The organism is bacterium (assembly GCA_035307765.1).
Lineage (GTDB): Bacteria > Sysuimicrobiota > Sysuimicrobiia > Sysuimicrobiales > Segetimicrobiaceae > Segetimicrobium.
The window spans coordinates 1-85915 of record DATGHU010000025.1; the positions used below are offsets into that span (position 1 = coordinate 1).

An 85915-nucleotide genomic window follows, 5' to 3' on the forward strand; every position below is an offset into this window, starting at 1 on the left:
CCCGCTGACCGGAATCATCGATGGGCGGATCGAGTTCTCCGGCCCCCTGGACGATCCGTCCGCCCACTTGTCGCTCGCGCTTCAAGATTCGACCTTCGGCGCCTATGCGATCGGCAGCGGGGTTGCCGATTTGACCATGACCCACCAGACGATCGATATCGATCGATTCGAGATCCACCCGGCGCAGGGCCAGGTGGCGGCGAAGGGGCGGGTGGATCTCCGGGGGTCGAGCCAGGTCGAGGTCTCGGCCCAGGACCTCAATCCCGACTTCCTCAGGCCGTTCTTCCAGATCGACCGCCCCCTTCAAGGAAAGCTGAACTTCACGGTCCAGCTGAGCGGCGAGACCCGGAACCCGACGGCCGGCCTCTCCCTGGAAGCGACCGACGCGGGGATCGCCGGGGCGCTGGCCGACCGCATCGCCGGCCTCGCCTACTATCAGGCGGGGACCCTGCACATCGAGCAGGCGGTGATCTCCAAAGGCCCACACAAGGTCGTGGCGGTGGGCACGCTGCCGGTCGACCAAAAGACGTTTGCCTTCGACCCCAACGCGCCGATGCAGCTGCAGCTTCGCCTCCAGGACGCGGACCTCAGCTTCTTGACCCTGCTCACCCCCCAGGTCACGGACGCCGCGGGAACGGTCGCCGGCGAGGTGGACGTCGCCGGTACGGTCGGCAGGCCCGAGATGAGCGGCTTCCTGCACTCCACGGGCGGCAAGTTGACCTACGCGGGGCTTCGCAAGCCGATCGACAAGATGAACGTCGACTTGGTCTTTTCTCAAAACGAGATCCTCGTCCGGGACCTCTCCGCGGCGCTGGGGCAGGGTCAGGTCGCCATCGGCGGGACCGTCGGGGTGACGAATTTCCGGCTGGGGGACATCGGGCTGGCCCTCAAGGCGACCCACGCCGACATCGACGCCCCCGGCCTGTATACCGGATTGCTGGACGCGGACCTCCGGCTCAGCGGCCCGGCGCTCGAGCCCGTTCTGTCGGGAAGCGCGACGCTCTCGGAGGGGGTGCTCTCCCCGGCGGGAACGGGGGGCGGTCCCGGTGGAGGGGGACCGAGGTTGGGACTCGACGTCACCCTCGCGGTCGGCCACAACGTCGTCTTCTCGCTGGGGCCGATCCGGGCGGAGGTGGCGGGCTCCGTCCACGCCGCGGGCACGCTGGCCCACCCCCTGCTGTCGGGCCTGGTCACCTCACCGCAGGGGGAGGTGGCGTTCCTGGGATCGACGTTCAGGCTGACTGGCGGCCAGGCCGTATTCTCGGAGGCGTTGGGAGTGGAGCCCCAGATTTCGGCGCGGGCGCAGCAGGTGTACGGGGATACGATCGTCTTCCTCGACGTCAGGGGGCTGGCGTCGCACCCGGACCTGACGGTGACCTCGGATCCGCCCCTCACCCAGGCCGACATCTTGAACCTGGTGGCACGAAACGCGGGGATCTTCGGGGATCCGGGATCGATCCTCGGCCAGGGGCTGGGACGGTACCTACTGGGGTCGCTGCGCGAGGCGCTCGATCTGAACGAGTTCACCCTGACGTACAATCGGGAAAGCCCCGTCACCTTGCGGATCGGAAAGTTTCTGCTTCAGAACATCTACGTGACGGTGTCCGAGGTGTTTGCGGGACCGCAGGTCGCGACGATTCCGTTCCCCGGCACCTTCACCCGGCCCGTGCCCCCCGATGTGTCCTACACCGTCGCCGGGCTCGAGTATTTCCTGAGCCCCAACGTGCTGGCCACGCTCAACGTGGACACGCTGGGGGGCATGGGGGTGTTCCTGCTGACCCGGTTTCCGTTCTGAGATGGCGAGGAAGAGAGTGAGGGTCCGCGTCGATGGATACTCTACACGGGAGCGCCTATGGTCCTAGCCGACTACGTCCGTGAGTTGCAACGGGTGGCCCTGCTGCGCCCGGAGGAGGAAGCCCGCCTGTGGCGGGCTTATAAGGGCCGCGCCGATGTCCGCAGCCGGACGCGGTTGATCGAGTCCTACCAACCGTTGGTGTTCAAGGTGGCGATGCACCTCCACCTGCGCGAGGCCATCGTCATGGACATGATCCAGGAGGGGACGGTGGGGCTGATCGAAGCGGTGGAGCGATTCGATCCGGCGCGGGGGGTCCGGTTCAGCACATTCGCCACCTACCGGATCCGGGGGCGCATGCTCAACGCCCTACATCGTGAGCGAACGGTGGGGATCATCGACGGCGGCGGGGAGTCCTCCGATGAGGCCCTGCTCGAGCGCGTCCAGGACCCGGAGGCCGCGGAGCGGCTGGCGCGCGTCGAGGACGGCGTGGTCGCGGAGCAGGTGGCGGCGGCGATTGACCGGCTGCCCACGCGCGAACGGCGCATCCTCCGGGCGATGTTCCTCAAGGAGGAGCCGAGGCGCATCGCCGGCGAACTGCGCATCAGCCTCTCGCACTTCTACCGCCTGCAGAAACAGGCCGTGCAGCGGATCCGAGCGAGCTTGACGCTGGTCCCGCCTGGCGCCCGGGCCCAGGAGTGAGAGGTGTGACCGTGCCGTCCGGGATCCTCGACCACATCCGTCACGCCGAGAGATGGCTGCGGCGGGCCCGTGAGGACTGCGCGCGGGGCGATGCGCACCGCGTCGTGTTGCGATTGCTGCTGGCCGAGGCGGAGATCCGCAGGGCCCGCGAGTCAGGCGTGTCGGCGGGGGCCGAGGCGGCGCGCCTGCGGCCGAGCCGGCCCCGGTGGATGATTCTCGGCGCCGTCGCCGTCTCGGGCCTGCTCGTCCTGGCGGGGTACGCCATCGGCAGGTTCCAGTTGACCGAGCCGGCGGCCGACGCCCCTGCCGCGGTGCAGGCGGTTCCGGCCGCTCAGGGCCGAACCGGAATCGTCCGCTTCGAGAACGCTGGGGTGCTGCCGCTGGTCGGGTTCCCGGCGACGCGCCAAAGCGGGAGGTCCGCGCCGGTGAGCTTGTCGGGGTCCGACATCCTGCAGGGGGAAGATCCGCTGACCCTGCCGCCGCCCCTGGGCAGCGACGGGTCCGATCCTGCAATCTCCAAATAGGGAGTGATGATGACCAACCCGTGGATACGGACAGCGCGCCGGGTCGCCTGTGGTCTGGCGTGGGCGTTTCTGGTGGTGACGACGGCCTCAACGAGCCTGTGGGCCCAGCCGTCCTCGCCTCCGCCGTCGTCTCCCGCCCCCGCCCAACAGCAGCAGCCGACTCCATCCCAACCGCCCGCGCCCCCAACCCCTCCCGCGCCGCCGTCCACCACGCCGCCGGCACAACCCCCCGCTCCGAGCCTCACCCCGCCGGGGCCGTTTGTGCCGCAACCGGGAGTCGCCCCGCAGATCATCCCGCCGAGCAAGGTGGTGGAGGTGGTCGTCCGCGGGAATGAGACGATTCCGACCGACGAGATCCTGGCGGTGGTGTCCACCAAGGTCAACGATCCGCTGAACGAATCGGGGCTCCGAAACGACGTCCAGGCGATTCTCAACATCGGGGAGTTCGCGGACGCGGTCGTCCGGCTCGAGCCGGTGCCGGACGGCGTTCGGGTCGTGTTCGTGGTGGTGGAGAACCCGATCGTCAAGGCGATCGACGTGAAGGGGAACACGATCGTCCCCACCTCTGAGGTCCAGAGCACGCTGGGGGTGGCGACCGGGAAAGTTCTGAACACCGTGACGATGCGCAGTGGGGTGCGGGCGGTCGAGAAGCTCTACGTGGACAAGGGGTACGTGCTGGCGCGGGTCGCCGACGTGTCCGTCAGCCCGGAGGGGACGCTTCAGGTGGTGGTCTCCGAGGGGCGGATCGACGCGATCAAGGTGGAGGGGCTGAAAAAAACCCACGAGTACGTGGTCCTCCGCCAGCTCACCTTCAAGCCCGGCGACGTGTTCAACGTCAATCAGGTGAACGCCAGCCTGAAGAGGCTCTTTCAGCTGCAGTACTTCTCCGACGTCAAGGCGACCCCCGGGCCGGGGGCCTCGCCCGACACGGTGGCGGTGACGATCTCGGTCACCGAGCAGAAGACCGCGACGCTGAGCTTCGGGCTCGGGTACAGCAACCAGACCGGGATCGAGGGGTTCATCGGCCTGCAGGATAAGGATTTCGGGGGAAACGGGCAGACCGTGTCGGTGCAGTATGCGAACACGGTCAACTTCGGCACGAGTTACGCCATCGCGTTCCACGAACCGTACTTCCTCGGGTCCCCCACCGCGCTGGACACCCAGTTGTTCGACACGACGACGATCCCCACCGATTATTCGCTGGGGCTCAACAACTCGTTCCAGTACGACATGACCCAGGTCGGGGGATTCCTCTCGTTCACGAAGCCGATCGATCCCATCGACTCGTTGAACTACGGGATCAAGGCCGTCACCACGACCTTCGGGAACCCCCTCGTCGGGACGAACCCGCCGTCGAATTTCCAATTCACCCCGGGGCAGCTCACGGCGCTCGTCCTGGGCGCCAGCCGGGACACTCGAAATGACCCCAACGGGCCGACCAGTGGGGAGCACATCACCCTCACCGGCGAGTTCGCGTTTCAGGTGCTGGGCGGGAGCTTCACCTTCCAGAAGTACGAGGCGGACTATGCCCACTTCTTCCCGATCGGTCCCACCGGCACGCTGGTGGGGCACGTCCACGTGGGCTACTCGGCCGTGCCGCTGCCGATTCAGGAACAGCTCTATCTCGGCGGCCAGACCACGCTGCGGGGCTACGCCGCCGGCCGGTTCCGGGGCGACGAGAGCGCGCTCTTGCAGGTGGAATACAGGTTCCCGATCAGCTCGCTGCCGTTTCTCCATTCGTTTACGGGAATCACGGGTGTGGCGTTTGTCGATACCGGCGACGCGGAGCCGACCGGGGGGTCGTTGACGCCCCACACCGACGTCGGGGTCGGGATCCAGGTGAAGACCGCCATCGGGCCGTTCCGCCTCGACTACGGGGTCAGCCCGGAGGGCGGTCAATTGTGGATCTCAACCGGGCTGGAGTTCTGAGCACGCGGAGATCGCGCGGGGAGGGACCAATGCGATGAAGTGGAGCGCAAAAACCATCAGCGTGGCCTTGGCGGCGATCATCGTCCTCGGCGCCGCCGGGTTCATCATCGCCCGATCGGGCCCGGTCCTCGGGCAGTCCTTCACGATCGGGTACGTCGACATGGCCAGGGCGATCGACGCGCACCCGCGGAAGGCGAGCGCGGAGGGGGCGCTGCGGGACTACGCCCAATCCCAGATCGCCGACGCCCAGACCCGGATGAAGGGTATGCCCGCGGCGCAGCAGCAGGACGTCCAGCGCCAGGTGCAGGCGGACATCCTCAAGAAGCGCCAAGAGCTGATCGGCGGCCTGGAAAAAGACATCCGGGCCGCCGTCGAGAAGATCGCCAAGCAGCAGGGCGTGACGATCGTGCTGAGCCGCGAGGTCGTCCTGTACGGCGGCGTGGACCTCACCGACCAGGTGATCAAGGCGGTGAGCGGCAAGTGAGCGGGGCCTGATGATCCGCCCGTTCGCCTGGGCGGCCCTGGCCGTCCTGCTCGCCGGGTGCGCCGGCCATCCCGCGGCGCGGCCGGCGGCCCCTCTCGCTGCGCCCGAGGCGCCGGCGGCCCGCGCCCCGCGGATCGTCGTGGTGGACTTGATGCGGGTGGCCCGGGTCCACCCGCGGTGGCCCGAGATCCTCGCCTTCGACCGGCAGATCGCCGACCTTCAGGCCATGCTGGCCGTGGCGTCGGCGGCCCCGGGGCCGCCGGTGAGCGTCGACATCCCCAAGGTCGACCTGACGCCGGAGATGAAGGCCGCCATAGAGAAGATGCGCCCCGAGTTCCAGCAGCAGGTGGAGGCGATCAAAGAGGCGGCCCGCCAGGAGCTCGATGCCTACGTCGCCCAACTGCGCGCGGACGAGCAGAGTCAGATGGAGGCCAAGCGTTCCGAACTGGAGGCACAGCTGACCAAGGCCGCCCAGGACAAGCACGACGCGCTCAGCAAAGATTTCGATCAGTACCAGCAGCAGATGCTGGCGCAGTACCGGTTGCCCCTCCTCAACCTGAAGCTGAAGCTCGAAGATGTGCAGCAGTCGAGCCGCGATCAGGCGGACCAGCTGACCGCGCAGGTGCAAGCCCTCACCAAGGAACGCGACGACAAGATCGCCGCGCACGAGAAGGCGAACCAGCAGGAGCTGCAGGATTTCCAGAAACAGCAGATCCAGCAGGTGAACGCTCAGCTCGAGGCGTTCCAGAAGCAGCTGAGCGCGCAGGGGCAGCAGCAGGTCAACGACCGGGCGGCGCAGGTCACCGCGCGTGTCCGCACGCAGATCGAGGCGAAGCAGGCGGAATTCAACCAACGCCTGCGGGGACAGGAGCAGGCCATCGTCACCTCCGCGCGGCAGGCCCAAACCCGCGAGGTCGTCCAGGCGCGGACGCAGGCCGAAAAGCAGATCCAGACCCGGGCACAGTCCGAGGTGAGCCGATTCCGCGCCCTGCAGCAGCAGCTCCAAGCCGTCCAGCGCGCCCGGGCGACACTGTACGCGGCGATCGTGTCGGACGTGCGCGTGGAGGCGGCGGCGCTGGCGCAGGGAAAGGGGTGGGACGTCGTGCTCACCCAGTCCATCGCCGCGCCCGGCGCGGTGGATGGAACCGACGAGCTGATCGCCCGCATCAGGCGGTGAGGGGAAGGGGATGACGAAGCTGCTGGTCGGGGTGTTCGTCCTTGGCGCCGCCCTGTTCGCCGGCGGATGCGGCGGGTCATCCGTGGGGGTGGTCGATACCCAGCGGGTGCTCAACGAGAGCGTCAAAGGGCTGCAGCTGCAGAAGCAACTCGACGACCGTGAGAAGCAGATGGTCGCCGAGCTCGCCGCGATCGCCCCGCAGGTGAGCAAGACCGATCTGACCGCCCGCCGCGCCCGCTTCCTCACCGAGCTCGGGCAGATCCGTCGGGATTACGAAGCCCAGCTCACCCAGCAGTTGAGCCAGATCGTGGGCGAGGTCGCCCGCGAGGATCATCTGCGGGTGGTGCTCGTCAAGGCTCCGGTCTGGATCGGCGGCCGGGACATCACCCAGCAGATCATCGATCGGCTGAAGTAACTCCGTGCCCCCCCACCCGTTCTTCCGAGCCGGCCAGGTGCTGGGGACCCCAATCCTTCCCCCCGCCGCCGGGCGCCCGCCGATGCGCCCGAGCGGGATGCCGGCCTAGGGCCTTCCATGCGGCTGGATCGACTCGCCGAACGGATCGGCGGAACGCTGGCGGGGGATCCGGCACTGGAAGTAGATCGGGTGGTGCCGGTGGAGGAGGCCCGGGCCGGGGCCGTTGTGGTCCTGGCCGATCCACGGCGCCTCGCAGGCGTCGAGGCCACGGGCGCGGCGGTGATCCTGGCCCACGGCGCACCGTCGACCCACCTGCCCGCGATCCGCGTCGAGAACGTCCGGCTGGCGTTTGCCCTGGCCCTGCGCGCGCTCGTCCCGCCCGAGCCCCCACCCGCCGGCATCCACCCCACCTGTGTCCTGGGGGCGCGGGTGCAGGTGGGGGCAGCGGTGTCGCTGGGACCCTATGTTGTGGTCGGCGACGGGGTGACCTTGGGCGACCGGGTGCAGCTGCACGCCCACGTGGTGGTCGAAGGTGGCGTGCGGATCGGCCCCGACACCATCCTCCACCCCGGGGTGACGGTCCGACACGGCTGCCGGGTGGGCGCGCGGGTGATCATTCAGGGGGGGACGGTCATCGGCAGCGACGGCTTCGGGTACGCGCAGGATGCGCAGCGCCGGTTTGTCCTGATTCCCCAGGTCGGGGTGGTCGTCATCGAGGACGACGTGGAGATCGGGGCCAACGTCACGGTGGACCGCGCGACGCTCGGGGCGACGCGGATCGGTCGCGGCACGAAGCTCGACAACCTCATCCACATCGCGCACAATGTCCAGATCGGTGAGGATTCGGCGCTGGCGGCTGCGGTCCACATCGCGGGGAGCAGCAGGATCGGCAACCGGGTGATGATCGGCGGGTTGGTCGCGATCAGAGACCACGTCGCGATCGGGGACGATGCGATCGTGCAGGGAGCCTCGACCGTCGCGCACAACATCCCGCCGGGGGAAATCTGGTCCGGGCAGCCCAGCCAGCCGGCCAGAATGGAGCGGCAGGCCGAGGCGGCTTACCGGCGCCTGCCGCAGATGGTTCGCGGGCTGCGGGACCTCGAACGCCGCCTCCGGCGTCTCGAGGGCGGGTAGCGCGCACGTGCAGGCCCGCCGCCAGGGGACGATCGCCGTCCCCGTGCGCCTTGAGGGGATCGGGCTCCACACCGGTGAGTTCCGCCGGATGACGCTGCGCCCCGCGCCTCCCGACACGGGCGTGGTGTTTCGTCGGTCCGGCGGCGAGGCGGTGCCGGCCACCCTCGCCGCGGTCAGCGGCACCTCCGGGTGCATCGCCCTCGGCGGCGAGCGCGGCGTCCAGACCGTGGAGCACCTGCTCTCCGCGGCGTGGGCGCTGGGGGTAGACAACTTGCAGGTCGACCTCGACGGCCGCGAGGTCCCGGGGTTGGACGGGAGCGCGCTGCCGATCGTGCGGGCGCTCGCCGAGGCGGGTCGGGAACCGCAGGCGGCGGCGCGGCCGATCCTCGAGATCCGCGAGCCGGTTTGGGTGGGCGCGGGCGGGGCGTGGGTGGTGGCGCTGCCCGCGCCGCAGTTCGGTGTGGCCTGCCTCGTGACGCTCGAGGCCCCGCGGTCGGAGGAGCAGGGCGCGACCTTCGACCCCGCCCGGGACCGCTACGAGGAAGTGATCGCCCCGGCGCGAACGTGGGGGTACGAAAGGGATGCGGACGCGCTGCACCGCCGCGGCCTGGCGCTCGGGGCGTCGCTCCAGAACACCCTGGTGATCGGGGGGGATGGGTTCCTCAACCCACCGCGATTCCCCAACGAGGCGGCGCGGCACAAGGTGCTCGACCTGCTGGGAGATCTGGCGCTCGTGGGGAGCGAGATTCGAGGGTACGTGATCGCGGTGCGCGCCGGGCACGGCCTGCACGTGGCCCTGGCCAAGGCGCTCCGCGGACGGGAGGGATGAGCGTGGCCGACCGGCACCCGGGGCGGATGGATCTCCTGGAGATCATGAGCCACATCCCCCACCGCTACCCATTCCTGCTCGTGGATCGGATCCTGGAGATCGATCCGGGGCGGAGGATCGTGGGGCTGAAGAACGTCTCGGGCAACGAGCCGTTCTTCGACGGGCACTTTCCGGGCCTTCCGGTGATGCCGGGGGTGTTGATCGCGGAAGCGATGGCCCAGGTCGGCGGGGTGCTCGCCTCGATGCTCCCGGGGGCGGAACACAAGCTGGCCTATTTTGCGGCGATCGAGCGGTGCCGGTTCCGGCGGCCGGTCCGGCCTGGCGACCAACTGATCATCGAGGTGATCGTGCTGCGCCTGCGGGACCGGGTGGGCAAGATGCAGGTTGCGGCCCGGGTGGATGGGGAGTTGGTCGCGGACGGCGTGTTCACCTACTGGGTGATGGATCTCCAGGACCTGAATAAGGAAGTGGTCGGCGGGCGGATCGTCGCCGCCGCGGAGACGCGGGATGGCTCGGTCTGATCGAACCGCGTCGCGGCGGCCGGTGGCCCGCGAGCTAGCGTCCGCGGCGCCTCGGGTGGACCGGACGGCCTCGGTCGATCCGGGGGCACAGCTCGGGCCGGGGGTGGAGGTCGGGCCCCACGCGGTGATCGAGGATCATGTCACGGTCGGGGCGGGGACGTGGATCGGCCCCCACGCCGTGATCGAGGAATGGACGACGCTGGGGGCGGACTGCCGGGTGCACCCCGGCGCCGTCCTGGGCGGTCCTCCGCAGGACCGGCACTTCGCCGGCGAGCGCAGCTACCTCCGGGTCGGCGACCGGGTGACGTTCCGCGAGCACGTCACCGTCAGCCGGGCCACGGGAGAGGGCGCGGAGACGGTGATCGGTGACGACACCCAGATGCTCGCCTACTCGCACGCCGGCCACAATTGTCAGGTCGGCCGCCAGGTGATCATCACCAACTTCACCCAGCTGTCCGGGCACGTCGTCGTCGAGGACCGCGTGGTCTTCAGCGGCATGGCCGGGGTCATCCAGTTCGCCCGGATCGGGACGCTGGCGATGGTGACGGGGCTAACGCGGATCCTGAAGGATGTGCCGCCGTACATGCTGGTCGAAGGTGACCCGCTCCGCATCGTCGCCCCCAACCGGGTCGGCCTGCAGCGCGCGGGGATCTCCCCCGAGATTCAACTGCAGCTCCGGCGCGCCCACCGACTCCTCATCCGCTCGGGGCTCGACGTCTCGCACGCCCTCGAGCGGATCGAGCGAGAACTCGGGGACTCGGAAGAGGTGCGGCATTTCGTTCACTTCATTCGCGACAGCCAAGCCCGCGGCATGGGGATCGGCCGGTGAGCGGCACCGACGCGCCGGTTGGGTTGATCGCCGGCCGGGGCGCGCTTCCGATCGAGGTGGCGCGGGAAGCCCGCCGGCAGGGGCGGCAGGTGATCTGCGTGGACGTCTTCGACGGTGACCCAGGCCTGCCGGCGGCCGCCGACGCCTACTACGCGGTCGCCCTGGGAAACGTGGGGGGGATCCTCGAGGCGTTCCGCCGCCACGGGGTGCGGGAGGTGCTGCTGGCCGGGAAGGTCGACAAGTTGCCCGCGGTCAGGCGCGCCCAGCTCGACGCCGAGGGCGCCCGGTTCGCGGGGACGGTGCGGGATCACCGCGACACCAGCATCATGAACGCCTTTCTCGCCCTGCTGGAGCGGTCCGGCTTTGAGATCGGGAACCAGACCCGATACTTGGCGGATTGTCTCCCCTCCCCGGGGGTCCTCGGCCAGCGTCCGCCGTCCGACGCCGAGGCCCGCGATCTCCGGGTCGGCTTCGCCATCGCCGCCCGCGTCGCCGCCCTCGATATCGGCCAGTCGGTCGCCGTCCGCAACGGGACGGTGGTGGCGGTCGAGGCGGCCGAGGGGACGGACGAGATGATTCGGCGCGCCGGCGCGCTGACCCCCGGCATCGTGGTGGCCAAGGTCAGCCGGCCCCAGCAGGATCCGCGCTACGACCTCCCCGTCGTCGGCCCCGAGACCGTGGCGGCGCTCGCCGAGGCCCGTGGGACGGCGCTGGGGGTCGAGGCCGGGCGGACCATTCTCCTCGATCGCGACCGAATCATCGCCGCCGCGTCGGCGGCCGGCATCGCGGTCGTCGCCGCCCCGGCGGAGCCGTAGCGATGTGGCGGGTATGGAGCCGCGCCATTTCCGGCGTCTGAGACGCGCGACCGACATCCCGCCTCAACCTTCGCCAAGGAGCTGCGCATCTCTCGCCCCACGCCTCAGGTCTTGATCGTGGCGGGCGAGGTGTCCGGCGATCACCAGGGCGCCCTGCTCACCGCGGCGCTCCGGCGTCAGCGGCCGGCGCTCGCGATCTCGGGGGTGGGGGGCGCCGAGATGCGCGCCGCCGGCGTGGACGTGCTGGTGGAGAGCCTGCGCTGGGGTGTGATCGGGTACCTCGAGGCCTACGCCCGCCTGCCGATCTTCGCCGCGCGGTTCTGGCGGCTGGTGCGGCTGATCGAGCGGGGCCGGCCGGATCTGCTGATCCTGGTGGACTTCCCGGGAATCAACCGCGAGCTGGTTCGCCACTTCTCCGGACGGATGCCGATGGTGTACTACTTCCCGCCCCAGACCTACGGCCGGCGGGGCCGGTCGGCGGAGCGGATGGCCAGGGCCGCGGTGCGGCTGCTGGCGGTGTTCCCCTTCGAGGCGGAGGCGTATCGGCGCGCCGGCGCCGATGTCGTCTGCGTCGGGCATCCCGCCGTGGACGAGGCGGCGCAAGCTGCCGCTTCTTCCCCCGCGCTCCGTGCGGAGTGGGGCCTGGGGGCGGAGCCGCTCGTCGGCCTCCTCCCCGGCAGCCGCGCGCAGGAGATCCGCGGATACCTTCCTCCGATGCTGGACGCCGCCCGCGGGTTGCGGGCGAGCCTGCCGGTCCGGTTCGTTCTCCCGATCGCCTCCCCGTTCCTCGAGCCGGCGATCCGGAGGCTGGTAGAGCGGGCGGGAGTGCCGGTCCGCCTGGTGGGGGGGCGCGCGCTCGACGCGATGCGGGTCTCGGACACGATCGTGGTCGCGGCCGGGACCGCTGCGGTGGAGGCGGCCTGCGTCGGGACTCCGATGGTCGCCGTCGGGCGTGTCTCGCCGCTCACCTACTGGATCGCCCGGCGGTGGGTCTTGACGCCGGAGTTCGACCGGCTGGGGTTTGCGGTCCCCAACGCGGTGATGGATCGCCGGATCATCCCGGAACTCGGTCAGCATGACGTCACCGGGCCGCGGATCCACGTTGAGGTGGAGCGCCTGCTCGCGGATGCGGCGTCGCGTGAGCGGATGCGCCACGACTTGGCGGAGGTGCGGCGTCGCCTCGGGCCCCCGGGGGTGCTTGACCGCGCCGCCCGAGAAGCGCTGCGCGTGCTGGACAGCCCCGGGCCGGGCACGCTACGATAGGATCGTGAACACGGCGCACACCCTCTGGTCCGCCGCCCTCCGCGCGCTTCTCTGGGCGATTCCCATTGCCCTGATGGGGGTGTTGGTGTGGACGCTTCCGCCGCCACGTCGGGCGGCGCCGGCGCCGCCGGCCCCCGCCGTGTCGGCCCCCGCCGTGTCGGTCCCCGCCCCGCGGTCGGGCACGACCGGTGGGATCTCCCAGGCTCCGTCATCTCCTTCGCCTGCCCCACGTCCCTACGCGCAGATTCGCCAGGGCGATCTGGTGGGGACCGACGAGGCCGGACATCAACGGTGGCGGGTGGTCGCGGACGACGTGACGGTCGTGCAGGACAAGCAGATGGTGCTCCTGCGGCACGTGCGGGCGACGTTCTACCAGCAGGACGGTACCATCGCCGTGACCGGGCAGGCGGGCCGGTACAATACCCAAACCCGGGAGATTGAGATCACCGGCAACGTCCACGGCGAGAGCAGCAACGGCCGCCAGCTCTTCGCCGACCGCCTGCACTGGGCGCCCACCTCCGAGACGATCACCGGGTCCGGCCACATCCGGCTCGTGGAAGACCGCGTCGTGATGTACGCGGATCGCATGGTCAGCAACGTGACACTGGGCCAGACTCAGTTCTTCGGCCACGTGCACGCCGCCGATCGGTAAGCAGGCGAGATGCGGAACCCGCCACTTGCCACGACGATCCTGACGGTGCTCGCGCTGGGGACCTTGGCGGGCGCACCGCGCCCGGTCGCCGCCGCTCCCACGCCGGCCGTGTCCCCGATCCAGGTCAGCGGAGCCACCCGGGCCGAGTACGATGATGCGGCGCAGGAGTGGGTCTTTCGCGGTCCGCAGGTGGTGGTCGTCCGGGGGACGCTTCGGATCGCCGCCCCGCTGATCCGCTACAACGCCGCGGCGCACCTCCTCGAGGTGGCGGCGCGGGGCACGGTGACGACACCGACGCTCGAGGTCGCTGCGGACCGGATGACCGCGTCCCTCGCCACCCGGCACGTCACGGCCGTGGGGAGCGTCGCCGGCCGGTTCGAGGACGGGTCGGCCGCCGCGGCGCCGGGGGGGGCCGACTGGACCACGTTCTCCGCGGACGCGGTCGAGCTCGACGACCGCCCGGAGGCGCGCCAGTTCGTCGCGACGGGGCACGTCGTCGTGGTCCGGCGAGACCAGGAGCTCCGAGGCGATCGGGTGGCCTACAACCGGATCGCCGAGCAGGGGGCGATCGACGGGCACGCGGAGGTGATCCGGGGCACGAGCCGGTTGCTCGCCGATCACGTGCGCACGGATCAGGGCCGCGGGACCGCTCAGGCGGACGACCACGTGGTGCTGGAGCAGGAGGGGATGCGCGGGGTGGCCGATCACGCCACCTACGCCCGGGATACCCAGACCGCCGTCCTCCTCGGCCACGTCACCGTGACCCGGGGCCGCGACGTCCTCACGGCGGATCGGGCGACGGTGCGCCTCGATCAACACACCGCGCTCGCCGAGGGCGATCCGGCGAGGATCGTGGTCAACGCCGCGACTCCCGAGGCACCGACTCCTTGACCCGGGTCGTGCGGATCGCGCCTCCGCGCGGAGTGCTGCGCGCCCAAGGGCTGGTCAAGCAGTACGGGGCGCGGAAGGTCGTGAACGAGGTCTCGGTCGAGGTGGGCGCCCGGGAGATCGTCGGCCTCCTCGGCCACAACGGCGCCGGGAAGACGACGACGTTCTACATGATCGTGGGGTTGGTGCGGCCGGACGCCGGCGATGTGTGGATCGGCAGCCGCCGCGTAACCGAAGCCCCGGTGGACGTGCGCGTCCACGCCGGGTTGGGCTATCTCGCCCAGGAGGCCTCGGTCTTTCGCCGGCTCACCGTGGAGGAGAACATCCTGCTCGTGCTCGAGCGTGCCAAGCTCCCGCCCGAGGTCCGGCAGCAGCGGACGGACCGGCTGCTCGAGGAGTTTAAACTCACCGCGGTGCGGCGCCAGCCCGCCTGGACGCTGTCGGGGGGCGAGCGGCGGCGCGTGGAGATCGCCCGGGCCCTCGCGCTGGAGCCGGCCTTTCTGCTACTCGACGAGCCCTTCACCGGGATCGACCCGCGGTCGGTGCAGGAGCTGCAGCAGACGGTCCGCTACCTGAGGGAGCGCGGCCTGGGGGTGGTGATCACCGACCACAACGTCAGGGACACGCTGGCGATCACCGATCGGGTGGAGATCATCCACGAGGGGCGCATCCTCCTCAGCGGCAAGCCGCGGGAATTGCTGGCGAACCCGGAGGCGCGCCGCCTCTATCTGGGCGAGGGGTTCCGGCTGTGACGCTGGCCTGGGCGGAGCGTCGTCGCGGGCTTCCGCTCCCCACGCTGTCCCTCCTCGACCGCCTCTTGGCGACGGAGATCGGGCTGTCTTTTGGGTTCGGGTTGGCGTTCTTCACGACGCTTCTGGTGATGAATCACATCTTCTACCTGGCCCGCCTGGCGATCAATCAGGGGCTGCCGTTTGGGACGGCGCTGGAGCTGTTCGCCTACAAGGTGCCGTACCTGGTGGCCTTCAGCGCCCCGATGGGGGTGCTGCTCGCCACGGTGCTGGGGATCGGGCGGCTGACCGACAACCACGAGATCGCGGCGCTGCGGGTGTGCGGGACCAGCCTGTACCGCATCGCCGCCACCGTCGTCGCGTTGGGCTGCGTCGCCGCCGCCGGCAACTTCGTGTTCTCCGAGGGGGTCGTCAGCGTCGCCAACGATCGATACCGAAAGGTCCTCAACGACTTCACCTCCAAGGCGCCCGACCTGCAGCCCGTCCCGAACATCTTCTTCCAGGGCCCCAGCCCCGAGGGCGACGCGCTCTACCACGCGCAGCGCTACAACCCCGGGACGCAGACGCTGGAGGGGGTGACCGTCGTCTACATCAAGAAAGATCAGGCCCTCCGCATCATCCGGGCCCGCACCGCGAGCTACCGTCAGGGCGGGTCCTGGACGTTCCACGACGGGACGATCTTCGTGTTCGGGGAGGACGTGGTGACGACGAAGTTCGGGGCGATGGACCTCAACGTGCCCCGGTCCCCGCAGGACCTCACCCTTCCCCCCAAGGATCCGGCGGACATGAGCCTGCGGGAGCTGTCGGCGCAGGCCGCGGCGTCGCGGCGCCGCGGCGGGGACCCCCGGGCGCTCGTCACCGAGTTCCAGAATCGGCTGGCCGGGATCGCCAGCAGCATCGTGTTCGCGCTCGTGGCCCTCCCCCTCAGCCTCCGGCCCCACCGCTCCGGCCCCAGCATCGGCATGGGGCTGAGCATCCTCGTCCTGTTTGCCTACTACGCCGTCGCCATTCCCGCCCAGCTCGCCTCCGAAGGGCGGGTGCTCGCCCCCGCGCTCGGCGCGTGGCTCCCCAACGCGATGGTGGGGATCCTGGGCGCGGTGCTGCTCATTCGGGCGGCCCGATGAACGCGGCGGTCATCCTCATCCCCACGCTCATCCTGGTGAGCGGGCTGGTCGCGTTCGTCGGCAACCAGGTCGGGCGCAGCATCGGGCGCCGGCGGCTGGTGGCGTTGGGGCTCCGCCCGCGCTACACCGCGCAGCTGATCACGGTCATCACCGGGATGCTCATCACCGTCGTCACCCTCGCGGTCGTGCTCCTGGTGAGCAACGACGCCCGGCAGGCGCTGTTTCACCTGCAGGAGATCCGCCAGCAGATCGCGCAGCAGGAGGGGCAGCTGCGGGCGCTCCAGGTGCGGGACATCGTCTACCTGCACGACCAGGAGATCCTCCGCACCGTGATCGACGGAGGCGAGGATCCCACCGTCGTCCACAACCGAGTGCAGGCGTTCTTCGATCTGGGGACCCAGGCCGCGCGGCAGCGGGGGGCGGCGCCGGATGTGACGGGGGCGGTCGTGCAGATGTCCCCACCGGGACTGACCGCCAACGACGTCGCCCAGGACGTCGTGGAGCGTCATCAGCCGATGGTCGTGCGGATGATCGCCACCCAAAACTCCGTCCGGGGGGAGCCGGTGCAGGCGACCGTCATCGGGTTCCCCAACACGCTGGTGTTCAGGGGCAACGAGACGATCGCCACCAAGCGGCTCGATGGCGGGGCGTCTCGCCAGCAGATCGAGTCCGGGCTGCTGGAGCTCTCCGCGCAGGTCGCCACCACCGCAAAGCAGCGGGGCGTCATCTCGCCGCCGTTCGCGCTGGCCACCAGCCCCCCCGACATCCGCCTGGATCCGGCGGTGCTGCTCACGACGCTCGACCGCGTGCAGGCCCGCCGAGCCCCGGTGGACGTCAGTGTGGTCACGCTCGCCGACACCTATACGATCGGTCCGGTCACGCTGACGTTTCGGTGAAGGTGCTGGCGGTCGACCCCGGCCGCGGGAAGAGCGGGGTGGCGGTCTGCGGCCCGGATGGGGTGGTTGCGAGACGGGTGGTTCCCCTCGCCGACCTGGTCGACCTGGTAAGGCGTTGGGTAGCGGCGTACCAGGTCGACGTCGTGCTTATCGGAGATCAAACTGGATACAAACAAGTGTTCGATATGTTGGCGGGCCTTTCGGTCCCCGTGAGGTCTGCGGCGGAGCGGGGGAGCACGCTCCTGGCCAGGAGGCGGTATTTCCAGGACCATCCCCCACGGGGATGGCGGCGTTTCATCCCTCTGGGCCTTCAGCTTCCACCGGAGCCCTACGACGACTACGCTGCGGTGGTCCTGGCGGAAGGCTATCTTCGAAAAGGCTTGACACTTCCCGGAAAAGACGGGTAAAATGACTGCGTGTTGGGCCAGGGAGCATACGCGAGCAAGTCATCGTAAAGTCAAGCATTCCGAAGAGCGGACGCATAAATCAGGTCAGCGCCCGATCGATTCGCCAAGGTCGTTCTGAGTATCATCTTTAAAGGGACGGCTCGTCGGCATCCTCAGGTATGGAAGAGGAAGGCAACACCTCTTAACGTTTGGCTTTCAACGTTTACCGCTCCGACGGCCGAAGCGGCCGTAGTCGGGAGCTCGCCCGGAGAGGAGGGGAGGCAGGACAGGGTGGGGCCCGGGGGAGGGGTGTTACGCGGGTGCAAATGGGGACCGCTGGGGCAGAGAAAACACGGACACTCGCGCGCCGGCCCCCCAGAACGCGCCCGACATCACGCACGCAAGGGGGAATTGACCACATGAGACAGTTCGCGATGGCAGTCGCGGCCGTACTCGTGTTCGCGTTGGTCTCCCCCGCTTTCGCGCAGCCGTTCGCGGATACGCCGACCAATCACTGGGCGTACGACGCGATCGCTGAGCTGGCGGCGAAGGGCCTCATCGAGGGGTATCCCGATGGGACCTTCAAGGGCGATCGGGCCATGACGCGGTACGAGATGGCGATGGTGGTTGCGCGGTTGCTGGCGAGGATCGAGAGCATTCAGATCCCCGCCCCGACACCGCCGCCCCCACCCGAAGTGACCAAGGCGGATATCGACACGATTATGCGTTTGGTGAACGAGTTCCGGGCCGAACTGGCCGCGAAGAACGTACGGTTGACCGCGGTCGAGGAAGAGCTGAACGCGATCAAGGCTAGACTCGACAACGTCCGGGTCACCGGCGGCCTGCGGTTCCGGGAAGACCTGAACCAGCTCGAGGCCGGCAAGACGGCCACGGGCCTGAACGGCAACCCCAACACGGGGACCGTTTCCGCCTCGAACAGCCAACGGGGGAACCGGCCGCGATACGAGTTCAAGCTCGGGTTCGACGGCAGCGTCGCGCCCGATCTCCACTTCATCACCGCGCTGGAAAGCACCGGCGGCTACAACTTCTTCAACAGCTCCGCCTCCTTCCTCGGCGGGGCGGGCAACGGGTCGTTCGGCAGCGTCGACAGCGCGTTTCTCGATTGGAAGCCGATGTGGGCCGGCGGGACCACGGAAATCTGGTTCGGCCGATTCGGCTGCGACACCCCCTCCGGTGGCGGGTGCTACCCCGTGCAGTTCGGCCCCTTCGGGCTTCTCCTGAACGACACGGGCGACACCTGGGGCGACTCCACGGGTGAAAGCGCCACGGCGATCATGGACGGCCTGCGCGTCGCGTTCCATCTGGCCAGCGTGGCGGACCTCCAGGTCCAGGGCGTGTGGGCCCGGATCATCGGCAACACCGGTTCGATCAGCTATCCGAGCGGCGAGGATATGTACGGCATCGACGCGAACGTCCAGCTGTTCCCGGGCCTGAGGCTCGGGGCGGACTACGTCGCGAACACCATCGGCAACTTCGGCTCGAGCGGATTTACCCAGCCGGCCGGTGCGCCGAACATCTTCTACCACGTCTACGGTCCGGGGAACGGTTCGCTCAACCCGGCCACGGCGCGCTGCCTCACGGTCGCCGGCGGGATTACCTGCCCGGCGCAGGGCAACGGCTGGGGCGCCTACGTGCAGTGGGACGCCTTCCCTGGGATCCACCTCGACGTCGAGGCGGCCCAGTGGTCTGACAGCACGGCGGGCGGCGGGACGGACAACGGTTACAACGCGGTCGTGACGTGGAACCTGAACCAGCTCTTCGGGATTCTGCCGGGCCACAACTTCATCGTGACCACCGGCTACAACTACTACGGCACGAACTTCTACACGCCGTACGGTGCGGCCGAGTCGGACATCTTCGGGTGGGACGCGCTGTACCCAGGGAACGGCCAGGGGCTCACGGCGACGGTCAGCTATCAGATCCTGCAGCCGTTGACCGTGTACCTGGACTTCCTGACGGGCAACAGCGTTTCCAACAGCCAGCCGTTCCAGGAGTGGGAAGGCGGCATCGCCTACTCGTTCTCCGCGAATGCGAAGATCACGCTCAAGTATCGTGATCTGACCATGAACGGCGTCGACCAGCAGAACGTCTACCGGGCGCAGATCGACTACAGCTTCTAGCCGCTGCGGCGTTCGAATATCGCGGAGCGGCCCCCCGGGTTCCGGGGGGCCGCTCCGATTTCGTCCGCCTGCGGGATGCCTTTTCCTCTGTCTGATCCGGAGTCCGGTGAAGCGGTCAGGGGGTGGAGGCGGGTGTGACGCCTTGGGCCGTCTTCACGATTTCCCACTCCCTGCCCGTGAACCTGACCGTGTCGCCCAGCCCGACGGAGTTCCAGAAGCCCTGCGGGACGCTGTACGCTTCGCCGTTGACCGCGAGCACGAAGTCGCCGCTGTCCTGGCCGTTTCGAAACTTCTGCGTCACCGGCCCGTAGACGTACCCTTGGCCGCATCCTACGGTGTAATCGGCAGCGAACAGCGAAAGCACCAAAACGAACAAGAGTACCCGAACGGTCCCGATCCGCATCCGTGCACACCTCCTCGGGTTGCCACCTAAGTATATCCGCGATCACCTCCGCCGCGCAACCGGCGCGAACGACGCCGCGTTGACAGCGTTTCCCCGCCCATGCTAGCCTGGGCCAAAGCGTAACCGCCCAACCCCTCAAGGAGTGGTGCCCTGGTGGAGCCCCGGGACCGGCTGATCGTGGCGCTCGATGCAGGCTCGCTCGGTGAAGCCGAGGCGACCGCGGAACGTCTGCGCGGGACGGTCCGCTGGTTCAAGATCGGCTCCGGGTTGTACACCGCCGCCGGCCCGGCGGCGGTGCAGTCGCTCCTTCCCCACGGCCGCATCTTCTTGGATCTCAAGTTCCATGACATCCCGGCGCAGGTCGCGGGGGCCGTGGCCGCGGCGACCCGTCTGGGGGTCGATCTGATCAACGTGCACGCGGCGGGGGGAAGCGCGATGCTGCGCGCGGCCGCCGCGGCGGGGGAGGAGGCCGCGGCGGCGATGGGACGGCGCGCGCCGACGCTCCTCGGGGTGACGTTGCTCACCAGCGGAGACGCGGCGCTGGTGGAGGAGGTGGGCCTGGTCGGCACGCCCGCGGAGCTGGCGGTGCGCCTGGCACGGCTGGCCCGCGCTGCGGGCCTGGGCGGGGTGATCGCTTCGCCGCAGGACGCCGCGGCGATCCGGACGGCGTGCGGGCCGGACTTCCTGATCGTGTGCCCCGGGATCCGCCCCGCGGGAGCCGCGGTCGACGATCAGCGGCGCGTGCTCACCCCCGGCGAGGCGGTACGCGCCGGTGCCGACATGCTCGTCGTGGGCCGGCCGGTCACCCGGGCCGTCGATCCGCGCCGAGCGGCGGAGGCGGTGGTGCGGGAAATCGCCGATCTCGCGGGGACGCGTTGACACCCGGGGGAGCCCGTACTATAATGCGTTCAATTACCTGGAGCGCATCTGGCGCCGGGTACCTCTGGAGGGCCCATATCGGGTGGGGTTGCTGGACGACGTTTCCGAAGTGTTGATCCGCGAGGACGAGCTTCGGGCTCGCGTCGCGGATCTCGGTCGACAGATCAGCAAGGACTACGACAGCAAGACACCGCTCCTCGTCGGCATCCTGAAAGGCGCTTCGATCTTCCTCTCCGACTTGATCCGGCAGGTCACGATCCCATGCCTGATGGATTTCATAGCCACCAGCTCGTACGACGGAGGTACGGAGAGCTCCGGCATCGTGCGGATCCTCAAGGATTTGGATCAGACGATCGAGGGCCGGCACGTGCTCATCGTCGACGACATCATCGACACCGGGTACACGATGGACTACCTGCGGGAGACGCTCAGAGCGCGGTACCCGGCGAGCCTTCGGATCTGCGCGCTGCTCGACAAGACCAGTCGACGGCGGCGCCACGTCCCCATCGACTACCGCGGGTTTGAGATCCCCGACAAATTTGTCGTCGGCTACGGCCTGGACTACGGGGGCATCTACCGGAACCTGCCGTTCATCTGCGTGCTGAAGCCCGAAGCGTACACGTGACGGGGCAAGGGGTACGGCTGCCGGACCGGCGCGATAGTAGGGAGGTGGGTGAGGATGGAGTTCATCGGTAAGGGTCGGGCGGCGCGGCGCACGTACGGGTTTGACGAGATCGCGCTGGTGCCGGCATCGGCGACCGTGGATCCGAGCGACGTCGACGTCTCCTGGCGGGTCGCGGACCGGACATTCCCCCTGCCGATCGTGGCCTCGGCGATGGACAGCGTCGTGGACGTCCCGCTCGCCGTCGCCCTCTCGCGCCTCGGCGGCATGGCGGTGTTGAACCTGGAGGGGGTGCAGACCCGGTACGCGGATCCGAGGGACGTGCTCGACCGGTTGGCCGCCTCCCCGGCCGAGAAGGTCATCGACCTGATGCAGGAGGTCTACCGCGAGCCGATCAAGGACGACTTGGTCGCGCGCCGCATCGAGGAGATCCGGGACGGCGGAGGGGTCGCGGTCGTCTCCACCACCCCCGTGCAGGCCGGCCGGTTGGGGCCGCTCGCGGCGGAGGCGGGCGCGGCCACCCTGCTCGTGCAGTCGACCGTCATCACCGAGCAGCACCGCAGCGACCGCGGGGGCGCACTCTCGCTCCGCGAACTCACCGCGTCCATCGACATTCCCGTGATGGCGGGTAACTGCGTCTCCTACGAGGCGGCGCTGCAGTTGCTCGAGGCCGGGGTTGCCGCCCTGTTCGTCGGGGTGGGACCGGGCGCGGCGTGCACCAGCCGGAAGGTCTTAGGGGTCGGCGTGCCGCAGGCGACGGCGGTGGTCGATGTGGCGGCGGCGCGCGCCGAGTTCGAGCGGAGGACCGGCCGGCACGTGCCCATCGTTGCCGACGGCGGGATCGCGGTGGGGGGGGACGTGGCGAAGGCGGTGGCGTGCGGTGCGGACGCAGTGATGCTGGGGAGCCTGCTGGCCAGGGCCGAGGAGGCCCCGGGGCGTGGGTTCCATTGGGGAATGGCGACGCCCCACGCGGCACTGCCGCGCGGGACGCGCATCCGGGTGGGGACGACCGGAACCGTGAGCGATATCCTCTTCGGCCCGGCACGGGTCGACGACGGTTCGCAGAACCTCGTGGAGGCGCTGCGCACGGCGATGGGCATGTGCGGCGCCCGCACGCTCCGGCAGATGCAGCAGGCGGAGATCATCATCGCCCCGGCACTGTCGACGGAAGGCAAAACGCTGCAGATCGCCCAGCGCGTCGGGCAGGGGCGCTAGCGGGATGAGCCGCACGCTCAAAGAAGGGCGGCCCGCCGGCGGGCAACGCGAGTCGGGCGCGGCGCAGATCCCCCGGTCGGTCCAGGACTTGGTCGTCGTCCTGGATTTCGGGGCGCAGTACAGCCAACTGATCGCCCGCCGGGTCCGCGAACTGCGCGTGTACAGCCTCATCCTGCCCTTCGACACCCCGCTCGAGGAGCTGAGGGACCTCCGACCGCGGGGGCTGATCCTGTCCGGCGGGCCGGCCAGCGTCTACGATCCTGGCGCCCCCCGGTGCGATCCCGCGTTGTTCGCCTGCGGGATCCCGACCCTCGGGATCTGCTACGGCATGCAGTTGATGGCGCACAGCCTGGGAGGGCGCACGGGGCCGGCGGGCCGGCGGGAGTACGGGCGCACCCGGTTGTTCGTGGACGAGTCGGAAGGTTCGGACAGAATCTTTCACGGCCTGGAGCGGCGCCTGCTCTGCTGGATGAGCCACGGGGACACGGTCCACGCGCTGCCGGCGGGGTTCGAGACCCTCGCCCACTCCGACCACAGCCCCCACGCCGCGATCGCCGATCGCGTCCGGCGGCTGTACGGCCTGCAGTTTCACCCGGAGGTCTCCCACACCCCCTGGGGTACCGACGTCCTGCGGAACTTCCTCTACGAGGTCTGCGGGTGCGCCGCGTCGTGGTCGATGACCTCGTTTACCGAGCGCGCCGTGGAGGAGATCCGCGACCAGATCACGACCGGGCGCGCGATCTGTGCCCTCTCCGGCGGGGTAGATTCGGCCGCGGCCGCCGGGCTCGCCTTCCGCGCCATCGGCGACCGGCTGACCTGTGTCTTCGTCGACCACGGTCTCTTGCGCCGGGGTGAGGCCGCGCAGGTCGTCGAGGTCTTCCGCGACCACTTCGGGGTCCATCTCGTCCACGTGGACGCGCGCGCCCGCTTTTTGGCGCGGCTGACGGACGTCGCCGATCCGGAACGGAAGCGCACCCTGATCGGCAACGAGTTCATCACGGTCTTTGCCGAGGAGGCCGTCCGGATCGGGCGGCCGGAGTTTCTCGTGCAGGGGACCCTCTACCCCGATGTCATCGAGAGCGGCACCCGCACCGCCGCCCGGATCAAGACCCACCACAACGTCGGCGGGCTGCCCGCCGAGATGCCGTTCCGGCTGGTCGAGCCGCTGCGCACCCTGTTCAAGGACGAGGTGCGCCTGGTCGCCCGCTCGCTGGGGCTGCCCGAGGAGATGGTGTGGCGCCACCCGTTTCCGGGACCGGGGCTCGCCATCCGGGTGCTCGGCGAGGTGACCGAGGATCGGCTGGCGATCCTCCGGGAGGCGGACGCGATCGTCACCGAGGAGATCGGCCGGAGCGGATTGGGGCGGGAGCTGTGGCAGGCCTTCGCCGTCCTCCTGCCCGTCCACTCCGTGGGCGTGGCCGGGGACGCCCGGACCTACGGGCACGTCGTCGCGGTCCGGGCGGTAACCAGTCAGGATGGGATGACGGCGGACTGGGCCCGGCTGCCCGCCGACCTGCTGGAGACGATCAGCAACCGCATCACGGGAGAGGTTCGAGGGTGTAGCCGCGTCGTCTACGACATCAGCAGCAAACCGCCTGCTACAATAGAATGGGAATGATCTCGAGAGGAGGGGCCGTGGATTCATTCACGAGGCCCGCTCCCGATTTTGATGCCCTGCTCAACCCCGCGCAGCGCGAAGCGGTCGGGCACGGGGACGGACCGCTGCTCATCCTCGCCGGGGCCGGCTCCGGGAAGACCCGCGTCCTGACATACCGGATCGCCGCCCTGATCCGAGACCGCGGCGTTCCGCCGCAGCGGATCCTGGCGGTGACGTTTACCAACAAAGCCGCCGGCGAGATGCGCGAGCGGGTGGAGCGGTTGGTCGGGCTGCCGATTGCCCGCGCGGTGTGGATGGGGACGTTTCATGCGATCTGCAGCCGGATCCTCCGCCGCTCGGGGGCTCCCGTGGGGGTGGACCCCCGGTTTACCATCTACGACACCGATGACCAGCGGGCGATGATGCGCGAGGTGATCCGGACACTCGACGTCGACGACCGCCAGTTTCCTCCGGCCGCGGTCTTGGCGGCGGTGGGCCGCGCGAAGAACGAGCTCGTGGACCACGTCGCTTTCGCCAGGCGGGCGGAGACCACTCGCGACGAGGTGCTCGGCAAACTCTACGCCGCCTACCAGCGGCGGCTGGATGAGTGCCACGCCCTCGACTTCGACGATCTCCTCGTCCGGACGGTGCAGCTGCTGCGCGAGCACCCGGCGACGCTGGCGGAGTACCAAGGACGCTTTCGGCACCTCCTGGTGGACGAGTACCAGGATACCAACCATGCCCAGTACCTGTTCCTCAGCCTGCTGGCGCAGGCGCACCGGAACGTCTGCGTCGTCGGGGACGACGATCAGGCGATCTACCGGTGGCGGGGGGCGGATGTCCGCAACATCCTCGAGTTCGAACGGGACTACCCGGATGCCCGCGTCATCAAGCTGGAACAGAACTACCGGTCGACCGGCCACATCCTCGCCGCCGCGGCGGCGGTGATCCGCCACAACCCGCACCGGCACACCAAGGCCTTGTGGACCGAGAACGGGGAGGGGGACCCCGTCGTACTCTACGAGGCGTTCGACGGGTACGACGAGGCGCGGTACGTGGGGGATCTCATCCGGGCGCACCGGACGGCGGGGGGACAGGCCGGCGAGATCGCGATCCTCTACCGGACGAACGCGCAGTCCCGCCAGTTCGAGGAGACGTTCCTGCGGCTCGGCATCCCGTATCAGATCGTCGGCGGCCTCCGGTTCTACGAGCGCGCCGAGGTCAAGGATCTCCTCGCCTATCTTCGGCTCGCGTACAATCAGGCGGACGAGGCCAGCCTGCGGCGGGTGATCAACGTGCCGCGGCGGGGGATCGGCGAGGGGACGGTGCGCCGGCTGGAGACGTGGGCCCGGGCCGAGGGGCGCTCGCTGTGGGAGGCCCTGCGCGCCGGGGAGGCGGGGCTCGCTCCCCACCTCCACCGCGCCGCCGCCGAGTTCGCCGCCCTGATCGACGGATTGAGCCGGTACGCCGCCGAGCATTCCGCCCGCGATGTGCTGGTGCATGCCGTCGACGCGACCGGCTACCGCCGGATGCTGGAGGCCGAAGGGACGGACGAGGCCTACGCCCGGCTGGAGAACCTCGACGAGTTGGCGGCGGTGGCGGAGGAGGTCGAGGTGACGATCGGGGAGCCGACGCTGGAGGCGTTTCTCCAGCACCTCGCGCTGATCACCGACGTCGATGCGCTGCAGGACCGCACGGACCGCGTGACCCTGATGACCCTGCACAGCGCGAAGGGGCTGGAATTCCCGGTGGTGGTGCTGGCGGGGATGGAAGAGGGGCTCTTCCCCCACGTCCGTTCGCTGGAGGAAGAGGCGAGCCTGGAGGAGGAGCGGCGCCTGTGCTATGTGGGCATGACACGCGCCCGCCGACGGCTGATCCTGACCTACGCCCACCAGCGGGCGGCGTTCGGCCCGGCCCGGCCCGGGCTGCCCTCGCGGTTTCTGGCTGAGGTTCCCGCGGAATTGCTCACGCGCGCCGCGACCCCCCGTACGCCGACCGGCGACTGGCCCGATGAAGATCGGCCGGTCCCCGAGGTGGCGGTGGGCGATGTCGTCCGGCACAAGACCTTCGGCACCGGCCGCGTGCTCGAGGTCGACGGCGAGGGCCCCCGGGCGATCATCACCGTTCGGTTCGATGAGGTCGGCACGAAGCGCCTCGCCCTGGGCTACGCCCCGTTGCAGGTCACGGGCGGCGGGCGGGAATCATCCGCCGACCAGGCGAATATTCGGAATACCTGAAGATGCGGATGACCTCGCGTGCGGCGGCGTGATCCCGAGCGAGCCCAGCAGCCGCGCACCAGGAAGGAGCCCCTCGACGTGAGAGCCCTCGCCATCTTTTGCCTCCTGGCGGCAACCGTTGCCATCCCCCCAGTGGTTGGTGCTGCGCCGCCGTCGCTGGGGCTTCCGGGGCTGCCGCACCCCAAGGTGATGGTGGGCGAGCCCGGGCGTTTCGGGGGGACGTTCCTCGACGCCCAGGTCAGCGACCCGCGAACCTTCAACCCCATCCTTGTTCAGGAATCCACCTCATCCGGACCGATCGGGAACCTGTTCGAGGGGTTGGTCGAGGACAACGGGGAAACGACCGAGACCGAGCCCGCCCTGGCCGAGTCCTGGACGACCAGCAAGGACGGCCGTACGTGGACGTTCGTGCTGCGCAAGGGGATCGAGTGGACCGATGGGGTGCCGTTCACGGCGGACGACGTGGCGTTTACGTTTCAGGTCATCTACGACAAACAGATCCCCAACAGCCTGAAGGACGTCCTGAGCGTAGAAGGCAGGCCGATCCAGGTCGACAAAGTCGATGCGTGGACCGTGCGCTTCCGCACCGCCGTTCCCTTCGGCCCCTTCCTGCGGCAGATCGGCGTCCCGATCATTCCGAAGCACAAGCTGCTGGCGGCCTACACGGCGGGGAAGTTCAACCAGACCTGGGGGGTGAATACACCGCCGCGCGACCTGGTCGGTACCGGTCCGTACATCATGACCGAGTACAAGCCGGCGCAGCGCTTCTTCTATACGCGAAACCCGCACTACTGGCGGGTCGATCAGGCCGGGCACCGCCTGCCCTACATCGACAAGGTCGTCCTGACGATCGTGCCGGACGCCAACGCCAGCCGGCTGCTGTTCCAGCAGGGAGGCACCGACGAGTACGGGATCCGGCCGCGGGAGTACGCCGAGTTCAAGCGGGGCGAGCGCGCCGGCCACTACACCGTGTACGACGGCGGGCCGACGTTCGGCACCGAGTTCCTGACCTTCAACGAGAACCCCCAAGGCGGCCTGGCCGACTACAAGCTGAAGTGGTTCCAGAACCAGAAGTTCCGCCAGGGGGTGGCCTACGCGATCGACCGGCAGGCGATCATCGCCCAAGTCTACGCCGGCCACGCCATCCCCCAGTACGGGCCGGAGAGCCCGGCCGACAAGTTCTTCTTCGACCCCCACGTGATGTCGTACCCCTACGACCTCGACCGGGCGGCGGCGACCCTGGCGGAGGCCGGGCTGAAGAAAGGGCCGGACGGTGTCCTCCGCGACGCGGAGGGCCATGCGGTGCAGTTTATCATCAGCACGAACTCCGACAACCCCGACCGCGTGGCGATCGGCAACATCATCCGCCAGGACCTCGAGCGCCTGGGGATGCAGGTGACGCTGGCGCCGGAGGCGTTCAACACGTTGGTGAACAAGCTGGTGGAGTCGTACAAGTGGGAAGCGATGGTGATGGGCCTCACCGGCGGCATCGAACCCCACAGCGGGCAGAACGTCTGGAAGTCGTCGGGCACCCTGCACATGTGGTATCCGAAGGAGCCCAAACCGGCGACGCCGTGGGAGGCGCAGGTGGACCGGTACTTCGACCTCGCCGCCACCACGGTGAACCAGAACCTGCGCAAGGACGATTACGACAAGTACCAGGCGATCGTGGCCGAGCAGGTTCCGTTCATCTACACCGCGATTCCGAACGCGTACATCGCGGTGCGCAATCGGTTCGGGAACATCAGGTACACCGCGTTTGGCGGTCCCTTCTGGAACTTCCCGGTGATCTACATCAAGCCCTGATGCGGCATCGTGGCGGTCGGGCACGGCGCAACGGCGTGAGCGCGGGAGAGGGTGGGGGAGGCGGGCCGGCCCGCCCGTCCCGACGGCGGCCCTAGGGCGGGTCCTCCCCCTCGACCATGATTCGGTACATCATCCGCCGGGTGATCCTGCTGGGCCCCCTGCTCGTGGGGATCACCTTCGTGTCCTGGGCGGCGATCCAGCTAGCCAAAGGCTCGGGAGACTATTTCCAGGCGCTCGTCCTCCAGTACCCGCAGATCAGCCCGGCCACGATCGCCGGGCTCCGCGCCCGCTTCGGGATGGATCAGCCGCCCTGGATTCAGTACCTGCGGTGGCTCTGGAACATCCTCCATCTGGATTTCGGACTGTCCTTTGCCTACCAGGTGCCGGTGACCTGGCTGATCGCGAGCCGGGCGCTCAACACCCTGCTCCTCTCCATTACCTCGCTCGTCGTCGCCTGGTCGATCGCCATCCCGGTCGGCATCTACTCGGCCGTGCACCAGTACTCGATCGCGGATGGGGTGTTCAGCGCCGCCGCGTTCATCGCCATCTCCATCCCGAGCTTCTTCAGTGCGCTGCTGCTGCTGTACGCGGCGTTTTGGACGCACCTCGTGCCGCTGCAGGGGCTCACCAGCGTCTACTACGACGGCCTCCCCTGGTACGGCAAGATGCTCGACATCGCCTGGCACCTCATCCTGCCGACGATCGCCCTCGGCGTCTTCTCCGTCGGTGGGTTGATGCGGTACATGCGCACCAATCTGCTCGACGTCCTGAGGGCCGATTACGTGAAGACCGCCCGGGCCAAGGGCGTCCCCGAGCGCCGGGTTATTTTCCGCCACGCCGTCCGGAACGCCATCAATCCGCTGGTGACCCTCTTCGGATTTGAGCTGGGCGGCCTGCTGAGCGGCGCCGCGTTTGTGGAGAACATCCTGGGATACCCGGGGCTTGGCCGGCTCATTCTGGAGGCCCTCCTGAAGAAGGACATCTTTGTGGTGATGGGGAGCCTGCTGCTCGGCAGCGTCCTGCTGATCCTCGGCAATCTCACCGCGGACATCCTGCTCGCCTACGTGGATCCGCGGATCCGGTATGATTGAGCGGACCCGCTAGTGGCGCGAGACCTGGCCGCCGCGCGATCGGCCGCGCAGCAGCAGCGGGAGGCGGCGCGCGCCCGCACACCGCTGCAGTTGGCCTGGCGGCAGCTGCGGCGCCACAGGCTGGCCCTGCTCAGCGGGGCGGCGCTGGTCGTCATCTACGCCGTCATGGTGTTCGCCGAGTTCCTGGCCCCCTACGCCCTCGACTTCTCCGATCGGACCCTGTTCTACGCGCCCCCGGTGGGGGTGCACCTCGTCGATGCGCGGGGGCGGTGGCACGCGCGCCCGTTCGTCTACGCCTACCGCCTGGTCGATCCGGATCTCCGCCTCTACGGGCCCGACACCTCGCGCACCTACGACATCCACTTCTTCGTCCGGGGGTTCCGCTACCGGCTGCTCTGGGTCGTCCCGACCGACGTCCACCTGATGGGCGTCGACGACCCGGCGCGGCTCTTCCTCTTCGGCAGCGATCAGTTCGGCCGGGACCTGCTCTCCCGGATGCTCTCCGGCAGCCGGGTCTCGCTGATGATCGGCCTGTTGGTGGTCCTGATCACCTTTCCGATCGGGCTGATCCTCGGGGGGATCGCCGGCTTCTACGGCGGATGGATCGACAACGTCATCATGCGGTCGGTCGAAGTGCTGGCCTCGTTTCCGACCTTCTATCTCCTGCTCACCCTGGCGACGGTGCTGCCGGCGACCCTCAGCAGTGCGGCCCGGCTGTTCATGATCGCCGCGGTGTTCAGCCTGGTGGGCTGGGGGGGGCTCGCCCGCATCATCAGGGGATTGGTGCTCAGCATCCGGGAGCTGGAGTTCGTGCTCGCCGCCCGGGCCGGGGGGTTGAACGATTTGCGCGTGATCACCCGGCACATCCTCCCCAGCACGTCCTCCTACGTCATCGTCGCCGCGACGCTGACGATTCCGGGGGTGATCCTGGGGGAGAGCGGGCTCTCCTATCTCGGCATCGGCGTCCAGGAGCCCAGCACCAGCTGGGGCCTCCTGCTCGCCCAGGCCCAGAGCATCGACGTCCTCACGCAGTTCCCCTGGCTGCTCCTGCCGGGGCTCGCCATCGTGCTGGTGATCCTCTTCTATAACTTTTTCGGGGATGGTGTTCGAGATGCCCTCGACCCACGGCAGCGCTCCTCGTAAGACGGCGACCCGCCCCCGGCGGGGGCTCCCCCTCGTCCCCGCCGCGATCGCCCTGGTCTTGGTCATCGTGGGCGGGGTCGTCGTCTGGAATCGGATCGCTCGGGTCCAGGAGGGGGTGGTGGTGCCTCCGGTGCCGCAGGGGGTCACCAGGGATCCGGCCACCCGAGCGCGCGGGGCCGTGGTCAGCATCTCGGGGGAGGAAAGCCATCCGCGCGCCACCTACGATCCGGCGGCGGGGACGGTGACCGTGCGCTTTCAGTCCAAGTACTACGACCCCAAGCACACCGCGGCGCTCAACCGGCAGTACCTGGCGACGGAGGGCCGGCTGGTCGTCCAGTTGATCCTGTACAACGACCCCGAGATCGGCCGGGCCGTCGTCGACCTGTACCAGGGCCGGCGGCTGCTGGCCACCGTGGGGGGGGGCCCGGCGAATTCCTACAACGACTATACGGTTCAGTATCCGAAGGATCTCCCCTGAGGCCCTTCGGGCGGCGTCCGGGGGAGGCTCCCGTGACGCAAGCGGAGCGCTCCCCGGGCCCACAGGCCAGCGGCGGCGGGGAGAGGATTTGAGAGGAGCCTAATGGAATGGTGCCGTGTTGATGGGTGATGCATAACACCGGCACAAGGCCCGGGGAGGGGTGACGGGTGGCCGACCCGCTGCTTTCAGTCCGAAACCTGAAGACCTACTTCTATACCGACGAAGGGGTCGTTCGGGCGGTCGATGGCCTCAGCTACGACCTGCAACGCGGGGAGACGCTGGGCATCGTCGGGGAGTCGGGGTGCGGCAAGAGCGTCCACGCCCTGTCCGTGATGCGGCTGATCCCGACGCCGCCAGGCAAGATCGTGGACGGGCAGATCTTCTTCGAGGGTCGGGATCTGCTGAAGTTGTCCGACGAAGAGATGCGGAAGATCCGCGGCAACCGGATCGCGATGGTCTTTCAGGAACCGATGACCTCGCTCAATCCCGTGCTCACGATCGGCGAGCAGATCGCCGAGGCGGTGATGCTTCACCAGCGGCTCGACAAAAGGGCCGCCTGGGGGCGCGCCGCCGAGATGCTCGATCGCGTGAAGATCCCCTTGGCCAAGCAGCGGGTGAAGGACTACCCCCACCAGTTCTCCGGAGGGATGCGCCAGCGCGTCATGATCGCGATGGCGCTCTCCTGCAACCCTTCCGTGCTCCTGGCCGACGAGCCGACGACCGCGCTGGACGTGACGATTCAGGCGCAGATCATCGAGTTGATGCGCGAGCTGCAGCGGGACTTCGGGACGTCGATCATCATGATCACCCACAACCTCGGGGTGGTCGCGGAGATGTGCGACAACGTCGTCGTGATGTACGCCGGCCGGCCGGTCGAACACACCGACATCAAACGGACCTTTAAGGAACCCAAACACCCGTACACCTGGGGCCTGCTGCACTCCGTCCCGAAGCTGTACGTACGGCAGGAGCGGCTGGTCCCGATCGAGGGACAACCCCCGAGCCTGATCGACCTGCCGCCGGGGTGTTCGTTCGCCCCGCGGTGCCCGTTCGCCATGGAGGTCTGCGTGCAGGTCGATCCGCCTGACCTGACCGTGTCCCCCGGGCACACGGCGAAGTGCTGGCTGTACTCGGACAAGGCGACGGAGAAGGAGAAGGAAGCCGCCGCGGCGGCGGGCCTGGCGGCGTCGTTGAGCTCGTCCACGTAGTTCGCATCCCGGACGGGGTGGGGGGGACGGATGGCAGCGAACAGCGAGATTCTCCTGGAGGTCAAGAACCTCCGCAAGTACTACCCGGTGACGAAGGGGTTCATCTTCCAGCGCCAGGTGGGGGCCGTCAAAGCGGTCGACGATATCAGCTTCTTCATCCGGAAGGGCGAGACCCTCGGGCTGGTGGGGGAGTCCGGGTGCGGCAAGACCACCACGGGCCGGGTGATCCTCCGGCTCCAGGAGCCGACCCAAGGGGAAGCGCTCTTCGAGGGACGGGACATCTTCAAGCTCCGGAAGGAAGAGCTCCGCCGGCTCCGTCGGGACATGCAGATCATCTTCCAGGATCCGTACTCCTCGCTCAACCCGCGGATGACCGTCGGGGACATCATCGGCGAGCCGCTGGAGATCCACAAACTCGCCCGCGGGAAGGAAAAGGTCCGGCGCGTTCAGGAGCTGCTCGAGGTCGTCGGCCTCTCCCCGTACCATGCCAACCGCTACCCCCACGAGTTCAGCGGCGGCCAGCGGCAGCGGATCGGGATCGCCCGGGCGCTCGCGGTCAACCCCAAGCTGATCATCGCCGATGAGCCGGTCTCCGCGCTCGACGTCAGCATCCAGGCGCAGGTGCTCAACCTCCTGGAGGAGCTGCAGAAAGAGTTCGGGCTGACCTACCTGTTCATCGCGCACGACCTCTCGGTGGTGAAGCACATCAGCGACCGGATCGCCGTGATGTACCTCGGGAAGATCGTGGAGCTGGCCGCGACCGAGGACCTGTTCAGCACCCCCCAGCATCCCTACACCGAGGCGCTGCTCTCCGCGGTGCCGATCCCGAACCCGGAACTGCGCCGGGAGCGCATCATTCTGCCGGGGGACGTGCCGAGCCCCATCAACCCGCCCTCGGGGTGCCGGTTCCACACCCGGTGCCTGTACGCCGAGCCGAGGTGCAAGGTGGACGAGCCGGAGTTCCTTGACGACGGCCGCGGGCACTTTACCGCCTGCCACGTCATGCCGTTCAAGACCCAGCGCAGCAAGGCCGCGGTGCTGCCCCGGCAGGCGGTGAACCCCTAAGTGAACCTCCCGCGGGGGTTCTCCGTATTCTCGGGGACCAATCGATGTCGCTTTTGCTTCGGGTTGGGGCATGTCTAGGATACGCATCACTTCGGGGGGCGGAGACCGATGAGGAGCCAGCGGCTGGGGGCGTTGTGTCTGGTCGGCGTATTGTTCGTGCTGACCCTGGGCACCGGTGCGCGCGGGGCCAGCGAACCCGTCAAGAATCCGGATACGTTCGTCACGCTGCGGTACGGGGATCCCGAAAGCCTCGACCCGGCCTGGGCCTACGACACGGCGAGCACCGAGATCGTCTACCCCAACGTCTACGAGGCGCTGATCGGCTACGACGGCACCGTCCTCTCGCACTACGTGCCGATGCTCGCCACGGCGGTCCCCTCGCTGGCCAACCATCTGGTCAGCGCCGACGGGCTGACGTACACCTTCCCGATCCGGACGGGCGTGAAGTTCCACGACGGCACGACGATGACGCCCGAGGACGTGCGGTACTCGATGCTCCGGTTCATGCTGCAGGATCGGGACGGCGGGCCGTCCTGGCTGCTGCTGACCCCGCTGCTCGGGGTGGCCAGCACCCGCGACTCCGCGGGAAAGATCGTCGTCACCTACGAGCAGGCGGCCAAGGCCGTGGCCGTGCAGGGGGACAACGTGGTCTTCCACCTGGCGCATCCCTATGGGGCGTTCTTGAGCATTATGGCGGCGTGGTCGTTCGTGCTGCCCAAAGCCTGGGCGGCGGCGCACGGCGATTGGGACGGCAACCCGGCCACCTGGCAGAAGTACAACAACCCCAAGCTGCAGGACCGCTACGAGTTCGACCACATGAACGGCACCGGGCCGTTCACGCTGGAGTCGTGGGACCGGCAGTCGAAGCAGATCCTCCTCACCCGAAACGCCGCGTACTGGAGAAAGCCGGCCCGCCTGGCCCGGGTGGTGATCCGCAACGTCTCGGAGTTCACCACCCGGCGGCTGGCGCTCCAGCAGGGAGACGCCGACCTCGTCGCGGTGGACCGGTCGGACCAGAGCAAAGTGGAGGGGCTGCCCGGGGTGAAAATTGAGGACAACCTGCCATTGCTCGTCCTCCAGGTGCTGCAGTTCAACTGGAAGATCGACGCCACCGGCAATCCCGATGTGGGCAGCGGGAAGCTCGACGGGAACGGGATCCCGCCGGATTTCTTCAGCGACGTCCACGTCCGCCGCGCCTTCGCCTACGCCTTCGACTACGGGACCTTCATCCGGGATGCGTACCGGGGAAAGGCCATCCAGCCAAACGGTCCGATCATCCAGGGGCTCCTCGGGTACACCCCAACCGCCCCAGTGGTCGCGTTCGATATCGCCAAGGCGACCCAGGAGTTCAAGGAAGCCTGGGGAGGGAAGCTCTGGGACGCCGGGTTCAAGTTTACGCTGACGTACAACACGGGGAACTCGGCACGCCAGATCGCCTCCGAGATCATCAAGGACAAGGTGCAGGCCATCAACCCGAAATTCAAGATCGACGTCCGGAACATCCAGTGGTCGACGTTCCTCGGGGCCACCCGGGCGCACAAGGGGACCCTCTACGCGCTGGGGTGGGCGGTCGACTATCCCGACCCCGACGATTTCGCGGCGCCGTTCATGGACAGCCGGGGGACCTACCCCCCGGAAAACAGCTATAGCAACCCCGAAGCCGACAAACTGGTGAAGGAAGGCGCCGAGGCCACCGATCCCGCAAAGCGGAAGGCGATCTACGAGCAGCTGACCAAGGTGTCTTCCAATGACGTCCCCTACATCTACGAGGCGCAGCCGACTGGTTTTGCGGTGATGCGGTCGTGGGTGCGGGGATGGTACTACAACGCCGTGATCATCCAAGACTACTACCCATTGTTCAAGCAGTAGCACACGTCGGCGGGCCGGCCCCGGGTGGGCCGGCCCGCACCGCCGATGATCGCCTTCATATTTCGCCGGCTGCTCCTCCTCCCATTCGTCGCCCTGGGCGTGTCGCTGCTGATCTTTTCCCTGACGCAGTTCCTGACCCCGGCGATGCGGGCCAGCCTCTACATCCACGACCCAAAACAGCTGGCGGCGCTGCCGGAGATCATCCGGAAATACCACCTCGATCAACCCGTCTACGTCCAGTACGGAGGGTGGCTCGCCCAGATCGCGCACGGGGATCTCGGCTGGAGCGAGACGGCGCGGGAGCCCGTCGCCGACGCGATCCGCGGCTACTTCCCCGCGACCTTTGAGCTCGGCCTCTACTCGTTCCTCTGCATCCTCGGGTTCGGCATCTGGCTGGGGACCCAATCGGCGGTGCACAAGGACCGGATCATCGATCACCTCAGCCGGTTCACGTCGATCAGCGGGGCCTCGCTGCCGACGTTCGTCTGGGGCCTGCTGCTGCTGATGGTGTTCTACGGCCACTTCGGCTGGTTTGCGCCGGGGCGGCTCTCGCTCGACGCCGACCTGTTCGTGCACAGCCCCCGATTTCACGCATTTACCGGCCTCATGACCATCGACGCGGTGCTGAACGGCCAGTGGTGGGTGTTCTGGGATGCGGTGCGCCACCTGGTGCTGCCGGTGGCGACGCTGACCTACTACCTCACGGCCGTGCTCGTCCGGATCACCCGCTCCTCGATGCTGGAGACCTTGGCCGCCGACTACGTCCGCACCGCCCGGGCGAAGGGGCTGGCGCAGCACGTGGTCGTCGACAAGCACGCCCGCCGGAACGCCCTCATCCCGGTGATCACCCTCGCCGGGCTCCTCTTCGTGGGGCTGCTGAGCGGGGTGGTGATCACGGAGACCGTCTTCAATTTCCCGGGGATCGGCCGCTGGGGCGTGGGGGCCAGCCAGCAGCTCGACATCCCCGCGGTGACCGGGTTTGCGCTGATCTTCGCCGGCCTCCTCGTGCTGGGAAACCTCTGCGCGGACGTCCTCTACGCCGTGGTGGACCCGCGGATCCGACTGCATTGAGCGCGGTACGCTCCGCCCCAGCCCTCCCCCTCTCGCGGGCGTCCGGCGTGCCGCGGCGGGTGGAGACCGGGTGGCACCGCACGGTGCGCCGGTTTCGGAAGAACCCGCTGTCCGTGCTCGGCGGGCTGATCGTGGTGCTTTTTGCGCTGGTCGCCCTGCTGGCCCCGGTCCTGGCGCACCCGACCGAGCGGAATCCCTACATGATCCCCCACTCCGGGTACTCCAGCGATCCGCGCCCGCCCGGGCCGGGACACCCCTTCGGCACCACCGAGGAGCAGTTCGACCTGTACTACGGGGTGATCTGGGGGGCGCGCACCGCGTTCGTCGTCGCGCTGACGGTGGTGGCGACGGCCGTGGTCACGGCGCTGATCCTGGGCAGCGTCAGCGGGTACTACGGCGGGCCCGCGGACGAGCTGGTGATGCGGATTACCGACATCTTCCTGGCATTCCCCGGGCTGATCCTGGCCGTGGTGATCGTGGCGGTGCTGGGGCAGAGCGTCCGGAACGCGGTCATCGCCATCGCCGTGGTGGAGTGGCCGACCTACACCCGCCTCCTGCGGGGCGAGTTTCTCCGGGTGCGCGACATCGAATACGTGCAGGCCGCCCAGGCCCTGGGGGGTGGCGACTTCCACATCATCACCCGCCACGTGATTCCCAACACCATCTATCCGATGTTGATCCTGGCCTCGTTGAACATGGGGGGCATCGTCATCACCTTCGCCGCCCTCTCCTTCTTGGGCCTCGGCGCGCCCCCCGGCTACGCCGACTGGGGGCAGCTGATCAACCTGTCCCACAACTGGATCGCGGGAACGGCCGGCGACCCCTTCACGTACTGGTACACCCTCATCGTCCCGGGGACCGCGATCTTCCTGTTCGTCCTGGGATGGAACCTCCTCGGGGACGCCTTCCGCGACATTTTCGATCCCCACCTTCAGGGGAGCCGGTAGCCGCCCATCCAGGGAACCCGTTCCTCCTGACCGAACACGGTCTCCATGGGCGAGGCCCGTCCGCGGGCTCGCCCGTCCATCTGCCAGAGGAGGGGGAGGAGATGCACACGGTACCATGGATCCGGCGCACGACCGCCGTGGCCGCCGCGGTGCTCCTGATCGGCGCACTGAGCGTGGTCACCGTTCGCGGCGCGGGGGAGCCGGTGAAAAATCCGGGGACGTTCGTCGAGCTGCAGTTTGGGGATGTGAGCAGCCTCGATCCCGATCTCGCCTACGACATCTACTCCGCCGAACCGATCTGGCCCAACGTCTACGAGACGCTGATCACGTACAGCGGGTCGTCGCTCGACAAGTTTCAACCGATGCTGGCGACCGAAGTGCCGAGCCTGGCCAACCACCTGATCAGCCCGGACGGGCTCACCTACACCTTTCCGATCCGGAAGGGCGTCCACTTTCACGACGGGTCGGTGATGACCCCCGATGACGTCGTCTACTCGATCCGGCGGTTTCTGCTCCAGGACAGGCCGGCGGACCGGCGTGGCTCCTGCTCAGCCCGCTCTTGGGGATCGACAGCACCCGCGACGACAAGGGGAAGATCCAGGTGGCCTTCGCCGACGTCGCGCGGGCGGTGAGCGCCAAGGGCGACGACGTCGTCATCCACCTGAAGAAGCCCTTCGCGCCGTTCCTGACGATCATCGCCGCCTGGGGAGGCGTGATGCCGCGCGCCTGGGCGGCGGCGCACGGGGATTGGGACGGCAGCGCGGGGACGTGGCAGAAGTACAACAACCCCAAGACCGAGGACCGCTACGCCTTCGACCACATGGACGGCACGGGGCCCTTCAAGCTCGATCACTGGGACCGCCAGGCCAAAGAAGTCCTCCTCGTCCGGAACGACAGCTACTGGCGACTCCCGCCGCGCTCGAGCGGGTCGTGATCCAGTCGGTGGCGGAGTTCACCGCCCGGCGCCTGCAGCTGCAGCAGGGCGACGCCGACCTGGTCGTCGCCTCGCTGAACCAGGAGAACCAGCTGCGCGGCCTGCCGGGCACGGTGATCGAAGACAACCTCCCCCAGATCGCCGTCCAGACGCTGCAGTTCAACGTCAAGATCAACACCGAGGCCAACCCGGACGCGGGCAGCGGCCGCCTGGACGGCGCGGGGATCCCGCCGGACTTCTTCGCCGACATCCACGTGCGGCGGGGATTCGCCTATGCCTTCGACTACGCCGCGAACCTGAACGGGGCCTACGCCGGCAAGGGCGTCCTGCCCCACGGCCCGATCGTGCAGGGGCTGCTGGGGTTCGACCCCACGATCCCGGTGTACACGACGAGCCGCGAGAAGGCCGTCGCCGAGTTCAAGGAGGCGATGGGGGGCAAGGTCTGGGACACCGGGTTCAAGCTCACGATCCCGTACACCGCCGGGAACACCGCGCGGCAGGTGGGGGCGCAGATCGTCAAGGACACGGCCGAGGCGATCAACCCCAAGTTCCAGATCGCGTCCCGGCCGGTGCCGTCCAGCGCCCTGACTGACCTCCTCTTCAGCCACAAGGGGACGATGTACTTCCTGGGCTGGTTCGCCGATTATCCGGACCCGCACGACTTCGCGCAGCCGTTTCTGTCGGCGAACGGGTACTTCCCGGTCCGGGGTGGGTACCGGAATCCCGAGGCGGACCGGCTGATCGACCAGGCCGTCGGCACCGCCGACCCGGAGAAGCGAAAGGCCCTCTACAAGCAGCTCTCCATGATCGCCTACAACGATGTTCCGTACCTGTTCCTCGTCCAGCCCGTCACCTACTACGCGATGCGCTCGTGGGTGCACGGCTGGTACTACAACCCGATCTACCCGGGGCAGTACTTCTACACGATCAGCAAGCGCTGACCCGCCGGGCGTTCTCCGATGAGTCCGCGGGGCGGCCCGATGCTTGAGCCGCCCCGCGGCGCTGTGCTACGATGACACCGGATGGACGATTGGGGGGCATCGCAGCGATGATCGATGATCGGACCGTGGCGCGTGTCGCCCGACTCAGCCGGCTGGAGCTCTCCGCGGAGGAACGCGATCGGTTTCGCGCGCAGCTCGGGCAGATCCTCGAGTACGTGCAGTCGCTCGACGCCCTCGATGTGAGAAACGTCCCGCCGACCGCGCACGTGCAGGCGGCGGTCAACGTCCTGCGCGATGACGTCGCCGCTCCCTCCCTCGATCAACGCGCGGCGCTCGCGAACGCCCCCGCCGAGGAGGACGGCTACTTCGTCGTTCCGCCGGTGATCACCGAGGAATGAGCACAGCGCCCGGTCTCGCCGACCGGTCGGCCTGGGAGCTGCGCGACCTGTACCGGCGGCGGGAAACCTCCCCGACGGAGGTGGTGCGCGCCCTCCTCGACCGCATCGCCGCGGAGGAGCCGCGCCTGCATGCCTATCTGTCCGTGGACCGCGAGACCTCGCTGGCCGATGCCGCGCGGTGGGACGCCGCCGCCGGCGCGGAGGACGCGCCGCCGCTGGCCGGGATCCCGGTGGCGATCAAGGACAACATCTGTACGCGCGGCTGGCCGACGACCTGCGCCTCGCGCACGCTGGAGCGGTTCCGGCCCCCCTACGACGCGACCGTTGTGGCGCGGCTGCGCCGGGCCGGCGCGATCCTGGTGGGGAAGGTCAACCTCGACGAGTTCGCGATGGGCAGCAGCACCGAGTACTCCGCCTTCGGGCCGACCCGCAATCCCTGGGATCCCACTCGGGTCCCGGGGGGCACGAGCGGGGGCCCGGCGGCGGCGGTGGCGGCGGGGGAGGCCACGCTGGCGCTCGGGTCGGACACCGGCGGGAGCATCCGCCAGCCCGCGGCGTTCTGCGGCGTGGTCGGGCTCAAACCGACCTACGGCCGGGTCTCGCGGTACGGGCTGGTCGCGTTCGCGTCGTCCCTCGATCAGATCGGTCCGCTTGCCCGCGATGTGCGCGACGCCGCGCTCCTGCTTCAGGTGATCGCGGGGCACGATCCGGCCGACGCCACCTCCGCCCGGGTCGAGGTGACACCCTACCTGGAGCGGCTGACCGGGGAGATCCGCGGGAAGCGCCTGGGCGTGGTGCGCGAGTTCTTCGCCGAGGGCCTCGATCCGGCGGTCGGCGCAACCGTCCGCGAGGCGATCGCGACCTGCCGCCGCCTCGGCGCGGTGTGCGAAGACGTCTCGCTGCGCCTCGCCGCCTCCGCGCTGCCGGCCTACTACATCATCGCGCCCGCCGAGGCGAGCAGCAACCTGGCGCGGTACGCCGGCGTTCACTACGGGCACCGGTCGGCGGAGGCCCGCGATCTCGAGACGCTCTATTCGCGGACCCGGCGGGAGGGGTTCGGCGCGGAAGTCAAACGGCGGATCATGCTTGGCACCTACGCGCTCTCCGCCGGGTACTACGAGGCGTTCTACCTCCGCGCCCAGCGCGTCCGGACGCTGATCCGCCAGGACTTCGAGGCGGCCTTCGCCCGGTTCGACGCGCTGATCGGCCCGGTCGCGCCCACCACGGCGTTCCGGCTGGGGGAGAAGGTCGACGATCCGCTGCAGATGTACCTGTCCGACATCTACACCGTGCCGCTGAATCTCGCCGGGATCCCGGGGATCTCGGTGCCCTGCGGGTTCGTCGGCGGGCTCCCGGTGGGGCTGCAGGTGATCGGCCGACCCTTCGACGAGGAGACGATCCTGAACGTGGCCTACGCCTTCGAGCGGGCCACGCCGTTTCACACCGCGCGGCCCCCACAGGCCGGCGGCCAGTCTCGGTCATGACTCCCCGGTCAACGCCGCCCGCCGGCGGGTGGCGGCGCGTCGGGTGGGCCCTCGCCCCGATGCCCGGGAGGCGGTAGCGGCATGGGCGCGAGGTACGAGACGGTCATCGGCCTGGAAGTGCACGTCCAGCTCAGCACGGCCAGCAAGATGTTCTGCGCCTGCGCCGTGGCGTTCGGCGGGCCGCCGAACACGCTGACCTGCCCCGTATGCCTCGGTCTCCCCGGATCGCTCCCCGTCCTGAACCGCCGCGCCGTCGAGTTCGGGATCCGGACGGCGCTGGCGCTGGGGTGCGCCATCCACCCGGAGAGCCAGTTCCACCGCAAAAACTACTACTATCCGGACCTGCCGAAAAACTATCAGATCTCGCAGTACGAATACAAGGACCATCCGCCGCTCGCGACCGGGGGGGTGCTCCGCGTCTCCGCGGGGGGAGACACCCGGACGGTCGGCATCCGGCGCGTGCACCTTGAGGAGGACACGGGCAAGCTCGTGCACGCCGAGGGGCGCAGCCTCGTGGACTACAACCGGTCGGGGACCCCGCTGATGGAGGTCGTCACCGAGCCCGATCTCCGCTCCCCCGACGAGGCGCGGTCCTTTCTCGGCCACCTGCGGGCGACGCTGCAGTTCGCCGAGGTGACGAGCGGACGCCTGGAGGAGGGCACATTTCGCTGCGACGCCAACCTCTCGCTCCGCCTTCCGGACGGCCCGCACGGAACCCGGACGGAGGTCAAGAACATGAACTCTCTCCGCTCCGTGGAACGGGCCCTGCGGTTCGAGGAGGCGCGGCAGCGGCAGGTACTGGAGCAGGGGGGATCGATCACTCAGGAAACGCGCCACTGGGACGAGGACCGGGAGATCACCTTCGCCTCTCGCGAAAAGGAAGAGGCGCAGGACTACCGGTACTTCCCGGAGCCGGACCTGGTCCCCCTCCGCGTCGACGCGGCGTGGGTGGATCGCGTCCGCGCCGAGCTTCCCGAACTCCCCGAGGCACGCCGCCGCCGCTACGTCGACGTCCTCGGCCTGCCGGAGCACGATGCCACGGTGCTCACCGCGACCCGGGCGATGGCCGAGTTCTTTGAGCGCACCGCCGAGGCGTTTCCGCACCCGAAGGTGGTGAGCAACTGGCTGATCGGCGACGTGGCCGCCTACCTCAACGTCGTGGGGCGCGAGATCGACGAGGTCCCGATCCGCCCCGAGTCGCTCGCCGGGTTGCTGGCGCTGATGGACGCCGGCACGGTGAGCGGACGGTCGGCGAAAGAGGTGCTGGAAGAGATGCTGCGCACCGGCCGCCCCGCGGACGCCATCGTCGCCGAACGGGGGCTGGTGCAGATCAGCGATGAAGCGATGCTGGCCCGGGTCGTGCAGGACGTGATCGCCGAGCACCCGGGACCGGTGGCCGATGTCCGCGCGGGCAAGGTGCAGGCGCTGACCTTTCTGGTGGGACAGGTCATGAAGAAGACCCGCGGCCGGGCCAACCCCTCGCTGGCCAACCGGCTGATCCGGGAGCAGTTGCGTGCCGGGTAGCCCGGGCGTACCTCGGAGCCCTCGACCGCCGCGGCGTCCACCTCGGCGTCGCCGGCGGTCGCGCGCCGGCCCCCGCCTGGCCAGGGGTGAGAAGCTCGTGGTTCGGTTCACGCGGATGGGCCCCGACGGCGAGGCGATTGCGAACGTCTCGGGGCGCGACCTCGCCGTTCCCTATGCCGCGCCCGGTGAAGAGGCCCGCGTCCGGGTTCAGAGCGTCCGGCGCGGCCAGGCGCGGGGGCAACTCATCGCCCTGCGGGTGGTCTCCCCCCGCGTGGTGCCTCCGCGATGCCCCCACTTCGGCCGCTGCGGCGGCTGCCAGTGGCAGCACCTCGAGTACCGCGCGCAGCTGGAGCAGAAGGCCGCGCTCGTGCGCGCCGCGCTCGGGCGCACCGGCGTGCCGCCCCACCTCGTCTCCCCGGCGATCGGATGGGAGCCCCCCTGGGCGTTTCGTACCCACCTCGAGGCCGCCGTCGGCACGCGCGAGACCAAGCCGGTGCTCGGGTTCTCGAGCTGGGGCGGGGGCCGGATCATCGAAATCCAGCAGTGCCCGGTGCAGCACCCGGGGAACGTCTCCGCCCTCCATGCCCTGCGGGAGGCCTGGGAGCCGCTCCACCCGCTGGCGGGCGTCCTCCGCGGTCTGCTCAGCCGGACGGGCGCCGCCACGGGGGAGGTCCTGGCCGGGGTCTCCGCGGTCCGGCGGCTGTCGCCGGCCGAGCGCCTCCTGATCGTGCGGGCGCTGCTCGACCGGATCCCGCACTTGGTGGGGCTGATGGAAGTGAGGGCCCCGCGCGGCCACCTCCTGGCAGGCCGGCGGGCCGACCTCCTCTGGGGGCGGCCGTACGTGGCGGACGAGGTGGCCGGTGTGCGGTTCCACATCCCCCTGCTGGCGGAGTTTCCGGTGAACGCCCTGAGTCTGCCCGGGGTGATCGAGCTGGTCCTGGCTGAACTCGACGCTTCGTCCGCCGACACCGTGGTGGAGCCGGACGCCGGGATCGGCGCCTACACGTGTCACCTGGCGCTGGCCGCGGGGCGCGTCGTCGCGGTGACCGAAGCGGCGCAGCTGGATGCCGCGTGGGCGAACGCCCGCCTGAACCGCCTGACGAACTGCTATTTTTATACGCGCGATCCGGCGCGGGCGCTCGGAAAGCTGGCCGGCGCGCACCTGGCCTTTCTTCATCCCACGGGCGGTGGGATCGCCCCGGGGCTTCTCCGCGCGCTGAGGGCGGCGGGGGTGCGACGCGTCGTCTACCTGGGACGGGCCCTCCGCGCGCTGGAGCGCGACGTTGCGGCGCTGGCGCGCGATGGCTACCGGGTTCTCGCCGTGCGGCCGATCGATCTCAGCCCGCACACGAGCCGCGTCCACGCGCTGGTCACGGCGTCTGCGGCATGATCCGCGCCCGCTCTCGAACGCAGGACTTGCCCTCCAGGGATCGAACCCCCTAGGGGTCGTAAGGCGCCGGAGGCACCGTCTGCATGCCCGCTGAGTTCGTCCACTGCCACCTCCACAGCGAATACTCCCTGCTCGATGGTGAAAGTCGGATCGCTGCCCTGATGCAGCGGGCCCAGGAGTTGGGGATCCCCGCGCTGGCGCTGACGGATCACGGCGCGATGTACGGGGCGATCGAGTTCTACCAAGAGGCCAGGGCGCACGACATCACCCCGATCATCGGGGTCGAAGCGTACGTCGCTCCCCGGCGGATGATCGACCGCGACCCCAAGCTCGACGCGTCGGCCTTCCACCTCGTGCTGCTGGCGGCGAACCTCGAAGGGTACCGGAACCTGCTCAAGCTCACGACCGCCGCCCACCTCGACGGCTTTTACTACAAGCCGCGCATCGACCGGGAGCTGCTGAGCCGCTACGCTGGCGGGCTGATCGGCCTGTCGGGATGCCTCCAGGGGGAGGTGCCGCGGGCCCTGCTGCGCGGCGACGGCGCGGCGGCGGCCGAGATCGCGGCGACCTACCGCGATATCTTCGGTCCCGGAAACTTTTACCTGGAGGTCCAGGACCACGGGCTCCCCGACCAGCGGACGCTGATCCACGGCATCACGCCGCTCGCCCGCGACCTCGGCCTGCCCCTGGTGGCGACCAATGACGTCCACTACGTCACGCGGGACGAGGCGGACGCCCAGGACGTCCTGATGTGCATTCAGATGGGGCTGGCGCTCGATCAGAAGGACAAGCCCCGGATGGGGGAGACCCCCGAGTTTTACCTGAAGAGCCCCGCGGAGATGGCGGCGCGGTTTGCCGAGCTGCCCGAGGCGCTCGCGAACACGCTGGCGATCGCGGAGCGCTGCCGGCTGGAGATCGAGACCGGCCAACTGAAGCTGCCGCTCTTCCCCGTGCCGGAGGGCGAGACGGCGGACTCCTATCTGCGCCGGCTCTGCGAGGCCGGGATCCGGCGGATCTACGGTCAGCTCACCCCGACGCTCGGGGAGCGGCTGGACTACGAGCTGGGCATCATCGCCAAGATGGGCTACGCCGCCTACTTCCTCATCGTGCAGGACTTCGTCAACTTTGCCCGCCGCGGCGGCATCTTCACCACGGTGCGGGGGTCCGCCGCCGGGAGCCTGGTCCTGTATGCCTGCGGCGTCACCGATGTCGACCCGATCGCCTACCGGCTGCCCTTCGACCGCTTCCTCAACCTGGAGCGGTACACGATGCCGGACATCGACGTCGATTTCATGGACAGCCGCCGCGACGAGGTGATCAAGTATGTGATGGACAAGTACGGCGCCGACCGCGTGGCGCAGATCATCACCTTCGGGACGATGGGCGCCCGCGCCGCCATCCGGGACGTCGGCCGGGTGATGGGGCTGCCCTACGGAGACGTCGACCGCATCGCCAAGCTGATCCCGGGCCCCTTCGTGACGCTGAAGGAGGCGCTGGAGGCGGAGCCGGAGCTGCGGGCGGCCGCGCAGGACAACGCCCAGGTCCGCCGGTTGCTGGACCTGGCCCAAAAGCTCGAAGGCGTCGCCCGCCACGCCAGCACCCACGCCGCCGGGGTGATCATCTCCCGCGATCCCCTCATCGACCAGGTCCCGCTGCAGCGCGCGACCAAAGGGGACCTCGTGATGACGCAGTTCGACATGAACAGCGTCGCCGCGATCGGCCTGCTGAAAATGGATTTCCTCGGGCTGACGAACCTGACGATCCTCGATAGCGCCATCCGGATCATCCGCGAGACCCGGGGGGTGGAGATCGACCTTCAGCAGGTCGCGCTCGACGACCAGCCCACCTATGCGCTGCTGTCCTCGGGCGAGACGACCGGCATCTTCCAGCTGGAGGGTCGCGGCATTCGGCGGTACCTCAAGGACCTGCGGCCGGACCGGATCGAGGACGTGATGGCGATGGTCGCGCTCTTCCGCCCCGGCCCGATGGCGAACATCCCGTCGTACATCCGGCGGAAGCACGGCCAGGAACCGGTGACCTACCTCCACCCGCTGCTCGAGCCGGTGCTCAAGGATACCTACGGGGTGATGGTCTATCAGGAAGATATCATGACCGTCGCCCAGGCGGTGGCGGGCTACACGCTGGCCGAAGCCGATGTGCTCTGCTATGCCATCCGCAAGAAGATCAAGGATCGCCTGCTCGCCCAGCGGGAGAAGTTCGTCCGCGGCGCCCGGCAGAAAGGGGTGCCCGCGAGGATCGTCGACCAGATCTTCGAGCAGTTCGAGCCGTTCGCCCGCTACGGGTTCAACCGCGCGCACGCCGCCTGCTACGGGCTGATCGCCTACTACACGGCTTATCTCAAGGCGCACTACTCGGCCGAGTACATGACCGCGGTGATGACCAGCGACGCCGGCAACACGGAAAAGGTGGCGGAGGCCGTCGCGGAGTGCCACCGCATGGGCATCCGCATCCTCCCCCCCGACGTGAACACCAGCGCGGCGTCGTTTACGGTCGAGGGCGACGCGATCCGGTTCGGGCTGGCCGCGGTCCGCAACGTCGGCCTCGGCGCCGTGGAGTCGATGATCGCCGCGCGGACCTCTGAGCGGTTCGCCAGCCTGACCGATTTCTGCTCGCGGGTCGACACGCGGCAGGTCAACCAGCGGGTCGTCGCCAGCCTGGTCAAGGCGGGTGCGCTGGATTCGCTGGGGACCTCGCGGGCCCAGATGCTGCAGACGCTCGACGACACGATGGACCAGGCCCAGCGTGCCCAACGGGTCCGGCTGCAGGGTCAGACCGGGCTGTTCGACCTCGGGGTGGGGGAGGCTCCCGCCCCGCCGGGGCCGGAGGCCGGGGAGGAGTTCAGCCGGGACGAGCTGCTGACGATGGAAAAGGAGATGCTCGGCCTCTACATCTCCGATCATCCGCTCACCCGCTGGCAGCCGGTGCTGGACCAGCGGGTCACCGTCCAGCTGGGGCAGCTGCTCGACCTCCCCGATCACAAAGAGGTCGTCGTGGGCGGGCTGGTCAGCGTGATGAAGCGGACGATCACCCGGTCGGGGTCGGCGATGGCCTTCCTCACGCTGGAGGATCTCACCGGCAGCGTCGAGGTGATCGTCTTCCCCCGGGTCTACGAGCAGCAGGGGTTCGCGCTCAAGCGGGACGCCGTGCTCCTGATGCGGGGCAAGGTCGATATCGAGGAGCAGACCGCCAAGATCCTGTGCGAGGAAATCCTCGAGCTGCCCGCCTCCCCCGACGCGGTCGCGCAGGCGCCGCGGACGGGGGGAGGGGTGCTCGCGGGCGGCGCGGTGGGGAGCGACAACGGACGCGGCTCCGGCAACGGGAACGGCGCGCGGGGCGGCGATCCGAGGCCCGCGGATCCCATTCGGCCGCCGCTCCGCATCCGGGTGAGCACGCGCGAGGAAATCGAGCAGCTGGAGCGGTACCTGCTCGAGCATCCCGGCGACCGGCAGGTCTGCGTGCACGTGGTCACCGATCAGGGAGACGAGCACATCGTTCCGGCCCGCAGCCGCCTCCAGGACGTCGAGGGCCTGCACCAGGAGCTTGAGCAGTTGTTCGGGGAGGGAAACGTCTGGGAAGAGTAGCGGGATCCTCGTCCGACGTGGTGATCGCCGGTGCCTCGTTCGCCGGTTTGGCGGTCGCGCGCGAGATCGGGGGCCGGGCCCTTCTGGTGGATCCCCAGCCGGTGGGCGAGGGGCAGACTTCGGCGTGCGGGGCGCCGGTGAGCGTGATCGAGGCGTTGGGGGCGCGCGACTCGATCCAGCAGCGGCACGATGTCCTCGTCCTGCACACCGTGGATCGAGAGGTGCGCTGGCCGCTCCCCGAGCCGTTCTGCACGTTTGACTACCGGGAGTGCTGCCGTGCCGCGTTGGGGGGGACGGGCGCGCGGGTCCTTCGCGCCCGCATCCAGGGGCGGCGGGGGCAGACCGCGCTCACCTCCGCCGGCGAGCTGGCGGGGCGCATCCTGGTGGACTGCACCGGATGGCGGGCCGCCCTGGCGGAAGGGAGGGACGTCGACGGGGAGGGGCGCGGCGGCCATAGGCCGCGCTGCCTCGGCTTCGGCCTGGAAGCGGAGGTGGACGCCGAATTCCCGCCCGGCCTGCATTTTTATTTCTGGCCCGAGATCGTCCGGGACGGGTACGCCTGGGCGTTTCCGGCGGGGCGCACGACCCGGATCGGGGTGCTCAGTTACCGTGGACGGACCCGACTCGGCCACGCCCTCAACGAGTTCCTGAAGCGACTGGACATGCCGCGCGGTCCGCTGCACGGGGGGTTCCTTCGCGCCGACCTGCACCCGCCGGTCGTGGATGGGGTGTTTGTGGTCGGCGATGCGGGGGGGCAGTGTCTCCCGCTCACCGGTGAGGGGATTCGGACGGCGGCGTGGGCGGGGGCGGCCTGCGGCCGAGTGGTCCGGGGTGTCCTCGACGGCGGCCTGACGCGCGACGAGGCCGAGGCCGACTACCGGAGGCTCGTGGCGCGTCAGCGGCGGCGGTACCGAACGCTGCTCTGGGCGACGCTGGCGGTGCTCGCCCTTCCCGCGGGGGCGCTGGGCCCGCTGGCCGCGTGGGTTGCCCACCCGAGCCGGCTGGACTGGGCGATGCGGCACTACCTCCGGATCTTCTCGGAGCGCTCGGCTCCCGAGCTCTCCGCGGAATCGGCGTGAGGGGAGAACCCCCCGGGGCACCGCCGGACATGGCCGGGGAGAGACCCGGGCGGGCGGAGGAGAGGATCGTGGAGCACGTTGGGCCGTGGAGCGTCGGCATCCTGATCTTCGATGGGGTCGAAGTCCTCGACTTCGCGGGGCCGTTTGAGGTGTTCTCGCGCACCCGCCTGGTGCCGGGGCTGGCGTCGCGCCGCTCGGAGGAGAGCGCGCCGTTTCGGGTTTTCACCGTGGCGAAGTCCGCCGCCGCGATCACGACGACGGGAGGGCTGCGGGTCCTCCCGCACCACGCGTGGGCCGATGCGCCCAAGATCGATCTGCTCGTGCTGCCCGGAGGGGTCGGGACCCGATCGCTGCTCGACGATCCCGAGACCCTGGACTGGATCCGGCGCACCGCGGCCGGCGCGCGCCGGGTGACCTCGGTGTGCACGGGGTCGCTGCTGCTGGCGAAGGCCGGGCTGCTGCGCGGCCGTCGGGCCACGACGCATTGGGGGGCGCTGGATCTGTTGGCGTCGCTCGACGCCGGCACCACGGTGGAGCGGACCCTCCGGGTCGTCGACGACGGGATCATTAGTTCGGCCGGCGTGGCGTCCGGGATCGACATGGCGTTCTACGTCGTCGAGCGCCTCTGCGGCCGCGAGGTCGCGGACGAGACCGCGAGATACATTGAATACCGCCGCGAGGGATCGCCCGCCCTCGGCGCCCCCGACCGGTAGCGGGAGCGCCCGTGGCCAGATTTGTCTGCGTGACGTGCGGGACGCAGTATCCCGAGGCGGAGCGCGCGCCGGCCGCCTGCCCGATCTGCGAGGATGAGCGGCAGTTTGTCGGTTGGGAGGGGCAGCGGTGGACGACGCTCGAGGCGATGCGGGCCGACGGCCGCCGCAACGTGCTCGCGGAGGAGGAGCCCGGCCTCACCGGCCTCCTCACCGTTCCCCGGTTCGCGATCGGCCAGCGGGCGCTGCTCGTCCGCACCCCCGGCGGGAACCTGCTGTGGGACTGCCTCACGTTCCTCGATCGGTCGACGATCGAGGCGCTGCGCGCGCTCGGCGGCATCGCCGCCATCGCGATTTCCCATCCGCACTACTACGCGGCGATGGTCGAGTGGAGCGAAGCGTTCGGCGGGGCCCCGGTCTACGTGCACGCCGCCGATCGCCGTTGGGTGATGCACCCGTCGCCGCGTCTCGTGTTCTGGACCGGGGAGGCGGCGCGCCCGCTTCCCGGCGTCGAGTTGATCAATTTGGGGGGGCACTTCGATGGGGGCGCGGTTCTCCACTGGCCCGCGGGCGCGGGGGGTCGCGGGGTGCTGCTCTCCGGCGACATCATCCAGGTCGTCCAAGACCGCCGATCCGTGAGCTTCATGTACAGCTACCCCAACCTCATCCCGCTGGGAGGCGATGACGTCGCGCGCATCGCCGCGGCGGTCCGGCGCTACCGGTTCGACCGGATCTACGGCGCGTTCGACGGCCGGCAGATCCCGACCGGGGCGGCGGACGCGGTGGAGCGGTCCGCGAGGCGTTACCTCGGGCGGCTGGCGGGGCCGCCCGGAGGGGCGGCGGCGCGGCGGTCCGGGCCGTTGGCCCCGGAGGGAGGATGACCCCCAGCCGTCGCCGCACGTTAGGAGGAGGCGGGATCGGGGAAAATATAGGAGGGGCGTGGGGTGGAGCTGACCGATGGAGCAATGGAGCGACCTACGCAACTTCTCACCGCGCGCGGTCCGCTGGATCGCGCTGGGCGCCGCGGCGTTCTTCGCGCTGGTGGTCCTGGTGTCGTTCCTCGACGCGTCGGCGTACTTGAAGCGGGCGGCGGCGAAGCACGCATCGCTAGGCCGGCACTTCGCCCCGCCTTCGCGATCCGACCCGTCCGGCGCCCCGCTCCCGGTCGCGGATTCCCCCACGCCCCTGGCGGCCCCGATGGACCCCGCCGCAGCACCGCCGGGGGCCTCTCCTCATTCCTTCCGGAAGAGCGTGTGGGTCTCGACGCGGGCCGGTGGACCGCCGGCCCCCTACTTCCAGCAGCGCCAAGATAACTTCGGTCACTAGCCGGGCGCGGGGCCGTCGACTGCGGGAGGGCGCCCGCGGTGGGCGCGTCTTCCGCCGGCCGGCGATGTCGCGGGGCCCGCGGCGTCTTGCGGCGAAGATCAGGGCCATCACGGAGACCGCCCGCGGGGGGGAAGCGCATGGGGGCCCGGACGAGAGCGTACGGGTGGATCAGCGATCTGCCGGATCACCGCGACCACCGGTACCCGATCCCCCGGCAGGTCGCGCAGCGGCTCCCGCGCCGCGTCGACCTCCGTACGTCGTTCCCCCGAGTCTACAGCCAAGGACAGCTGCAGAGCTGCACCGCAAACGCCGTGGCGTCCGCCGTGCAGTTCGCCCGCAGAACGGAAGGGCTGCGGCCGGACTTTCAGCCCTCGCGGCTCTTCATCTATTACAACGCGCGGGCCCTCAGGGCCGACACCCGCTGCGACACCGGGGCGCAGATCCGAGATGCGATCAAGTGCGTCGCGGCGCGGGGAGCGTGTTCGGAGGATCTCTGGCCCTACCGGGTGCCGCGTTTTGAGATCAAGCCGTCACCGCGCTGCTACCGCACGGCGATCTCGCACCGGGCCGTCCGCTACCAGCGGGTGCGGCGGGACCCCCGGCTCGTCGCGTTGAGGGCCTGTCTCGCCTCCGGACATCCCTTCGTCTTCGGGATGGCCGTGTACGCGGGCTTTGAGAGCGTGCGGGTGGAGCGGTCGGGGGTGGTGCCCATGCCGGGGCGCGGGGAGCGGCATATCGGGCACGGCCACGCGGTGCTCGCGGTGGGGTACGATGATGCCGCCCGTCGGTTCATCGTGCGGAACTCGTGGGGGGAGGCGTGGGGACAGCATGGGTACTTCACGCTGCCGTACGCGTACCTGGCCGAACCGGGCCTCTCGGACGACTTCTGGACGATCCGCGCGGTGAATGCCTAGCCCCCCCACGGGCTCCTCCGGCAGGAGTTCCCGCCTGTTCCGCGAACACGCCCCCGCAGTCGGCACGCGCAGGCCCCTCTGAGGCGACGGTTCATGCCACCTCCGCCGATCGGCACCGTAACGTTCCTGTTCACCGACATCGCAGGGTCGACGGCGCTGCTCCAGCGCTTGGGCGACACCCCGTACGCCGATGTCCTCGCCGAGCACAGGCGCATCCTCCGCGCCGTCTTCACCGCGCAGGGCGGCCAGCGGATCGATACGGCGGGGGATGCGACGCTGGTCGTGTTTCCGAGCGCGAGGGACGCGGTGGGGGCGGCGGTGGCGGCGCAACGTGCGCTGCGGGCGCATCGCTGGCCGGAAGATGCCCGGCTGCAGGTTCGCATGGGGATGCACACCGGAGAACCCGTCGCCGTCGCCGACGAGTACATCGGTCTGGACCTGCATCGGGCCGCGCGGATCTGTGGGGCCGGCCACGGAGGCCAGATCCTTCTGTCGGGCGCGACGGCCGGCTTGACCGAGGAGCGGCTGCCCGACGGGGCCAGCCTGCGCGATCTGGGGATGCACCGCCTGAAGGACCTCCGCAGTCCGGAGCGCCTCTTCCAGGTCGTGCACCCCGACCTCCAGGCAGAATTTCCCCCGCTGGCGTCATCCGGGATCTTCGCGCACAACCTGCCCCACCCGGTGTCGAGTTTCGTCGGCCGCGATCGGGAAATCGTGGAGGTGACCCGCCTCATCTCCACCTCGCGCCTGGTGACGCTCACGGGCGCGGGGGGATGCGGCAAGACGCGACTCGCCCTCAAGGTCGCGGCGGCGGCGTTGGAGGCGTACCCGGATGGGGTGTGGCTCGTCGAGCTGGCGGCGCTGACCGATCCCGCGCTGGTGCTGCAGACCGTGGCCTCTGCGGTCGGCGTGCGCGAGGTCCCCGGCCATCCGCTGCCGGCGACCGTGGCCGACCATCTCCTCGCCAAGAAGCTCCTCTTGGTGGTCGACAACTGCGAGCATCTCGTCGAAGCATGCGCGCAGGTGGTGCGGACGCTGCTGAGCGCCTGCGAGGAGCTCCGGGTGCTGGCCACCAGCCAGGAGGTGTTGGGGATCCCCGGGGAGGTCGCCTGGAGGGTGCCGTCCCTCTCGCTGCCGGCCGCCCGCGCCGCGCCGGACGTCGGCGCGCTGGCGGAATGCGAGGCGGTCCGTCTGTTCGTGGAACGCGCGGCGGCCGTGCAGCCGTCGTTTGCCCTCACCGCGCAGAGCGCCGCCGCGGTCGCCGACGTGTGCCGGCACCTCGATGGGATCCCGCTGGCGATCGAGCTGGCGGCGGCGCGGGTGGCCGCGCTGCCGGTCGAGGAGATCGCGGCGCGGTTGAACGATCGCTTTGCCCTTCTCACCCAGGGGGAGCGGGCGGCCCTGCCGCGGCACCGGACGCTGCAGGCGGCGATGGACTGGAGCTACCGCCTCCTGCCGGACGCCGAGCAGGCGCTGCTCCGCCGGTTGGCGGTGTTCGCCGGAGGGTGGACGCTCGAAGCGGCGGAGGCCGTGGGGGCGGTGGATGACGGCGCGGGGTTTTACGTGCTGAATCTGCTGACGCAACTGGTCCTCAAGTCGCTCGCGGTGATCGACCAGCAGCAGGCCCCCGCGCGCTATCGGTTCCTCGAGACCGTCCGGCAGTACGGCTTGGTGCAGCTGGCGGCGGCGGGGGAGGTTGCGCGCGTGCGGGACGCGCACCTGGACTGGTATCTGGCGCTGGCGGAGCGGGCGGCTCCGGAGCTGGTGGGCGCCGCCCAGTCGGCGTGGTTCGACCGTTTCGAGGTCGAGTACGACAACCTCCGCGCCGCCCTGGAATGGTCGCTGCAGGGCGGACGCGCCGAGCGGGGACTGCGGCTGGTCGGGGCCGTGTGGCGTTTTTGGTTCGTCCGCGGGCACTTCGGCGAGGGGCGCGGTTGGGTGGAGGCCCTCCTGCGCGTCGGCGGCACCGCGCCGGGGGCGGTTCGGGCGGAGGCGCTCAAGGCCGCCGGCAATCTCGCCGTCTGGGGCCAGGGCGACTACGCGGCGGGGCGCGTCTTCTACGCGGAGAGCTTGGCGCTGTGGCGGGAGATCGGGGACACGCGCGGCGTGGCGACGGTCCTCGGCAACATGGCGTTTGTCGCCGCCGGCGAGGGGGACCTTGCGGCGGAGCGTGCCCTGCTCGAGGAGAGTCTGACGCTGCGGCGCGCGGTGAATGATCGGTGGGGGATCGCGCTGGCGTTGCACAACCTCGGCCGGATGGCGTTCCGCCAGGGAGACGATGCGAAGGCGCTCGCGCTGCTGAGCGAGAGCCTGCCGATCTGGCTCGAACTTCGGGACGCGCAGCACATCGCGATGGGATTGAGCAACCTGGGGCTGGTGGCCATCAGGCAGGGAGACTACGCTCGGGCTCGTCAGCTGCTGCTGGAGAGTCTGGACATCCGGCGCGAGCTGGGGGACCAATCCGGGATCGCCTACCAGCTGGAGGGGTTTGCCAGCCTCGCGGCGGCGCAGCAGCAGGTCGAGCGGGCGGCGCGGTTGTTTGGGGCGGCGGCCGCGCTGCGCGAGGCCATCGGCGTGCCCCTCCTGTCCTCCGACCGCCCCGACTACGACCGGGCCGTCGCCGCGGCGCGCGCGGGGCTGGGCGAGGAGGCGTTCGCCGCCGCGTCATCCGCGGGGCGGGCGATGACGCTCGAGGAGGCGGTGGCCGACGCCCGAAGGGGCGAGGAGGAGAACGGTCCCGCCCGGGGAAACACCGAAGCAGCGCACGTGGAAGACCCGCCGTAGGTGATGGACCGGGAGGGAACGCATGGGGAACAACGGAGCCGGAGCGGCCAAGCCGGGCAAACCGAAGAGGAAGCCAAAAGTCGCCGGCCGGAAGCGCACCGCACGCGGCGGCGCCTCCAGGCGCGTCGCCAAGGGGCGGAAGCGGCGCTAGAGGCCCGCACAACGGCGATCGAGATCTTGTTCGTCGTGTAAGGGAGGGCCACCTCGAGAGATCCCGACCCCGGAGGCAGAGGAAGTCGCCCCCGGTCCTGAGCGTCCCCGAAAAGCATCTACCCGGTCGACCTTCGCGGACGTCGTCGTCGGACATACCCCCACGGCGATGGCGGGCCCTGGCGGTTTCGCGCGCGACCCCAACCTAGCCACGTCATCCGCTCTTGATTTCAGATCCCCGCGCCCGACGGAACGTCCGTTTCCTCGACCGCGGCCGAACCACGCCGCTCGAGGTCGGCGGCCCCCACCATCCGAGCCGGGCCCCCCACCAATCCGCGCAGGCGAGGAGTGCGAAGAGGGCGGTGGGAGCAGAGATAGGGGAAGGGGGGGTGGCGACGTCAAGGCGGGTCGAGGGCCGCATCTGATCGGAGGTAGGGTGACCATACTTTGAGCTGAGGTGAGACGCGATGAAGATGCCCTGGAAAGTGGTCGTGGTGTTGGTGATCGCCATGCTCGTCGTCGGACAGGTCATGACGCTTCGAGCGCTCGCTTCGATGAGCGAGAATTTGGAAGGGGCGCACACCGCCCTGGCGGCCGCACAGGCCGCGCTGGACAAGGCGGGCAAGGATTATCAGACGATGGCCTCCCACTGGAACGCGATGGGCAAGATGTCGGGGATGACCGCGGCCGACAAGGAGATGTGGAAGCTGGTCGGCGAGTCGGCGGCCACCCAAAAAGCGATGTGGGACTCGAGCGCAAGCGCGCTCAAGTCCATCGAGGGGATCTGGAAGCAGGCGGCCAACCAGAACAAGTAACCGGGGATCCCCCCCCCGACCGCGGCCGGCTCTCCCATCGGGGGGGCCGGCCGTCGGCGCGTCGGGAGGTCGCGAATTTGTCCCGCGGCCCCGACGAGGATCGGACGGGCGGGCAGGGGTTTCTGTTCCCGCTCAGGTCGATCCTATGGCCCAGCCGGGCCGGCCTTCGGATGTGGCGGGGATAGCCCAACACACGCGCGGGTGCATCGCGATCGGGGTCAATCGCGATGCCAGGAGCCGAACGGTGTCGTGCTGCCTTTCGGACGGGTGTGTGGCGGGCGCAAAGGGCCGCGCCTCTAGGCGTTGAGAGTGGATGAGGAAACATAGACTGCGGGTGTGATCAGCGAAGGCAGCGCGCCCAGCAAGTCGGGACTCTCAGAGTGAGGCCGGGAGGGACGACCCAGTTTCCAGCCAGTCGTGCGTATCGTCGCCTCGCATGCGCTAGGTTGCCTTCCCGGATTGACAATGAGGCTTCTTGAGGCTACATTTAGGGTGTGAAAACCGTTGGGCTGCGGGAGCTGAAGAATCGTCTGAGCCTGTACATCCGCCATGTGCGCGGGGGGCATGCCGTGGTGGTGACGGATCGCGGCCACGTGGTCGCGGAACTGCAACCCCCGGGCCAGTTACCGCTCGGGTCCCGGGTCGATCCTGCCCTCGCTCGGCTGGCGAACCGTGACCTCCTCGTTGTGGGGGCGCCGAATGGCGCGGACGTCTACCCGCGCTTGCGCCCCTTGCTCCGGTCGACCTCTGCGCAGCAGCTGCTCGATGCCGATCGAGGTGTCCGTTGAGGATCTACGCGGAGTCGAGCGCGATTTTGGCGTGGCTCCTGGGCGAAGCGGTCGGAGAGGTCGCCCGGCACCATTTGTCAGGTGCAGAATCGGTCTTCACGTCGGTTCTGACCCTCGTTGAGTGTGAGCGGGCGCTCATTCGAGCGCGAACACTTGAGGAGGTCGCGGAGGTGGAACTGGCCGATCGCCGCCGCATTCTGGCGAAGGCCAGCGCGCACTGGCACCGCGTTCCGCTTCGCGACGAGATCCTTGACCGCGCCAAGCGGCCATTTCCGATCGAGCCGGTGAGGACGCTGGACGCCATCCACCTGGCCAGTGCCCTCGTGGCCCGGTCGGCAGTACCTGACGTGGTCCTCCTCACGCTGGATCGACGAATTCGTGAAGCCAGCGGTGGGCTCGGCTTCCAGGTCGTGCCGTCCGGAGTCGGGACGTAGGAGCCGAAACCGGAAGAAAACTTCGTCGTCCCTTTCACCTGGCCTTGGCATTGTGCCGGAGGAGCGCACCCCCCTTCAATCGGTATGGCCGGTCGTAAAAGTCAGGGTTGCCTAGCGCGACACCGCGAGCTACCTTACCCAGGAGACCGAAATCTGCGACGGACCCGGCAGCGAGTCATGCGGCCGCTGTTGCAAGCGTGCTGCTGGAGAAGGCCGCAGGCGAGGGCTTTGAGCGTTTCCGCGCCCCTCTCAAACCGCTTCGCTTCCGGATCGAGGCACCCCCTGTGCCTGCCATCGTTCCGCGCCAGATCGGCGCGCCGCCCTCCTGGTCGCTTCATGAATCCCCGGCGGAGGCCCTCGGCGCTGCGTATGAAGCGGGAGGCACCTTCGCCCGGCGCCTGGGCGCGCGCCTGTGACGGGTAGCCCATCATAACATCTAAACATCTGTGATGCCGGAGGAGCGACACCCCCATCTGCCGGCGGCGGCCGCGGCGGGGGGCCTCTTGGCGTGCGGTGGGGGCCACGGGCGGCGTTGACGAATAGTTCGTTATGACCATCGAGCGCTTCAAGCGGCTTCCGCGACGGTCCGACGATGAGTGGCAGGGGGGCATCGCCCAGGTCCTGACCTGGATCGAGCGGGGTCCTGACGGTAGACCGTATCGCCCATGGGCGGGGATCTGGGTCAGCCAGAAGAGCGGATTCGTCCATCTCAAGATGGAGTCGGAGCCGGGTGCGCACGACTGGACCCTGGCGGTGGATGCGCTCGTTGAGTTCGGGCTGAAGCGGCAGCTCGCCGGCTACCGGCCGGGAAGACTGCAGGTTAGGGACAAGGATCTGGGCGTCCGCCTGCTCAACGCGATCGGGGACAGTGATCTTGCGCTCACGGTCTTGCCCGACCTTCCCGCGGTGCGAGACGTGCTTACCAATATGGCCGAGCGTATAGCCGGCGCGCCCCTGCCGCCGAACGCCCTCGACGCGGCCGACGTGACCGTAGATCGGATGCGCGCCTTTGCGGAGGCGGCGAGGCGCTTCTACGAAGCCGCGCTCTGGCGCTATCTTTCGGACGAGGACCTGATCCTTGTGGAGTCTCCCGCAGTGGTACACGGCCTCAGTCACGTGACCGTCCTCGGTGCCGCAGGGCAGACCTTCGGGCTCGGCTTCTTCGAATCGGCCGCCGACCACACCGAGGTGCAAGAGTCGCCTGGGCCTGAGCACTTCATGGCGCGGGCACGGTGGTCGCTCTTCTACGGTCCAATCTCACATTTGCCGTTCGGCGACGCGGATCTCTGGCAGGAGCATGGCCTCCCGGTCGCTGGAGACGACGCGTATCCCATCGCAATCCAATTCAAGCCCGGCGGGACCCCGCGCCGGCCGGATGTCGGCGTGCTCTCCTATCTGGAGGGCTTGCTTCGGGCACTTGCCGAGACCACCGAGACTGAGATAGATCGGGGACGCTGGACTCGTCGGCTGGAGACCTATGAAGGACCGGCGACCTACCGGCTATGCATTCCCGATCTGCTCAAGCCACTCGACGCGCCGGTCGGGCGGCAGGTCGGCCTGCACGACCGGAGAGCGATGGAGCGCGTCATGTTGGAGATGGAACGGTTCATGGCGGCCTCGGAGTTCGAAGACATTGAGCAGGCGAACGAGGCGATTCGGCGGCGCTTCAGGGGGCCTATGGATGCCGTCCCTTCAACCGGCTCGACGCCGATCGAAAAGGCGCAGGAGATGGCCTACCGGGCGTTCCAGGCCCGCGGGCGGCGCCGGATCCAACTGGTCCGGAGGGCGCTCGAACTATCCGGAGACTGCGCGGATGCCTATGTGATCCTGGCGGAACAGAGCGAGGACGTTGCGAAGGCAGTTGATCTTTACGCGCAAGGCGTCGCCGCCGGCGAGCGCGCGCTCGGACCCGGGACGTTCGCTCAGAACGCCGGGCGCTTCTGGGAACTGATTGCCACCCGGCCCTACATGCGCTCCCGCATGGGGCTCGCGCAGTGCTTGGAGGAACTTGGCCGACGGGGCGAGGCAATCGGCCATTACCGGGAGCTCCTCCGCTTGAATCCGCATGACAACCAGGGTGTCCGTTTCAGCCTCCTCCCCGCTCTGCTCATCTCCGGGCTCGATGGCGAAGCTGGAGCGCTCCTCGAGCAGTTCCGGGGCGATCCAACCGCCGTGTTGTTGTACGGCCGGTCGCTCTTGATGTTCCGCCGCGAAGGCGACAGCCCGGCTGCGCGCGCGGGTCTGCGCCGGGCGCTGGGAGCCAACCATCGTGTTCGGAAGTACCTGACAGGCACAGCGGAGTTGCCGGCTACCGATCCGCCCTCATACGCGCTCGGCAGCGACGAGGAGGCGGTGATCTGCGCCCGAGCGCTGGCGGACGTTTGGCAGACCACGCCGGGCGCCGCGGAGTGGTTGCGAACAGAGGCGCGCGCGAAGAAGTCGCGCAAGCGGAGGTTCTAATCTCTGAACTCGCGGCGGAGGACCGGCACGGGATCCCCCGTCCATCGAGGGATGGAAGAGATTGTTGACTAGGAGTCCTCCCCGCCGATTGGAAGGCCCTTAGGATTTCCGGCCGCGCCCCCGCATAGCTACGCAGGAATCGGTTGGTGTGGAGGAGACCCACTACCTCGTCCGTCGAATCACACGGTTCAAGGGAATACGAAGGGAAAGGGATACCAGAAGTGACGGTACAAACACCCTGGCCATTCGCCTGGTTTCCTGGTAAACCATGCTTCGCGTCCCCTCGGTGTTCGACGTTTTCCGTACCCATAGGACAGAAGGGGAGGACAGGACCGTTCGCCGGGTCCCTTCGCTGCTCCAGCATAAGCGCGGGCCGTAGCTCTCAGAATAGTGCCTGTGATAGGCCGCGTTTTCTCGTGGCCGTGGGGAAAATCGGAATTGACGTTTTAGGTGGCGATTGCAGGGTATTGCCCATGCCGTTGGGAGCACAGCAGTCACGAACTTTGATGTATCAACAGTTTCGATTTCAGCCGCAATGGACGTGGGATATGCCCAAGGCCCTGGGTTCCCGCCGGGTTCGAACCGAGCAGGGTCTATGGCCGCCGTTCCCGGGCTAAACGAGGTGAACTGACTGTCTACATGTTCACAGAAGTGCCTCAAAGGTGCCAAATATCATTTACCCTTGCTGACTTGCTACTGGATTAGACGGACACTTACGGCCCGGCGTCGGTTGGTTGTATCGATGCTGGCTACCGCCGCTCAGGGTAGTACACCATCACAAAATATTTCAATGCGTATAAGTCGGTTGATTGGATTCCGTAGCCAAACGTGAAGTCGTAGTTCAGCTGGCGGCCGGCTCTCCCCGGAGGAGCATTCCCCGCTTCACAGTCCGGCGAGGTACCTCCAGTTCCGTTCAGATTAGGCACACACTCCTCCCAATAGAAGAATGGCTGGAGATTCTGGAACGGTCCGGCCTTCCCTTGCATCATCAGTCGGGCATCGCCGGAACTGAGCTTTAGGTTTTCGAATAGCGTTCTCAGATCGTCCGGCGAATCAGGCAACCCCCAATGCTTGGTTTGCAGATACTGCACTTCGTTCATCGCCTCGACCCAGCGGTTTGCGGTCTGCCACAGCATGGCGCCTCCACTGATGAGTGGAGCTTTGATCCGAGTCGGGTGTCCAGGGCGGGGATAGGGGCGCCTCTCCTCGATCTCCACATTGCCGGTGACTCTGAAGGCATTCGAGGCCGCCAAATTCGCATCCGTCGGCCACGAGTTCCCAGTACTGCAGTCATAAACGGCCTTGTCCTTGGCCGGACCCTGAGTGTAGAGGACCACGTGCGGTCCGAGACCAACTGGGCAGTGCGGCGCCTCACCCCCGATCGGGCCATATTCCTTCGGGACCATCGGCAATACGTAGTAGTAGGAGTCAAAGATTGTAGTGGCATCTGCCGAGCCCGAAGCGAACGAAAAAATTACCTTTCCGTGCAGACCTCCATCCGCGGCGGTCCAGTAATACGACAGCTGCGTGTTCTCAAAGGGAGCGACTGTGGCGCCGAAACTCGGCGCGACGTTGTCCGGGAGCATCCGATTCAGTCCCACGTAGTAAAGGTTCCCCAGCGGGTTGCCCTGGCATAGCCCGCCAAACGACGCTCCCTGCGGCCCCAGAGCTCCGCAACTTGCGTCTTTCATCGGCGAGGCGGGAAGTTGCCAGTTGTCATGTCCCAGCCAACCACCTTTGTAGCGGTTCAGCGCTTTCACCCATTGCTGCGCGGTCGGGTAATCCATGGTGCCGTTCGGACCAATTCCGCTGATTCCCATCTCGCGCGCGATCTTCTGTCCGTCTGCGCTGGCAGCGAAGTCGGCATCAGCCAGCCAGTAGACCTTATTGTTGGCGTCGTACACGACCTGGCCGCCGTTTTGGGCCGTCAGCCCCCGACTCATGAGAGGCGTCGACTGACCGCGCGCCCAGCCGATGAAAACACCTGCCAGCACAAGACAGACCGCCAGACAAAAGCTCGATGCGCGCACTCGCTTGGCGGGTTCGCCCAACCGCTTGGCCCTCGTTTCGGGCATGATCCTCATACCCCACGCTCCTTAACGGGTATCTCCTACATCCTGTGCCAGGAAGACCGCGCTGCGCTTTCCCAGGAAGCCCAGGTGAAGCTGGAGCCGGAGGACAAACCATCACGTAGAACGCGGAATTTCAATTTTGCTCCCTGAACTCCTTCCACCGGAGCAACCTGCCCGACCTCCGACCTGGCAGTCCCCACGAAGGCCGTTCGCGTTCTCATGGGATCTCCCGCATCCGACATGGCCGCGTTGGCAGCCGATTTCTCGGACACCGTCTCCCCCCCCCTGTGGCTGACGACTTTTGCAGCATCGAGGCGAAGAGGAAACTCGGCAATATCAAATCCGCGATTGAGCAAGCCCGACGCCGACAACCAAAGCCATCCTCGAATCCGAGCGCAAGGTCTCCGAGTGTGACGCCGCGCTCCGATCGCAGGGCCAGCGGAAGGTTGTGTATCTCCCGGCGTCGTTGAGGCTTGCCTTCGTGACCTGAAGGGATCGCTTGAGGAGGACCCTGACTACGCCAGGGATCTACTGGCAAAACTTTTGGGCGACATCACGCTCCGCAGGAGGGGAAGCGCCTCTACGCGGATATGCGGGGGAATCTCCCCGGCCCGTTGGATCTCGGGGACGAGGATTTGCGACAAACGTGGTGCCGGAGGAGGGACTCGAACCCCCACGGGCGTGAGCCCAGGCGATTTTGAGTCGCCATCGTCTGCCGATTCCGACACTCCGGCACGCCGTGTCGTCAGTATCGTAGCACCTGCGGTCGGGGCGCTCAAGGGCGGCGCCCACGGATCCGGGGGGCGCCGGACGCCCGCGGTGCGCATGCTATAATCGTCCCGAGATGTTTTCATCCCCCCGCCAGCCCCTCCTCGTGCTGATCGATGCGAACGGGCTCGTCTACCGGGCGTTTTTTGCCCTTCCGTACTTCACGACCAGCGACGGTCAGCCGACCAACGCCGTCTACGGCTTCACCACGATGCTGCTGAAAGTGCTCGAGGAGAAGTCCCCCGAGTACGTCGCCGTCGCGTTCGACAAGCCCGGCCCCACCTTCCGCCACGAGGCGTATGCGGAGTACAAGGCGACCCGGCGGAAGATGCCCGATGACCTGCGCCCGCAGATCGGGATGGCCAAAGAGGTTGTCGAGGCGCTCCAGTTGCCGATCTTCGAAGTGGCCGGATTCGAAGCCGATGACGTCATCGGGGCGCTCGCCCGGCAGGCAGAGGCGCAGGGGATCGATGTCCTGATTGTCACCGGGGATCTCGACGCCCTGCAGCTGGTCTCCCCCCACACGCAAGTCATGATGACCGCCCGGGGCATCACCGAGACCACGGTGTACGATGAGGCAGCGGTCCAAGAGCGATTTGGGATCGCCCCCCGTCAGATTCCGGATCTCAAAAGCCTGAAGGGCGACCCGACCGACAACATCCCCGGCGTGCCCGGAGTGGGGGAGAAGACCGCGAGCCGTCTGCTGAGACAGTATCCGACCGTCGAGGCACTGCTGGACGCCGTGGGCGACATCCGCGAGGCGAAGCTTCGGGAGCGGCTCCAGGAGCACCGGGAGCAAATTCTGCAAAGCAAACACCTGGCGACGATCGTCACCGAACTCGACAACGTTCGGCTCGACCCCGAGTTCCTCCGGCGGCGGCCGCCCGATGCCGAGCAGATCAAAGTCCTCTTCACCAGCTTGGAGTTTAAGACGCTGCTGGAGCGGCTGGGGGTGGGGGCGCCGACTCCCCAGAAGAGCGGCGCCTACGAGATCGTGGACCGCAACGGCCTCCCGCGGGTGCTGGCCCATGCCACCCGGCTCGCGATCTCCCCCGTCGCCGATGCCGGACATCCCCTCCTCTCGGCGATGCGGGGGATCGCGGTGTCGACCAAGGCGGGGGAGGCGGCGTACATCGCGATTGAGGGCGCCGTTCCGGTAGCGCTCGCCGAGATCCTGGAGCGGGCGGACCTGCCGAAGCTCTGCGAGGACGCCAAACGCGATCGCCTCCTCCTCGAGGGGGCCGGGGTCCACCCCCGGGGGTGCGCGTTCGACATTTCGCTGGCCTCCTACCTCCTGGATCCCGGCAAGCGCACCCACACGCTCCAGAGCGCGGCCTGGCAGTACCTGGGATGGCGGCTCGGGGGCGCGGCGGGCACGGACGCCCTCCCCCTCGGGCAGACCTCGGACGAACTCGCCGCTGAGCAGGCGGACATGATCGGCCGGCTGAGCGAGGTGCTCGAGGCGCGCCTCCGGGAACGTGAGCTCCTCGCGCTCTACCGGGAGATCGAGTTTCCGCTGGTCGAGGTGCTGGCGCGGATGGAGACGGTCGGGGTCGCGATCGATGCCGAGGCGCTCGCGGCCCTGTCCACGACCCTGCGCGGGCGGATCGCGGCGTTGACCGAGGAGATCTACCGGCTCGCGGGGACCGAGTTCAACATCGGGTCGCCGAAGCAGCTGGCGTTCGTGCTGTTCGAGAAGCTGCAGCTCCCGGCGCTCAAGCGCACCAAGACGGGGTACTCCACCGACGCCGAGGTGCTCGAGCAGTTGGCCCCCCAGCACGAGGTCGTGGCCCGGATCCTCGAGTACCGGGAGCTGAGCAAGTTGCTCAGCACCTACGTGGACGTGCTGCCGGGGTTGATCAACCCGCGCACCGGGCGCCTGCATACGACCTTCAACCAGACCGTTGCCAGCACCGGGCGCGTGATCACCACCGACCCCAATCTCCAGAACATCCCGATCCGGACCGACGCCGGCCAGCAGATCCGGCGGGCATTCGTCCCGGGTCGGCCCGGCTGCGCCCTGCTCTCGGCGGACTACGACCAGATCGAGCTCCGGGTGCTCGCGCACATCACCGGCGATTCCGGGCTGCTCGAGGCCTTTCGACGCGGCGACGACATCCACGCGGTCACCGCGGCGGAGGTCTTTGGCGGGACCGCCGACGGGGTCAGCGCGGACCAGCGGCGGCTGGCCAAGGTCTTCAACTACGGTATCGCCTACGGCATCAGCGACTTCGGGCTCGCCTCTCAGCTGGGCATCGGCCGGGCCGAGGCGCAACAGTTTATGGACACCTACTTCGCCCGATACCCCAAGGTGGCGGAGTACATGCGGACGACCGTCGAGCTGGCGCGCCGCCAAGGGTACGTTACCACCCTCCTCAACCGGCGCCGCTACCTTCCCGACATCCTGAGCCGGAACCGCGTGATCCGCGAGGCGGCGGAACGGATTGCGATCAACGCCCCGATCCAGGGGACGGCCGCGGACATCATCAAGATCGCGATGCTGCGGGTGCACCGCGACCTCCTTCCCGAGGCCGCGGGCCTCGAGATGATCCTCCAGATCCACGATGAGCTGCTGTTCGAGCTCCCCCAGACGATGGTCGCGGACGTCGCGCCGCACATCCGCCGGATCATGGGGCAAGCGGTCGAGTTGGCGGTCCCCCTCGCCGTCAGCATCGCCTCCGGTCCCAACTGGCAGGATCTCACGGACGTCGGATGAACCGCGGCCCCGCGCGGATCGGATTGACCGGCGGCATCGCCAGCGGCAAGAGCCTGGTCGCGCGGCTCTTTCGCGAGTTAGGAGCGGCGGTCGTGGACGCGGACGCGATCGCGCGAGAGGTGGTGGCGCCGGGGGGCCCGGCGTACGACGGCGTGGTGCGGACGTTCGGCCAGGGAATCGTCCGCCCGGACGGGACACTCGACCGCAGCGCGCTGGCCGGGCGGATCTTCGCGGATCCGTCCGCTCGCCGCGAGCTCAACGCGCTCACGCACCCGCACATCCGCCGCTGGATGGCGGCGGAGGCCGCCCGTCTCGCCGCGGCCCCCGGCATCGACGTGATCATCTTCGACATCCCGTTGCTGCTGGACACGACCGACGGGCGCGACCTCGATCTCAACGGGATCATCGTCGTCGCCGCGGACGATGGGACCCGCGTCTCCCGGCTGATGGCCCGCGACGGCATCCCCGAGGCCGACGCCCGGCGCCGCGTGTCCGCGCAGATGCCGCTACGGGAGAAAGTGGTCCGCGCCGACTGGGTGATCGACAACAGCGGCTCGCCCGCGCGTACGCGCGAGCAAGTCGAGGCGGTGTGGGAGGTGATCCGCCGGCGCCGCGGAGAGGCGTAGAGCCGCTCCCACATCCGCGGCAGGCCCTGCGCAGGTCGGCCATTCCTGGAGCCGTGCTTCCGCGGTGCTGTAGGGGACCCGTGGTCCCCCTCCGAGGGTGCATGGTATAATAAAGCGATATGCCCACCTTCAAGATGGTGACCGAGCAATCCCCGGCCGGCGACCAGGCGGCGGCGATCGGCAAGCTGAGCGAGGGCATCCGGCGCGGCGATCGGTACCAGACGCTCCTCGGCGTGACCGGGTCGGGTAAGAGCGTCGTCGCCAGCACGCCGGTGTTCCTGAAGCAGGGCCAGCGCATCGCGCTGGAATCCATCGGTAGGGTGATCGACCGGCTCATCGACCGGGCGTCCTCGCGGGTCAGGCGGGAGGCGGACAGCGAGATCCTCGATCGGAGCGATCTCTCCGAGCCGATCGAGGCGTGGAGCTTCGACCCGCGCAGCGGACGGGCATCGTGGAAACCCGTCCGGCAGGTGCTCCGCCACCGATCGCCCGAGACGCTCTGGGCACTCTCGACCGTCTGCGGGCGATCGGTGACCGTGACCGGGGATCACAATTTCTTCGTGCTCAGGGGCGAACGCCTTCATCTCCTGCGCACCGAAGAGATCAGACCCGGCGATCGCGTCCCGCTGCCGCGCTGCCTCCCGGGGCCGCAGGATCCCCTCTCCGAACTCTCCGCCGCCGGGCCCGCATCGCTGGAGCGCTGGACGGGGCCCGAGTTCCCGCATTCGTCCCCGGTGGCGGCGGCCCGGCCGGCCGCGGCGCGGCCCGGGGAGCGCGTCCCGCTCGCATCCGGGCGATACGCTGCGGCGGTGCTCCCCCCGCCCGATGCCGACCTGACGGGCGGCGCGGACGCACGATCGAAGCGCCTACCATCGTTTTGGCCTCAACTCTCGAACGCGCACCTCGCCCAGATGCTCCGGGCGTACTTCGCCGCCGACGGGGAGGTCGACGGGGGCGCGGTGACGTGCGTGGTGGGGAGCCGCGCGCTGGCGTCGGATCTGTGCTTCGCCCTCCTGCGGTTCGGGATCGTCGCGCGGATGCGCGCGGGAGCGCCGGGGCCGGCACGGGAAACCCCGCAGCGGTCCTGGAGCGTGTGCGTCTCCGGACCATCGTTCCTTCGGAGGTTTCACGACGCGATGGGGTTCCCGGCCGGGGGAACGCGCACCCGGCTCGAGACCGCGCTGCATCGGGGCGAGCACACGAACGCCGGGTTCCTCCCCGCCGGCGGCGGTGAGGTGCCTGGACGGTGTGAGGCCCCCGGCCACACGAGCGAGGAAATGGCGGGGCGCATGCCCTCCTGGACTCCCGTGCGGTCGTTGGAGAGGGTTCCGGGCGAGGCCTACGTGTACGATCTGGCGGTCGAGGAGAACGAAACGTTCCTCGCCGGCTGGGGCGGTTTGTTCGTCCACAATACCTATACGATGGCCCGGGTGATCGAGCAGATCGAACGGCCCACCCTCATCCTTGCGCACAACAAGACGCTGGCCGCCCAGCTCTACGGGGAGTTTCGCCAGTATTTCCCCGAGAACGCCGTGCGGTACTTCGTCTCCTACTACGATTACTACCAGCCGGAGGCGTACGTCCCGCAGACCGACTTGTACATCGCCAAGGACGCGTCGATCAACGACGAGATCGACCGCCTCCGGCATGCCTCGACCAAAGCGTTGATGGAGCGCCGGGACGTGATCATCGTCGCCTCCGTCTCGTGCATCTACGGCTTGGGCTCACCGCAGGACTATCAGGATGTGATGCTCTTCCTGCGCACGGGCGAGGTCCGCTCCCGCGACGAGATCCTGCGGCGGTTGGTGGATGTGCAATACGAGCGGAATGACATCGACTTCGCCCGCGGACGGTTTCGGGTGCGCGGGGATGTGATCGAGATCTTCCCCGCCTACGAGGATCGGGCGGTGCGGGTGGAGTTGTTCGGCGACCAGGTGGAGCGCATCCTGGAGGTCGATCCGCTGACCGCCGAGGTGCTGGCGGTCAAGCCGGCGGTGGCGATCTGGCCGGCCAAACACTGGGTGACGACCGACGCGAAGATGGCGGCGGCGCTCGGCCGCATCGAGGCGGAGCTGGCGGAGCGCACGCAGTGGTTTAAGGATCGGGGCAAGCTCCTCGAGGCGCAGCGGTTGGAGTTCCGGACGAAGTACGATCTGGAGATGCTGCGGGAGGTGGGGTACTGTCCGGGGATCGAGAACTACTCGCGGCATCTGTCCGGCCGGGCCGAGGGCGAGCGCCCGGGGTGCCTGCTCGACTACTTCCCCGCGGATTTCCTGGCGATGATCGACGAATCCCACGTCACGGTCCCCCAGGTTCGGGGGATGCACGAGGGCGACCGGGCGCGCAAGCGGAACCTCATCGAGTTCGGCTTCCGGCTGCCGTCGGCGTACGACAACCGCCCGCTGACGTTTGCGGAGTTCAGCGGCCTGGTCCCCCAGGTGGTGTTTGTCTCCGCGACCCCCAGTCCGTTCGAACTCGGGGTCAGCGCGCAGACCGTCGAGCAGATCGTCCGGCCGACCGGGTTGGTCGATCCTCAGGTCGAGGTGCGGCCGGCCCGCGGGCAGGTGGATGACCTGATCGGCGAGATCAAGGCGCAGGCCGCCAAAAGCGAGCGCACGCTCGTCACCACGCTGACCAAGCGGATGGCCGAGGACCTCACCGACTACCTCCAGGAACTCGGGATGAAGGTGCACTATCTCCACTCGGAGGTGGAGACTCTGCAGCGGGTGCAGATCCTGAAGGACCTGCGGCTCGGCACCTACGACGTGCTCGTCGGCATCAACCTCCTCCGCGAGGGACTCGACCTCCCCGAGGTGTCCCTGGTCGCGATCCTCGACGCCGACAAAGAGGGGTACCTGCGGTCGGAGACGAGCTTGATCCAGACGATGGGCCGCGCGGCGCGGAACCTGGGCGGCCGGGTCGTGCTCTACGCCGACGAGGTCACGGAGTCGATGCGCAAGGCGATCCACGAGACCAACCGACGGCGCGCCATCCAGATTCAGTACAACGCGGATCACGGGATCACGCCGCACACGATCGTGAAGCCGATTCGCGACTTCATCGACCTGGCGGCGGTGGCGGAAGAAGGCGCCGCGTACGAGCCGGCGGAAGGGGCCGTGCTCACCGCGGCCGAACTGATCGGCCTCGCCGAACACCAGCACGCATCCGTTCCGTGGGACATCGCCCGGCTCCTGATGTTGAGCCCGGGAGAGCTGGAGCGGACGGTTGAGGCGCTCGAGCGGGAGATGCGCAAGGCCGCCGGGGAGCTGCAGTTCGAGAAGGCGGCGGTGCTGCGGGATCAGATCCAGGAGCTGCGGAAGGGGCTGGGGGAACCGTTCTTTGCGGGAGGCCGGCCCGCCCGGGCGAGGGGAGGGCGCCGCGGCGCCGCCGGATCGTCCCGGGGCGGCCCGAGACGAAACACGTCGCCCCGTGGGTAAGGAGTCGTGGCCGAGGGCGGCCCCGACCCCTGATTGGCGTCCGCGTGGCTGCGCGCGGTAGTAAACCGGACCCGGGAGTCGTCCATGCCGCTTGACCGAATCATCGTGCGCGGCGCGCGCGAGCACAACCTTCAGAATATCAACGTCGAGATTCCGCGCGACCGCCTCGCCGTGCTCACCGGGATCTCCGGCTCCGGGAAGTCTTCGCTCGCCTTCGATACGATCTACGCCGAAGGCCAGCGCAAGTACGTCGAGTCCCTCTCCGCCTACGCCCGCCAGTTCCTGGGCCTGATGGAAAAGCCGGACGTCGATCACATCGAGGGGTTGAGCCCCGCGGTGTCGATCGATCAGAAGGGGGCCCCCCGCAACCCGCGGTCCACGGTCGGGACCGTCACCGAGATCTACGACTACATCCGGCTGCTCTACGCGCGGATCGGCATTCCCCACTGCCCCAAGTGCGGCAAGCCGATCAGCCGGCAGACCCCCGAGCAGATCGTGGACCAGGTGCTCGCGTTCCCGGAGGGGACCCGGATCCTCGTCCTGGGCCCCATCGTGCGCGGCCGCAAGGGGGAGTACCGGCAGCTGTTCGACGACCTGCGGCGGCAGGGGTTTGCGCGGGTCCGGGTCGACGGCAACCTCTACGAGCTGGGCGAGGAGATTCCGCTGGACAAGAACCGGAAGCACCAGATCGAAGTGGTCGTTGACCGGTTGATCGTCAAGCCGGACATCCGCGGCCGGTTGAACGACTCGATTGAGACCGCGCTGAAACTCGGGCAGGGGATCGTCGGCATCTCGGTGGTCGACGGCGAGGAGTTGACCTTCAGTCAGAACTTCGCCTGTCCGGACGACGGGGTGAGCCTGCCCGAGATCGAGCCGCGGATCTTCTCGTTCAACGCCCCGTACGGCGCCTGCCCCACCTGTACCGGGCTGGGGTTCCGGCAGGAGATCGACCCCGATCTGGTGCTCGACCCCAACCTCTCCCTGCTGGACGGCGCCGTGCTGCCGTGGGCCAGCTCCACGAGCGAGTACTATCAGGAGCTGCTGCGGGCCGTCGCGGACCACTACAAGGTGGACATGCGCGCGCCGGTGCGCAGGCTGCCGCGGGAGTTCGTTCGGATCCTCCTCCACGGCGCGGACGAGGAGGTCCGGATCCGCTATCACAATCGCTGGGGGGCGCTCCGGCAGTACGAGACGGTGTTCGAAGGGGTCGTGCCATACCTGGAGCGCCGGTACAAGGAGACCGACTCCGAGTACATCAAGGAGGAGATCGAGCAGTTCATGAGCAGCGCGCCCTGCCCGGAGTGCAAGGGGACGCGCCTGAAGAAGGAGAGCCTGGCCGTGACGATCGGGGACCGCTCGATCGCGGAGGCCTGCGCGCTCACGGTGCGCGGCGCGCTCCACTTCTTCACGAACCTCACCCTCACCGAGCGCGAGCGGTTGATCGGCCACCAGGTGCTCAAGGAGATCACCGCGCGCCTGAGCTTCCTCGTCAACGTGGGATTGGACTACCTCACCCTCGACCGGACCGCCAACACCCTCTCCGGCGGCGAGGCGCAGCGGATCCGCCTGGCGACGCAGATCGGCTCCGGGCTGATGGGCGTGCTGTACGTCCTCGACGAGCCGAGCATCGGGCTGCACCAGCGGGACAACCGGCGGCTGATCGACACGCTCGTCCGGCTGCGCGACCTGGGGAACACGATCCTCGTCGTCGAGCACGACGAGGAGACGATTCGGTCGGCGGATTGGGTGGTCGATATCGGCCCGGGGGCCGGCGCCCACGGCGGCCGGGTCATCGCCGTCGGCCCGCTCGAGCGCATCCTGAAGACCCCCGAGTCGATCACCGGGCAGTACCTCTCCGGCCAGCGGGCGATCCCGATCCCGGCCCGGCGGCGCACCGGCAACGGTGGGGCGCTCGTCGTCCGCGGCGCCCGGGAGCACAACCTCAAGCGGATCGACGTGCGGATCCCGCTGGCGATGTTCGTCTGCGTCACCGGCGTGTCCGGATCCGGAAAGTCCACGCTGATCGACGACATCCTCTACCGCTCGCTGGCGCACCACCTGCACGGAGCGCGCACCCGGCCGGGGGCGCACGATCGGATCGACGGGCTCGCCCACCTGGACAAGGTGATCAACATCGACCAGTCGCCGATCGGACGCACCCCCCGGAGCAACCCGGCCACGTACACCAAGACCTTCGATCTGATCCGCGAGCTGTTCGCGCTCACCCCCGACGCGCGCACGCGGGGCTTCAAGCAGGGTCGGTTCTCGTTCAACGTACGCGGGGGGCGGTGCGAGGCCTGCGAGGGGGACGGGATCGTCCGGATCGAGATGCACTTCCTCCCCGACGTGTACGTGCCGTGCGACGTCTGCAAGGGGAAACGGTACAATCGGGAGACGCTGGAGGTCAAGTACAAAGGGAAGTCCATCGCCGACGTCCTGGACATGACGGTCGACGAGGCCCTGCCGTTCTTTGAGGCCATTCCCCGCGTGCGCCGGAAGCTGCGGACGCTGGTCGATGTCGGGTTGGGCTACATCCGCCTGGGCCAGCCGGCGACCACGCTCTCGGGGGGCGAGGCGCAGCGGGTCAAGCTCAGCACCGAGCTGAGCCGGCGGGACACCGGCCGGACGGTCTACATCCTGGACGAGCCGACGGTCGGCCTGCACTTCGCCGACGTCGAGCGGCTGCTGGAGGTGCTCCACCGGCTGGCCGACGCCGGCAACACGGTCGTCGTGATCGAGCACAACCTCGACGTGATCAAGACCGCCGATTGGATCATCGATCTTGGCCCGGAGGGGGGAGAGCTGGGTGGCCAGGTCGTGGCGGAGGGGCGGCCCGAAGAGGTCGTCGGGGTCCCGGCGTCCTATACCGGGCAGTTTCTCCGTCCGATCCTGAGGCGGGGGAAGGCGGCGGCCGCGGACCGGCCGGGCCCGCGGGAGGGGCGGCGGGTCCCGGTGGCGGCCTCGCCCGCGGAGGGCAGCCGCGCCGGGGGCGGGCTGCGAAGCCGCGAGCCGGCGGCCAGGCGCCCGCGCGCCCGCTGAGGCAGACGAAAGGGGGGGCTGATGGGAGCGATGAAGGTCGTGATGTGGACGGAGGGCGAGACCGGGCCGCGGTTTTCCCTCGACGAGCGCGGGATCGGCGCGGCGGGGGGAGTGATCCGGAAGGTGGCCTGCCGTGACGAGGCCGACCGGATCGCCGCGGCGCGCGAGGCATACGCGCTCGTCGTCTCGCAAGCCCAGATCCCGGAGGCGCTGTGCGCCGCGGCCCCGGCGCTGGTCGGCCTGGTTCGCACCGGGATCGGCCTCGACACGGTGGACATTCCCGGTGCGACCCGTCAGGGGGTGTGCGTGGCCCACGTTCCCGACTTCTGCTACGACGAGGTCGCGGATACCGCGCTGACCCTGCTTCTGGCGGTCGCCCGCAAGGTGTGCTCCGCGGACCGGCACGTGCGGGGCGGCTCGTGGACGCCGAGCGCCCTGCTGCCGATGCACCGCCTCCGCGGTCAGACGATGGGGCTCGTCGGCTTCGGGCACATCGCCCGGATGGTGGCGGACCGCGCCAAACCCTTCGGCTTTCGGCTGCTCGCCTACGATCCGTACGTCGACGATGCCGCGATGGCCGAGCGGGGGGTCGAGAAGGTCCCGCTGGAGGCGCTCCTCGCGCGCGCGGACGTCGTCTCCTGCCACACCCCCCTCACCGCCGACACCCGGGGGCTGATCGGCCGCGCGCAGTTCGCGGCGATGAAGGCGGGGGCGATCCTGATCAACACCTCGCGGGGGAAGGTCGTCGACGAGGACGCCCTGATCGCCGCGCTGCGTTCCGGCCGTCTCGCCGGGGCCGGCCTCGACGTGCTGTGGACCGAACCTCCGGCCAAGGATCACCCGCTCTTTCAGATGGACACCGTCGTGCTCACGCCCCACTACGCCTCCACCACCGTGGAGGCGCTGGATGACCTGGCCGGCAAGGTCAGCCGGCAGCTGATCCAGTACCTGCGCGGCGAGTGGCCGACGTATCTGGCGAACCCCGCGGTGCGTGACCAGCCGGGGTGCCGTCTGGCCGCGGCCCGGGCGCACCGGTGAGGCCGGGAGGGGATGGGATGACGAAGAACGCGGTCAAGGCCCGGCTGGCGGAGGGCGGGACGGCGATCGGGACGATGGTCTCGGAGATGCGATCCGAGGAGATCGCCTATATCCTGGCGGCGGCGGGCTTCGACTTCCTGGTGATCGACACCGAACACGGATCGGCGAGCTATGAAACCCTCCAGCGGATCGGCCGGGGCGCGCGCAACGCGGGGATCGTGCCGCTGGTCCGCGTCCCCGACATCGCCTACCCGTTCATCGCCCGCACCCTCGACACGGGGGTGCTGGGCCTGATGGTGCCGCACGTCGAAACGGCCGACGACGCCGGGCGGATCGTCCGCTGCGCGAAATACCCACCGGCGGGAGAGCGCGGGTTCGGCCTGCGGGCCGCGGTCACCGACTACACCGGCGCCTCGGTGCCCGATGCGATTGCCTGGTCCAACGCCGAGACAATGATCATGGCCCAGGTGGAGAGCCGGCGGTGCCTCGATCACCTGGACGAGATCGCGGGGGTGCCCGGGATCGACGTCCTGCTGATCGGGCCCACCGATCTCAGCATCTCGCTGGGGGTGCCGGGGCAGCTGCTGCACCCGACGATGCAGGAAGCCTACCGGCACGTCGTCGACGTGGCCGCCCGCCACCACATCGCCGCCGGGATCCACCCGTCGGATATCAACGTCGTCCAGCACGGTCGCGACATCGGCATGCGTCTCCTCATGTACGCGAACGACGCCCGGCTGCTCGTCGGCGCCGGCCGGCAGGCCGTGGAGGCGCTTCGCCCGAACCCGCGGTAGGGGCGGCGGCCCCGCAGGGGTGTCCGGTATAATGGACCCACGATGACCCAGCCCACCGCCGAGGAGGGGAACGCGCAGCCGGCCGCCGCCGCGGAGCCGGGGGTGTCGGACGGCCTTGCCGAGAAGCTCCGGGCTCTCCCCGCGCAGCCCGGCGTCTACCTGATGAAGGACGGCGGGGGAAAGGTGCTCTACGTCGGGAAGGCCTCGGTCCTGCGCTCGCGCGTTCGCCAGTACTTCCAGGCCGGCCACACGGACAGCCCACGGATTCTGCACCTGATCTCGAAGATCCGGGATATCGAGACGATCGTCTGCGCCAACGAGGTGGAGGCCCTCATCCTCGAGGCCACGCTCATCAAGCGTCACCACCCCTGGTACAACGTCCGCCTGGCGGACGACAAAGCCTACCCGTACCTCAAGCTGACGAACGATCCGTTTCCGAAGATCGTCATGACCCGGAAGGTGACGCGCGACGGCGGAAAGTACTTCGGGCCCTACCCCTACCACGAGCCGAAACTGGTCGGCCGCACGATCCGGCTGATGCGCCGGTTGTTCAAGCTGCGCACCTGCACCCTGGAGATCGCCGGAGATCTGCCCCGACCGTGCCTCGATTACTACATCGGCCAGTGCAGCGCCCCGTGCGTGGCCTGGGGGGCCAGCCGGGCGCAGTACGCCGATCAGGTGCGCCAGGCGACCGCGTTCCTGGAGGGGAAGCAGGAGGATCTGCTGCACGACCTGCGCCGCGAGATGCAGGCGGCCGCCGACGCGACGAATTTCGAGCGCGCGGCGCAACTGCGGGATCAGATCCGAAGCCTGGAGGCGCTCGGCGAGAAGCAGCGGATGATCTCCGAGGGCGGCGAGGACCGCGACATCCTCGCGCTCGCCCAGGACGGCGACATGGGCTGCGTGCAGATCTTCTTCGTCCGGGGGGGCCGGGTGGTCGGGCAGGAGCACTTCATGCTGCAGGGCACCCGGGGGGTCGCGACCGCGGAGGCGCTGCGCGCCTTCCTGCCCCAGTACTACGAGGCGGCGACCACCATTCCCCCGCAGATTCTCCTCCCCGAGCCGGTGCCCGATCAGGAGGTGATCGAGAAGTGGCTGGCTGAACGCCGCGGCGCGCGGGTGGAGCTGGCGACCCCGCAGCGCGGGGAGCGGGTCCGGCTGGTGGCGATGGCCCGCGAGAACGCGGCGTTGCACCTGGCTCAGGAGAAGGCCCGCACGGGCGACACGATCGGGCCGGGGGTGGGGGATCTCCAGCACCTCCTCCGCCTGGAGGCGCCCCCGGTGCGGATCGAGTGTTACGACATCAGCAACTTCCAGGGCGGGGAAGCCGTGGCTTCGCTCGTGGTCGCCGAGGGCGGGCGGCTGAAGAACCGCGACTACCGCCGGTTTCGGATGAAGCACACCGAAGGTCCCGATGATCCGGCGATGATGCAGGAGGTGCTCCGCCGGCGGTTCGCGCAGGCCCGCAAGGAGCAGGAGCGGCTGGATCGCGACGAGCCGATCCCGGTGAAGTGGGCGGCGCTGCCCGACCTCATTGTGCTCGACGGTGGCCGCGGCCAGCTCAACGCCGCCCTGGAGGTGTTGTTCGAGTACAACCAGGCCATCCCGGCGGTGGGGCTGGCGAAGCAGCAGGAGTTGGTGTACGTGCGGGGCCTCAGCGAGCCGCTCGTGCTGCCCCGCGAGTCCCCGGGACTGCAGCTGCTGCAGCGCCTGCGGGACGAGGCGCACCGCTTCGCCAACACCTACCATCAGAAGCTGAGGGGCCGCCGGATCGTCTTTTCCGCGCTCGACGAGATCGCCGGGGTGGGGGAGCAGCGGAAGCGTGCCTTGATCCGTCACTTCGGCTCGGTGCGCGCCATTCGGGCGGCCAGCGCCGAGGAGATCGCGGCCGTGGAGGGCATCGGCCCAAAGGTGGCCGAGCGGATCCACCGCTACCTCGAGGATCACCCCGTCCCGTGAGACCGGCACCGGCGCGTCGCCCCCGCCCCCGGCGGAGCGGCGCGCGCGGACCGTTCCGCGGAATCCTCCCCGGCACAACGGCGTTATACGCGCTGCCGTGAGCCCTCGCACCGCAACACCACGAGACGATCGCGCGCCGATCCGCGCGCGCGTGGTCTCCTGGCCCGCGCCGCCGGGGGGGTCGGACGGCGGGGCATACGCGGTCAGGATCGGCGGACTCCCTTCCCCCCAGGCCGAGGAGGCGGCGCGCCGGGCCGGCCTGTGGATTGACCGACGGCGGAGCGATGCGGTCCTTCGGGGAACCGCGTCGTCGTTTGCCGCTTTCGGCGGCGAGGGTGAGGTCGGGGCGGCCGCGGCCGCGGCGCTCGATCGCTTCCGACACCCCCCGCGAGCCCTCGAGGCCTGCGGCCGGACGTTCTCCTTGGAGCGGCCCCTGATCGTCGGGATATTGAACGCCACCCCCGACTCGTTCTACGATCGGGGTCGGTATTTCAGCCTGCCGGAGGCGCTGGCCCGCGCGGACGAGATGGTGGGGGAAGGCGCCGATCTGATCGAGGTGGGCGGGGAGACGGCGCGCCCGGGGCCGCCGGTGGATGCGGATGAGGAGTGCCGGCGCGTGGTGCCGCTGATCGAGGCGCTCGCGGCGCGGCTCGCGGTCCCGGTGAGCGTGGATACCTACAAGCCCGAGGTGGCGGCGCGGGCCGTCGGGGCCGGGGCGGTGATGATCAACGACATCAGCGGGCTCGCCGATGTGCGCGTGGCGGAGGTGGCGGCGCAGCGGGGGGCGGCGCTGGTCGTGATGCACATCCTGGGTCGGCCCAAGGTCCGCCAGCTGTCCCCCCAGTACGGAGAGGTGGTCGACGAGGTGTACACGTTCCTGGAGGCGCAGACGGACGCCGCGCGGGCGGCCGGGGTGCCCCGCGCGCGGGTGGTGGTGGACCCGGGGTTCAGCTTCGGGAAGGCTCCCCAGCACGACGTCGAGATCCTCCGCCGGTTCGGGGAATTTCGCGGCCTGGGATATCCGCTCTATCTGGCGACGTCACGGAAAAACTACATCCGCGACCTGCTCGCGCTGCCCTTCGAGGAACTCCTGGAGGGCACCGCCGCCGCGGTCGCCTACGGGCTGGCGCAGGGCGCCCACTTTGTTCGCACGCACGATGTCCGGTTCATGGCCCGACTCGCCCGGATGATGCACGCCGTGCTGCATCTCGGCGAGGGGAGCGGAGCCCCCGAACGGCCCGCGGTGGAGGTGACGAAGCGTGGTCAGGGGTAACGGGCGCAGCGGCGCGCTCCGCGGGAAGCCCGGGCGGACCGGGGTGGACAAGCCGGCGATCGAACGGGCCGTGCTCGCGATCCTCCGGGCGATCGGCGAGTCTCCCGAGCGGGAGGGGCTTGTCGGCACGCCGCGGCGGATCGCCGACATGTACGAGGAGTTGTTCTCCGGCATCGGCGCGCACCCGATCGATCTGCTGACGATCGGCTTCGACGAAGAGAAGCACAAAGAGATGGTCGTGGTGAAGGACATCCCCTTTTCCGGGATGTGCGAACACCACCTCATGCCGTTCACCGGGGTCGCCCACGCCGGGTACATCCCGAACGGACGGATCGTGGGGATCAGCAAGATTGCGCGTCTCGTGGAGATGCTCGCCCGCCGGCCGCAGGTGCAGGAGCGGCTGACCTCGCAGGTCGCCGACCTCCTGATGGAGGGGCTGCGCGCCCGCGGGGCGGCCGTCGTGATCGAGGCCACCCATTTCTGCATGACGATGCGGGGGGTGAAGAAGCCCGGAAGCCGGGTCGTGACCTCGGCCACCCGGGGGATCTTCCGCGAAAACCCCAGCACCCGAGCGGAGTTCCTCTCGCTGCTGGGACGGTCCGCTGGCTGAATTGAGGCGCAAACTCGCAAACTCGACCCCCTTGCCGGCGTCGTTTTTGGTATAATGCAGGGCGTAAGCGGGAGTAGCTCAGAGGTAGAGCGTCTCCTTGCCAAGGAGAAGGCCGTGGGTTCAAGTCCCATCTCCCGCTCCAGGCCTCCACTCCCGGCGACGTAGCCAAGTGGCAAGGCAGGGGTCTGCAAAACCCCCATTCGGCGGTTCGAATCCGCCCGTCGCCTCCACGCCGTTCCAAATGCCTCTACGGGGTGTGTGCCGCTCCGGGCCGCCCAGATAGGCCCGCCGAAGGCAGGGGCTTACGGGGTCTGCGCGAACCTATCCCCGGGCGAGTGTCGGAACCGGCAGACGAGGCGGACTTAAAATCCGCTGGCCTGAAAGGTCGTGTGGGTTCGAGTCCCACCTCGCCCACCAAGCGCGGGTTGATCGTGGACGCACGTAGGGTCGCGGGATTCTTGGAGGAATCGCCGGGCCGCCGTTCTCAAACTTCCATAGAAGTCCCATCCAATCCCCGGAAACTCCACGTCGCTCGGATCGAACGGATGAGATTTGGCCATGCGTTCGACAGGCCGGATCATCCGCCCGCATGATGGAGTCCCCCCTTCGTTCGATTTACAACTGAACCGTGCAGCGACGATCGTTCTTCGAACATCTCAGACCGTGGGTCCGGACGGCGCGGTTCGCCTTGGTCCCGCTGGTCGTCGTCGCCGCGCTGGGCCTTCTGCCGAGCGGGATCCTCGGCGCGCAGGAGTCCGCCTCCCTCAGCGTGTTCGAACTGATCGTGATGCAGCGGGTGGGGGGGAACGGGCCCGATCAGTACCGCATCACCACCTCCGGCACCGGGTTCTTCATCGCTCCGGATGGGACGGCCCTCACCACCAGCCACGTCGTGTATCCCGCCTACCTGGATCCGGCCGGCCATCGGCTGCTCGCCATCGTGAACGGGGAGTTCTACGGCGTCCGCATCCTCTCCGCCGATCCCCTCCCGTATGACCCTACCGATCGCAGGGCCGCGGGGGTGCCGATGACGCGCGACGTGGCGACGATTCGGCTTTCGGCCCCCGAGGTTCCCTTCGATCAGTTGGTGTTCGGCGGCGGCGCGCCCGTGGTGGCCCACCGGGGGGCGATGCCGTCCTTTCCCGCGCTCACGCTGGGGGGAGATCCCGCTCCGGGCGAGCGCATCCGGGTGTTCGGGTTCGGGCGGAGCGCCTCACCGATTCCCCACGGGTGGTCGGCGCAGGGCACCGTGGATGGATCGATGACGATCGCCGGGGGAACGCTGGTGTTCGACGCGACGTTCACCCTGGCCACGGAACCGGGGCACAGCGGATCGCCCGTGCTCGACTCGCGAAACCGGGTCGTCGGGATGTGGGCATGGCACAGCGCGACGAACCCCGCGGCCGGCACCGCGATCAGCAGTTCCGCCTTGGGGGCGCCGGCTCGTTAGACTCTCGGGGTGCTTCGCTTGCGCCGTCGGTCCGGCTCGGCGTTGATCCTACGATCGGGGACCGATCCGATCGACCCACTCCGCCAGCGCCGCGAGGAGTAGCCGGATCCGTTCGCGGACGGCCTCATCGATGAGGCGGCCGTCCCCGTCGAATCGCTCCCGCGCGGTCGCCACGTACAGCTCCGGCTTGAGCAGCACGAAGGACTCCGTGTTCAGGAGCGTCTGGCGGAGGGAGAGCTGGGCGCGGACCGTTCCCATTGCGCCGGCCGAGGCGCCCATCAGCGCGATCGGTTTGCGGCGGAGGGGCGTGTCGGGAGGGCGGGACGCCCAGTCGATCGCGTTCTTCAGCACCCCCGGGACCGAGTAGTTGTACTCGGGGGTCGCGATCAGCAGAGCGTCGGCGGCCGCGATGGCCACGCGAAATGCGGCCACGGACGGTGGGAACCCCTGGGCCTCAACATCCGCGTTGTAGAGGGGGATCGGCGTCAGGTCGGTGATCTCGAGGCTCATCCCGCTCGGGACGACCCCCTGCGCCGCCTCCAAGAGCCCGCGATTATAGGAACCACGACGCAGGCTCCCCGGGATGCCGAGGACGCGGAGGGGGGGAGACGTGACGTCACGCATCCTGGGGCAGCTCCGTCGGCCGGGCTTCCAGCGTCAGCGGTGTCCCTCCCCGGACGAGGTGGATCTGCAGGGTGGTGCCGATGGGATGGCGGCCCAGCGCCGCCACCAGATCGTCGAGGGTGGCGACCGGCAGGTCGCCGATCCTGACGATGAGATCGCCCGGCCGGATGCCGGAGGCGGCCGCGGCGGTGTCGGGGTGGACCTCCGTCACCCGAACGGCCGTGGCGGCCTCGAGGCGGAGGGCGACGGCGACGCGGCGGTCCAGCGGGACGGCCTGCGCCAAAATGCCGAGGTGCGCTCGGCGTACGCGCCCGTCCCGGATCAGTTGCGCGGCGACCCACTTGGCGGTGCTCACCGGAATCGCGAAGCAAATCCCCTGTGATCCGGCGATGACCGCGGTGTTGATGCCGATGACCCTCCCGCGCGAGTCGGCCAGCGGGCCTCCGGAGTTTCCGGGGTTGAGCGCGGCGTCGGTCTGAATGACGTTCTCGATCAGCCGTCCCGTTTCGGCGCGCAGGGTGCGTCCGAGGGCGCTGATCACGCCCGCGGTCACCGTCGCCTGGAACCCCAGCGGGTTGCCGACCGCCACCACGAGCTGGCCGACCCGTAGCCCCGCGGACTCGCCCAGGTCGGCCACGGGGAGGCCGCCCTCGGGCAGCCGGATGACCGCCAGGTCGCTGTACGGGTCCTCGCCCACCGGGTGCGCCGGCAGGACGCGCCCGTCTTGAAGCCGGGCCTCGATCCGCTGCGCGGAGCGCACGACGTGGCTGTTGGTCAGCACGTATCCGTCGGGGGCAATGATCACGCCGCTTCCCGCGCCTCGAAGCTCGGGCATGCCCCGCCGGCGGAGCCGCTCCGGGGCGGGTCGGGCCATCCCGAGGCTGACCACCGATGGTCCCACCCGGTCCACGGCGCGAACCACCGCCTGCGAGTACGCGTCAAGCGCGGCCCCGTCGTCGGGGTGGGTTGAACGCTGGTCGAGATCGATCTCCGAGAGCACTGGCAGAGTGCGCACGTCGGTCCCTCCTCCGTGGTCATGCCGGTTGAACGCCATGCGGTGACGTCATATTCCCCGCGCGTGTGCAGGGCGCCCGCGCCTCCTGTCCGAACGACCAGGAGGGCGCCCGTCTCTTCTGCCGTCGTCGGGTGGGCCGCCCGATCGTACGATGGGCGCGGGCGTCTTGCGCGGCGGCGACCCCGGCGCGTCCGGGTCGTCCTTGGAGGACCGGATCGGGAATGGCGCACACACGCGAACGGCGGACCTCGAGATCGGCGCGCTCCGAGCGTGCGGGAGCCGATGCTCCCTCCACCCGGCCGGTCGACGAGCTGAAGGTCCTGAACGCGATCGCCGAGGCGCTGAACCGTTCTCCCGACGTGCAGCAGGCGCTCGAGCGCACGCTCCGCCTCGTGGCCAGCCTCCTCGGGCTCCGCACCGGATGGGTGTGGCTGCTCGATCCCGACACGCAGCAGTTCTACAGCGCCGCGGCGCAGAATCTGCCGCCCTACCTGCAGGAGCCGGTGCGGATGACCGGGGCCTCGTGTTGGTGCATCGAAGAATTTCGGTCGGGAGACCTCACCCCCAAGAACATCGATGTCATCGAGTGCAGCCGGCTCCGTGCGGCGGTGAAGAAGAAGGCGGTGCATCTCACCCAGGGGCTGCGGAACCACGCCAGCATCCCGCTCTACTTCCAGAAGAAGCCCCTCGGCATCATGAACGTGACGGGCCCGTCGTGGCGGCGGCTCTCCCCCGGCGAACTGCGCCTGCTCTCAACGATCGCATATCAGGTGGGCATCGCCATCGAGCGGGCCCGGCTGGCGGAGGAGAGCGCGCGTCTGGCGCGCACCCGGGAGCGCGCTCGGATCGCCCGCGAGATCCACGACACGCTGGCGCAGGGGCTGACCGCCATCGCGCTCCACCTGGAGGGGGCGATGGCGTCCCTCGACGGGAGCCCGGCGCGGGCGCGGGAGCGGCTGCAGCGGGCGCTGGACGTATCGCGGGAGAGCCTGGAGGAGGCCCGGCGGTCCGTGCTCGATCTCCGGGCGGCCCCACTCGCCGACACGCCTCTCGGGGACGCCCTCGTCGCCCTGGGGCGCCGCTTCACCTCGGAGACCGGGGTGCGCGTCCGCGTCCGCGCGGCGGTGGCCGATCCTCTGCCCGACCGGGTCGAGGCCGAGATGCTTCGGATCGCCCAGGAGGCGCTCGCCAACGTCCGCCGGCACGCCCGGGCCGAAGAGGTGCGGGTCGCGCTGCGGCGGCGCGGGGGGCGCGTGCGTCTCACCATCCGGGACGACGGGCAGGGGTTCCTCCCCGGCGCGTCGCCCGGGGGCTTCGGGATCGTGGGGATGCGCGAACGGGCGAGACTGCTGGGGGGGACGCTGCGCGTCGGCAGTCGCCCCGGGCGGGGAACGGCGGTCGAGGTTTCGGTCCCGGTAGGACAGGCAACGAGATGATCCGCATCCTCATCGTGGACGATCACCCGGTCGTGCGCGAGGGGCTGGCGGCCGTCCTCGAGGACGCCCGAGACTTCGAGGTGGTGGGGGCGGTGGGGTCGGCGGATGAGGCGCTGGCTGCCGCCGCCGCCGCCCGGCCCGACGTCGTCCTGCTCGATCTCGAGATGCCCGGGACGAACGGCATCGACGCGATCCCGCTGCTCGCGGCGGCGGCCTCGCATCCCCGGGTGATCGTCCTCACCGCGTACGACACCGAGGAGCGGGTCCTGGGCGCGATCCGGGCCGGGGCCGGCGGCTATCTTCTAAAGGGCGCCCCCGCCTCCGAGATCGCGCTCGCGATTCGGTCCGTGGCGGAAGGCGGGTCGTATCTCACGCCGCGGGTGGCCTCGTGGGTCGTCGCGCGGCTGAACGATCCCCGACGGCCCGGAGCGCTCAGCGGCCGGGAGCGACAGGTGTTGCGGCTCGTCGCTCAAGGCATGTCCAATAAGCAGATCGCCCGGCAGCTCAGTATCACCGAGCGCACGGTGAAGTTCCACATGACGTCTATCTTCAACAAGCTGGGGGCCGAGAACCGCGCCCAGGCAATTGCCCTGGCCGCCCAGCGGGGGCTGCTCTAAGGACGGGTTTCCCCGGGCCGTCCTCCCATAATGCCCTCGGGACCTGTCCGCCCGGACGGGTCGCGACGTGCCCGTTCCACCGGCGGCGGCCCGGTCCATCGCCGGATGCGGGGCACGCGGTGTCTGCCGCACACTGGAGGCAGGACACACCCGGGGGTCGATCGCCATGGAGTTGAATGGACGGGTCGCGTTGATCACCGGGGCCTCCCGCGGGCTGGGCGCCGCGGTGGTCCGGCGGTTAGCTCTGCGGGGGGCCCGGCTCGTTTTGACGGCGCGCGGCGCAGCGGCGTTGGCGGAGATCGCCGACGCGGCGGGGTCGCTGACCGAGGTCGTGGCGCTGCCGGGCGATGTGGCGGATCGGGCGCACGCCGCGCGGTTGGTCGCGGCGGGGGTGGCGCGGTTTGGGGGGATCGACGTCCTGATCAACAACGCCTCGACACTCGGCCCCACGCCGATGCCGTCTCTGGCCGTGCTCCCCTCGGACGAACTGGAAGGGATCTTTCGCGTCAACGCGGCGGCCCCGCTGGACCTCATCCAGCTCGTCCTGCCGTTGATGAAGGCGGCGGGACGCGGGGCCATCGTCAACATCACCTCGGACGCCGGGGTGCAGGCCTATCCGGGGTGGGGGGGGTACGGCGCCAGCAAGGCCGCGCTCGAGCATCTCTCGCGCACGCTGGCCGCGGAGCTCGCCGGGAGCGCGATCAGCGTGTTCGTCGTCGACCCCGGCGACATGGACACGCAGATGCACCGGGACGCCGAGCCCGGGGTCGATCTCTCGCACCTTCCGGGTCCCGAGGAATCGGCCGCCCGCCTCGTTCAGGTCGTGGAGCGGGAGCGCGCACCGTTTGGCCGATTCGATCTGCGCACCTGGATCCCGGCGGGCGAACGGGGCGATCCCGTCTCCGCGGAGCGCGCGGGACGATGACCTCCACGGCCGCCACCCACGGACTGCGCGTTGCGTTCACCGTTCCCCCGGCGCTCGAGGCGCACGAGCCTCCCGAGGCGCGTGGGCTGGCCCGCGACCGGGTCCGGCTGATGACATCCTCCCGGCACCCGGAGGCGATCAGCCACGGGCGGTTCGCGGATCTTCCCGATCTGTTGCGTCGCGGAGATCTCATCGTCGTCAATACGTCCGCGACGCTGCCGGCGGCGCTGAGCGCGGTCCGCGGCGACGGGCGGCGCATGGCGCTGCACCTCTCGACACGGCTCCCGGGCGACCTCTGGGTGGTGGAGCCGCGGGTGGGGGAGGTGTCGCCGGGCGAGCGGCTCTCACTCCCGGGCGGAGGGCAGGCGACCCTCCTCGTCGCCTACCGCCGCTCCAGGCGACTGTGGGTCGCTCAGCTGAACCTGGGCGGCCCGGTTATTCCGTACCTGCATCGGTGGGGGCGCCCGATCGCGTATCCATACGTCCGCGGCGAGTGGCCGCTTGAGATGTACCAGACGGTGTACGCCGATACGCCTGGATCGGCGGAGATGCCCTCGGCGGGCCGGGCGTTCACCCCGGCGGTCCTGGCCCGGTTGCGGGATCGCGGGATCGGGCTGGCGAGGCTGGTGCTCCATACGGGCGTCGCCAGCCTGGAACGGGGCGAGCCGCCCTACGACGAGTTCTACACCGTTCCAGCCGCCACGGCCGCGGCGATTGATGCCGCGCGGACGGCGGGCGGCCGGATCATCGCGGTCGGCACGACGGTGGTGCGGGCGCTGGAGAGCGCCGTCGATGAGGGGGGGCGGGTGATCGCCTCACGGGGCTGGACCGACCTTGTCATCACCCCCGAGCGGGGGGTGCGCACGATCGACGGGGTGCTCACGGGTTTCCACGAGCCCCGCGCTTCGCATTGGGCGATGCTCGAAGCGATTGCCGGCCGGCCGCACCTGGAGCGCGCTTACCGGGCCGCGCTGGGGCGAGGATATCTCTGGCACGAGTTCGGGGACCTGCACCTCATCCTCTCGCCCCTGCCCGCCGACGGCGGTCGGCGCCCGGGGGATGTCCGCGGCCCTTAGGCCCGCGGGGGGGATCGGTGCGAGTTCAGCTCCTGCAGGGCCCGCGCGAGATAGGGAGCGGCCTCCGACGGCCGCTGCTGTTCGATGAGGAGTTCGCCGAGCTCGTTGCAGGCTCGGGCGAGGTCGGGGCCGGTGCCGAGGCGCTCGAACGACGTGATGGCCTGACGATACGACGTCAGCGCCTCGGTCGGATGGCCGGTCCGACGCAGCAGTTGGGCCTTGGCCAATTCGATCCGCGCCGCCTGCGCCCCGTCCCGCTTCGCGCGGGTGAGTCGCTCCGCTTCGGACAACGCCTGTTCGGCGCGGGAAAATGCGCCCGTGCCCATGAGCGCCTGCGCCAGGCTCACGAAGCTCCGGGCGCGAAGGGCATCGTCCCCGGTCCGCTCGGCGCCGCGCAGGGCGTCCTCCAGCCGCACGATCGCCTCGGCGGCGTGGCCGTCCTCCAACAGCATCGTGCCCAAGCTGCCCTGGGCCTGGGCCAGGAGGCGCAGGCCCGCCAGTCCCTCATACGCGTGCTCCGCGCGGGCGAGATGCCCGACCGCCACATGGGTCGCCGTCCGGTCGCGCGCGGCCGCTCCCAGCCGCGCGTGCGTTCCCCCGATCCGCTCGAGATCCCCGATCGGCCCCAAGAGGGTCACGGCCTCGCGGAACCAGCGGGAGGCTTCGGTCCGGTCACCGCTCGCCGCCGCGGCCTGACCCAGTGAGCAGAGGAGGTCTCCGACCAAGGAGAGATCCGGACAGCCGTGCTCCGACAGCAGCCGGTACCCGCTGAGCAGGTGGTCGCGGGCGGCCGAGAGGTTCCCGCGGGCGGCCTCGACGTGGCCCAGCAGACACTCGATTCGGGCCAGCTGCTGCTCCGTTCCCGCCGACTCGGTCAGCTCGCGGCTGCGGCGGAGCTGGTCTTCGGCCGAGTCAAACTCCTTGAGGCCCACCAGGGCCGCGGCCAGCCCGATCCGACAGTCCAACTCCACCTCGGCGTCGTGTCGCTGCTGCGCCGAGGACAGCGCGGCGGAGAACCGCTCTTGCGCCTCGGACACATCTCCTTGCGCGAGTATCACGCGCGCGGCCCGGACGTCGACCCGGGCCGCATCCTCGCTGAGCTGAGCGCTGTCTTCCAGAAAGTAGCCGATCGGCGTCGCCAGGCGGCGCGCCAGCAGTCGGAGGGTGTCGATCGACGGATTTGCGCGCCCCTTCTCGACCAGGCTGATGAACCCCTTGGTCAGCTCGGTTCCCCCGAGTTGAGACTGGGTGAGCCCCAGCGCCCTGCGTCGTGATCTGATGCGCTCGCCCAACGATGCCACTGCGACCCCACCATGGTTAGCGCCACTAGATGCGGACGATTATTTTTGTCAGGTTGGGGCAAACTCCTGCTCGTCGTCGCGGCCGCCCCGGCGTTCGGGGTCTCGGGCGGCTCTGGCGTGTCGGCACGGCACCGCGCAGGCCGCGGCGGCATCACTCCGTATGCCGACGCCGATCGCCGTCGTCGGTTGACACCCCCCCCGGGGTTGTTATAATCAATCTGCGCGTGAGCCCACGTAGCTCAGGCGGCAGAGCGTGTCCTTGGTAAGGACAAGGTCACCGGTTCGAATCCGGTCGTGGGCTCCAGACCAGCCCCTTCCGCGTCGTCCCCACTTTCCCGTCCGGGATGATGGTGGGCGGAGGCGGCGGGGCATCCTGATCTGTGGGATCGGGGAGGCAGGGGGATGGCGAAGGCGAAGTTCGATCGGACGAAGCCGCACGTGAATGTGGGGACGATCGGGCACGTGGATCACGGGAAGACGACGCTGACGGCGGCGATCACGGGCGTGCTGGCGAGCATGGGGAAG

Annotated in this window: 72 protein-coding genes and 5 tRNA genes; 71 read left to right on the plus strand and 6 right to left on the minus strand. The window is 69.2% G+C overall.

What is annotated here, in order from left to right; genetic code table 11:
* The 20 genes from VKV57_07580 to VKV57_07675 form a co-directional block, all read left to right on the plus strand.
* A partial coding sequence (locus VKV57_07580) for a translocation/assembly module TamB domain-containing protein (GenBank protein HLW59773.1) occupies positions 1-1795 on the plus strand: 1795 nt, incomplete at its 5' end.
* A 57-nt stretch (positions 1796-1852) separates the two neighbouring features.
* Positions 1853-2494 (plus strand): sigma-70 family RNA polymerase sigma factor, encoded by a 642-nt coding sequence (locus VKV57_07585; GenBank protein HLW59774.1) that lies wholly within the window; start codon positions 1853-1855, stop codon positions 2492-2494.
* A gap of 5 nt (positions 2495-2499) precedes the next feature.
* Positions 2500-3018: a hypothetical protein gene (locus tag VKV57_07590; protein ID HLW59775.1), complete on the plus strand. Its 519-nt coding sequence runs from the start codon at positions 2500-2502 to the stop codon at positions 3016-3018.
* Positions 3019-3027: 9 nt separating this feature from the next.
* Positions 3028-4947 (plus strand): BamA/TamA family outer membrane protein, encoded by a 1920-nt coding sequence (locus tag VKV57_07595; protein ID HLW59776.1) that lies wholly within the window; start codon positions 3028-3030, stop codon positions 4945-4947.
* Between the two features lie 34 nt (positions 4948-4981).
* The gene (locus VKV57_07600) at positions 4982-5431 is read left to right on the plus strand and encodes an OmpH family outer membrane protein (protein HLW59777.1); all 450 of its coding nucleotides are present in this window, start codon (positions 4982-4984) and stop codon (positions 5429-5431) included.
* 10 nt (positions 5432-5441) lie between these two features.
* Positions 5442-6608 (plus strand): OmpH family outer membrane protein, encoded by a 1167-nt coding sequence (locus VKV57_07605; GenBank protein HLW59778.1) that lies wholly within the window; start codon positions 5442-5444, stop codon positions 6606-6608.
* Between the two features lie 10 nt (positions 6609-6618).
* Positions 6619-7023 carry a hypothetical protein gene (locus tag VKV57_07610; GenBank protein HLW59779.1) on the plus strand — a complete coding sequence of 135 codons (405 nt, stop codon included), beginning with the start codon at positions 6619-6621 and terminating at the stop codon, positions 7021-7023.
* A gap of 117 nt (positions 7024-7140) precedes the next feature.
* Positions 7141-8157, plus strand: a complete 1017-nt coding sequence (gene lpxD / locus VKV57_07615; protein ID HLW59780.1) for a UDP-3-O-(3-hydroxymyristoyl)glucosamine N-acyltransferase — start codon at positions 7141-7143, stop codon at positions 8155-8157.
* 7 nt (positions 8158-8164) lie between these two features.
* Positions 8165-8986, plus strand: a complete 822-nt coding sequence (gene lpxC / locus VKV57_07620; GenBank protein ID HLW59781.1) for a UDP-3-O-acyl-N-acetylglucosamine deacetylase — start codon at positions 8165-8167, stop codon at positions 8984-8986.
* The gene (gene fabZ / locus VKV57_07625) at positions 8983-9507 is read left to right on the plus strand and encodes a 3-hydroxyacyl-ACP dehydratase FabZ (GenBank protein ID HLW59782.1); all 525 of its coding nucleotides are present in this window, start codon (positions 8983-8985) and stop codon (positions 9505-9507) included. The genes lpxC and fabZ overlap by 4 nt, the downstream gene beginning before the upstream one ends.
* The gene (gene lpxA / locus VKV57_07630; GenBank protein ID HLW59783.1) at positions 9494-10336 is read left to right on the plus strand and encodes an acyl-ACP--UDP-N-acetylglucosamine O-acyltransferase; all 843 of its coding nucleotides are present in this window, start codon (positions 9494-9496) and stop codon (positions 10334-10336) included. Before fabZ ends, lpxA begins: the two co-directional genes overlap by 14 nt.
* Positions 10333-11151: a UDP-2,3-diacylglucosamine diphosphatase LpxI gene (gene lpxI, locus VKV57_07635; protein ID HLW59784.1), complete on the plus strand. Its 819-nt coding sequence runs from the start codon at positions 10333-10335 to the stop codon at positions 11149-11151. Before lpxA ends, lpxI begins: the two co-directional genes overlap by 4 nt.
* A gap of 117 nt (positions 11152-11268) precedes the next feature.
* Entirely contained in the window at positions 11269-12414 is a 1146-nt protein-coding gene (gene lpxB, locus VKV57_07640; GenBank protein ID HLW59785.1) for a lipid-A-disaccharide synthase, read from the plus strand.
* A 4-nt stretch (positions 12415-12418) separates the two neighbouring features.
* Positions 12419-13066: an LPS export ABC transporter periplasmic protein LptC gene (gene lptC, locus VKV57_07645; protein HLW59786.1), complete on the plus strand. Its 648-nt coding sequence runs from the start codon at positions 12419-12421 to the stop codon at positions 13064-13066.
* Positions 13067-13075: 9 nt separating this feature from the next.
* On the plus strand, positions 13076-13957 hold the full coding sequence (locus VKV57_07650; protein HLW59787.1) for an LptA/OstA family protein: 882 nt from the start codon (positions 13076-13078) through the stop codon (positions 13955-13957).
* Positions 13954-14706, plus strand: a complete 753-nt coding sequence (gene lptB, locus VKV57_07655; GenBank protein HLW59788.1) for an LPS export ABC transporter ATP-binding protein — start codon at positions 13954-13956, stop codon at positions 14704-14706. The genes VKV57_07650 and lptB overlap by 4 nt, the downstream gene beginning before the upstream one ends.
* A complete protein-coding gene (locus VKV57_07660) occupies positions 14703-15827 on the plus strand; it encodes an LptF/LptG family permease (GenBank protein ID HLW59789.1) in 1125 nt (374 codons plus the stop codon). Before lptB ends, VKV57_07660 begins: the two co-directional genes overlap by 4 nt.
* A complete protein-coding gene (locus VKV57_07665) occupies positions 15824-16723 on the plus strand; it encodes a DUF3084 domain-containing protein (GenBank protein HLW59790.1) in 900 nt (299 codons plus the stop codon). The genes VKV57_07660 and VKV57_07665 overlap by 4 nt, the downstream gene beginning before the upstream one ends.
* The gene (locus VKV57_07670) at positions 16720-17130 is read left to right on the plus strand and encodes a hypothetical protein (GenBank protein ID HLW59791.1); all 411 of its coding nucleotides are present in this window, start codon (positions 16720-16722) and stop codon (positions 17128-17130) included. Before VKV57_07665 ends, VKV57_07670 begins: the two co-directional genes overlap by 4 nt.
* A gap of 398 nt (positions 17131-17528) precedes the next feature.
* Entirely contained in the window at positions 17529-19250 is a 1722-nt protein-coding gene (locus tag VKV57_07675) for an S-layer homology domain-containing protein (protein HLW59792.1), read from the plus strand.
* Between the two features lie 115 nt (positions 19251-19365).
* Here VKV57_07675 and VKV57_07680 read toward each other — a convergent pair whose 3' ends face one another.
* The gene (locus tag VKV57_07680; GenBank protein HLW59793.1) at positions 19366-19653 is read right to left on the minus strand and encodes a hypothetical protein; all 288 of its coding nucleotides are present in this window, start codon (positions 19651-19653) and stop codon (positions 19366-19368) included.
* A 153-nt stretch (positions 19654-19806) separates the two neighbouring features.
* Here VKV57_07680 and pyrF point away from each other — a divergent pair, with 153 nt between their 5' ends.
* The 32 genes from pyrF (at position 19807) to VKV57_07840 (ending at position 58614) form a co-directional block, all read left to right on the plus strand.
* Complete coding sequence (pyrF, locus tag VKV57_07685) at positions 19807-20532, plus strand: orotidine-5'-phosphate decarboxylase (GenBank protein HLW59794.1); 726 nt, start codon at positions 19807-19809, stop codon at positions 20530-20532.
* Between the two features lie 88 nt (positions 20533-20620).
* Complete coding sequence (gene hpt / locus VKV57_07690; protein ID HLW59795.1) at positions 20621-21157, plus strand: hypoxanthine phosphoribosyltransferase; 537 nt, start codon at positions 20621-20623, stop codon at positions 21155-21157.
* A 54-nt stretch (positions 21158-21211) separates the two neighbouring features.
* A complete protein-coding gene (locus VKV57_07695; protein ID HLW59796.1) occupies positions 21212-22369 on the plus strand; it encodes a GuaB3 family IMP dehydrogenase-related protein in 1158 nt (385 codons plus the stop codon).
* Between the two features lie 4 nt (positions 22370-22373).
* Positions 22374-23987, plus strand: coding sequence for a glutamine-hydrolyzing GMP synthase (guaA, locus tag VKV57_07700; GenBank protein ID HLW59797.1), 1614 nt, complete (start codon positions 22374-22376; stop codon positions 23985-23987).
* Positions 23988-24004: 17 nt separating this feature from the next.
* Complete coding sequence (locus tag VKV57_07705; GenBank protein ID HLW59798.1) at positions 24005-26203, plus strand: UvrD-helicase domain-containing protein; 2199 nt, start codon at positions 24005-24007, stop codon at positions 26201-26203.
* A gap of 78 nt (positions 26204-26281) precedes the next feature.
* On the plus strand, positions 26282-28009 hold the full coding sequence (locus VKV57_07710; GenBank protein HLW59799.1) for an ABC transporter substrate-binding protein: 1728 nt from the start codon (positions 26282-26284) through the stop codon (positions 28007-28009).
* Positions 28010-28125: 116 nt separating this feature from the next.
* On the plus strand, positions 28126-29100 hold the full coding sequence (locus VKV57_07715) for an ABC transporter permease (GenBank protein ID HLW59800.1): 975 nt from the start codon (positions 28126-28128) through the stop codon (positions 29098-29100).
* Positions 29101-29112: 12 nt separating this feature from the next.
* Positions 29113-30243, plus strand: coding sequence for an ABC transporter permease (locus VKV57_07720; protein HLW59801.1), 1131 nt, complete (start codon positions 29113-29115; stop codon positions 30241-30243).
* Positions 30212-30721 (plus strand): hypothetical protein, encoded by a 510-nt coding sequence (locus VKV57_07725; GenBank protein HLW59802.1) that lies wholly within the window; start codon positions 30212-30214, stop codon positions 30719-30721. The genes VKV57_07720 and VKV57_07725 overlap by 32 nt, the downstream gene beginning before the upstream one ends.
* Before the next feature lie 167 nt (positions 30722-30888).
* On the plus strand, positions 30889-31929 hold the full coding sequence (locus VKV57_07730; GenBank protein ID HLW59803.1) for an ABC transporter ATP-binding protein: 1041 nt from the start codon (positions 30889-30891) through the stop codon (positions 31927-31929).
* Between the two features lie 30 nt (positions 31930-31959).
* On the plus strand, positions 31960-32994 hold the full coding sequence (locus tag VKV57_07735) for an ABC transporter ATP-binding protein (protein ID HLW59804.1): 1035 nt from the start codon (positions 31960-31962) through the stop codon (positions 32992-32994).
* Positions 32995-33102: 108 nt separating this feature from the next.
* On the plus strand, positions 33103-34863 hold the full coding sequence (locus VKV57_07740) for an ABC transporter substrate-binding protein (protein HLW59805.1): 1761 nt from the start codon (positions 33103-33105) through the stop codon (positions 34861-34863).
* A 45-nt stretch (positions 34864-34908) separates the two neighbouring features.
* Positions 34909-35934: an ABC transporter permease gene (locus VKV57_07745; protein ID HLW59806.1), complete on the plus strand. Its 1026-nt coding sequence runs from the start codon at positions 34909-34911 to the stop codon at positions 35932-35934.
* Positions 35935-35981: 47 nt separating this feature from the next.
* Entirely contained in the window at positions 35982-36881 is a 900-nt protein-coding gene (locus tag VKV57_07750) for an ABC transporter permease (protein HLW59807.1), read from the plus strand.
* A gap of 101 nt (positions 36882-36982) precedes the next feature.
* Positions 36983-37513, plus strand: coding sequence for an ABC transporter substrate-binding protein (locus VKV57_07755; protein HLW59808.1), 531 nt, complete (start codon positions 36983-36985; stop codon positions 37511-37513).
* The gene (locus VKV57_07760) at positions 37483-37815 is read left to right on the plus strand and encodes an ABC transporter substrate-binding protein (protein ID HLW59809.1); all 333 of its coding nucleotides are present in this window, start codon (positions 37483-37485) and stop codon (positions 37813-37815) included. Before VKV57_07755 ends, VKV57_07760 begins: the two co-directional genes overlap by 31 nt.
* Positions 37812-38756 carry an ABC transporter substrate-binding protein gene (locus tag VKV57_07765; GenBank protein HLW59810.1) on the plus strand — a complete coding sequence of 315 codons (945 nt, stop codon included), beginning with the start codon at positions 37812-37814 and terminating at the stop codon, positions 38754-38756. Before VKV57_07760 ends, VKV57_07765 begins: the two co-directional genes overlap by 4 nt.
* Positions 38757-38863: 107 nt before the next feature.
* Positions 38864-39154, plus strand: a complete 291-nt coding sequence (gene gatC, locus VKV57_07770; protein HLW59811.1) for an Asp-tRNA(Asn)/Glu-tRNA(Gln) amidotransferase subunit GatC — start codon at positions 38864-38866, stop codon at positions 39152-39154.
* Positions 39151-40638, plus strand: coding sequence for an Asp-tRNA(Asn)/Glu-tRNA(Gln) amidotransferase subunit GatA (gene gatA / locus VKV57_07775; protein HLW59812.1), 1488 nt, complete (start codon positions 39151-39153; stop codon positions 40636-40638). The genes gatC and gatA overlap by 4 nt, the downstream gene beginning before the upstream one ends.
* An 81-nt stretch (positions 40639-40719) precedes the next feature.
* The gene (gatB, locus tag VKV57_07780; GenBank protein HLW59813.1) at positions 40720-42162 is read left to right on the plus strand and encodes an Asp-tRNA(Asn)/Glu-tRNA(Gln) amidotransferase subunit GatB; all 1443 of its coding nucleotides are present in this window, start codon (positions 40720-40722) and stop codon (positions 42160-42162) included.
* Positions 42152-43552, plus strand: coding sequence for a 23S rRNA (uracil(1939)-C(5))-methyltransferase RlmD (gene rlmD / locus VKV57_07785; protein ID HLW59814.1), 1401 nt, complete (start codon positions 42152-42154; stop codon positions 43550-43552). Before gatB ends, rlmD begins: the two co-directional genes overlap by 11 nt.
* Positions 43553-43635: 83 nt before the next feature.
* Positions 43636-47154, plus strand: a complete 3519-nt coding sequence (locus VKV57_07790) for a DNA polymerase III subunit alpha (protein HLW59815.1) — start codon at positions 43636-43638, stop codon at positions 47152-47154.
* Positions 47155-47174: 20 nt separating this feature from the next.
* Positions 47175-48233 carry a hypothetical protein gene (locus VKV57_07795; protein ID HLW59816.1) on the plus strand — a complete coding sequence of 353 codons (1059 nt, stop codon included), beginning with the start codon at positions 47175-47177 and terminating at the stop codon, positions 48231-48233.
* 68 nt (positions 48234-48301) lie between these two features.
* Complete coding sequence (locus tag VKV57_07800) at positions 48302-48946, plus strand: DJ-1/PfpI family protein (protein ID HLW59817.1); 645 nt, start codon at positions 48302-48304, stop codon at positions 48944-48946.
* Positions 48947-48957: 11 nt separating this feature from the next.
* Positions 48958-49824, plus strand: coding sequence for an MBL fold metallo-hydrolase (locus tag VKV57_07805; GenBank protein HLW59818.1), 867 nt, complete (start codon positions 48958-48960; stop codon positions 49822-49824).
* Positions 49825-49900: 76 nt separating this feature from the next.
* Complete coding sequence (locus VKV57_07810; GenBank protein ID HLW59819.1) at positions 49901-50269, plus strand: hypothetical protein; 369 nt, start codon at positions 49901-49903, stop codon at positions 50267-50269.
* Between the two features lie 137 nt (positions 50270-50406).
* Positions 50407-51183, plus strand: coding sequence for a C1 family peptidase (locus VKV57_07815; GenBank protein ID HLW59820.1), 777 nt, complete (start codon positions 50407-50409; stop codon positions 51181-51183).
* A 93-nt stretch (positions 51184-51276) separates the two neighbouring features.
* Positions 51277-53967 carry a tetratricopeptide repeat protein gene (locus VKV57_07820; protein HLW59821.1) on the plus strand — a complete coding sequence of 897 codons (2691 nt, stop codon included), beginning with the start codon at positions 51277-51279 and terminating at the stop codon, positions 53965-53967.
* A 617-nt stretch (positions 53968-54584) separates the two neighbouring features.
* A complete protein-coding gene (locus VKV57_07825; protein ID HLW59822.1) occupies positions 54585-54932 on the plus strand; it encodes a hypothetical protein in 348 nt (115 codons plus the stop codon).
* A 494-nt stretch (positions 54933-55426) separates the two neighbouring features.
* Positions 55427-55720 carry a type II toxin-antitoxin system prevent-host-death family antitoxin gene (locus tag VKV57_07830; protein ID HLW59823.1) on the plus strand — a complete coding sequence of 98 codons (294 nt, stop codon included), beginning with the start codon at positions 55427-55429 and terminating at the stop codon, positions 55718-55720.
* Positions 55717-56154: a type II toxin-antitoxin system VapC family toxin gene (locus tag VKV57_07835; protein ID HLW59824.1), complete on the plus strand. Its 438-nt coding sequence runs from the start codon at positions 55717-55719 to the stop codon at positions 56152-56154. Before VKV57_07830 ends, VKV57_07835 begins: the two co-directional genes overlap by 4 nt.
* Before the next feature lie 549 nt (positions 56155-56703).
* Positions 56704-58614, plus strand: a complete 1911-nt coding sequence (locus VKV57_07840) for a hypothetical protein (GenBank protein ID HLW59825.1) — start codon at positions 56704-56706, stop codon at positions 58612-58614.
* A 749-nt stretch (positions 58615-59363) separates the two neighbouring features.
* Here the strand turns inward: VKV57_07840 and VKV57_07845 are convergent.
* Both VKV57_07845 and VKV57_07850 read right to left on the minus strand, forming a co-directional pair.
* Positions 59364-60698 (minus strand): hypothetical protein, encoded by a 1335-nt coding sequence (locus VKV57_07845; protein ID HLW59826.1) that lies wholly within the window; start codon positions 60696-60698, stop codon positions 59364-59366.
* Positions 60699-61333: 635 nt separating this feature from the next.
* A tRNA-Leu gene (locus VKV57_07850) sits at positions 61334-61420 on the minus strand.
* A gap of 110 nt (positions 61421-61530) precedes the next feature.
* Between VKV57_07850 and polA the strand changes: the two genes are divergently transcribed.
* The 13 genes from polA (at position 61531) to VKV57_07915 (ending at position 78396) form a co-directional block, all read left to right on the plus strand.
* Positions 61531-64170, plus strand: a complete 2640-nt coding sequence (gene polA / locus VKV57_07855; protein HLW59827.1) for a DNA polymerase I — start codon at positions 61531-61533, stop codon at positions 64168-64170.
* A complete protein-coding gene (gene coaE, locus VKV57_07860) occupies positions 64167-64796 on the plus strand; it encodes a dephospho-CoA kinase (protein HLW59828.1) in 630 nt (209 codons plus the stop codon). The genes polA and coaE overlap by 4 nt, the downstream gene beginning before the upstream one ends.
* 119 nt (positions 64797-64915) lie before the next feature.
* On the plus strand, positions 64916-68233 hold the full coding sequence (uvrB, locus tag VKV57_07865; GenBank protein HLW59829.1) for an excinuclease ABC subunit UvrB: 3318 nt from the start codon (positions 64916-64918) through the stop codon (positions 68231-68233).
* An 84-nt stretch (positions 68234-68317) separates the two neighbouring features.
* Positions 68318-71272, plus strand: coding sequence for an excinuclease ABC subunit UvrA (gene uvrA, locus VKV57_07870; GenBank protein HLW59830.1), 2955 nt, complete (start codon positions 68318-68320; stop codon positions 71270-71272).
* Positions 71273-71293: 21 nt separating this feature from the next.
* On the plus strand, positions 71294-72310 hold the full coding sequence (locus tag VKV57_07875; protein HLW59831.1) for a C-terminal binding protein: 1017 nt from the start codon (positions 71294-71296) through the stop codon (positions 72308-72310).
* 17 nt (positions 72311-72327) lie between these two features.
* Positions 72328-73104 (plus strand): aldolase/citrate lyase family protein, encoded by a 777-nt coding sequence (locus VKV57_07880; protein HLW59832.1) that lies wholly within the window; start codon positions 72328-72330, stop codon positions 73102-73104.
* Between the two features lie 42 nt (positions 73105-73146).
* On the plus strand, positions 73147-75063 hold the full coding sequence (gene uvrC / locus VKV57_07885; protein ID HLW59833.1) for an excinuclease ABC subunit UvrC: 1917 nt from the start codon (positions 73147-73149) through the stop codon (positions 75061-75063).
* A gap of 97 nt (positions 75064-75160) precedes the next feature.
* Positions 75161-76336, plus strand: coding sequence for a dihydropteroate synthase (gene folP, locus VKV57_07890; GenBank protein HLW59834.1), 1176 nt, complete (start codon positions 75161-75163; stop codon positions 76334-76336).
* Entirely contained in the window at positions 76323-76946 is a 624-nt protein-coding gene (folE, locus tag VKV57_07895) for a GTP cyclohydrolase I FolE (GenBank protein ID HLW59835.1), read from the plus strand. Before folP ends, folE begins: the two co-directional genes overlap by 14 nt.
* 67 nt (positions 76947-77013) lie before the next feature.
* Positions 77014-77088, plus strand: a tRNA-Gly gene (locus VKV57_07900).
* A gap of 13 nt (positions 77089-77101) precedes the next feature.
* Positions 77102-77176: transfer RNA gene (locus tag VKV57_07905), tRNA-Cys, on the plus strand.
* Between the two features lie 99 nt (positions 77177-77275).
* A tRNA-Leu gene (locus VKV57_07910) sits at positions 77276-77363 on the plus strand.
* A 211-nt stretch (positions 77364-77574) separates the two neighbouring features.
* The gene (locus VKV57_07915) at positions 77575-78396 is read left to right on the plus strand and encodes a serine protease (GenBank protein ID HLW59836.1); all 822 of its coding nucleotides are present in this window, start codon (positions 77575-77577) and stop codon (positions 78394-78396) included.
* 48 nt (positions 78397-78444) lie between these two features.
* On the opposite strand, the gene VKV57_07920 is transcribed toward VKV57_07915, so the two are convergent.
* The gene (locus tag VKV57_07920; protein HLW59837.1) at positions 78445-79020 is read right to left on the minus strand and encodes an NADPH-dependent FMN reductase; all 576 of its coding nucleotides are present in this window, start codon (positions 79018-79020) and stop codon (positions 78445-78447) included.
* Positions 79013-80035, minus strand: a complete 1023-nt coding sequence (locus tag VKV57_07925; protein ID HLW59838.1) for a trypsin-like peptidase domain-containing protein — start codon at positions 80033-80035, stop codon at positions 79013-79015. Before VKV57_07925 ends, VKV57_07920 begins: the two co-directional genes overlap by 8 nt.
* 221 nt (positions 80036-80256) lie before the next feature.
* Here VKV57_07925 and VKV57_07930 point away from each other — a divergent pair, with 221 nt between their 5' ends.
* The 4 genes from VKV57_07930 to VKV57_07945 all read left to right on the plus strand — a co-directional run bounded on the left by VKV57_07930 (position 80257) and on the right by VKV57_07945 (position 84089).
* Positions 80257-81471: a GAF domain-containing sensor histidine kinase gene (locus VKV57_07930; GenBank protein ID HLW59839.1), complete on the plus strand. Its 1215-nt coding sequence runs from the start codon at positions 80257-80259 to the stop codon at positions 81469-81471.
* Positions 81468-82088 (plus strand): response regulator transcription factor, encoded by a 621-nt coding sequence (locus VKV57_07935; GenBank protein ID HLW59840.1) that lies wholly within the window; start codon positions 81468-81470, stop codon positions 82086-82088. The genes VKV57_07930 and VKV57_07935 overlap by 4 nt, the downstream gene beginning before the upstream one ends.
* A gap of 67 nt (positions 82089-82155) precedes the next feature.
* Entirely contained in the window at positions 82156-83013 is an 858-nt protein-coding gene (locus VKV57_07940) for an SDR family oxidoreductase (protein HLW59841.1), read from the plus strand.
* Positions 83010-84089, plus strand: a complete 1080-nt coding sequence (locus tag VKV57_07945) for an S-adenosylmethionine:tRNA ribosyltransferase-isomerase (protein HLW59842.1) — start codon at positions 83010-83012, stop codon at positions 84087-84089. The genes VKV57_07940 and VKV57_07945 overlap by 4 nt, the downstream gene beginning before the upstream one ends.
* On the opposite strand, the gene VKV57_07950 is transcribed toward VKV57_07945, so the two are convergent.
* Positions 84086-85390, minus strand: coding sequence for a tetratricopeptide repeat protein (locus VKV57_07950; GenBank protein ID HLW59843.1), 1305 nt, complete (start codon positions 85388-85390; stop codon positions 84086-84088). The two genes, VKV57_07945 and VKV57_07950, sit on opposite strands and share 4 nt — an antisense overlap.
* Positions 85391-85618: 228 nt before the next feature.
* Between VKV57_07950 and VKV57_07955 the strand changes: the two genes are divergently transcribed.
* Both VKV57_07955 and VKV57_07960 read left to right on the plus strand, forming a co-directional pair.
* A tRNA-Thr gene (locus VKV57_07955) sits at positions 85619-85694 on the plus strand.
* Between the two features lie 98 nt (positions 85695-85792).
* On the plus strand, positions 85793-85915 hold a 123-nt coding region (locus tag VKV57_07960), incomplete at its 3' end, for a GTP-binding protein (GenBank protein ID HLW59844.1).

Bases quoted from the DNA above. Each gene is read 5' to 3' on its own strand.
- gatA (HLW59812.1), top strand. From the start codon at position 39,151: ATGAGCACAGCGCCCGGTCTCGCCGACCGGTCGGCCTGGGAGCTGCGC.
- VKV57_07740 (HLW59805.1), top strand. From the start codon at position 33,103: ATGAGGAGCCAGCGGCTGGGGGCGTTGTGTCTGGTCGGCGTATTGTTC.
- gatC (HLW59811.1), top strand. From the start codon at position 38,864: ATGATCGATGATCGGACCGTGGCGCGTGTCGCCCGACTCAGCCGGCTG.
- VKV57_07600 (HLW59777.1), top strand. From the start codon at position 4,982: ATGAAGTGGAGCGCAAAAACCATCAGCGTGGCCTTGGCGGCGATCATC.
- polA (HLW59827.1), top strand. From the start codon at position 61,531: ATGTTTTCATCCCCCCGCCAGCCCCTCCTCGTGCTGATCGATGCGAAC.
- VKV57_07935 (HLW59840.1), top strand. From the start codon at position 81,468: ATGATCCGCATCCTCATCGTGGACGATCACCCGGTCGTGCGCGAGGGG.
- uvrA (HLW59830.1), top strand. From the start codon at position 68,318: ATGCCGCTTGACCGAATCATCGTGCGCGGCGCGCGCGAGCACAACCTT.
- VKV57_07695 (HLW59796.1), top strand. From the start codon at position 21,212: ATGGAGTTCATCGGTAAGGGTCGGGCGGCGCGGCGCACGTACGGGTTT.
- VKV57_07930 (HLW59839.1), top strand. From the start codon at position 80,257: ATGGCGCACACACGCGAACGGCGGACCTCGAGATCGGCGCGCTCCGAG.
- VKV57_07840 (HLW59825.1), top strand. From the start codon at position 56,704: ATGACCATCGAGCGCTTCAAGCGGCTTCCGCGACGGTCCGACGATGAG.
- VKV57_07715 (HLW59800.1), top strand. From the start codon at position 28,126: ATGATTCGGTACATCATCCGCCGGGTGATCCTGCTGGGCCCCCTGCTC.
- fabZ (HLW59782.1), top strand. From the start codon at position 8,983: ATGAGCGTGGCCGACCGGCACCCGGGGCGGATGGATCTCCTGGAGATC.
- VKV57_07735 (HLW59804.1), top strand. From the start codon at position 31,960: ATGGCAGCGAACAGCGAGATTCTCCTGGAGGTCAAGAACCTCCGCAAG.
- VKV57_07880 (HLW59832.1), top strand. From the start codon at position 72,328: ATGACGAAGAACGCGGTCAAGGCCCGGCTGGCGGAGGGCGGGACGGCG.
- VKV57_07665 (HLW59790.1), top strand. From the start codon at position 15,824: ATGAACGCGGCGGTCATCCTCATCCCCACGCTCATCCTGGTGAGCGGG.
- VKV57_07945 (HLW59842.1), top strand. From the start codon at position 83,010: ATGACCTCCACGGCCGCCACCCACGGACTGCGCGTTGCGTTCACCGTT.
- VKV57_07675 (HLW59792.1), top strand. From the start codon at position 17,529: ATGAGACAGTTCGCGATGGCAGTCGCGGCCGTACTCGTGTTCGCGTTG.
- VKV57_07755 (HLW59808.1), top strand. From the start codon at position 36,983: ATGCACACGGTACCATGGATCCGGCGCACGACCGCCGTGGCCGCCGCG.
- VKV57_07875 (HLW59831.1), top strand. From the start codon at position 71,294: ATGGGAGCGATGAAGGTCGTGATGTGGACGGAGGGCGAGACCGGGCCG.
- VKV57_07725 (HLW59802.1), top strand. From the start codon at position 30,212: ATGCCCTCGACCCACGGCAGCGCTCCTCGTAAGACGGCGACCCGCCCC.
- VKV57_07595 (HLW59776.1), top strand. From the start codon at position 3,028: ATGACCAACCCGTGGATACGGACAGCGCGCCGGGTCGCCTGTGGTCTG.
- VKV57_07610 (HLW59779.1), top strand. From the start codon at position 6,619: ATGACGAAGCTGCTGGTCGGGGTGTTCGTCCTTGGCGCCGCCCTGTTC.
- VKV57_07815 (HLW59820.1), top strand. From the start codon at position 50,407: ATGGGGGCCCGGACGAGAGCGTACGGGTGGATCAGCGATCTGCCGGAT.
- VKV57_07585 (HLW59774.1), top strand. From the start codon at position 1,853: ATGGTCCTAGCCGACTACGTCCGTGAGTTGCAACGGGTGGCCCTGCTG.
- VKV57_07745 (HLW59806.1), top strand. From the start codon at position 34,909: ATGATCGCCTTCATATTTCGCCGGCTGCTCCTCCTCCCATTCGTCGCC.
- gatB (HLW59813.1), top strand. From the start codon at position 40,720: ATGGGCGCGAGGTACGAGACGGTCATCGGCCTGGAAGTGCACGTCCAG.
- VKV57_07680 (HLW59793.1), bottom strand. From the start codon at position 19,653: ATGCGGATCGGGACCGTTCGGGTACTCTTGTTCGTTTTGGTGCTTTCG.
- VKV57_07810 (HLW59819.1), top strand. From the start codon at position 49,901: ATGGAGCAATGGAGCGACCTACGCAACTTCTCACCGCGCGCGGTCCGC.
- VKV57_07650 (HLW59787.1), top strand. From the start codon at position 13,076: ATGCGGAACCCGCCACTTGCCACGACGATCCTGACGGTGCTCGCGCTG.
- VKV57_07920 (HLW59837.1), bottom strand. From the start codon at position 79,020: ATGCGTGACGTCACGTCTCCCCCCCTCCGCGTCCTCGGCATCCCGGGG.
- lpxA (HLW59783.1), top strand. From the start codon at position 9,494: ATGGCTCGGTCTGATCGAACCGCGTCGCGGCGGCCGGTGGCCCGCGAG.
- VKV57_07820 (HLW59821.1), top strand. From the start codon at position 51,277: ATGCCACCTCCGCCGATCGGCACCGTAACGTTCCTGTTCACCGACATC.
- VKV57_07605 (HLW59778.1), top strand. From the start codon at position 5,442: ATGATCCGCCCGTTCGCCTGGGCGGCCCTGGCCGTCCTGCTCGCCGGG.
- VKV57_07790 (HLW59815.1), top strand. From the start codon at position 43,636: ATGCCCGCTGAGTTCGTCCACTGCCACCTCCACAGCGAATACTCCCTG.
- uvrB (HLW59829.1), top strand. From the start codon at position 64,916: ATGCCCACCTTCAAGATGGTGACCGAGCAATCCCCGGCCGGCGACCAG.
- coaE (HLW59828.1), top strand. From the start codon at position 64,167: ATGAACCGCGGCCCCGCGCGGATCGGATTGACCGGCGGCATCGCCAGC.
- uvrC (HLW59833.1), top strand. From the start codon at position 73,147: ATGACCCAGCCCACCGCCGAGGAGGGGAACGCGCAGCCGGCCGCCGCC.
- VKV57_07845 (HLW59826.1), bottom strand. From the start codon at position 60,698: ATGAGGATCATGCCCGAAACGAGGGCCAAGCGGTTGGGCGAACCCGCC.
- lpxD (HLW59780.1), top strand. From the start codon at position 7,141: ATGCGGCTGGATCGACTCGCCGAACGGATCGGCGGAACGCTGGCGGGG.
- guaA (HLW59797.1), top strand. From the start codon at position 22,374: ATGAGCCGCACGCTCAAAGAAGGGCGGCCCGCCGGCGGGCAACGCGAG.
- VKV57_07825 (HLW59822.1), top strand. From the start codon at position 54,585: ATGAAGATGCCCTGGAAAGTGGTCGTGGTGTTGGTGATCGCCATGCTC.